The sequence below is a fragment of the Serratia sp. TSO36 genome (assembly GCF_057808395.1).
In genome coordinates, this window is the sequence record NZ_JBJZOU010000002.1 from 1 (window position 1) to 114,020 (window position 114,020).

Here is a 114,020-nt window from a genome sequence, read left to right on the forward strand (position 1 = left end):
GCTGGATATCGTCTTGTGGAGTGCCCACACAGATTGTCTGATAAATTGTTAAAGAGCAGTGCCGAGAAACTCATCGGCGCGGGCTGCGTATATTACGCTTTTAGCCCGGAGAGTCAAGCGTTTATTTCGCTGTCTTCTCGCTGACCCGGCGGCTTGTCAGTCGTTGTTCCCGGTCAGTGGAGGCGCATTATAGGGAGTTCTCGGCAGGCCGCAACCCCTAATTGCAAAAAACTTTTCAAGCGCGCTTTTTTTCAACAAAAGGGCGAAAAAGCGACGAATTTATGTCACTTTTTCAGGCAAACAGCCATAAAAGCTGGCGATCACTGGAGTAAAATAGAAATAACGATGTCAGTAAGGACCCGCAGCCATGCCGTTAAATGCACAACAACAGGCCGCCCAACGCAATCTTTCTTATCTGCTTGCAGAGAAACTTGGCCAACAAATTCTGGCGGGCGATTATCAGGCCGGCAGCATCCTGCCCGGTGAAATGGAACTGGGCGAGCAATTCGGCGTCAGCCGCACCGCAGTACGCGAAGCGGTAAAGATGTTAGCCGCCAAAGGCATGCTGCTACCGCGCCCGCGCATCGGCACCCGCGTGATGCCGCAGAGCCAATGGAATTTCCTCGACCAGGATTTACTGACCTGGTGGATGACGCGGGAAAACTTCGATCAGGTGATGCAACACTTCCTTATCCTGCGTACCTCGCTGGAGCCGCAGGCCTGCGCGTTGGCGGCAAACCACGCCAGCCCGCAGCAAACCAAGCTGCTGGCGGAGCTGATGGCGGAAATGCGCGCGCTGCATACCCAGTTTGATCGCGAGCGTTGGATCCAGGTCGATACCCAATTCCACCAGCTCATCTACGAGGCCAGCGGCAACCCGTTCCTGACCTCGTTCGCCAACCTGTTCAGTTCGGTGTACCAAAGCTACTTCCGCGCCATCACCGGCAATGAAGTGATCAAGCTGCGCCATCATCAGGCTATCGTCGATGCGATACTCGCCGGAGACAGCGCCGGCGCGCTCGTCGCCTGCCAGGTACTGCTGAAAGAGAAAGACTAGACACGCTCCCCGCTTATATATAGAAGAAAGAGACGAGGGACAGACGACCATTTAACCAGGACCGACCATGACCCAATCCGCGCGCAGTATGGCAGGACTTCCGTGGATCGCCGCAATGGCGTTCTTTATGCAGGCGCTGGACGCCACTATCCTCAATACCGCGCTGCCGGCGATCGCCCAAAGTCTGGGGCGTTCGCCGCTGGCGATGCAATCGGCCGTCATCAGCTACACGCTGACGGTGGCGATGCTGATCCCGGTCAGCGGCTGGCTGGCGGACCGCTTCGGCACCCGGCGCGTGTTCATCTTCGCCGTCACGTTATTCACCCTCGGCTCGCTGCTGTGCGCTCTGTCCCCTACGCTGAGCGCGCTGGTCGCCTCTCGCGTGCTGCAGGGCATCGGCGGCGCGATGATGATGCCGGTCGCGCGATTGGCGCTGCTGCGCGCCTACCCGCGCAGCGAACTGCTGCCGGTGCTGAACTTCGTCACCATGCCCGGCCTGGTCGGGCCGATTCTGGGGCCGCTGCTGGGCGGCTGGCTGGTCACCTACGCCACCTGGCACTGGATTTTCCTGATCAATATCCCTATCGGCCTGCTCGGCATCTTCTATGCGCGTAAATACATGCCGGACTTCACCACGCCCAAGCGCCGCTTCGACTTCCTTGGCTTTATGCTGTTCGGCCTGAGCCTGGTGCTGATTTCTACCGGGCTGGAGCTGTTTGGCGAGCGGGTGCTGGCGAGCTACGTTTCGCTGGGCATTCTGCTCAGCGGCTTCGTGATGCTGTTCGGCTATATCGCACACGCCCGCCGCCATCCTCAGCCGCTGATCGGTCTCGACCTGTTCAAAACCCGCACCTTCTCGGTCGGCATCGCCGGCAACGTCGCCTCCAGGCTGGGCACCGGCTGCGTGCCGTTTTTAATGCCGCTCATGCTGCAGGTGGGATTCGGCTATACGGCGATCGTCGCCGGCTGCATGATGGCACCGACCGCCATCGGTTCGCTGATGGCGAAATCCACCGTCACTCAGGTGCTGCGCTGGTTCGGCTACCGTAAAACGCTGGTCGGTATCACCGTCATCATCGGGGTGCTGATCGCCCAATTCGCCCTGCAAAGCCCGGGCATGCCGCTGTGGCTGATGATCCTGCCGCTGTTCGTGCTGGGCATGGCGATGTCCACCCAGTTCACCGCCATGAACACCATCAGCCTGGCGGATTTGAACGACGCCAACGCCAGCGCCGGCAACAGCGTCCTGGCGGTCACCCAACAGCTGTCCATCAGCTTCGGCGTGGCGATCAGCGCGGCGGTGCTGCGTTTTTACGAATCTCTGTCGTTAGGCACCATGATCGACCACTTCCATTACACCTTTATCACCATGGGGATCGTCACCGTGGCGTCGGCGCTGGTGTTTATGTTGCTGAGAAGGAAGGATGGCCGCAATTTGATCAGCGGCCAGGAAAGCAAGAAAGAAGCGAAGGCGGCGAGTTAACGGCGGCCCACCGAGGCGCGTTCCACCAGCTCGGGCGTCAGCACCAGCACCTGGGGGGCGCGCTCCGGGTTCTGCAGGCGATTGATCAGCGCATCGATCGCCAGTTCGCCCAGCGAATCCTTCGGCTGATGAATGGTGCTGAGCGGCGGCGCCAGATAGCGCGCCAGCTCAATATCATCGTAGCCCATCACCGCCATATCCTGCGGCACGGACAGCCCGGCCTGATACAGCGCCTGATAAACGCCCACCGCCACCGCGTCGTTGCCGGCGAACACCGCATGCGGCGGCTCGTCCAGCGCCAGCAGTTGGCGCATGGCGTTCACGCCGCCCTCAAACTCAAAATCGCAGTGCACTTCATACCCCGGCGGAACCGGCAATCCGGCGCGCCGCATCGCGTTGCGATAGCCTTCCAGCCGGTGACGGGCGGTAGTTTTATCCTGCGGGCCGGCGATGCAGGCGATCTTGCGGTAGCCGCGGGCGATCAGATGATCGGTCGCCATCTCGCCGCCCAGCAGCGAGTTATCCTGAATAATGTCGTTGGCGCCCTCGAACGGCGCCCAGTCCATCATGACGATCGGCAGTGACGGGTAGCGGCTCAGGGCATCTTGCGATGGCCGGTGGTTTTCGGTGCACATCAGCAGCAAACCGTCGACGCGCTTTTGCAGCAGCGTCTCCATGCTGCGGTTCATGCGCGCGGCGTCTTCTTCGGTATTGCACAGGATTAAACTGTAGCCGCGTTCATAGCAGCTGCGCTCCACGCCGCGCACCACTTCGGCATAAAACGGGTTGTTGCTGGCGGTCACCAGCATGCCGATGGTGCGCGTCTGATTGAGCTTCAGGCTGCGCGCCAGCGCGGAAGGCGCATAGTTCAGCTGTTCCACGGCCGCCATGACCTTGTCGCGCACGCTGTCGCTGACAAAGCGATTGTTGTTGACCACATGCGAAACGGTAGAGGTTGAAACGCCCGCCAGGCGGGCGACATCTTTCATGGTGGCCAAAGGATCACCCCTGCTGCTGCAAGAAGGCGTCAATATCTTCACGCCACGGCACCGAAGGCTGCGCGCCAGGGCGGGTCACGGCGATCGCCGCCGCCGCATGGGCGAAACGCACCGCGTCGGCCATGCTCTTGCCTTCCAACAGGGCAGTGACCAGCGCACCGTTAAAGGTATCGCCGGCGGCGATGGTATCCACCGCTTGCACCTTGAAGCCGGGCACCCGTTTGCCGTTGCCGTTTTCGCTCAGCCACACGCCGCGGCTGCCGAGGGTGATGATCACCGTCGCGATGCCCTTGTCGTGCAGCGCCTGCGCCGCCCGCGCCGCATCGGCGTCGTTGTCCACGGCGATGCCGGTCAGGCGCTGGGCTTCGGTTTCATTCGGGGTAATCATATCGATCATGCCCAGCAGCTCGTCCGGCAGCTCACGCGCCGGGGCCGGGTTGAGGATCACTTGCGTGTGATGCTGCTTCGCCAGGCGGGCGGCGGCGATCACCGTCTCCAGCGGCGACTCCAGCTGCATCAGCAAAGCGTCGGCATCGATCACTTTTTGTTGGTAGCGCGCCAGGTAATCCGGCGTCACCGCCGCGTTGGCACCGGCATCGATGCCAATCACGTTCTCGCCTTCGGCGTTGACGAAGATCAGCGCCACGCCGGTGGTGCTGTCGGCGATGGCTTCAATCGGTTGAGTATCAATGCGATCGCTCGCCAGCTGCCGGCGGACACGTTCGCCAATGTCGTCGGCGCCCACGCAGGCGATAAAGGCGATCTCCGCCCCGCTGCGCCCGGCCGCCACCGCCTGATTCGCGCCCTTGCCGCCAAACGCCACCTTATACTGTTTCCCGATCACCGTTTCGCCCGGGTGGGGGAAGTGTTCAATATTGAGGATATGGTCGGCATTGATGCTGCCAAGAACCACCAGCTTACCTGTTTCCATCGCATTGATTCCTGAATTGCGCGCCATCGTAAACGCCCCGTTCCGATGGCGCTGGTATGACTTATTTAGTGACCAGTTTCAAATCGACCGGGATGGTCGCCGGCACTTTTTCGCCTTTCAGCACTTTATCGGCGGTTTCCACACCGATCACGCCGATCTGATCGGGACGCTGCGCCACGGTCGCCGCCAGCTTGCCGCCTTCAACCGCTTTCACGCCGTCGGCGGTGCCGTCGAAGCCTACCACGATCACGTCGGTTTTACCGGCGGTTTGCAGCGCGCGCAGCGCACCCAGCGCCATTTCATCGTTCTGGGCGAACACCGCCTGCACGTCCGGGTGCGCGGTCAGCAGGTTCTGCATCACGTTCAGGCCCTTGGTGCGATCGAAATCGGCCGGCTGGCTGGCCAACAGTTTGAATTTATTCTGATCCAGCGACTGCTTGAAGCCTTCACCGCGTTCACGCGCGGCGGAAGTGCCGGCGATGCCTTCCAGTTGAATCACCTTGGCATCGGCGCCCACTTTCTTGGCGATGAAGTCGCCGGCCATTTTGCCACCCACGCGGTTGTCCGAAGCGATGTGGCTCACCACCTCGCCCTTGCTCGCCACGCGATCCAGCGTGATGACCGGGATCTTAGCCTGGTTGGCCATCTTGATCGCGTTGCCCACCGCATCGGAGTCGGTCGGGTTGATCAGCAGCAGCTTAGGCGCGCGCACCATCAGATCCTGCACGTTGGCCAGCTCTTTCGCCGGGTTGTTCTGGGAATCCAGCACCACCAGGTTGTAGCCCAGCTTGTTGGCCTCTTGCTGCGCGCCATCCTTCATCGAGACGAAGAACGGGTTGTTGAGGGTGGATACCACCAGCGCGATGGTGTCTTTGGCCATGGCATTGGCGCTCAGGGTGGCGCTCAGCGCGAGGGCGGAAGCTAAGGTTGCCAGTTTTTTCATTTTCATCATCGTGATTCCTGTAGGGGGAGGTTACTTGTTGCTTTTGTTATCTACCAGAACCGCCAGCAGTATCACCACTGCCTTCACGATCATTTGGTAGTAGGAAGAAACACCCAGTAAATTCAGGCCGTTGTTCAGGAAGCCGAGGATCAGCGCCCCGATTAGCGTGCCGACGATGCGGCCCTTGCCGCCGGCCAGGCTGGTGCCGCCCAGCACCACGGCGGCGATGGCGTCCAGCTCATAGCCGGTGCCGGCGGTCGGCTGCGCTGACGACAGGCGCGCCACTTCGATCACCCCGGCCAGCGCCGCCAGCAGGCCGCACAGCGAGTAAACGATAATCTTCACTTTATCGACGCTGATGCCGGACAGGCGGGTTGCCGCTTCATTGCCGCCCAGGGCATAAATATAGCGGCCCAGGCGCGTGTGGTGCAGCATATACCAGGCGGCGATGAACACGATCGCCATGATCCAGATCGGCGTAGGCACGCCCAGCGGGCGGCCGATGCCGAACCAACCAAAGGTGTCGGCCACGTCGGTGAAACCGGTATTGATCGGGCTGCCGTTGGTGTACACCATGGTGACGCCGCGCAGCAGCAGCATCATCACCAGCGTAGCGATAAAGGCTTGCACCTTGCCTTTGGCGACGATCACCCCGGTGCAGGCGCCAACCGCGGCGCCCAGCGCCAATGCCGCCGCCACCGCCACCAGCGCGTTGACTTCAAAGCCGACGATCGACGCCGCCACCGCGCCGGTCAGCGCCAGCAGCGATCCCACCGACAGATCGATGCCGGAGGTGAGGATCACCAGCGTCATCCCCACCGCCATGATGGCGTTCACCGAGGTTTGCTGCAGAATATTGAACAGGTTGTTCAGGGTGAAGAAGTTCGGGCTCATGGAAGAGACCACGGCGATCAGCACCAGCAGCGCAATCAACGACTTCTGCTCTAACAGCCACTCTTTACTGAACCAGCGCTTGGCTGCGATAGTCTGGGAACTCATATCTGATTACTCCTGCTTTACGCCGTATTGCTTGCCGACGGCTGCCGCCATCAACGCTTCCTGGGTGGCCTGTTCAATCGGGAACTCGCCGCTGAGATGCCCTTCGTGCATCACCAGAATGCGATCGCTCATGCCCATCACCTCCGGCATCTCCGAAGACACCAGAATGATGCTCAGCCCTTCCTGCTTGAACTGGTTGATTAACTGATAGATCTCTTTTTTGGCGCCGACGTCGACGCCGCGCGTCGGCTCATCGAGGATCAGCACCTTCGGCCGAGTCATCAGGCCGCGGGCGATCGCCACTTTTTGCTGATTGCCGCCGGAAAGCAGACCGATCGGCTGCTCCATCGACGGCGTTTTGATATTGAACAGCCGGATGAAATCTCCCACCGCCTGCCGCTCGTCGGCCTGTTTCAGGCTGCCGTCGGCGCGGCTGAAGTAGCGCAGCGCGGTCAGCGACATGTTTTCCTTCACCGACATGCCCAGTACCAGGCCGTCGCGCTTGCGGTCTTCCGAGATATAGACGATGCCGTTCGCCAACCCGTCCTGCGGCGAATGGGTGACCACCTCGCGGCCGTCCAGGCTGACGGTGCCGGCCTTGCGCGGCGCGGCGCCGTACAGGATCTTCATCAGTTCGGTGCGCCCGGCGCCCATCAGCCCGGCCACGCCGAGGATCTCGCCGCGATACAGCGTAAAACTGACGTCCTCAACGCCGGGGCCGGAAAGGTGGCTGACTTCCAACCGTTTTTCCCCGCGCGGCAAATCAAGGCGCGGGTATTGCTCTTCCAGCTTGCGGCCGACCATCATCTCAATCAGCGAATCTTCCTGCAGCTCGCTCACCGGCCGCTCGGCGATAAACTGCCCGTCGCGGAACACGGTCACGTCGTCGCAGATTTCAAAAATCTCTTTCAGGCGGTGCGAGATATAAACGATGCCGCGCCCTTCGGCCTTCAGCTCGTTGATCACTTTGAACAGCGAGGCGGTTTCGGTGTCGGTCAGCGCGTCGGTCGGTTCGTCCATGATGATCACTTTCGATTCGAAGCTCAGCACCTTGGCAATCTCCACCATCTGCTGATCGCCAATCGACAGCTCGCCCACCAGCCGGTGGCTGCTGTAGCGCAGGTTGAGGCGCGCCAACAGGCGATCGGCCTCGGCGTACATACGCTTCCAGTCAATGCGGCCGAAACGGTTGACGAACTCGCGGCCGAGGAAGATGTTTTCCGCAATCGTCAGCTGCGGGATCAGATTCAGCTCCTGATGGATAATGCCGATGCCCGCTTCCTGCGAATCTTTAGGCCCGTTGAACGCCACCTCGTTACCGAGAAAATACTGGCTGCCGGCGTCTTTCTGATAGATGCCGGTCAGCACTTTCATCATGGTGGACTTCCCGGCGCCGTTTTCCCCCACCAGCGCCATCACCTTGCCGGGATAAACGCTGAGGGCGGCGCCGGAAAGCGCCTTCACGCCGGGAAAGGCTTTATCAATCCCTTTCAGTTGCAGTAAAGGTTGCATAAACGCCTCAGAAAGTTACGCCGGCGCACAGGATCAGGTTCGCGTAAGGCGAACACTCCCCGCTGCGGATCACCGCCCGGCTGTGCCCGGTTTGCGCTTTAAACGCCTGATGGCTGATATAACGCACGCTGATGGTATTGCCCTGGCGTTGGCCCAGTGCGGTCAGTTCAGCCAACAGTGCCTCGTGGAGCGACGGATTCTGTTTCACGATCTCTTCCGCCAGGATGGCGCTTTCTACCTGCATCTCTTGCGTGACCGCCGCGAACACCTGCATGAAGGTCGGCACGCCCTGCGTCAGCGCCAGATCGATGCGCTGCGTCGCCGCCGGTATCGGCAGGCCCGCGTCGCACAGGGTGAGCTGGTCGGTATGCCCCAGCCGGGCAATCACGGCAGACACGTCGGAATTCAGTAATACGCCTTTTTTCATCTTCTCACTCCGCTAGCGAAACGTTTCGCTCTCTGGGGGAGTTTAAAAAAACGGCAGGGGAAGGCAACCGGGACAATGCAGAAGTGTGATCGCTATCGAAACGTTTCGTTCACGCACGAACAATGCGCAAACAAAAGGGGCTCAGCCATGCTGAGCCCCTGTCTGGCGGGTTAGATCTCGACCTGTGTGCCGAGCTCGATGACCCGGTTCGGCGGGATCTCAAACTGATCCGGCGCGCGCAGCGCGTTGCGGCTCAGGGCGACGAACAGCTTGCCGCGCAGGTAGAGGTACCACGGCCGCTTGGTGAGGATCAGCGATTCATGGGACATGAAGAACGAGGTCTCCGACATGCGGCACGGCAACCCTTCCAGCCCGCAGCGGTGGAATACCTCCTCGACGTTCGGCGTTTCCCGCCAGCCGTAGCTGGCCACTACCCGCCAGAAGGTCGGCGACAGCTGTTCGATGGTCACCCGGCGCACGTTGTGCACGTAAGGCGCATCCTCGGTGCGCAGCGTCAGCAGCACCACGCGCTCATGCAGCACCTTGTTGTGCTTCAGGTTGTGCAGCAGCGCAAAAGGAATGACGTTGGTGGCGCGCGACAGGAACACCGCGGTACCCGGCACCCGCACCGGCGGCGATTTCTCCAGCGAGGCGATCATCGCCTCCAGCGAGTTGCCGTGTTCATGCAGGCGGCGCAGCAGGCGGAAGCGCTCGCTCTTCCAGGTGGTCATAATGATAAACATCACCAGCGCCAAGGTCAGCGGCAACCAGCCGCCGGAGAACAGCTTCAGGGCATTGGCGGAGAACATCGGCACGTCGATGATCAGCAAGATGGCAGCGATGCCGAGCGCCAGGAAGCGATTCCAGTGCCAGTTGTTGATCGCCACCGAGGTGACCAGAATGCTGGTCAGCACCATGGTGCCGGTGACGGCGATGCCGTACGCCGCCGCCAGGTTGCTGGAGTGTTCGAAACCGACAATCACCAGCACCACCGAGATGTACAGCGTCCAGTTGATCACCGGAATGTAGATCTGGCCGGATTCCATTTCCGAGGTGTGAATAATGCGCATCGGCGACAGATAGCCCAGGCGCACCGCCTGGCGGGTCAGCGAGAAGACGCCGGAAATCACCGCCTGCGAAGCGATAACCGTCGCCAGGGTCGCCAGAATCAGCAGCGGGATCAGCGCCCAGTCGGGTGCCAGCAGGAAGAACGGGTTTTTGATCGCCTCAGGGTTTTTCAGCAGCAGCGCGCCCTGGCCGAAGTAGTTGAGCACCAGCGAAGGCAGCACCACGGTGAACCAGGCCAGGCGGATCGGGAACTTACCGAAGTGCCCCATATCGGCATACAGCGCCTCGACGCCGGTGATAGACAGCACCACCGCCCCCAGCGCAAAGAACGACACCTTCTTATATTCCATGAAGAAGTTGAGCGCCCATTTGGGGTTCAGCGCCTGCAGCACTTCCGGGTTCGAAATGATGCTGCGCGCGCCCAGCACCGCCAACACGATGAACCACAGCAGCATCACCGGGGCGAACAGCTTGCCGACGCTGCCGGTACCGTGCTTTTGAATAACGAACAGCAGCGTCAGCACCAGAATGGAGAGCGGCACGATATAGGCATCGAGCGCAGGCGCGGCGATTTCCAGCCCCTCTATCGCCGACATCACCGAGATAGCCGGGGTGATCACCACCTCGCCATAGAAGAAGCTGCCGCCGATCAGGCCCAGTATCACCAGCACCGCGGTGGTGCGCGCCGAAGTGTTGCGCCCGGCCAGCGACATCAGCGTCAGAATGCCGCCCTCGCCGGCGTTGTCCGCGCGCATCACGTAGGTGAGATATTTGAGGGAAACGATCACGATCAGCATCCAGAAAATCAGCGACAGGAAGCCGAAAACCACGTCTGGACGAACATCGAAGCCGTAATGGCCGGAGAAACACTCTCTCAACGTATAGAGAGGGCTGGTGCCGATATCACCGTAGACCACGCCGATGGCCGCCAGGGTTACCGCCGATAAGGACTGCTTATGCTCTGCGCTCATAATTCGTTTCTTTATCAGAACATCCGTTAGCGATGCATCCGCATCAGGCAAAATACGGGCTCAAAGATCCGTCACGCCCACCAGAAAGCCGCACAGTATGCACCATTTATACGGCTTGCCTACCCTTATATCAGAGCCGAAAAATAAACAAAATGTGAACCGGATATCCGGCTCAACTTAGAAAAATATTACTAATCAACAAGCTATACCACTAAAAATAATGGTGGTTTATCATCGGATTATCGACCAAGATTGGCTAACTCTCGGACAATGCGACAATTATATGACGCCATCATCCCTTCTGGCAGAACGAATTTCCCGCCTCAGCAGCGCGCTGGAGAGCGGTCTTTATGAGCGGCAAGAAGCGATTCGCCTGTGCCTGCTGGCGGCGCTGAGCGGCGAAAGCGTATTCCTGCTCGGCCCGCCCGGCATCGCCAAGAGCCTGATCGCGCGCCGGCTGAAGTTTGCCTTCCGCAACGCCCGCTCCTTTGAATACCTGATGACGCGCTTTTCCACGCCGGAAGAGGTCTTCGGCCCGCTCTCCATTCAGGCGCTGAAAGATGAGGGGCGCTATCAGCGCCTGACCGCCGGCTACCTGCCGGAAGCGGAGATCGTGTTTCTGGACGAGATCTGGAAGGCCGGCCCGGCGATCCTCAACACCCTGCTGACGGCGATCAACGAACGGCGCTTTCGCAACGGCAACAGCGAAGAACCGATCCCGCTGCGCCTGCTGGTCACCGCCTCCAACGAACTGCCCGAAGCGGACAACAGCCTCGAAGCCTTATATGACCGCATGCTGATCCGCCTGTGGCTGGATAAGGTGCAGGATAAGCAGAATTTCCGCTCGCTGCTGGTCAACCGCCAGAGCGAAAGCCAAAACCCGGTGCCGGCGGCGCTGAGCGTCAGCGACGAAGAGTTTCTGCAGTGGCAGCCGCAGATCGATAAGGTGGTGCTGCCGGAAGCCTGCTTTGAGCTGATTTTCCAGCTACGCCAGCGGCTGGACGCGCTGGAACAGGCGCCGTACGTCTCTGACCGACGCTGGAAAAAAGCCCTGCGCCTGCTGCAGGCCTGCGCCTTCTTCAGCGGGCGCGACGCCATCGCCCCGCTCGACCTGATGCTGCTGAAAGACTGCCTGTGGCACGATCTCACCTCGCTGAAGCTGCTGCAACAGCAGATCGATCAGCTGCTGACCGAATCGGCCTACCAGCAACAGTCGATGCTGATCCAACTGCAACAAATCCACACCCGCTGGCTGCAGGATCAGCAGCAACAAAGCGACCGGCAGGCCATCAGCCTGGTGAAAAAGGGCGGCATGTTCAGCCGTAAACCGCAATACGCGCCGGCCACGCCGTTCGCCGGCGGCACCCTCACCCTGTTGCTGCAAAAGCCGCTGCAGCTGCATGACATTCAGGTCAACCATCTGAGCATCGAAAGCAGCGTGCTGGACAACTGGCTGCAAAAAGGCGGCGACGTGCGCGCCAAGCTGAACGGCATCGGCTTCGCGCAGCCGATCGATTTGGAGGTCGACGACCAACTGCACCTGACGGTGCTGGACGTCAGCCGCCAGCCGTCGCTGCTGGCGCTGCCAGGCAAACAGGCCACCGCCACGCCGCAGGCGCTGCTGGACGAAATGGACGCGTTGGCCCAACGCCTGGCGGAGCAGCGCCGCGCCTTCAGCCAACATCAGCCCTGTCTGTTCACACCCGCCGCCGGCCTGGCCAAGATCGAAGCCAGTCTGCTGCAGGTGGCGGAGCAGGTTAAACAGCAACTGCAGCAAATGCGCGGCCAGTAACCATGCTCAGTCTGGAGACGCTCGATCTGCTGCTGGCGATCGCCGAAGGCGAAATGATCGAGGAGATGATCGTCGGCATGCTGGCGGCGCCGCAGCTGTCGGTGTTCTTTAAAAAGTTTCCGGCCCTTCGCCGGGCGCTGGATCGCGATCTGCCACGCTGGAAACTGCAGCTCAAGGAGCGTCTGCAGGAAGCCATGGTGCCGCCGGCGCTGGCGCAGGAATTTTACCGCTACCAACAGTGCCAGCTGGAGAACAACACCCAGTTCTATCACAACCTCAACGACACGATGGAGCTGCTGCGCCAGCTGGTCTCGCCGTTTTATGAACAGGCGCGCGCCCTGGTGGACGCCGCCGATCTGCCCAATCATCCGCTGGACGACAGCTTCCAAACCCTGTTCCTGCAGCGCTGGCGCATCAGCCTGACGCTGCAGGCCACCATGCTGCACCACCAGCTGCTGGAACAGGAGCGCGAGCAGCTGATGGCGGAACTGCAGGAGCGATTGGCGCTGAGCGGCGCGCTGGAGCCGCTGCTGTCGGAAAACGACACCGCCGCCGGCAGGCTGTGGGACATGAGCAAAGGCCAGCTGCAGCGCGGTGATTACCAACGGCTGGTGGAGTATGGCAACTTTTTGCAGCAGCAGCCGGAGCTGAAAAAGCTGGCGCAGCAGTTGGGCCGCAGCTATCAGGCCAAGGCGGTGCAGCAACAGGACGCGCAGCCGGAGCCGTTCAGGGTGATGGTGCAGGTGCCGGCCACGCTACCGGAAGAAGTGAGCGGCATTCATCAGAGCGACGACATCCTGCGCCTGCTGCCGCCGGAGCTGGCGACGCTGGGCATTGAAGAGCTGGAGTTCGAATTTTATCGCCGCCTGCTGGAAAAGCGGCTGCTGAGCTACCGCCTGCAGGGCGACGTCTGGCAGGAGCAGATCCTGATCCGCCAGGTCACCCACCAGCAGCAGGATCAACAGCCGCGCGGGCCGTTTATCGTCTGCGTGGACACCTCAGGATCGATGGGCGGCTTCAACGAACAGTGCGCCAAGGCGTTCTGCCTGGCGCTGCTGCGCATTGCGCTGGCGGACAACCGCCGTTGCTACATCATGCTGTTCGCCAACCAGATCGTGCATTACGAGCTCACCGCCGCCAGCGGCATCGAACAGGCGGTGCGCTTTCTCGGCCAGCAGTTTCGCGGCGGCACCGATCTGGCGGCCTGCCTGAACGCCACCGTCACCAAAATGGCGGAGAGCGGCTGGTTCGACGCCGATGCGGTGATCATTTCCGATTTTATCGCTCAGCGGTTGCCGGAGGAGGTAATAAAGAAGGTGAAACAGCAGCAGCAAAGCCACCAGCAGCGTTTCCATGCGGTGGCGATGTCCGCCTACGGCAAACCCGGCATCATGCGCATCTTCGATCATATCTGGCGCTTCGATACCGGGCTGAAAAGCCGTTTGATGCGCCGCTGGCGGCGCTAGGCGGGATCAGAGCAGGCCTTCGACCGCCCCGCGCACTTCCGGCGACCACACGCCGCACTGCACCTGGCCGATATGCGACAGTTGCAGCAACAGCATCACCAAGCGCGACTGACCGATGCCGCCGCCGATGGTCTGCGGCATATCGCCGCGCAGCAGCGACTGGTGCCACTCCAGCTTCATGCGCTCTTCATCGCCGGTCAGCGCCAGCTGACGTTTCAGCGCGGCGGCGTCGACGCGGATGCCCATAGAGGACAGCTCGAAAGCGTCCTGCAGCACCGGGTTCCACACCACGATATCGCCGTTCAGGCCCGCCAGGCCATCCGCCGCCGGGGTGGTCCAATCATCATAATCCGGCGCCCGCACATCGTGCGATTTGCCGTGCGACAGCTTGCCGCCGATGCCGATCAGGAACACTGCGCCCAGCTCTTTGGCGATCGCCCGCTCGCGCCCTTTGGCGTCCAGATCCGGGTAACGCTGCAGCAGGGTTTCGCTGTGCACAAAGTGGATCTGTTCCGGCAGGAACGGGGTCAGGCCATGCTCGCGGCTGACTTCCGCCTCCGTCGCCTTGATGGCGGCGTAAATGCTGCGCACGGTGCTTTTCAGGTAGTCCAGGCTGCGCTCACCGTCGCCCATCACCCGCTCCCAGTCCCACTGATCGACGTACACCGAGTGGATAGGCGTCAGGCGATCTTCATCCGGGCGCAGCGCCTTCATATGGGTGTACAGGCCTTCGCCGGCGCCGAAATCGTAGCTGCCCAGGGTTTTGCGTTTCCATTTCGCCAGTGAATGCACCACTTCGAAGGTGGCGTCCGGCAGGGTTTTCACCTTAACCTGCACCGCTTTCTCGCTGCCGGAGAGGTTATCCTGCGTGCCGTCGCCCAGACGGCTGAGGATCGGCGCCTGCACTTCGATCAGGCCAAGCTGTTGCTCCAGCTGGCGGGAGAAGAAGGATTTGACCTGGCTGATTTGTTGTTGTTTTTGGATAAACTGTTTTTTCATTGCCGTATCTCTTGTAAACCTGTCTCTGTTGCCATCGATTAAGCAACAAAATGACATGTCAATTCAATATCCATTAATCAATATTGCCTTTTCACTTTTAATCGTTCATTTTTATCCGGACAGAATTCAACAATCGTTAATTAATGGGGGATTAAATGGCGGAAATTTATCAGATCGATAATCTCGATCGCGGCATCCTCAACGCTCTGATGGACAACGCACGCACGCCGTACGCCGAACTGGCGAAAAACTTCGCCGTCAGCCCCGGCACCATTCATGTGCGGGTAGAGAAGATGAAACAGGCCGGGATCATCACCGGCGCGCGCATCGACGTCAGCCCCAAACAGCTGGGCTACGATGTGTGCTGCTTTATCGGCATCATATTAAAGAGCGCCAAGGACTACCCTTCGGCGCTGAAAAAGCTGGAAAGCCTGGAGGAAGTGGTGGAAGCCTATTACACCACCGGCCACTACAGCGTCTTTATCAAGGTGATGTGCCGATCGATCGACGCACTGCAGCAGGTACTTATCAACAAGATCCAGACCATCGACGAGATCCAGTCTACCGAAACGCTGATCTCGCTGCAGAACCCCATTATGCGCACCATCGTGCCGTAACCCGCCAAATTGCATACCCACATTATCCACAGGTAGATCCCAGCCGATTCACAGCGTACAATGCAGCCACTTTGAGTGAGAAGGTTGGGATCGTTGGTTCATGGCAGACATTACTCTGATCAGTGGCAGTACGCTTGGCAGCGCCGAATACGTGGCTGAACATTTGGCTGAAAAGCTGGAAGACGCGGGTTTCTCTACCGAGATGCTGCACGGCCCTGAACTGGATGAACTGCCGTTGACCGGCCGCTGGCTGGTGGTATCTTCCACGCACGGCGCCGGCGAACTGCCGGATAACCTTCAGCCGCTGCTGGAGCAGATCGCCGAACAACAGCCGGATCTTTCCGAGGTGCAGTTCGGCGCCGTCGGTTTAGGCAGTTCGGAATACGACATCTTCTGCGGCGCGATCAAACAGATCGACGATCTGCTGATCGCCAGAGGCGCGAAAAGGATCGGCGATCGTCTCGAGATCGACGTGACCGAGCATGAAATTCCCGAGGATCCGGCCGAGGAATGGGTAAAAAACTGGATTAATTTACTCTAGTTTGTCTAAAGATCGCGCGAACGATTGTGGATAACTAAGCTTAAAAGCAGGGTAAAAGCCGTAGTTATCCAAATAACAACCGTAGGTCGCTTTTTGTCCTGTGCATAACAAGCCTTTTAGATCCCAGCTTATCTGCGTCGGGATCACCGATCATTCACAGCAAACGATCCTCCTTAATCTGCTGATCTTCTTCGTGAATAGTTACTTATCCACAGAGGATCGCGATCCTAATAAGAGATCTAATAAAGAGATCTTTAAATAAAAAAGATCTTCTTTTAATTACCGACGATCCTGACCGCTTGGTCGATCGTCTAAACTTGAGTAGAATCCCCCACCCTAGGGCAAATACGATCGTTCGCAATACGGCGAGGTGCAGTTCCATGTTTTATCCAGATCAATTTGACGTCATCATCATCGGTGGTGGCCATGCAGGTACCGAGGCCGCCATGGCCGCGGCGCGCATGGGACGTCAGACTTTATTATTGACACACAATATCGATACGCTGGGACAGATGTCCTGTAACCCGGCGATTGGCGGTATTGGTAAAGGGCATCTGGTTAAGGAAATTGATGCACTCGGCGGCCTGATGGCCACGGCGATCGATCATGCCGGCATCCAGTTTAGGATACTAAACGCCAGCAAAGGCCCTGCCGTTCGCGCCACTCGCGCGCAGGCGGATCGCGTGCTGTATCGCCAGGCGATCCGCACCGCGTTGGAGAACCAGCCCAACCTGATGATCTTCCAACAGCCGGTTGAGGATCTGATCGTCGAAAACGATCGCGTAGTGGGCGCCGTAACCCAAATGGGCCTGAAATTCCGCGCCAAAGCGGTGGTATTGACCGTCGGCACCTTCCTGGACGGCAAGATCCATATCGGCCTGGAGAATTACAGCGGCGGCCGCGCGGGGGATCCTCCTTCGATCTCGCTGTCGCAGCGTTTGCGTGAGCTGCCGCTGCGCGTCAATCGCTTGAAAACCGGTACGCCGCCGCGCATCGACGCCCGCACTATCGATTTCAGCGTACTGGCGCCACAACACGGCGATACGCCGGTGCCGGTATTCTCGTTCCTGGGCGATGCCAGCCAGCACCCGGAACAAATGGCGTGCTACATCACCCACACCAATGAAAAAACCCATGACGTGATCCGCAATAACCTCGATCGCAGCCCGATGTATGCCGGGATCATCGAAGGGATCGGCCCACGTTACTGCCCGTCGATCGAAGACAAGGTCATGCGCTTTGCCGATCGCAACGCGCACCAGATCTTCCTCGAACCGGAAGGCCTGACCAGCAACGAAATTTACCCTAACGGCATTTCCACCAGCCTGCCGTTCGACGTGCAGATGCAGATCGTCCGTTCGATGGAAGGGATGCAGAACGCGCGTATTATTCGCCCTGGTTATGCCATCGAGTACGATTTCTTCGATCCGCGCGATCTGAAGCCGACGCTGGAAAGCAAATTCATTCAGGGGCTGTTCTTCGCCGGCCAGATCAACGGCACCACCGGGTATGAAGAAGCCGCTGCGCAGGGCCTGTTGGCCGGCCTGAACGCCGGGCGCTTCGCCGACGATCAGGAAGGCTGGGCGCCACGTCGCGATCAGGCCTACCTGGGCGTGCTGGTGGACGATCTCAGCACCCTCGGCACCAAAGAACCGTACCGCATGTTTACCTCGCGCGCCGAGTATCGTCTGATGCTGCGCGAAGACAACGCCGATCTCCGCCTGACGGAAAAAGGCCGTGAACTCGGCCTGGTGGACGACGTGCGTTGGGCGCGTTACAGCGAGAAGCTGGAGCGAATCGAACGCGAACGTCAGCGCCTGCGCGACATCTGGATGCACCCGCACGCCGAGAACGTCGAACAGGTCAATGCGCTGCTGAAGGCGCCGCTGTCGCGCGAAGCGAACGGCGAAGAGCTGCTGCGCCGCCCGGAGATGGATTATGCGCAGTTGACTGGCACCGAGGCCTTCGCGCCGCCGCTGGACGACGTACAAGCCGCCGAACAGGTCGAGATCCAGGTCAAATACGAAGGCTACATCGCTCGCCAGCAGGAAGAGATCGAAAAACAACAGCGCAACGAGAACACCGTGCTGCCGTTGGATCTCGACTACCGTCAGGTTTCTGGGCTGTCGAACGAGGTGATCGCCAAGCTGAACGATCACAAACCGAACTCCATCGGCCAGGCTTCGCGCATCTCCGGCATTACGCCGGCGGCGATCTCGATTTTGCTGATCTGGCTGAAAAAGCAGGGACTGCTGCGCCGCAGCGCATAAATCCCGCATCCAGGCGGCCGTTTGCTCATCCCGTAGCCAAACGGCCGCTGACATCACTTGCGCCCTGAATTATCATAGGCGCCTCATTGCGCCAGCTAACCATCCGCTGGTCGTTCAGCGCCTGCCAAAGGATCCGTTGTGCAAAAAAAATTAGACTCGCTGCTCGCGGCAGCAGGCATTGAGCTGCCCGATCAGCAGAAACAGCAGCTGCTGGGCTATGTCGGCATGCTGGATAAGTGGAACAAGGCTTATAACCTCACGTCGGTGCGCGATCCGCAGCAAATGCTGGTGCGCCACATCCTCGATAGCATCGTGGTCAACCCGCATCTGCAGGGCTCGCGTTTTATCGATGTCGGCACCGGCCCCGGCTTGCCGGGCATTCCGCTGGCGATCGTGCGCCCGGACGCGCATTTCACGCTGCTCGACAGCCTGGGCAAGCGCGTGCGTTTCCTGCGTCAGGTGCAGCATGAGCTGGGCCTGAACAATATCGAGCCGGTGCAGAGCCGCGTTGAGGAGTTTCCGGCCGAGCCACCGTTCGACGGCGTGATCAGCCGCGCGTTCGCTTCGCTGCAGGATATGCTGTCCTGGTGCCATCACCTGCCGGCGAAAGGGCAGGGGCGTTTTTACGCGTTGAAAGGCGTGCGCCCGGATGAAGAGCTGGCGCAGCTGCCGGCGGGCGTTAGCCTGGAATCCATCGTGCGGCTGCAGGTGCCTGAACTGGAAGGCGAACGCCACCTGGTGATTCTTAAGGCAAACTGAGTTTGCTTTTGATCAAACAAGCGTGAATTAAAGGCAGTACCAGGCAGAAAGATAAGCAGGCTAATTAGTTGGTCGCTTTTTTTAGTTAATTTACTTTCTATTAACACAAAAAACGCGGCTAATTAGCGACAATAGAGTAATTGCATTTGGAAATAGTCACGTTAGCAATCATGTGCGAAAGATTGGCGTTTGCTGCTAATGTTAATTGGCTGTTGGAATATTGCCCTGCGGCTTGTCAATAAAAGGTTTTCGTCGGGTATACGGATTGTTTTTGAACAGTTAACTGATAATGTTTTGATTTATATAATCTTTTGATCGCTCAAATTGCTAAAGACGGTTTGGTTGACCATCGGCTATAAATCAGGAAGGGACATTACTGTGATCGGCTTCGCGTTTCTAAACGCAACGCTGGAATAATCAGACAATTAAATGCGCCCTATTATTCCGACCGTTTTCTTGTGAAAATAGGCTGGAATAGGGAAATTTAAATAATTGTTCACCTTTTCGCTACTTATCGATTGAATTCGTTGGTATGCCCCGTATAATTTGCTCGTTTTTTGCTGCTTGACTCTGGACAGCAAAAACAGTTGTATACGTCACTCAGCATACCCCCTCTGGGGTACGGAGAGAACAAACGTCATGTCTGTGTCCCTTTACAGCGGGAAAGTCGCACGCAAACTGCTGTTTTTGCAGTTAATGACTTTTGTTCTGATCAGCGTTGCTTTCTGGCTGAAAAGCCCGGAATGGAGCGCTTCGGCGCTGGCAGGCGGTCTCGCCGCCTGGTTGCCGAGTGCAATGTTTATGCTGTTTGCCTTGCGCCATCAGGCGCAAACGCCGGCGCCCGGTAGGGTTGCCTGGTCGTTCGCCATCGGCGAGGGGCTAAAGGTCGTGATCACCATCGTTTTGCTGATCGTGGCGCTGGGGGTGTTCAAGGCGGAGTTTATACCGCTTGGCCTGACCTATTTAGCGGTGTTAGTGGTGCAGATAGTGGCACCGGCCGTGATTAACAGTTACCGAACTTAACTAAATAAGGGTAAGAGGCATCATGTCTGCAGGAGAAGTCTTGACTCCACAGGAGTATATCGGTCACCACCTGACGCAGCTTCAGGTCGGGACTGGGTTTTGGTCGATTAACCTCGACTCGATGTTTTTCTCCGTCGTCCTCGGGGCGCTCTTCCTGGTGATCTTCCGCAAAGTGGCCAAAAACGCCACCAGCGGCGTGCCGGGTAAACTGCAAACCGCCGTGGAGCTGGTGGTCGGTTTCGTCGACAGCAGCGTGCGCGACATGTACCACGGCAAGAGCAAGGTCATTGCGCCGTTGGCGCTGACCGTGTTCGTCTGGGTGTTCCTGATGAACCTGATGGACCTCATCCCGGTTGACTTCCTGCCTTATCTCGGCACCCACGTTCTCGGTCTGCCTGCGCTGCGCGTCGTGCCTACCGCCGACGTGAACGTCACGCTGTCTATGGCGCTGGGCGTGTTTATCCTGATTCTGTTCTATAGCATCAAAATGAAAGGCGTTGGCGGGTTCGTTAAAGAGTTGACCATGCAGCCGTTCAACCACCCTGTATTCATTCCTATCAACCTGATTCTTGAAGGTGTCAGCCTGCTGTCCAAACCTGTTTCACTGGGTCTGCGACTGTTCGGCAACATGTATGCGGGTGAGTTGATCTTCATCCTGATTGCCGGCCTGTTGCCGTGGTGGTCACAGTGGGTCCTGAGCTTGCCTTGGGCTATCTTCCACATCCTGATCATTACGCTTCAAGCCTTTATTTTCATGGTTCTGACGATCGTCTATCTGTCGATGGCGTCTGAAGAGCACTGATTTTCTTAAAACACTTGCACTTTTAAACTGAAACAAACTGGAGACTGTCATGGAAAACCTGAGTATGGATCTGCTGTACATGGCTGCCGCTGTGATGATGGGTTTAGCGGCAATCGGTGCTGCGATCGGTATCGGCATCCTGGGTGGTAAATTCTTGGAAGGCGCTGCTCGTCAGCCTGACCTGATTCCTCTGCTGCGTACACAGTTCTTTATCGTTATGGGTCTGGTCGACGCCATCCCGATGATCGCTGTAGGTCTGGGTCTGTACGTGATGTTCGCCGTCGCGTAAGTAGAGCAACCCTCTACGACGTAACCAAACTATTAACTTTTAAAGAGGCATTGTGCTGTGAATCTTAACGCAACAATCCTCGGCCAGGCCATCGCGTTCGTTCTGTTTGTCTGGTTCTGCATGAAGTACGTATGGCCGCCGATCATGGCTGCCATCGAGAAACGTCAGAAAGAAATCGCTGACGGCCTCGCTTCTGCAGAGCGTGCCAAAAAAGATCTGGACTTAGCGCAAGCCAATGCGACCGACCAGCTGAAAACTGCTAAAGCAGAAGCTCAGGTGATCATCGAGCAAGCGAACAAACGCAAAGCTCAGATCATGGATGAAGCGAAAGCCGAAGCCGAGCAGGAACGTAACAAAATCGTGGCGCAGGCTCAGGCTGAGATCGAAGCCGAACGTAAGCGCGCTCGTGAAGAGTTGCGTAAGCAAGTCGCGATGCTGGCAATTGCCGGCGCCGAGAAGATCATCGAACGTTCCGTGGATGAAGCTGCTAACAGCGACATCGTTGATAAACTGGTCGCTGAACTGTAAGGAGGGAGGGGCTGATGTCTGAATTTGTCACTGTAGCTCGCCCCTACGCCAAAGCAGCTTTTGACTTTGCCGTTGAGCACCAAAGCGTAGAGCGCTGGCAGGAAATGCTGGCGTTTGCGGCTGAAGTCACTCGCAATGAACAGATTTCTGAACTGCTGTCTGGCGCGGTCGCGCCAGAAACGCTGTCCAAGACGTTCATCGCGGTTTGTGGCGATCGGCTCGACGAACATGGCCAGAACTTTATCCGCGTAATGGCCGAAAATGGACGTTTACTGGTTCTTCCTGCCGTGCTGCAGCAGTTCATCGAACTGCGCGCCTCGCTGGAATCCACCGTCGAAGTCGAAGTGCTCTCTGCGAGCGCGCTGAGCGACGAACAGCAGGCGAAAATCGCCGCTGCGATGGAAAAACGTCTGTCACGCAAAGTTAAGCTGAATTGCAAAATTGACAAGTCTGTACTGGCCGGCATCGTTGTTCGCGCCGGCGATATGGTGATTGATGGCAGCGTTCGCGGTCGTCTTGAACGCCTGACAGACGTCTTGCAGTCTTAAGGGGACTGGAGCATGCAACTGAATTCCACCGAAATCAGCGAACTGATCAAGCAGCGCATTGCTCAGTTCAATGTAGTGAGCGAAGCTCACAATGAAGGTACTATCGTTTCCGTCAGCGACGGGATCATCCGCGTACACGGCCTAGCCGACGTTATGCAGGGCGAAATGATCGCGCTGCCTGGCAACCGTTACGCAATCGCATTGAACCTGGAGCGCGACTCCGTCGGTGCCGTGGTTATGGGTCCGTACGCGGATCTGGCCGAAGGCATGAAGGTTAAATGCACCGGCCGTATCCTGGAAGTTCCAGTCGGTCGTGGTCTGCTGGGCCGCGTAGTTAACACCCTGGGCGCGCCAATCGACGGCAAAGGCCCGATTGAGAACGACGGTTTCTCTCCGGTAGAAGCTATCGCGCCAGGCGTTATCGAGCGTCAATCCGTTGATCAGCCGGTTCAGACTGGCTACAAATCCGTTGACGCCATGATTCCAATCGGCCGTGGCCAGCGTGAGCTGGTGATCGGTGACCGTCAGACCGGTAAAACCGCGCTGGCGATCGATGCGATCATCAACCAACGCGACTCCGGCATCAAATGCGTTTACGTGGCTATCGGCCAGAAAGCGTCCACCATCGCTAACGTGGTGCGCAAACTGGAAGAGCACGGCGCACTGGCCAACACCATCGTGGTTGTGGCGACCGCTTCCGAATCCGCTGCACTGCAATACCTGGCGCCATACGCCGGTTGCGCCATGGGCGAATACTTCCGTGACCGCGGTGAAGATGCGCTGATCGTGTACGATGACCTGTCCAAGCAGGCCGTTGCTTACCGCCAGATTTCCCTGCTGCTTCGTCGTCCGCCAGGTCGTGAAGCTTACCCAGGCGACGTATTCTACCTGCACTCCCGCTTGCTGGAGCGTGCAGCGCGCGTTAACGCCGAATACGTTGAAGCCTTCACCAAAGGTGAAGTTAAAGGCCAAACCGGTTCACTGACCGCTCTGCCGATCATTGAAACCCAGGCGGGTGACGTTTCCGCGTTCGTTCCGACCAACGTAATCTCGATTACCGATGGTCAGATCTTCCTGGAATCCAACCTGTTCAACTCCGGTATTCGTCCGGCAGTTAACCCGGGTATCTCCGTATCCCGTGTTGGTGGCGCCGCGCAGACCAAGATCATGAAGAAACTGTCCGGCGGTATCCGTACCGCGCTGGCGCAGTATCGTGAACTGGCTGCGTTCTCCCAGTTCGCCTCCGATCTGGACGACGCGACCCGCAAACAGCTGAGCCACGGTCAGAAAGTGACCGAGCTGCTGAAACAGAAACAGTATGCGCCGATGTCGGTCGCACAACAGTCTCTGGTGCTGTTTGCCGCAGAACGCGGTTACCTGAACGACGTCGAAGTCGCCAAAGTGGTGAGCTTCGAAGCCGCGCTGGTCGCCTATGCGGACCGCGAGCACGCCGAGCTGCTGAACCACATCAACCAAACTGGCAACTTCAATGATGAGATCGAGGGCAAGTTGAAAGACATCCTCGAGACCTTCAAGAAAACCCAGTCCTGGTAACGCCGAACGGTCCTGCTGTTGAAAGACAGCAGGCCGTCTGGCACTGAGGAGAAGCAGAGATGGCCGGCGCAAAAGAGATACGTAGTAAGATCGCTAGCGTGCAAAACACGCAAAAGATCACTAAAGCGATGGAAATGGTCGCCGCCTCCAAAATGCGTAAATCGCAGGATCGCATGGCGGCCAGCCGTCCTTATGCAGAGACCATGCGCAAAGTGATTGGTCACCTTGCGTTAGGGAATCTGGAGTACAAGCACCCGTACCTGGATGAGCGTGACGTTAAGCGCGTCGGGTATCTGGTGGTGTCTACTGACCGTGGTCTCTGCGGCGGCTTGAACATCAACCTGTTCAAAAAGCTGCTGGCGGAGATGAAAGCCTGGTCCGAAAAAGGCGTCGAAACCGATTTGGCGCTGATTGGCTCTAAAGCGGCCTCTTTCTTTGGTTCCGTGGGCGGCAACGTGGTTGCCCAGGTGACCGGCATGGGGGACAAACCTTCCCTGTCGGATCTGATCGGGCCGGTGAAAGTGATGCTGCAGGCCTACGACGAAGGTCGTTTGGACAAGCTGTACATTGTCAGCAACAAATTTGTTAATACGATGTCCCAAGAGCCGCAGGTGCTTCAGCTGCTGCCGTTACCGCCAGCCGATGACGAAGAGCTGAAGAAAACGCCTTGGGATTACCTGTATGAACCCGATCCAAAAGTGCTGCTTGATACCTTGCTGCGCCGCTATGTGGAGTCGCAGGTTTATCAGGGCGTCGTGGAAAACCTGGCCAGCGAGCAGGCCGCACGAATGGTCGCGATGAAAGCCGCAACCGATAACGGCGGTAGCCTGATCAAAGAGCTGCAGTTGGTATACAACAAGGCGCGTCAGGCCAGCATCACTCAGGAACTCACCGAGATCGTTTCGGGAGCCTCCGCGGTTTAAGCTAGGTTTACGAATTACGTAGAGGATTCAAGATGGCTACTGGAAAGATTATCCAGGTAATCGGCGCCGTGGTGGACGTCGAGTTCCCTCAGGATGCCGTACCAAAAGTGTACGACGCCCTTGAGGTAGAAAACGGCACCGAAAAACTGGTGTTGGAAGTTCAGCAACAGCTGGGCGGTGGCGTGGTTCGCTGTATCGCAATGGGGACCTCCGACGGTCTGCGTCGCGGTCTGAAAGTGAACAACCTGGACCACCCGATTGAAGTGCCGGTGGGTAAAGCTACCCTGGGCCGTATCATGAACGTATTGGGTCAACCGATCGACATGAAAGGCGACATCGGCGAAGAAGAGCGTTGGGCGATTCACCGCGCGGCGCCAAGCTACGAAGAGTTGTCCAACTCCCAGGAACTGCTGGAAACCGGTATCAAGGTAATGGACCTGATTTGTCCATTCGCCAAGGGCGGTAAAGTCGGTCTGTTCGGCGGTGCGGGCGTGGGTAAAACCGTAAACATGATGGAGCTGATCCGTAACATCGCGATCGAGCACTCCGGTTATTCCGTGTTTGCGGGCGTGGGCGAGCGTACTCGTGAGGGTAACGACTTCTACCACGAAATGACCGACTCCAACGTTCTGGACAAAGTATCCCTGGTTTACGGCCAGATGAACGAGCCACCGGGTAACCGTCTGCGCGTTGCGCTGACCGGTCTGACCATGGCGGAGAAATTCCGTGACGAAGGCCGTGACGTTCTGCTGTTCGTTGATAACATCTACCGTTACACCCTGGCCGGTACCGAAGTGTCCGCACTTCTGGGCCGTATGCCATCCGCGGTAGGTTATCAGCCAACGCTGGCGGAAGAGATGGGCGTTCTGCAAGAACGTATCACCTCGACCAAGACCGGTTCTATCACTTCCGTACAGGCCGTTTACGTTCCTGCGGATGACTTGACTGACCCGTCACCAGCCACCACCTTTGCGCACTTGGACGCAACCGTGGTACTGAGCCGTAACATCGCTTCTCTGGGTATCTACCCGGCCGTTGACCCGCTGGATTCCACCAGCCGTCAGCTGGATCCGCTGGTCGTTGGCCAGGAGCACTACGACGTAGCGCGTGGCGTGCAGTCCATTCTGCAACGCTACCAGGAACTGAAAGATATCATCGCGATCCTGGGTATGGACGAGCTGTCTGAAGAAGACAAACTGGTCGTATCCCGTGCGCGTAAGATCCAACGCTTCCTGTCTCAGCCGTTCTTCGTGGCAGAAGTCTTCACCGGTTCTCCGGGCAAGTTCGTATCGCTGAAAGACACCATCCGTGGTTTCAAAGGCATTATGGACGGCGACTATGACCACCTGCCGGAGCAGGCGTTCTACATGGTTGGCACCATTGAAGAAGCAGTGGAAAAAGCCAAGAAACTGTAACGCCTTGAGAGGAGGGTGATATGGCTATGACTTACCATCTGGATGTAGTCAGCGCGGAAAAACAGATGTTTTCCGGCCTGGTGCAGAAGATCCAGGTGACAGGCAGCGAAGGTGAACTGGGGATCTTCCCTGGCCATGCGCCGCTGCTGACTGCCATCAAGCCTGGCATGGTGCGTATTGTTAAGCAGCACGGTGAAGAAGAGTTCATCTACCTGTCCGGCGGCATCCTCGAGGTGCAGCCGAGCGTGGTTACCGTGCTGGCGGACACTGCTATCCGTGGTACTGACCTCGACGAAGCGAGAGCGTTGGAAGCTAAGCGTAAAGCTGAAGAACACATTCGCAGCTCTCATGGCGATGTCGACTATGCTCAGGCATCCGCTGAACTGGCGAAAGCGATCGCAAAACTGCGCGTTATCGAGCTCACCAGAAAAGCGATGTAATGTTTGGGTGCAACGCACCCAACTTTAAGAAAGCGGCCTATAGGGTCGCTTTTTTTTTACTTTAAAATAAGCATTTCAGCCCGGCGGGCGGTGTGGTGTATAACCCCAGATATCGGGAAATAAACGTCGCCGATCGCCGACAGTTTTTTCGCCCCGGCGCCGTATTGACCGCGATAGCGGCAGGCCAAGGCCCACGCGGCCTGCGCCGGGTTCGTGCAGAGAAATATGTAGTAATATCGTCGCTAAACGGTTTTACTTTCGTCTATCAAAATGGAGTTATCAGGTTGCTTATGTCGAACAGCGCAATGAGCGTGGTTATCCTCGCCGCGGGCAAGGGAACACGCATGTATTCCGATCTTCCCAAGGTTTTACATCCGTTGGCCGGTAAGCCGATGGTGCAACACGTCATTGATGCCGCGATGAAACTGGGCGCGCAACATGTTCACCTGGTATACGGCCACGGCGGCGATCTGCTGAAAAGCACGTTGACTGACGGCGCGCTGAACTGGGTGCTGCAGGCTGAGCAATTGGGTACCGGCCATGCAATGCAGCAGGCCGCGCCGCACTTTGCCGACGATGAAGACGTGCTGATGCTGTACGGCGACGTGCCGTTGATCTCCGTGGATACGCTGCAACGCCTGCTGGCGGCCAAACCGCAGGGCGGTATCGGTCTGCTGACGGTCAAGCTGGACGATCCGAGCGGCTACGGCCGCATCGTGCGCGAGCAGGGCAACGTGGTGGGCATCGTCGAACACAAGGATGCCAGCGAGGCGCAGCGCCAGATCAACGAGATCAATACCGGCATCCTGGTGGCGAACGGGCGCGATCTGAAGCGCTGGTTGGGGATGCTGAATAACGACAACGCACAGGGCGAGTTTTATATCACCGATATCATTGCGTTGGCCCATGCCGACGGCAAGAAAATCGAAACCGTGCACCCGTCGCGCCTGAGTGAAGTGGAAGGCGTAAACAACCGCCTGCAGCTGGCGACCCTGGAGCGCGTCTTCCAGTCGGAACAGTCTGAAAAGTTGCTGTTGGCCGGCGTGATGCTGCTGGATCCGGCGCGTTTTGACCTGCGCGGGGAACTTGTTCACGGCCGCGACATCACTATTGATGCGAATGTGATTATCGAAGGTCACGTCAAGCTGGGCGACCGGGTGAAAATCGGCGCCGGCTGCGTGCTGAAAAACTGCGTGATCGGCGATGACTGCGAGATCAGCCCTTACAGCGTGCTGGAAGACAGCGTGCTGGCAGCCGACTGCACCGTGGGGCCGTTCGCCCGCCTGCGCCCTGGTGCGGAGCTGGCGGCAGGGGCCCACGTCGGCAACTTCGTGGAAATGAAAAAGGCGCGTTTGGGCAAAGGCTCCAAGGCCGGTCACCTCAGCTACCTGGGCGATGCCGAAATCGGCGATGACGTGAATATCGGCGCCGGCACCATCACCTGCAACTACGATGGCGCCAACAAGCACAAGACGCTGATCGGCGACGGCGTGTTCGTCGGTTCCGATACTCAGCTGGTGGCGCCGGTGTCGGTCGGCAAGGGTTCCACCATCGCCGCCGGCACCACGGTGACGCGCGATATCGCCGAGAACGAACTGGTGCTGAGCCGCGTCAAGCAGGTGCACATTCAGGGCTGGCAACGCCCGGTGAAGAAGAAATCATAGTGTGTTTTGCGTTGGGCTCCGTTCAGAGCCCAATACAAAACATAATAACCCCCACCATCTACAGGCTCGGGGACGCACGGTAAAACCGGCAAAAATCAGGTCAAGACATCGAAAGCGCCCATGAAGGGCGTTCATTAGGAATACAACTGATGTGTGGAATTGTAGGCGCAGTAGCGCAACGTGATATCGCAGAAATCCTGTTGGAAGGTTTACGCCGTCTCGAGTACCGCGGTTACGACTCCGCCGGTCTGGCGGTGGTCGACGAAAAAGGCAACGTCAGTCGCCTGCGTCGCGTAGGCAAGGTGCAAAAACTGGCCGAAGCGGCGGAGCAGACCGATCTGCGCGGCGGTACCGGCATCGCTCACACCCGCTGGGCAACGCACGGTGAACCGACCGAAGCGAACGCGCACCCGCATGTTTCCGACTACATTACCGTGGTGCATAACGGCATCATCGAAAACCACGAACCGCTGCGCGAACTGCTGATCGAACGCGGTTACCGCTTCAGCTCCGAAACCGACACCGAAGTGATCGCGCACCTGGTGCACTGGGAACAACAACAGGGCGGCACGTTGCTGGAAGTGGTTCAGCGCGTGATCCCACAGCTGCGCGGCGCTTACGGCACCGTGGTGATGGACAGCCGCGATCCGAGCGTATTGGTCGCGGCGCGCTCCGGCAGCCCGCTGGTTATCGGCCGCGGCGTCGGGGAAAACTTTATTGCTTCCGATCAGCTGGCGCTGCTGCCGGTCACCCGCCGCTTCATCTTCCTGGAAGAAGGCGACGTGGTGGAAGTGACTCGCCGCACCGTCAACATCTTCGACAAGCAGGGCAACGCCATCGAGCGCCCTGAGATCGAATCCCAGGTGCAGTATGACGCCGGCGATAAGGGCGCTTACCGTCACTACATGCAAAAAGAGATCTACGAACAGCCGCTGGCGCTGAAAAATACCCTGGAAGGGCGTTTCAGCCATGGCCAAATCAACCTGAGCGAGCTGGGCCCGCGCGCCGACGAGCTGCTGGCCAAGGTGCAGCACGTGCAGATCATCGCCTGCGGGACTTCTTACCACTCCGGTATGGTGGCGCGTTACTGGTTTGAAGCGTTGGCTGGCGTGCCGTGCGACGTCGAGATCGCGTCCGAATTCCGTTACCGCAAATCGGCGGTGCGTCCGGGCAGCCTGATCATCACCCTGTCGCAGTCCGGCGAAACCGCCGATACGTTAGCGGCGCTGCGTCTGTCTAAAGAGCTGGGTTATCTCGGTTCGCTGGCCGTTTGTAACGTGGCCGGCTCTTCGCTGGTGCGCGAATCGGATCTGGCATTGATGACCAAAGCGGGCACGGAAATCGGCGTGGCCTCGACCAAGGCCTTCACCACGCAGCTCACCGTGCTGTTGATGCTGGTGGCGCGTCTGGGCCGCCTGAAAGGCATGGCGGAGAGCGTGGAGCAGGAGATCGTGCATGGCCTGCAGGCGCTGCCGGCGCGTATCGAGCAGATGCTGTCGATGGATAAAGAGATCGAAGCGCTGGCGGAAGGGTTCTCCGACAAGCACCATGCGCTGTTCCTCGGCCGCGGCGATCAGTATCCAATCGCCATGGAAGGGGCGCTGAAGCTGAAAGAGATCTCCTATATTCACGCCGAAGCCTATGCGGCGGGTGAGCTGAAACACGGCCCGCTGGCGCTGATCGACGCCGATATGCCGGTGATCGTGGTGGCACCGAACAATGAACTGCTGGAAAAGCTGAAGTCCAACATTGAAGAAGTGCGCGCGCGCGGCGGCCAGCTGTACGTGTTCGCCGATCAGGACGCCGGCTTCGTCAGCAGCGAAGGCATGACCATCATTCCTCTGCCGCACGTCGAGGAAATCGTGGCGCCGATCTTCTACACCGTGCCGTTGCAGCTGCTGTCTTACCACGTGGCGCTGATCAAAGGCACCGACGTTGACCAGCCGCGCAACCTGGCGAAGTCTGTCACCGTAGAGTAATCTGCCGCAGGTAAACTGCAAAAGCCGGCCTTTGCGCCGGCTTTTTTCATGAGCGGCCTTAAAGATGACAGCGCGACCGATTCGGCGATAAACATTGTCATATTCAAGCGGATAGGCCGCGCCAAACCGTTTTTTTATTGCACGTCAATTGCGCTGTTTTTTGACTAATTAATTGATTTTTAAAGAAACAAACACCTGTCTGGCGCGCTGTAATATAACTGTCATATTGCGTACATTTTTCTGTCACCAAACTGTCCTATTTTCCCTCCTGCAGCAATACTTACTCTGATTAAAACGACTCGAAGTCGATTTTAAATATCCCATTAGGAGGGATTATGAAACTGATGCGTACCACCGTCGCCAGTATTGTGGCAGCGACCTTCTCCCTGACCACCGTGTCCGCGTTCGCTGCTGCCAGCCTGACCGGTGCAGGTGCGACATTCCCCGCTCCGGTTTACGCCAAGTGGGCAGATTCTTATCAGAAAGAAACCGGCAACAAAGTTAACTATCAGGGCATCGGCTCCTCTGGCGGCGTGAAGCAAATCGTGGCCAACACCGTTGACTTTGGCGCTTCCGACGCCCCGCTGTCTGACGACAAACTGGCGGCCGATGGCCTGTTCCAGTTCCCGACCGTGATCGGCGGCGTGGTGCTGGCCGTGAATATCCCGGGCATCAAATCCGGCGAACTGACGCTGGACGGCAAAACCCTGGGCGATATCTACCTGGGCAACGTCAAAAAATGGAACGATCCGGCTATCACCAAGCTGAACCCAGGCGTGAAACTGCCTGACCAGAACATCGCCGTGGTGCGCCGCGCCGACGGTTCCGGCACCTCGTTCGTGTTCACCAGCTACCTGTCCAAGGCCAATGCGCAGTGGAAAGAGAAGATCGGCGCCGGTTCTACCGTTAACTGGCCGACCGGTCTGGGCGGTAAAGGCAACGACGGCATCGCCGCCTTCGTTCAGCGTCTGCCTGGCTCTATCGGCTACGTAGAATACGCTTACGCCAAGCAGAACAACCTGGCTTACACCAAGCTGGTATCCGCCGACGGTAAACCGGTCAGCCCGACCGAAGAGAGCTTCAGCAACGCGGCCAAAGGCGTGGATTGGAGCAAGACCTTCGCTCAGGATCTGACTGACCAGAAAGGCGACAACGTGTGGCCAATCACCTCCACCACCTTCATCCTGGTGCACAAAGAGCAGAAAAACCCTGCTCAGGGCGCCGAAGTGCTGAAGTTCTTCGACTGGGCTTACAAAACCGGTGCCAAGCAGGCTAACGAGCTGGATTACGCCACCCTGCCGGCAGAAGTGGTTGAGCAGGTGCGCGCGGCCTGGAAAACCAACGTAAAAGACAGTTCAGGCAAAGCGCTGTACTAACAACGCAGGGGCGCGGGTTCGCCGCGCCCCACACAGTTCTTCAGGCTCCGATCCCGGTTGGGGCTGCCAGGGTTCAAACAGAGAGTAATCTATGGCTGAGTACAAGCCGACCATCAAAGCACCGGGCAAAAACGGTGACATCATTTTCAGCGCGCTGGTGAGACTGGCTGCGCTGATTACCCTATTGTTGCTGGGCGGCATCATTGTTTCGCTGATCTTCGCCTCCTGGCCAAGCATGCAGAAATTCGGCTTCGCCTTCCTGTGGACCAAAGAGTGGGACGCGCCGGCGGAGCAGTTCGGCGCGCTGGTGCCGATCTACGGCACCGTGGTCACCTCGCTTATCGCGCTGATCATCGCCGTGCCGGTGAGCTTCGGCATCGCGCTGTTCCTGACCGAGCTGGCGCCGAACTGGCTGAAGCGGCCGCTGGGCATCGCCATTGAGCTGTTGGCGGCCATCCCCAGCATCGTTTACGGCATGTGGGGCCTGTTCGTGTTCGCGCCGCTGTTCGCCGAATACTTCCAGACGCCGGTCGGCGAAGTGCTGTCGGGCATTCCGATCGTCGGCGAGCTGTTCTCCGGCCCGGCCTTCGGCATCGGTATTCTGGCCGCCGGGGTGATCCTGGCGATCATGATCATTCCTTACATCGCGGCAGTCATGCGCGACGTGTTCGAACAGACCCCGGTGATGATGAAAGAGTCGGCCTACGGCATCGGCTGCACCACCTGGGAAGTCATCTGGCGCATCGTGCTGCCGTTCACCAAAAACGGCGTCATCGGCGGCGTGATGTTGGGCCTGGGCCGTGCGCTGGGGGAAACCATGGCGGTGACCTTTATCATCGGCAACACCTACCAGCTCGACAGCGCTTCGCTGTACATGCCGGGCAACAGCATCACCTCGGCGCTGGCCAACGAATTCGCCGAAGCCGAGTCCGGCGTGCACACCGCCGCGTTGATGGAGCTGGGCCTGATTCTGTTTGTTATCACCTTTATCGTGCTGGCGCTGTCGAAACTGATGATCATGCGTCTGGCCAAGAATGAGGGGCGTTAACATGGCGACGATGGATATGCAAAACGCAGTCGTTCTGGCGGAAAGCCGCCGCAAAATGCAGGCCTGGCGCCGGCAGAAAAACCGTCTCGCGCTGTTCCTGTCGATGGCGACCATGGTGTTCGGGCTGTTCTGGCTGATCTGGATCCTGATCGCCACCGTGACCAAAGGCTTCGACGGCATGTCGCTGGCGCTGTTCACTGAAATGACCCCGCCGCCGAACACCGCGGGCGGCGGTCTGGCCAACGCCATCGCCGGCAGCGGCCTGTTGATCCTGTGGGCGACCATCTTCGGCACGCCGCTGGGCATCATGGCCGGCATCTACCTGGCAGAATACGGCCGTAAATCCTGGCTGGCGGAAGTGATCCGCTTTATCAACGACATCCTGCTGTCCGCACCGTCGATCGTGGTGGGCCTGTTCGTTTACACCATCGTGGTGGCGAAGATGGAACACTTTTCCGGCTGGGCCGGCATCGTCGCGCTGGCGCTGCTGCAGGTGCCGATCGTCATTCGCACCACCGAGAACATGCTGAAGCTGGTGCCGGATACGCTGCGCGAGGCCGCTTATGCGCTGGGCACGCCGAAATGGCGCATGATTTCCGCCATCACGCTGAAGGCGTCGGTGTCCGGCATCATCACCGGCGTGCTGCTGGCGATTGCGCGCATCGCGGGGGAAACGGCGCCGCTGCTGTTCACCTCGCTGTCGAACCAGTTCTGGAGCACCGACCTGATGCAGCCGATCGCCAACCTGCCGGTGACCATCTTCAAATTCGCCATGAGCCCGTTCGCCGAATGGCAACAGCTGGCCTGGGCCGGGGTGCTGTTGATCACCCTGTGTGTACTGTTACTGAATATCCTGGCGCGCGTGATTTTCGCCAAGAAAAAGCATTCATAAAATTTTGAGCGCCGCTTTGGCGGCGCTGATGAAAAGAGAGAAGTCTTGATGAGTATGGTTACTGACGCTTCCAGCAGCAAAATTCAGGTACGCGATCTGAACTTCTACTACGGCAAATTCCATGCGCTGAAGAACATCACGTTGGATATCGCCAAGAACAAGGTCACCGCGTTTATCGGCCCGTCCGGCTGCGGCAAATCCACCCTGCTGCGCACCTTCAACAAGATGTACCAGCTGTACCCGGAACAGCGCGCGGAAGGCGGCATCCTGCTGGACGGCCAGAACATCCTGACCGACAACTCGGATATCGCGCTGCTGCGCGCCAAGGTCGGCATGGTGTTCCAGAAGCCGACGCCGTTCCCGATGTCGATTTACGACAACATCGCCTTCGGCGTTCGCCTGTTTGAAAAGCTGTCGCGCGCCGATATGGACGAGCGCGTGCAGTGGGCGCTGACCAAAGCGGCGCTGTGGAACGAAACCAAGGACAAGCTGCACCAGAGCGGCTACAGCCTTTCTGGCGGCCAGCAGCAACGCCTGTGCATCGCCCGCGGCATCGCCATTCGTCCGGAAGTGCTGTTGCTGGATGAGCCTTGCTCGGCGCTGGATCCGATCTCCACCGGCAAGATTGAAGAGCTGATCAGCGAGCTGAAGGCCGATTACACCGTGGTGATCGTAACCCACAATATGCAGCAGGCGGCGCGCTGCTCCGACTCCACCGCATTTATGTATCTGGGCGAGCTGATCGAGTTCAGTGATACTGATAACCTGTTCACTGCGCCGCAGAAAAAGCAGACTGAAGACTACATCACTGGCCGTTATGGTTGATAGGAAGCATCATGGATAACCTGAATTTAAACAAACACATTTCCGGCCAGTTCAACGCAGAGCTTGAGCATATCCGCACCCAGGTGCTGACCATGGGCGGGCTGGTGGAGCAGCAGCTGACCGATGCCATCACCGCGATGCACAATCAGGATGGCGAGCTGGCCAAGCGAGTTATCGAAGGCGACGCCAAGGTCAACATGATGGAAGTGGCGATCGACGAAGCCTGCGTGCGCATCATCGCCAAGCGCCAGCCGACCGCCAGCGATCTGCGCCTGGTGATGGCGATCATCAAAACCATTTCCGAGCTGGAACGCATCGGCGACGTGGCGGACAAAATCTGCCGCACCGCGCTGGAGAAGTTCTCGCACCAGCACCAGCCGCTGCTGGTCAGCCTGGAATCGCTGGGGCGCCACACCGTGCAAATGCTGCATGACGTGCTGGACGCCTTCGCGCGCATGGATCTGGACGAGGCGATCCGTATTTACCGCGAAGATAAAAAGGTCGACCAGGAATACGAAGGCATCGTGCGTCAGCTGATGACCTATATGATGGAAGACTCACGCACCATTCCGAGCGTGCTGACCGCGCTGTTCTGCGCCCGTTCTATCGAGCGTATCGGCGACCGCTGCCAGAACATCTGCGAATTTATCTTCTATTTCGTCAAAGGACAGGATTTCCGTCATTTGGGCGGCGACGCCCTGGAAAAGCTGCTCTCTCCGGGCGGTAAAGACGACAAAGCCGACTGACCCTTTCCGGGTAATATCCTTCAAAGGCGCGGTTTCCCGCGCCTTTATTCCATCTTAAGTTCTTAAAGATAAAAAGGTTATAAATATAGCTTTTTATATTATTTCCTGACCTATGTGGCGCTTGCTAGCTTATCCGCCAGCAGGACATCAACCACTTAGGAGCTCTCTATGAAACATCGCGCTTTGGCCTTAACGTTGTTAGCCAGTCTGACCGGCCTCGCCGCCGGCGCCGCGCACGCGGACAAACTTGACGATATCAAGCAAGCCGGCGTGGTGCGTATCGCGGTGTTCGACAGCAACCCGCCGTTCGGCTACATCGATCCGCAGAGCAAGAAGCTGGTGGGCTACGATGTGGACGTCGCCGATGCGATCGGCAAAGCGCTGGGGGTAAAAGTGGAGCTGCGCGCCACCAACCCGGCCAACCGCATTCCGCTGCTGGTGTCGAAGAAGGTTGACCTGATTGCCGCCAACTTCACCATTACCGACGAGCGCGCCAAGGAAGTGAACTTCAGCGTGCCGTACTTCGCCACCGGCCAGAAATTCATCGCCCGCAAAGGCGTGCTGAAAACCCCGGAAGACATCAAAAAGCTGCGCATCGGCGCGGACAAGGGCACGGTGCAGGAAATCACCCTGCGCGAGCGTTTCCCGACGGCGAAAGTGATCTCCTACGATGACACCCCGCTGGCGTTCGTGGCGCTGCGCAACGGCAACGTGCAGGCGATCACCCAGGACGACGCCAAGCTGGTCGGCCTGCTTGGCAACCTGCCGGCGGCGCAGAAGGCGGAGTTTGAAATTTCACCGTTCAGCCTGACCAAAGAGTACCAGGGCGTCGGCATTCCCAAGGGCGAAGATCGCCTGACCGCCGCGGTGAACGAGACGCTGATCAAGCTGGAAAAAGACGGCGAAGCGGTTAAGATTTACGATCGCTGGTTCGGGCCGGAAACCCAATCCGCCCAACCGCGCGGCGATTTCAAAATCGCGCCTTTGGATCAGCAACCGAAAGCCTGATTTAACCGCTCGCGGTGAGATCGGCACGGAGGGGCGCAGCTTGCTGCGCCCCTGATGCATTCTGCAAGACAAGGATTGAACATGAACCTGGACTGGCTGCTGGCACCGCAATACCTGAGCTGGCTGTGGCACGGTTTTCTGCTGACGCTGTGGCTTTCCGCCTGCGCGGGCCTGGCGGCCACGCTGCTGGGCTTCGTGCTGGCGGCGATGCGCGACAGCAGTCTGCGGCCGTTGCGTTGGCTGGCGATGGGCTACAGCTCGCTGTTTCGCAATACGCCGCTGCTGGTGCAGCTGTTCTTCTGGTACTTCGCCGCCGGGCAGATCCTGCCGTCCGCCGCCATGCAGTGGCTGAACAGCTCACATCAGGTCGGCCCGCTGGAATGGCCGTCGTTCGAGTTTCTCGCCGGTTTCTTCGGCCTGACGCTCTACTCCACCGCTTTTATCGCCGAAGAGATCCGTTCCGGCATTCGCGGCGTCGCCGGCGGGCAGAAATATGCCGCTCAGGCGCTGGGGCTGACCGGCTGGCAGGCGATGCGCTACGTGGTGCTGCCGCAGGCGCTGAAAATCGCGCTGCCGCCGCTGCTGGGGCAATACATGAACGTGATCAAGAACTCGTCGCTGACCATGGCGATCGGCGTGGCCGAACTCTCTTACGCCTCGCGTCAGGTCGAAACCGAAACCCTGCGCACCTTCCAGGCGTTCGGCGTGGCGACGGTGCTGTATATCGCCATCATTGCGCTGCTGGAAGGCTGGGGCATGTGGCGCCAACAGCGTAAACCGCTGGGAGAGCATTGAGATGGATTTCAGCGTAATTCACGATAACCTGGGCTACCTGCTGTGGGGCACCTGGCCGGACGGGCCGCTGGGCGGTGCGGCGCTGACGTTGGCGATCAGCCTGATGGCCGGCGTTGCCTCGGCGGCGCTCGGCACCTTGCTCGGCGTGGCGCTGGCGATGTCGCGCGGCGTCGCTGCCGGACTGCTGGCGGCGGTGCTGGGCTTTTTCCGCGCCATACCGGTCATCATGCTGATCTTCTGGACCTATTTCCTGCTGCCGATGGTGTTTGGCGTCGAGATCCCGGAAATCACCACCGTGGTGTGCGCGCTGGCGCTGATCGCTTCGGCCTATCTGGCCCATGCGGTGAAGGCCGGCATCGCCGCGATCGGCCCCGGCCAGTGGCAGGCCGGGCTTTCCCTGGGGCTGACCCGCTGGCAGACGCTGCGCATGATCGTGCTGCCGCAGGCGCTGCGCATGATGGTGCCGTCGTTCATCAACCAGTGGATATCCCTGATCAAAGACACCTCGCTGGCTTATATCGTCGGCGTTGGCGAACTGACCTTCCTGGCGACCCAGGTCAACAACCGCAGCATGGTCTATCCGATGGAAGTGTTCCTGTTCGTGGCGCTGGTCTATTTCGTGTTCTGCCTGGCGCTCGATCTGCTGGCCAACGCGGTCAACCGCCGCTTCGGCGCGCAAACTCGCGCGTTGAAACGGTCGTGGCGCTGGTGGCGCAACAAGCCGCCGTTGCCGGCCAGTTAATCGGCCGTCAGCCGCCAGCCGCGTTCGCGCCACAGCGTGGGCAGCTGGGCCAGGTCGTTAAACGTCGTCACCAGCGGGTGGTCGATCGGCGGGTTATGCGGATCGGCGCAGAAGTAAAAGACCGGAATGCCGGCATTGATGCCGGCCTGGGCGCCGGCGGGCGAGTCATCCACCAGGATGCAGCGCGTTACCGGCACCTGCATCTGTTCGGCGGCGTGGAACACGATCGCCGGATCCGGCTTCCAGCGCTGAATGTCATAGCCGCTGAACAACCGGTCATCAAAATAAGGCAGCATGCCGGTCAGGCCGAGCGAGTGCTGCATCTTGCTGACCGGTCCGTTGGAGACGGTGCAGACAGGCACCGTCACCTGCGCCAGCAGCTCGCGGGCGCCGGCAATCTGCTGTAGCTCGCTGTCAAACAGCCGCGCCACTTCCTGCCGATACAGCGGCTCCAGCGCCTCTTTTGCCAGGTCAGTGCCCTGCTCGGCGTTGACCCGATCGATGATCTCGTACAGCTTCACCCCTTTGTATTTCTTGAATACCTCTTCCTGCGACAGGTGAATGCCGTAGTGGGCGAACATGTGCACATAGGCTTTGCTGCACAGTACTTCGCTGTCCACCAGCGTGCCGTCGCAGTCGAACAAAATGCAGTCAATCTGATTCATGCGGGACAGGTTCCTTCGGGTTAACGGCGCGGAGGCCGCTCAGCGATCACTTGATCAGGTTACGCGCCTTGAGATCGTGCAAAATCAGCGCGGCGACGTGTGAGCAGTGCGGCAAATCGCGGCTGTCGCACCACCTCAGTTCGGCGATTTCGGCGGCCGGCTGCAGCTGCCCGATAACGTCGGCCTGATAGCAGCGAATGCGCACCTGGGTGCCGTCCTGCTTGCCGTCCGCCGGGCCGGCGAACTCGCCGTAAAACGCGATGGAGCTCGGCTGCAGCGCGACGGTCAGCTCTTCGTCGATTTCGCGGCACAGCGCCTGTTCATCGGTTTCGCCCGCTTCGCGCTTTCCGCCCGGCATATAAAACAGCGTCTTATTGTGTGAACGCACCAGCGCCACTTTGTCATCTTTCAGCGCGATCAACGCGAGCTTATCGATAAAGGTTGAAGACATGCGGATTCCTGTTTTTTCGCGGGTAGGGTAAGAGATGCGATAGGTCATTTTATCGGCCGTGTTGGCAAACGGCAACGCAGCGGGCGCAACGGGGGATGAAAGCCTGTAAATACAAGCCGTTGACGCGTTTAGCCGTAAAGATGGCGAAAAAAACCTGTGACCGGCGTCAAAAGCCCCACTTTTTGTTATAGGATAGCCGGCGACTGTCCATTCCCATTTTCGGAATTCTGATAATGACCAAACCAGTATCTGGCCTTGACGCTGAGCAAGGCTTGCTTGGGCGCGTGTTTAAACTCAAGCAACATGGCACGACGGCGCGTACGGAAACGATTGCCGGTATCACCACCTTCCTTACCATGGTGTATATCGTGTTCGTTAACCCGCAAATCTTGGGCGCGGCGGGCATGGATACCCAGGCGGTATTTGTCACCACCTGTTTGATCGCCGCTTTCGGCAGCATCTTTATGGGCCTGCTGGCGAACCTGCCGGTGGCGCTGGCGCCGGCGATGGGCCTGAACGCCTTCTTCGCCTTCGTGGTGGTCGGGGCGATGGGCATCTCCTGGCAGGTGGGCATGGGCGCCATCTTCTGGGGAGCGGTCGGCCTGCTGCTGCTGACCATTTTCCGCATCCGCTACTGGATGATCGCCAACATTCCGGTCAGCCTGCGGGTCGGCATCACCAGCGGCATCGGCCTGTTCATCGGCATGATGGGGCTGAAAAACGCCGGCATCGTGGTGGCCAACCCGGACACGCTGGTGACCATCGGCAGCCTGACCTCGCACAACGTGCTGCTGGGCGCGCTCGGCTTCTTCATCATCGCCGTGCTCTCTTCGCGTAACTTCCACGCGGCGGTGCTGGTGTCGATCGTGGTCACCACCCTGATCGGCTGGATGCTGGGCGACGTGAAATACGGCGGCCTGTTCTCCCTGCCGCCGAGCATCACCTCGGTGGTGGGCCAGGTCGACGTGGCCGGCGCGCTGAACATCGGGCTGGCCGGGATCATCTTCTCGTTTATGCTGGTGAACCTGTTTGACTCTTCGGGCACCTTGATCGGCGTCACCGATAAAGCCGGCCTGACCGACAACCAGGGCAAGTTCCCGCGCATGAAGCAGGCGCTGTACGTCGACAGCATCAGCTCGGTGGCCGGTTCGCTGGCGGGCACCTCTTCCGTGACCGCTTACATCGAAAGTTCGTCCGGCGTCGCCGTCGGCGGCCGCACCGGTTTGACGGCGGTGGTCACCGGCCTGCTGTTCCTGCTGGTGATCTTCCTGTCGCCGCTGGCGGGCATGGTGCCGGCTTACGCCGCCGCCGGCGCGCTGATCTACGTCGGCGTGCTGATGACCTCCAGCCTGGCGCGGGTGAAGTGGGACGATCTGACCGAAGCGGTACCGGCGTTTGTCACCGCGGTGATGATGCCGTTCAGCTTCTCGATCACCGAAGGCATCGCGCTCGGCTTTATCTCCTACTGCGTGATGAAGCTCGGCACCGGCCGCTGGCGTGAAATCAGCCCGTGCGTGGTGGTGGTGGCGCTGCTGTTCGTGCTGAAGATCGTCTTCGTCGACGGCCATTGACCGCCAAAGGGCCGACGCCTGTCGGCCCTGAAACCCTAGGCGCCCGGCGTCGCATCCGGCGCCTTACCCAACACCCACTGCAACGGCCGCTTGAAGCGCGCCTGCCAACTGCCGGCGGCATCCTCTCCCTGGGCGAAGTGCAGCGTCTCTACCTGGTTATCCTCTCCGAACAGATTGGCGAAGTGCAACGCCAGCGCCTGCTCGCTGAAATTCTGCCGATCGTAATACGCCATCACGATTTTCTTTTGCGCCGCCAGCGACTGCTGGGCCGGCTTGATCTCGCCGTTGGGGGCGATCAGGAGCGCGCCGGCGTAAAACTGCGGGTACTTCGCGATCAGGTTGGCGGCGTGCAGCGCGCCCTGGCCGCGGGCGCTGAGGTAAATCCGCCGGGGATTCAGCTTTAGCTGCGGAGCCAGCTGTTGCAGCGTACGCTGAATGGCGGTTTGGGTGCTCTCGTCGCTGTAATTCGACCAGCGGAAACTGTTTTCCGACAGCATCTGCGTGCCGTTGAGCTCGATGTAGGCCACGCCCATTTCGCCGAACAGCAGCCGTTCTTCGGGGCTGATGGCGGCGGCTTTGCCGTAGGTATGCAGGAAGATCACCGTTGGCCAGCCTTCGGGCGGCGCTTCGCCGTCCGGCATCGCGTAGCTGGCCTTGCCTTCATAGTGGCGGGCGTGCTGCAGATAGCGCGCTTTGGTGGCGGCCAGGATCGATTGGTAGGTGGCGGAGTGCTGGATGCTGTTGAAGGCGTCGTCCTCCAGCAGGTTGTAGTAGTACCACAGGCCACGGTCGGCGCTCAGCTGCAGGTAGCGCTCCGCCAGCTCGGTTTGCCCTTTCTCCGCCGATGACACCGCCAGCTGGTAGGGCGCCCAGACGTTGCGGCCGTCTTCGCGCATCAGCGTCAGGTACAGCGACATGGCGCCCAGCTTTTTATCTTCCTGGTTTTGCGCGGATCGCGACAGCTGGGCGTTGAGCGCGCTGTGTGCCGGCAGCTCCAGCGGCTCTTCACCGGCGGGATAACGCATCTCTGCCGCGAAAGCGGGACTGGTGATGGAAACAAAAAATAACGCTAAAATGAAAAAATACATGATGCTATGGCTTTAATTTTCAATGAATTGATGGACTTCATGTCCTGTTGCGGCGCCTAAGGGGCGCCGCGAGACCTTCACTCCACGCGGCGAATAAAATCGCTGAACGCGGACAGCTGGCCGGTCAGAAAATCCAGCGTTCCCTGATCGCTCAGTTCACCGGCCTGTTCGTCGACCTTGCTCTGGATCACACCGCCCATAAACTCAGGCTTGTTCATTACCATCGCATCGAGGAACACCAGGATCTGGCGCAGGTGGTATTGGCAACGCGCGCCGCCGATCGGCCCCATCGAGCTGGTCTGAATGGCGACCGGCTTGCCGGCCAGCGGCTGATTCGGCAAGCGAGACAGCCAGTCGATGGCGTTCTTCAACCCGCCGGGCACGGAATAGTTATATTCAGGGGTGACGATGATCACGCCGTCGGCCTGGCGGATCTGTTCGGCGATCGCCTCGACCGCGGCAGGGAAGCCTTCACCCTGTTGCATGTCGGCGTCGTACAGCGGGATATCGCGAATGGAGGGCAGCGCTTCAATGGTGACGCCCTGTGGAGCCAGGCCTGGCAGGGCGCGGGCCACCATGGCGTTGTAGGAGCCTTTGCGCAGGCTGCCGAGCAGAGTGACGATTTTTAAGGCTTGGTCTGACATGGTGATTCTCCCTTTCGAATGAGCAGATTCAGCGTACAACATGGGCGAATAGTAGGCTAAAGCGCTGGTCGAGGATAGGCGATTGCTCAACATTTAGCTGTCTTTACAATTTAATCCAGCAACTCGTGCGGTAAAGACAGCGTTATCCGTTTTGCGCTGCGTTAACCGGGCGTCTTCAGGCCCGTCAGTTTAACGAAGCGTGAGGACGCCGCCGGGCTGCGCGGCGAGATTTCCCCGTCTTTCTGCAGGCCGCCGCGCTCTTCGTAGCGCCAGCACAGCAGGCGATCCAGGCCGGGGCTGCCAGCGCAGGCCCAGCTCAGGTATTCGTCGGCGTCGCTCATCACCTGAACGTCCGGCGTGGCGCTGGAGCGCAGGTGGCCGGAGAAAGGATGCAGACGCAGCGTAGCCTGGCCGCTGTTGCCGAGGCCGGAAATTTTCAGCACGCTTTGCCGAATGCTCCACAGCTGAGTCTCCGCCTCCAGCCGATCGTCCTGCGCGCCGATCCAGGCACTTTCCGCCGGCGTCTGATGCGCGTGTTGCAGCGCGCTTTGCCGGGTGCCGCGCGCCCGCATCACTTCGATATCCAACCCGACTTTGCCCTCGTCGCTGAGCAGCACGCCCACGGTGTTGCTGGCGTAAGCGAGGCTGAAATCGGGCAGTTGATGATCGGCGAAACAGGGGCGGCCGGTCGGCGTGGTGGCGATGGGGGGCAGCGTCGGCAGGCCGTACAGGTAGAACATCATTTCGGCGAGCAGAATGCGCCCTTGCAGGAAGCGCGTGCGGCGTTTAACGGAAAAGGTGCGGGTGGCGGCTATCACTTCGTCGGCGAGTCTCTGGGTATCCAGGACGGCGGAGGCCGGGGTCCATCGGGCAAAATGACACGCCATTGTTCGCTCCATGACAGAGGGTCGCTAAGAACGCAGGGGTGTTAGATTAAGACTAAGTTGAGGATTTATCATCAAAAAACGCTATGCGGATTATCCTATTTATCAGCGGTGGTAGAGATATCGCCCGGCGCGGCATCGCTCCACCATTGGATCATTGATGCGTTCGGTGCCAAATCAAAGCACGGCTTACCCAGCAAGTGATTGAGGATGCGGGCTGAACGCCAGGCCATCAGGCTCAGTCCGCCTTCTGCGCTGCCGTGGCTGTGTATTCCGGCATTAACCGCATAAATTCGATTTTGCTCCGGCCCGAGCCAGTCCAGATTAAAATTCGGCAGTAGCGGCAGATGCTGTTCCACATCGAGAGGAATGCGCGGCAGCAAGGGTTTCAGGTAAGCGGGCAGCGAAGCGCGATAGCCGGTGGCCAGAATGACGATATCGGCCCTGAAACTTTCCTGGCGATTTTCCAGGCCGTGAAGCGTGCGCAGATGAAAAGCTTCACCCATTGATTCGATGGCCAGTAGGGTGCGATGAGGCAGTAACCGCACATTGCGCGTCTGGCGCATCACGTCAAAACGCATATATAGCTCACGGTACAGGGTTCGCAGCGTATGATTGCTGATGCCGTCTGCCGGCAATTTCTGTGTTTTGATTTCACGCTCGCGGATTTCTGACGGCAGTGTATAGAAATAGTCGACGTATTCGGGAGTGAAATATTCGTTGGTGAAGGGGGACTCGTCCAGCGGCTGAAAATTGGGACGGCGCGAGAGCCAGTCCAGCTGCGCCGGTTCGCCCCAGTGCCCCTGCAATGCGTTCAAAAACACATCGGCGCCGCTTTGGCCGCCGCCCACCACCATAACTCGCTTGCCGCTGAAGTCCGGATTGCGCAGGGCTATTTCGGCGGCATGCATGCAGTTTTCGCCCAGCGCCGGGTAAAACGCTTTCGGTAACCAAGGGTTATGGCCGGTGCCCAGACAGATATTTTTCGCCCACAGCGTCTGATTATGGGTGGTTACCTTGAACAAACTCTTTTCATCGTCAAAATCAATGCGCTCTACGGACTGTGAAAACTGTAGCCCGTCTAATCTTTCGCAGGCCCAGCGTAGATAGTCGGAAAATTCTTCTCGGCTGATAATTTGCTGCTCGGTAATTAAAAACCGATAAATTTTTTTCTGTTCTACCAAGTAATTAATAAATGAAAATTGGCTGCGAGGGCTGACGGCGGTAACCAAATCCTGCAGCACATATGTCTGCATATAAGCGGAAGGCAGCAGCATGCCGGGGTGCCAGCGGAAGCTCGCGTTACGATCGAGAAAGGTATAGTTGACGGCGCCGCTTTCGGCGGCCAGAGCGGCCAGACTGAGATTGAAAGGCCCCAATCCCACGCCAATCAAGTCTAAAGGTTCGTTCATTTAAGCTTATCTCTCACGCGGAAAAATTGATGAGATAAGCTTAGGTGAGTTTTGGCGCCGGAGACGTAAAATGCGGGCGCCGAAGAGGATAAGGCGCCCGCAGGCGATTATTTGCCGATGCAGAAGCTGGAGAAGATGCGGCCCAGCAGATCGTCTGAGGTGAATTCGCCGGTGATTTCGCTCAAGGCCAGCTGCGCCTGGCGCAGTTCCTCGGCCAGCAGCTCGCCCGCGTAAGCGCTCACTAACTGTTCTTTGCCTTGCACCAGGTGCTGTGCCGCCAGCTCCAGCGCCTGCAGGTGGCGACGGCGCGCCAGGAAGCCGCCTTCCATGTTGCTGGTGAAGCCCATGCTCTGTTTCAGATGATCGCGCAGCACATCGACACCCTCGCCGGTGCGGGCCGACAGGCGAATAAGTGAGTGGTTGTTCACTTCCGTCAGACCCAGCGTTTCACCGGTGATGTCGGCCTTGTTGCGCACCACGGTGATCGGCAGTGTGCCCGGCAGGCGCGCCATAAACTCCGGCCAGATCTCCGCCGGCTCGGTGGCGGCGGTGGTGGTGCCGTCGACCATAAACAGCACTCTGTCGGCCTGTTCGATCTCGTTCCACGCACGTTCGATGCCGATGCGCTCCACTTCGTCGCTGGCGTCGCGCAGGCCGGCGGTGTCGATGATGTGCAGCGGCATGCCGTCGATATGGATATGTTCGCGCAGGACGTCGCGGGTGGTGCCGGCGATATCGGTGACGATCGCCGCCTCGCGCCCGGCCAACGCATTGAGCAGGCTGGATTTACCGGCGTTGGGGCGCCCGGCGATCACTACCTTCATCCCTTCGCGCAGCAGGCTGCCCTGGCGCGCTTCGCCGCGTACGCTATCCAGATCCGCCATCACGTCGTTGAGTTGTGCTTCGATTTTACCGTCGGACAGGAAGTCGATTTCTTCGTCCGGGAAGTCGATCGCCGCTTCCACGTAGATTCGCAGGTGAGTGAGCGCTTCCACGAGCTGGTGGATGCGGGTGGAAAATGCCCCCTGCAGTGAGTTCATCGCTGAACGCGCCGCTTGCTCGGAGCTGGCGTCGATCAGATCGGCGATCGCTTCGGCCTGCGCCAAATCGAGCTTGTCGTTGAGAAACGCGCGTTCGGAGAACTCGCCGGGCCGGGCGATACGCACGTCGGGCAGCGCCAGCACGCGCTTGAGCAACAGATCGAGGATCACCGGCCCGCCGTGGCCCTGCAGTTCCAGCACGTCTTCGCCGGTAAAGGAGTTCGGCCCCGGGAACCACAGCGCGATGCCCTGATCGAGGGTGGCGCCGGCGGCGTCGCGGAACGGCAGATAGTCAGCGTAGCGCGGCTTCGGCAGCTTGCCGAGCAACGCCTGGGCGACGTCTTTGGCCTTGCTTCCGGAAATGCGCAGAATGCCGACGCCGCCGCGTCCCGGCGGGGTGGCTTGGGCTACGATGGTATCGGTGGTGCTCATAACGGTTCTCTCTGACGATTAAGATGCAAAAAGGCGGTCTAATGACCGCCTTTGGGGTGACTGCAAGGGTCGGCGCGCCGAACCCCTACAATACGCTTAGCTTTTTTTCTTGTCGCGGCTGTGCAGACCGCGTTTTTCCAGACCACGGTAAATCAGCTGCTGCTGCAGGATGGTCACCAGGTTACTGACGATGTAGTACAGCACCAGACCGGACGGGAACCACAGGAAGAACACTGTGAAGATCACCGGCATGAAGGTCATGATTTTCTGCTGCATCGGGTCAGTCACAGTGGTCGGCGACATCTTCTGAATGAAGAACATCGTCACGCCCATCAGGATTGGCAGGATGTAGTACGGGTCTTGCGCCGACAGGTCATGGATCCACAGGGCGAACGGCGCGTGGCGCAGCTCGACCGAACCCATCAGCATGTAGTACAGCGCCAGGAAGATCGGCATCTGAATGATCAGCGGCAGGCAGCCGCCGAGCGGGTTCACTTTCTCCGCCTTGTACAGCGCCATCATCTCTTGGCTCATGCGCTGTTTGTCATCGCCGATGCGCTCGCGCATCGCCTGCAGCTTCGGCTGCAGCATGCGCATTTTCGCCATCGAGGTGTACTGCGCCTTGGTCAGCGGGTACATGATGCCGCGCACGATGAAGGTGATGATGATGATGGAGAAGCCCCAGTTACCGATAAAGCCGTGGATGAACTTCAGCAGTTTGAACAGCGGCTGGGAGATGAACCACAGCCAGCCGTAATCCACGGTCAGGTCCAGGTGCGGCGCCAGCTGGGCCATCTGATCCTGCAGCTCCGGGCCGACCCACAGGGTCGCGTTCAGCTGCTGCTGAGCGCCCGGCTGCACCACGACCGGCGTAGATTTGAAGCCGATGGTGGACAGGTTGTCGCCCGGTTTGGCGGTGTAGAAGGTGTTGTCACCCTTGGTCGCCGGCACCCACGCGGTAGCGAAGTACTGTTGCAGCATGGCGACCCAACCGTCTTTGGTGATGACGCTCAGGTTTTCGTCTTTGTCGAACGCGTATTTCTGGTACTTGTCCTCGCTGGACGAGTACGCCGCGCCGCGGAAGGTGTGCAGCGCGAAGTTGCTGCTGCCGGTGTCGCGGTGTTTAGGCAATTCGGTGGTTTGCTTCAGCTGGCCGAACAGGGTCAGCTCCAGCGGCGTCGCGCCTTTGTTGTCGATGCTGTAATCCACGCCGACCGCATAGTGGTTGCGTTTGAGCACGAAGGTCTTGGTGTAGACTGCGCCGTCTTTATCGGTGTAGGTCAGCGGGATGCGCAGCTCGTCCTGGCCTTCCGGCAGGGTGTAGCTGTCTTGCGCCGCCTGATACAGCGGGCGTTCGCCGTTGGCCGGGTTGTCCGGGCCGTTTTTACCGGTCAGGCCGCTTTGCGCCTGATAGACGAACGACGGAGTGGTTTCCAGCAGTTGGAACGGAGTCGATGAACCCAGAGTATCCGGGTAGGCCAACAGTTTAGCCTGCTCGATATCGCCACCACGGGTGTTGATGGTCAGTGACAGCACGTCGGTGTTCACGGTAATCAGCTTACCCTGACCACTGGCTGGCACGGCCTGGCTGGCGGCATCACCGGCTACTGCGTTCGAAGTCTGTTGCGTGGTCTGTGCGGCCGGCTGCGGAGCGTTGTCCGTTTGCCATGCCTGCCAGATCATGAAAGACACGAACAGCAGAGCGATGAGGAGAAGATTGCGTTGCGAATCCATCGTTAGTGTTCTCTGTTATCGTCGGTTTTTGGCGGCACCGGATCATCGCCACCTGGGTTCAAAGGGTGGCATTTTAATACGCGTTTCAATGCTAACCAACTGCCTTTTATCATGCCAAACCTGCTTAATGCCTCAATTGCGTAATGAGAGCATGTCGGCTGGAAGCGACAACGAGGCCCTAGCAGCGGACTGATGACGAGCTGATAGGCCCGCACCAGCCCGATCAGGATGCGGGAGCCTGGCGACAGTGGCGACGCCATAATTTATCCAAAGCTTCCGTCAGCGCGCGGTTATCCAAATCCGCTATCCCCTTTTTGGCCACCACGACAAAATCCATCGCCGGTAATTCGTGCTGGCGCAGGCGGAAGCTTTCGCGGGTTAGGCGTTTGATCCGATTACGCTCGTGCGCGCGTTTGACGTGTTTTTTGGCGACGGTAAGACCGATGCGGGGATGCCCCAGCTGGTTCAGGCGGCCGAGGATGGTAATTTGCGGCGTGCCAGCCCGTTGTGGCTGCTGGAAGACGAAAGTGAAATGAGTGGGAGTTAACAAACGTAACTCCCTGGGAAAAGCGAGCTTAACCACTCAGCGGGTTAGCTTTATTACTTAGAAACAGTCAGACGAGCACGGCCTTTCGCACGACGGCGGGCCAGAACTTGACGACCATTTTTGGTGGCCATACGAGCACGGAAACCGTGGCTACGGTTGCGCTTCAATACGGACGGTTGGAAAGTGCGTTTCATAGCGATTTCTACCTAAACTTAAAATAATTACTGATCAGTAAACGCGTTTGGCTACTCGGCGTGAAGATGACCGACGCCTCAATCGCAATACATAAAGAAGCGGGATTGTAATAATTGTACAGTCCTGAGTCAATTCGCATCGCGCCAGCCTACCTGGTTGTCTGCCAATAACGGAACAAAATCCGGTCTTGGCCCGTGGTCACCGCAGAATCCTGTCTGGCTAATGACGCACCATAAGGAACCAGGTATCACACGTAGGGCGAAGATTATACGGACTCGGGGTGAAATCGCAAGGATCCCCGAGAGATCCTTTGCGCGCGATCGCAGGATCCGGCGTGGATAACAGGGTATAACCGGTTGACAATGTAAAAAATGCGGCGCAGCGGCCGGGATCTGCGCGGTCATTCGGCGCTGACGGTGAAAAGATCGCCGCCGGCCGCGGCCTGTGGATAAAATGGATCTAATCTGTGAGGAAGGGGAGGATCTCTTGCGCGGATTGCGCTATGATCCGTCATTCCGATCGCGATCCCTCATGCCGGGATCGTGAGGGACACAAACCGTGAAAGGCGGTTCGCATCCCCCACAGGCAAATCGCCGATGCCGGGTATGTGTCAAAAATCATGAGTTATAAAAAAGTTGCCCGTTTCTTTTCTTTATTGATCTTGTTCGAGTGGAGTCCGCCGTGTCACTTTCGCTTTGGCAGCAGTGTCTTGCCCGATTGCAGGATGAGTTACCTGCCACAGAATTTAGTATGTGGATACGCCCATTGCAGGCGGAACTGAGTGACAACACCCTGGCGCTGTATGCGCCTAACCGTTTTGTGCTGGATTGGGTTCGCGATAAGTACTTAAACAACATCAATGGTCTGCTGAATGATTTCTGCGGCACGGACGCGCCTTTGCTGCGTTTTGAAGTCGGCAGCAAGCCGATCGCGCAGGTGATCAGCCAGACCGTGACCGCCAGCGTCAGCAGCGCCCCTGCGGCCCCCGCGGCGCGCACGGCCGCGCCTTTGCGCCCGAGCTGGGACAACGCGGCGGCGCAACCCGAGCTCTCTTACCGCTCCAACGTCAACCCCAAACACACCTTCGACAACTTCGTCGAGGGTAAGTCCAACCAATTGGCGCGCGCGGCGGCTCGTCAGGTGGCGGACAACCCGGGCGGCGCCTATAACCCGTTGTTCCTGTATGGCGGCACCGGCCTGGGTAAAACCCACCTGCTGCACGCGGTCGGCAACGGCATCATGGCGCGCAAGGCCAACGCCAAAGTGGTCTACATGCACTCGGAACGCTTCGTGCAGGACATGGTCAAAGCGTTGCAGAACAACGCCATCGAAGAGTTTAAGCGTTACTACCGTTCGGTCGACGCCTTGCTGATCGATGACATCCAATTCTTCGCCAACAAGGAGCGTTCGCAGGAAGAGTTCTTCCATACCTTTAACGCTCTGTTGGAAGGCAATCAGCAGATCATCCTGACCTCGGATCGCTACCCTAAAGAGATCAACGGGGTGGAAGATCGTCTGAAGTCGCGCTTCGGCTGGGGGCTGACGGTGGCGATCGAGCCGCCGGAGCTGGAAACCCGCGTGGCGATCCTGATGAAAAAGGCCGACGAAAACGACATCCGCCTGCCGGGCGAAGTGGCGTTCTTCATCGCCAAGCGCCTGCGTTCCAACGTGCGTGAGCTCGAAGGGGCGCTGAACCGCGTGATCGCCAACGCCAACTTTACCGGCCGGGCCATCACCATCGATTTCGTGCGCGAAGCGCTGCGCGATCTGCTGGCGCTGCAGGAAAAGCTGGTCACCATCGACAATATCCAAAAGACGGTGGCGGAGTATTACAAGATTAAAGTCGCGGATTTGCTGTCCAAGCGGCGTTCGCGATCCGTTGCCCGCCCGCGCCAGATGGCGATGGCGTTGGCGAAGGAACTCACCAACCACAGCCTGCCGGAAATCGGCGATGCGTTTGGTGGCCGCGACCATACCACGGTGTTGCACGCCTGCCGGAAGATCGAGCAGCTGCGTGAGGAAAGTCACGACATCAAAGAAGATTTCTCCAATTTAATCAGAACATTATCTTCATAGCGCTATGAAATTTATCGTTGAACGTGAGCATCTGCTAAAACCGCTGCAACAGGTGAGCAGCCCGCTGGGCGGCCGCCCGACCTTGCCGATCCTGGGCAACCTGCTGCTGCAGGTGACGGAAGGCTCCCTGCTGCTGACCGGCACCGATCTGGAGATGGAGATGGTGGCGCGCGTCGCCCTGTCCCAGCCGCACGAGCCGGGTGCGACCACCGTGCCCGCGCGCAAATTCTTTGATATCTGCCGCGGCCTGCCGGAAGGGGCGGAGATCGCCGTCACGCTGGAAAGCGAGCGCATGCTGGTGCGGTCCGGCCGCAGCCGCTTCTCGCTGTCCACGCTGCCTGCGGCGGACTTCCCGAATCTGGACGACTGGCAGAGCGAGGTGGAGTTCACCTTGCCGCAGGCGACGCTGAAGCGCCTGATCGAAGCCACCCAGTTCTCGATGGCCCATCAGGACGTGCGTTACTACCTGAACGGCATGCTGTTTGAAACCGAAGGCGAAGAACTGCGCACCGTCGCGACCGACGGCCACCGCCTGGCGGTGTGCTCGATGCCGATCGGCCAACAGCTGCCGTCGCATTCGGTGATCGTGCCGCGTAAAGGGGTGATGGAGCTGGTGCGTCTGCTGGACGGCGGCGATTCGCTGCTGCAGCTGCAGATCGGCAGCAACAACATTCGCGCCCACGTCGGCGATTTCATCTTCACCTCCAAGCTGGTTGACGGCCGTTTCCCGGACTATCGCCGAGTCTTGCCGAAGAACCCGGATAAAACGCTGGAAGCCGGCTGCGATCTGCTCAAGCAGGCGTTTGCCCGCGCGGCCATTCTCTCGAACGAGAAATTCCGCGGCGTGCGGCTGTACGTCAGCCAGAACCAGCTGAAGATCACCGCCAACAACCCGGAGCAGGAAGAGGCGGAAGAGATCCTCGACGTCAGCTACGACGGCGCGGAGATGGAGATCGGCTTCAACGTCAGCTACGTGCTGGACGTGTTGAACGCGCTCAAGTGTGAAGACGTGCGCCTGCTGTTGACCGATTCGGTCTCCAGCGTGCAGATCGAAGACGGCGCCAGCCAGGCGGCGGCCTACGTTGTCATGCCAATGCGGTTGTAGTCTCATTACCTTGAATTACAGCACCGTCATCGGTAAAGAGATTGCATGGCTCTGACGCGTTTATTGATTAAAGACTTCCGCAATATCGAGGCGGCGGATTTGGCGCTGGCGCCGGGATTCAATTTCCTGGTCGGCGCCAACGGCAGCGGCAAGACCAGCGTGCTGGAAGCGGTGTATACGCTCGGCCACGGCCGCGCCTTTCGCAGCCTGCAGGCCGGTCGGGTCATTCGCCACGACCAGCCGGAGTTCGTGCTGCACGGCCGCATAGAAGGTACGGAGCGCGAGCTGTCGGTAGGATTGAGCAAGAGCCGTCAGGGTGACAGCAAAGTACGCATCGATGGCAGCGATGGCCACAAGGTGGCCGAGCTGGCGCAGCTGCTGCCCATGCAGCTGATCACCCCCGAAGGTTTTACCCTGCTGAACGGCGGGCCGAAATTCCGGCGCGCCTTCCTGGACTGGGGCTGTTTTCATAACGAACCCGGTTTTTTCACCGCCTGGAGCAACCTGAAACGGTTACTGAAGCAGCGCAATGCCGCGCTGCGCCAGGTGAGTCGCTATGCGCAGATCCGCGCCTGGGATCAGGAACTGATCCCGCTCGCGGAGCGCATCAGCGAATGGCGGGCGGAATACAGCGACGCGATCGCTGCGGATATCACCGCGACCTGCGCGCAGTTTCTGCCTGAATTCGCCCTGAGCTTCTCCTTCCAGCGCGGCTGGGACAAAGAGAGCGACTACGGCGAGCTGCTGGAGCGCCAGTTCGAGCGCGACAGGGCGTTGACCTATACCGCGGTGGGGCCGCATAAAGCGGACTTCCGCATTCGTGCCGACGGCACGCCGGTAGAGGATTTGTTATCGCGCGGTCAGCTTAAGCTGCTGATGTGCGCGTTGCGCTTGGCGCAGGGTGAGTTTCTCACCCGGCAGAGCGGGCGGCGTTGCCTGTATCTGATTGATGATTTTGCCTCCGAGCTGGACACCGGCCGTCGCCGGTTGCTGGCCGATCGCCTGAAAGCCACCCAGGCCCAGGTTTTTGTCAGCGCGGTGAGCGCTGAACAAGTGACCGACATGGCCGGTGAAAAGGGCAAGATGTTCCGCGTGGAACAGGGTAAAATAGAGGTTCAACCACAGGACTAAAATGAGCGAGAAACGTTGATGTCGAATTCTTATGACTCCTCAAGTATCAAGGTATTAAAAGGGCTGGATGCGGTGCGCAAGCGCCCGGGCATGTATATCGGCGATACCGATGACGGCACCGGTCTGCACCACATGGTATTCGAGGTTGTGGACAACGCTATCGACGAAGCGCTCGCGGGCCACTGTAGTGACATTCAGGTCACCATCCATGCCGACAACTCGGTATCGGTACAGGATGACGGCCGCGGCATTCCGACCGGCATTCACCCTGAAGAAGGGGTTTCAGCCGCAGAGGTCATCATGACCGTGCTGCACGCCGGCGGTAAATTCGACGACAACTCCTATAAGGTTTCCGGCGGCCTGCACGGCGTGGGCGTCTCGGTGGTTAACGCCCTGTCGGAGAAACTGGAGCTGGTGATCCGCCGCGAAGGCAAAGTGCACGAACAGACATACAGCCACGGCGAGCCGCAGGCGCCGCTGACCGTGGTGGGCGAAACCGAACAGACGGGCACCATGGTGCGCTTCTGGCCGAGCCACCAGACCTTCACCAATGTGACCGATTTCGAGTACGACATTCTGGCCAAGCGTCTGCGCGAGCTGTCCTTCCTCAACTCCGGCGTGTCTATCCGCCTGAAGGACAAGCGCACCGACCGTGAAGATCACTTCCATTACGAAGGCGGCATCAAGGCGTTTGTCGAGTATCTGAACAAGAACAAAACCCCGATCCACCCGAACGTGTTCTACTTCTCGACCGTGAAAGACGACATCGGCGTGGAAGTGGCGCTGCAGTGGAACGACGGTTTCCAGGAAAACATCTACTGCTTCACCAACAACATTCCGCAGCGCGACGGCGGCACGCACCTGGTCGGTTTCCGTACCGCGATGACCCGTACGCTGAACAGCTACATGGAGAAGGAAGGCTACAGCAAGAAGGCCAAGGTCAGCGCCACCGGCGATGACGCGCGTGAAGGTCTGATCGCCGTGGTGTCGGTGAAGGTGCCGGATCCCAAGTTCTCTTCTCAGACCAAGGACAAGCTGGTCTCTTCCGAGGTGAAAACCGCGGTTGAAACGCTGATGAACGAGAAGCTGGTGGATTACCTGATGGAGAATCCAGGCGACGCGAAAATCGTGGTCGGCAAAATCATCGACGCGGCGCGCGCGCGCGAAGCGGCGCGTAAAGCGCGTGAGATGACCCGCCGCAAAGGCGCGCTGGATCTGGCCGGCCTGCCGGGCAAGCTGGCGGACTGCCAGGAACGCGATCCGGCGCTGTCCGAACTGTACCTGGTGGAAGGGGACTCCGCGGGCGGCTCTGCCAAGCAGGGGCGCAACCGCAAGAACCAGGCTATCTTGCCGCTGAAGGGGAAAATCCTCAACGTCGAGAAAGCGCGTTTCGACAAAATGCTCTCCTCGCAGGAAGTGGCGACGCTGATCACCGCGCTGGGTTGCGGCATCGGCCGCGACGAGTACAGCCCGGACAAGCTGCGTTACCACAGCATCATCATCATGACCGATGCCGACGTCGACGGTTCGCACATCCGTACGCTGCTGTTGACCTTCTTCTACCGCCAGATGCCGGAAATCATCGAGCGTGGCCACGTGTTTATCGCACAGCCGCCGCTGTACAAGGTGAAGAAAGGCAAGCAGGAGCAGTACATCAAAGATGACGAGGCGATGGATCAGTACCAGATCGCCATCGCGATGGACGGCGCTACGCTGCATACCAATGCCAGCGCACCGGCGCTCGGCGGCGAGCAGCTGGAAAAACTGGTGGCAGAACACTATGCCGTGCAGAAGCTGATCGGCCGCATGGAGCGCCGCTATCCGCGCGCGCTGCTGAACAACCTGATCTATCAGCCGACGCTGAACGAAGGCGATCTCAGCGATGAAGCCAAGGTGAAAACCTGGATCGCTTCGCTGGTGCAGGCGCTGAACGACAAAGAGCAGCACGGCAGCAGCTATGACTTCGTGATCTTCGAGAACCGCGAACGCCAGATGTTCGAACCGGCGCTGCGCATCCGCACCCACGGCGTGGATACCGACTATAAGCTGGACTTCGACTTCATCCACGGCGGCGAATACCGCAAGATCTGCCAGCTGGGCGAACAGCTGCGCGGGCTGATCGAAGACGGCGCGTTCATCGAGCGCGGCGAACGTCGTCAGCCGGTAGACAGCTTCGAGCAGGCGCTGGAGTGGCTGGTGAAAGAGTCGCGCCGCGGCCTGTCGGTGCAGCGCTATAAAGGCCTGGGCGAGATGAACCCGGAGCAGCTGTGGGAAACCACCATGGATCCGGAAAGCCGCCGCATGCTGCGCGTGACCGTCAAGGACGCCATCGCTGCCGATCAGCTGTTCACCACGCTGATGGGCGATGCGGTTGAACCGCGCCGCGCCTTTATCGAAGAAAACGCCCTGAAAGCGGCGAACATCGATATCTGATGCGTTAATGGCTGTGAAAATCCGCGCCGGGCGACCCGCGCGGATTTTTTTACGCCTTTTTTGGCGCTGACAGCCGAGGCTGAAACGCGTTAGCATGAGAAAAAACCACTGGGAGAAGCGTTGAATGGCTATTGAACTGATTGCGATCGACATGGACGGCACGTTGCTGGATCCGCAGCACCAAATCACGCCGGCGGTAAAGCAGGCTATCGCGGCGGCGCGGAGCAAAGGGGTGCACGTGGTGCTGGCTACCGGGCGGCCTTATGTCGGCGTGCAGGACTATCTGCGCCAGTTGGACATTCAGGGCCCCGGCGATTTTTGCATAACCTACAACGGCGCGCTGGTGCTGCGCGCGGCCGACGGCGCCTGTATTCTGCAGGAAACCCTGGGTTTTGAGGACTATCTGCACTTCGAGCAGATGGCGCGCGAGCTCGGCGTTCACTACCAGGCATTTGACTTCGACACCCTGTATACCCCGAACAAAGACATCGGCAAATACACCATACACGAGGCGGAAATGACCGGTATTCCGTTGAAATACCGCAGCGTGGAGGAGATGGATCGCCAGATGCGTTTCCCGAAAGTGATGATGATCGACGAGCCGGCGCTGCTGGACAACGCGATTGCGCGCATCCCGGCGGAAACGCGCGAGCGTTACACCATTTTGAAAAGCGCGCCTTACTACCTCGAAATCCTGCATAAGAACGTCGATAAGGGCGCCGGGGTGAGAATGCTGGCCGAGCACCTCGGCGTGGCGCGGGAAAACATCATGACGCTGGGGGATCAGGCCAACGATACGGCGATGATCGAGTATGCCGGCGTCGGCGTGGCGATGGGCAACGCCATTCCCGAGCTGAAAGCGGTGGCGCAGTTTGTCACCGGCGCCAATACCGAAGACGGCGTGGCGCGCGCCATCGAGAAGTTCGTGCTCAACGCCTGAGCAAGTGGGGCGCTGCGGCGCCCCTTTATATTGCCGCCAACACCCCTTTGGCGATCTGCAGATCCTGAATCGCCAGCCCGGTAAGATCGGCGATGGTGATGTGCTGCGGCTCGCTTCGCAACCGCCCGCCCTGCGCCAAGACGGCGCCCATTTCGACGATTGGCGTTGAAATCAGCCTATTTTGCCGATAAGCCGCCGCGATCTCGCCATAGTCAGCGCACTGCGCCAGCGCATCGACCAGCAGTGCGTCCGCGCGAGCCACCAGATCGGTCGCCAGCTCCTGCTTGCCGGGCGCGTCGGCACCCACGGCGGTGATGTGCGTGCCGGGCCGAATATCCGCCGCCTGTAAAATCGGTTCGCGGCTGGGCGTGGTAGTGACGATCAGCTGACAGTGTGCCGCCAGTTCTGCCGCATCCTGCGTAACCCGCACCTGAAAACCTTCGGCCTCGGCTTCGCGCCGATACGCCGCCAGCGCCTGATCGTTGCGGCCCCACACCCACACTTCGCGGCAATCGGTCACCGGTTTCAGACATTGCAGCTGCAGCCGGGCCTGCAGGCCGGTGCCGACCATGCCGATCGCCTGAATATGCGGCGGCGCGCACAGTTCGGCGGCGATGCGGCCGGCCAGTGCGGTGCGTAGCGCGGTCAGCCAGCCCTCATCCTGCAGCAGCGCCCGAGGTTCGCCGGTCTGGGCGGAGAACGCCATCACCAGCCCCTGATTGCTGGCCAAACCGCGTTCGGCGTTGCGATAGAAACCGGCGGAGACCTTGACCACGAACATCTCTTCGCCTTCCAGCCAGGCGGATTTGATGCAGCAATCGCCGGCGGCCTGTTCGAACAGGAAATGCTGTACCGGCGGCTGTTGCACCCGCCGCTGCGAATAGGCGATAAAACCCTGCTTCAACAGCGGGGTTATAGCCTCGGCGTCGAACGCGGCGAGGATTTGCTGCCGATTAAGGATGTGCATCGGCGATGGCCTTGAGGTACTTCTCCAGCACGATGTTTTTACCGCACAGCACCACCGCCACTTTTTTTCCCTGGTATTCCGGCGCCAGCTTGATCGCCGCCGCCAGCGCCACGCCGGCCGCGCCTTCGATAATCCACCGATCGCTGGCGGCGATCCGGCGCATCGCGCGTTTGATCTCCGTCTCGCTGACCAGCACTTTGCGGTCGATCAGCTGTTGGCACAGCGGGAAGGTCACGGCGCCCGGTTCGACGCCGCCGGCGGTGCCGTCGGATAGGGTGTCTTGCTCTTCCACCGGGAAGATATGGCCCGCTTCCAGCGCGCTGTACATGCTGGTGGCGTTTTCCGGCCAGCAGGCGATAAGCTGCGTGTTCGGCGACAATTGCCGCAGAACGGTGCCGATACCGGCGATATAACCACCGCCGCCGACCGCTACGAACACGGCGTCCAGACCGGTGAGCTGTTCAACCAGCTCCATGCCGCAGGTGCCCTGGCCGGCGATCACCTGCTCGTCGTTATACGGCGAGATATAGGTTTTTCCCTGCTCGCGTGCGGCCTGTTCCCCCGCCAGTTCGGCGTTCAGCGCATCGCCCGGCACCCGTTCCACGGTGCCGCCCAGCGCGCGGATGGTGTCTAGCTTGATGCTCGCCGCCGTCTCCGGCGCATAAACCGTGACGCGAACGCCCATCAGTTGCCCCGCCAAAGCGACCGCCTGGCCGTGGTTGCCGGTTGAGGCGGCGATCACGCCGCGCCGGCGTTGCTCGCTATCCAGTAACCTTAGCTTGTTGCTGGCGCCGCGAAATTTAAAGGAGCCGGTGTGCTGCAGATGGTCGCATTTCAGATACAGCTCGCAGCCCAGCTGCTGCGAAAGCAGCACGCTGCGCTCCAATGGCGTGACCCGTACCTGAGGGCGCAGCTGTTGATGGGCAGAAACAATGGCATCGAAGAGGGGGTTCATACCAGCTCCAGAATTCTTGGACTTAAAAATCCAGTTTGTACTTTTTTGTCTTAATTGTAAACCCCGTCGCCCGGTCGCCGGGCAAAAGCGGGCACGGCGTAATGTGATCGCACTGGCGGCGAAAAATAATCATTAACGTATAGTTTAGCGGCACGATTTTTTATTTATTTGCGTTAAGGAAGTCGCAACCGCTCAATTATTTTAATAAGGGAACGACAATGAAAAAAATATTACTCGCCTCATTAACCTACGCCGCGCTGACACCGTTTGGTTTCGCCGCCAAAGATGTGACCACCCAACCGGAGGTCTATTTTCTGCAAGAGTCGCAATCGATAGACAGCCTGGCGTTATTGCCGCCGCCGCCCGCCGTTGACAGCATCGATTTTATGAATGACAAGGCGCAATATGATGCCGGGAAATTATTGCGTAATACCGAAAGGGGCAAACAGGCTTATCACGACGCACACGTAACCGGCGATGGCGTCGCCGCCGCATTATCTGGCGCTTTCGGTACGGAAATCTCCCAGGATAATACGCCGGAGCTGTTCAAACTGGTGATGAAAATGCGTGAAGACGCCGGCGATCTGGCTACCCGCAGCGCCAAAAATCACTATATGCGCATTCGGCCGTTCGCTTTTTACCATGAGCCCACTTGCCGACCGGATGAAGAGAGCACGCTATCGACGAACGGCTCTTATCCTTCCGGGCACACCGCCATCGGTTGGGCGACCGCGCTGGTGCTGGCGGAGATTAACCCTCCCAGGCAGGGGACGATACTGCAGCGCGGCTATGAGATGGGCCAGAGCCGGGTGATTTGCGGTTATCACTGGCAAAGCGACGTGACCGCCGCGCGCTTGGCCGCCTCGGCCATCGTCGCCCGACTGCACGCGGAGCCCACCTTCGCCGCGCAGTTGCAAAGGGCCAAAACGGAATTCAACGCCCTGAAAAAATAACCTTGCTTCACGCGGCAGCGCGCCATATGAAACGCTGCCGCCGATCCGGTAAGATGGCGACTCAGTGCCGGCATGCGCAGGAGAACCGCCATGAGCCATCGGGAAAAACAGCTGACTTTCGACCCTCGCGGGCATCAGTTAACCAATATCAACGTCTGGACGCCGGACAGCCAGTGGCTGGCTTATGACGTGCGCCCGCGCGCCGCCTCTTTCACCGGTCTGAGCATCGAGCGGGTCAACGTCGCCAGCGGCGCGGTGGAGGTGGTTTATCGCGCTCAGCACGGCGCCCACGTCGGCGTGGTCACGGTCAGCCCCGATGCGCCGGCGCGCTATGCCTTTATCCATGGCCCGGAGCACCCGGACAGCGCCTGGCAATATGATTTTCACCACCGCCGCGGGGTGATCGTCAGCGAACCGGATCGCGAGTTGGCCATCACCCTCGACGCGCTGGATATCACCGCCCCCTACACCCCCGGCGCGCTGCGCGGCGGCAGCCATGTGCACGTTTTCAGCCCGGACGGCAGCCGCCTCAGCTTTACCTATAACGATCACGTCATGCACGAGTGCGATCCGGCGCGCGATCTGCGCAACGTCGGGGTGGCCGTGCCGCTGCACGGGGTCAATCCGCCGAAACAGCATCCGCGCGAGTATGACGGCAGCCACTATTGCGTGCTGGTCAGCGAGACCGTGCCGCAGCCGCAGCCGGGCAGCGATCAGATCAATCGTGCTTACGAAGAAGGCTGGATTGGCCGCGAAGGTTACCGTAAGGCCGACGGCAGCCGGCAGCGCTGGGCGCTGGCGTTCATCGGCGATACGCTGTCCGCCGCCGGTGAGAAGCTGCCGGAGGTGTTTATCGTCGATCTGCCGGAGAACGATGCCGATTACGCCAGGGCGGGCGCTCTGCCGCTGCAGGGAACGGAAAGCGAGCTGCCGGCGCCGCCGCAGGGCGTCAGGCAGCGGCGGGTGACCTTTACCGGCGATCGTCGTTTTCCGGGCGTGGCCGGCGCACCGCGCCACTGGCTGCGCAGCTCGCCGGACGGCAGCCAGATCGCGTTTTTGATGAAGGACGACGGCGGTGTGGTGCAGCTGTGGACGGTGTCGCCGAACGGCGGGGAGCCACGCCAGGTGAGCCACAGCGAGCATGATATCCAGTCTGCCTTCAGCTGGCACCCGCAGGGCGGGGCGATTGCCTTGGTGTGTGACAACAGCGTGATGCTGTGCGAGGTCGCCGGCGGCCGTCTGCAGCGTTTGACGCAGCGCAGCGCGCAGCCGCCGTCGGCGGATGCCGTGGTGTTTTCACCGGATGGCAAGAAAGTGGCGTTTATGCGCGAGATAGCGGGATTCAACCAGATCTTTGTGGTTGAGGTGTAAGGCGGGCCTGATGGCCCGCTGCGTGCGTGATTAGTGTGTGGCGGCGCTGTCGTTGCCTTCGCCGGGATTGCCGGTTGCCGCCAGATTCTGCTGCTCGCTGCGCAGGATGCGCGCTTTTGGCGAGTCTGTGGTGGCGTCGTTGCCGGAACGCAGATAGTCGTAAGGCAGCAGTACGGTGTCCATCACCGCAGAGAACGGCAGATCCAGCGCCACCAGCGGCATCATCGCCCAGCTGGTGTTGTCGTCCTTCAGCATGTCCACGCTGGCGCGGGTGCCGGGATAGTAACCCTGATTCGGGCCGGTATGGCTCATCACGCTGGAGCAACCGCTGGTCGCCAACAACATGCAGCCCGTCGCTATCGCTTTCATCGTCGTCATTAATCCATCCTGCAGGGTTGCTGTGCCCCTAAAATTAAGCTGAGTTATAACATCCTGTCGCTGCTTTAAAAGAAGCAAAATCCCGCTCTGTGGCGGCTCTCTCACTTTAGTGTAAGTGGTAAAAAAACTTTCGCCTAATCGGTACGAAGTTTTTTTGATCCTCGCCTGTTGAATTGATGAAATCAACCCCCATTTTATCATCAGAGCCGAATTGAGAATTCGCCGTAAGGGAATTCTGGCTTAATTAGCCTGTCCAGAGTGGAAGGCGTATTTATTTCAACCTCGCTGAAGTGCCTTAGGAGGCTGTTTTATGCGTAATTTTGATCTTTCCCCGCTATACCGTTCCGCCATTGGTTTCGATCGCCTGTTCAACGCGCTGGAAGCCGGCCAGAGTCAGGGCAACGGCGGTTATCCGCCTTATAATGTCGAGCTGGTGGACGAAAATCATTATCGCATCGCCATCGCGGTAGCCGGGTTTGCCGAGCAGGAGCTGGAGATCACCACGCAAGATAATCTGCTGATCGTGCGCGGGGCGCACAATAACGAACCGGCAGAAAAAACCTATTTATACCAAGGTATCGCCGAGCGTAATTTCGAGCGTAAATTCCAGCTGGCCGAACATATTCAAATTAAAGGCGCCAAACTGGAGAATGGCCTGTTGTATATCGACATGCAACGCATCGTGCCGGAAACATTAAAACCGCGCCGCATCGAAATTAAATAAATTTCCGTTTCGCCGGCAGGTACGCTGCCGGCAAATAATACCTAGCCTGCCGTCAGGGGGCTGAATAAACACATCTCGCTTAATGAAAGGAGTTGTTCCTATGCGTAATTACGATTTATCCCCGCTTCTGCGTCAGTGGATTGGTTTTGATAAATTGGCCAGCTCAATGGGCGGCCAGGAACCCCAGGGGTTCCCGCCGTATAACATCGAGAAAAGCGATGACAATCACTACCGCATTTCTCTGGCGCTGGCCGGTTTCCGGCAGAGCGAACTGAATATCGAAGTGGAAGGGCCGCGGCTGACCGTCAGCGGTAAACCCACACCGCCGGAAAAACAGGTCGAATACCTGCATCAGGGCCTGGTGTGCAAAGAGTTCCAGTTGACCTTCACCCTGGCGGAGCATCTGCAGGTGTCGGAGGCCAAATTTGAAAACGGCCTGCTGCACATCGATCTGGTGCGTCAGGTGCCGGAAGCCTTGCAGCCGCAGCGCATCGCCATCGGGGCGACGCCGGAGCTGGAAGCCAAATAACCGACTGAAAAACGGTCATCATCATGCGGGGGAGATCCAGACGGGTCTCCCCCGCTGCGTTATGTGGCGCATGCCACAGTCCCCCCGTTTGTCCGATGTCATAATCCTTGTTAATTGTGTGTCTTTGGCCGCAAATTCCTTTTCAACTTTGGCAAGGATGTGACCTATGAGCGATATCGCCCTGACCGTCAGCATGTTGGCGCTGGCGGCCGTCATTGGGCTGTGGGTGGGGAACTGGAAGCTGTACGGCGTTGGGCTGGGCATCGGCGGCGTGCTGTTCGGCGGCATCCTGGTCGGCCACTTCGCCCAGAGCGGGCAAATCAACCTGAACGGGGACATGCTGCACTTTATCCAGGAGTTTGGCCTGATCCTGTTCGTGTACACCATCGGCATTCAGGTCGGCCCCGGTTTCTTCTCTTCGCTGCGCGTCTCCGGGCTGCGCCTCAACGCCTTCGCGGTGCTGCTGGTGCTGACCGGCGGCGTCGTGGCGGCGGCGGTACACAAGCTGTTCGACGTGCCGCTGCCGATCATCCTCGGCGTGTTCTCCGGCGCGGTCACCAACACCCCGGCGCTGGGCGCCGGTCAGCAAATCCTGACCGATCTCGGTTCCGATCCGGCGCTGGTGGACGGCATGGGGATGGGTTACGCCATGGCCTATCCGTTCGGCATATGCGGCATCCTGCTGGTGATGTGGCTGATTCGGCTGTTTTTTCGCATCAACATCGAGCGCGAGGCGCAGGCGTTTGAAAGCAGCCTGGGCAATCAGCGTGAGCTGCTGCACGCCATCAACGTGGCGGTGCGCAACCCCAATCTGCAGGGCATGGCGATCAAGCAGGTGCCGCTGCTCAATGGTGAAGCGATCGTCTGTTCGCGCCTCAAACGCGGGGAGCTGTTGATGGTGCCGGCGCCGCATGAGCGGCTGGAGCTGGGCGACTACCTGCATCTGGTGGGCAAACGCGAAGATCTGGAGAACGCCCGACTGGTGATCGGCGAAGAGGTGGACGCCTCGCTGTCCACGCGCGGCACCGCGCTGCAGGTGGTGAGGGCGGTGGTGACCAACGAGCAGGTGCTGGGCAAGAAAATCCGCGATCTGAACCTGAAGCAAAAGTATGACGTGGTAATTTCACGCCTCAACCGCGCCGGCGTGGAGCTGGTGGCCGGCAGCAACGTGACGCTGCAATTCGGCGACATTCTGAACCTGGTCGGCCGGCCGGAGGCCATCGACGCGGTGACGGCAATCGTCGGCAACGCCCAACAAAAACTGCAGCAGGTGCAGATGCTGCCGGTGTTTATCGGCATCGGCCTTGGGGTGCTGCTCGGCTCCATTCCGCTGTTCGTGCCGGGCTTCCCGGCGGCATTGCGGCTGGGGCTGGCTGGCGGGCCGCTGGTGGCGGCGCTGATCCTGGGGCGCATCGGCAGCATTGGCAAGCTGTACTGGTTTATGCCGCCGAGCGCCAACCTGGCGCTGCGCGAACTGGGCATCGTGCTGTTTCTGGCGGTGGTCGGGTTGAAGTCGGGCGGCAACTTCATCGATACCTTGCTGCACGGCGAGGGGCTGACGTGGGTCGGGTACGGCGCGCTGATCACCGCCATTCCGCTGCTGAGCGTCGGTATTCTGGCGCGCACGGTGGGCAAGATGAACTACCTGACGCTGTCCGGCATGCTGGCGGGATCGATGACCGATCCGCCGGCGCTGGCCTTCGCCAACGGTCTGCATCCCACCAGCGGCGCCGCCGCGCTGTCTTACGCCACCGTTTATCCGCTGGCGATGTTCCTGCGCATCATGTCGCCGCAGCTGCTGGCGGTGCTGTTCTGGACGCTGTAACGCTGCCCGACTACAGCCGGTAAGGCATTAACACGCCGTTGTCAGTGCCAAAATCTTTGGGGTTGCGGGAGATGAGCGTCCGGAACCCCACCTGCGCGGTGGCCCAGATAATGGCGTCCGGCAGCTTCACATGCTGTGAGTGGCGCAGTTCTACGGCGCGTTCGGCAACTTCATCGGTAATAGGCAGCAGCAGGAATTGCCCTAAAAACTGGCGCGTTTTCAGCTCCAGCGCCGGCCCCTGTTTTTTGGCACCCACCATCACTTCCATCCAGGTGATGGCGCTAATAGCCGGGTTGATGTGGTATTCGGTCAGAACGTCTTTGGCTTGAGGAATGCCGTTGAGATAATCGATCAGGATATTGGTGTCGAATAACGCCCGTTGAGCCACCATTATTCCCACTCCTCGCGCTGACGATTTTCGTAGTCTACGCCATCGCCCATCGCCCCGGACCAGAGCCCGAAAGCATTGCTGGGATCTTCAACGTGGTTCTCCGTCAGATAACGGGAGACGGCCTGACGGATGATTTCGGCCCGGGGAACGTGGCGGATATTTTTCAGATTGTCGAGCTGCCGCAGGTCTTCTTCAGGTAAATCGATCACGATGCGAGTCATCGCTAGCCCTCCAAAAAAAGATATACGATATATGCATCGTATATCTTTATAGGTCGATTTTCAATCAGCTGGCGTTAGCCTTCCTGATGCGCGCGTTCGATCTCTTCTGCCAGGATCGCCACGCCGCGCTCGATTTTCTCCGGATCGGGCACGTAGTTCATGCGCATGCACTGGTGGGTGTGCGGCCAGTCGTGCTCCAACCCCGGGAAGAAGTAGTGGCCCGGCACCATCAGCACGCCGCGCTTTTTCAGGCGCTGATACAGCACTTCGGTGGTGATCGGCAGATCCTTGAACCACAGCCAGAGGAAGATAGCCCCTTCCGGTTTGTGGATCAGGCAGCGCTCCGGCGACAGGTAGCGGCGGATAATCTCGATGGTGTGCTCGACGCGCTGTTTGTAGAACGGGCGAATCACCTCGTTCGACAGGCGCAGCAGATCGCCGCGCGCGATCATTTCCGTCGCCATCGCCGGCCCCATGCTGCCCGGCGACAGGCTGATGATGCCGTTCATGTTGGTCAGCGCGGTGATCACCTTCTCATCGGCGATCACGATGCCGCAGCGCGAGCCCGGCAGGCCGAGCTTGGACAGGCTCATGCACAGGATGGTGTTCGGGTTCCACAGCGGCGTGGCGTCGCTGAAGATGATGCCGGGGAACGGCACGCCGTAGGCGTTGTCGATCACCAGCGGAATATCGCGCTGCTGCGCCAGCAGGTCGAGCTTCATCAGCTCTTCGTCGGTGATCACGTTGCCGGTCGGGTTGGTCGGCCGTGAAACGCAGATCATGCCGATGTCGTCGCCGATGGTGAGGTGTTCGAAATCAACGTGATACTTGAACTGGCCGTCCGGCAGCAGCTCGATGTTCGGTTTGGCGGAGACGAACAGCCCTTCGTCCAGCCCGGCGTCGGCATAGCCGATATATTCCGGCGCCAGCGGGAACAGCACGCGGCGGCGCGAACCGTCGGCGTAGCGGCCGGCGAACAGGTTGAACAAGTAGAAAAACGCGCTTTGGCTGCCGTTAGTCAGTGCAATATTCTGTGGCGAAATCTCCCAGCCGAGCTCGTCGCGCAGCAGATTGGCCAGCGCTTTCAGCAGCGCGTCTTTGCCTTGCGGGCCGTCGTAGTTGCACAGCGCTTCGGTCAGTTTGCCCTGGTCGAGCATCTCCTGGCACAGCTGTTTGAAGTAGGCTTCCATCTCTGGGATCTGCGCCGGGTTGCCGCCGCCGAGCATGATGGCACCGGGGGTGCGCAGGCCTTCGTTCAGGTCGTCCATCAAACGGGTAATGCCCGCATAACGGGTAAATTTTTCGCCGAAAAGTGAGAAAGTCATAGGTGCAGCAGTACGGTTTCTTAGCAGGTAATCCCCCACCATACCGCCAGACAAACCCCGCTGCAACGCGGCCGATAAATCGACCAATGGGCACAAACTTCGCCCATTGGCCGATTGGTAGCATATTACGCTGGATTATTGTGACCGTTCGCCGGCCCACACCACCATCACCTTATCGTCGCCGAGCCGGCGGCTGAAGGCGTAGTAGGCGGCGTGCGGCTGCGGGGTTTGCACGCCGCCGCCGATCGCCGGATGGCGAGCGCGGAACTGCCCCAACCGCTGCCAGTGGGCCAGCAGCGGGGCTTTTTCTCCCGGCAGTTCACGCCAGTTCATGTCGGAGCGGGTGCCCTGCAGCGGATCGGAACCGGTTGAGCCGAGCGGGCGGCCGCTTTCATCGCCGTAGTAAATCTGCACCGCGCCCGGCGCCAGCAACAGCAGGTTCGCCGCCCGCTGTTGCAGCGGCAGCGAGCCTTTGGCGTCGCTGGCGAAGAACAGCCGGGTGTCGTGTGAAGAGAGGTAGCTCAGCACGTTGAAATCCTGCAGCCGCTCGGCCATCTGCCGGTAGGTGGCATCAATGTCGGCAAAGCAGCCCAATGCCTGCGCCGCCTGGTCCTGGAAGTCGAAGTTGATCATCGCGTCGAAGCCGTTTTGGTAATAGTCGCTTTTCATCACCCCGTGGCCCCAGGCCTCGCCGGTCATCCAAAACGGCGCGTCATCCAGCGCCTGCTGCGGATGCTCTGCTTTCCACGCCGCCAATGCCGCCGTGGCGCGCTGCTTCAACAGCGCCAGCGTCGGTTTTTCCACGTGCTTGGCGGTATCGACGCGAAAACCGTCGATGCCGTAATCGCGCACCCACTGGCTGAGCCAGACGGTCAGGTAATCGCGGGTGGTGGCGCCGCGAATGTCGCGCGCGGCGGTGTCGGGTTTGTGGCGATAGAACAGCGGCAGGCCGCTGGCGCCGGGCGCTTCGGTTTTGATGTCCGGCAGGAAGGCCAGCGACATCGTCAGATCGTCATAGCCCGGTGAGTCATAGTCGCCGATGTCGGTGCGGATCCAGTTTTTCCCCCACCATTGGCGCCAGCCCGCCTTGTCGCTGAAGTTGATGTAGTCGTTGAAACTGTGCCAGTTTTGCCCTGGCCCGGGGCGCCAATCGCCCCAGTTTTTCCCCAGGGTTTTCTCCACCTCCGCGTCTTGCAGATACAGTGAGCCGAAGTGAAACGTCTGCATATCCGCCAGCGTGGCGTAGCCGACATGGTTCACCACCACGTCGAACAGAATGCGAATGCCGCGCCGATGCGCTTGCTCGACCAGCGTGCGCAGCTCCTGTTCGGTGCCCATGTTGGCGTCGAGGCGAGTCCAGTCGAGCGCGTAATAGCCGTGATAGGCGTAATGCGGGAAATCGCCTTTGGTGCCGCCGCCGACCCAGCCGTGGATCTGCTCCAGCGGCGAGCTGATCCACAAGGCGTTGACGCCGAGCTGCTGCAGATAATCCAGTTTTTGCGTCAGGCCGGCCAGATCGCCGCCGTGAAAGGTGCCTATTTCCTGCAGGCCGTCGCTGCGGCGCCCGTAGCTATGGTCATTGGCCGGATTGCCGTTCTCAAAGCGATCGGTCAGCACGAAGTAGACCGTGGCGTTATGCCAGCTGAACGCCGCCGGTTTCGCCGTGGTGGCGGACTCCAGCAGCAACAGGCCGCCGCTGGCGGTGGCGGGCTGCAGCGTGATTTTTCCCTGGTTCACCTGCACCGTTTGGCCGGAATAGAAATCGCGCAGCGTTTCGCCTTCGGCGAAGGTGGAGGCGACGTCGACCGTGACCGGCTTGCCGTCCCAGCGCGGGCAGCTGCGGGCAACAACGGCGGCGCTTTCCGGCGCGCTGCGCAGGCTGAGCTGCAGCGTCGGCGTGCCGCTGCGGGTGTCGATGCGCACCTGATAGTCGCCGGCGCGGAACTGTCGCCAGCTGGCCGGCGGATGGGCGCCGCAGGGCTGCAGCGACAGCGTCTGGTTAAGCTTCACCGCCTCGGCCGGCTGCCAGCAGTGGTTATCCTGATACAGCCGCAGCGGCAGCTGGCCTTTGGGCAGCGCGGCCTGGCTGGTAAACAGCCCGGCGGCAGTTTCGTCGAAGGCCGGGAAACCCGGCAGCGTCCAGCCGGCCAGCGCCGAAGGCGACAGCAGCATCAACAAGGGCAGGGGTAACAGTTTCATGGCTCTCCTTACGCGCGGCAGGAAGCGTTTTTTCGCAGGGTAGCGCCCAGTGTGGCAAACGGCGGAAAAATAGCCTCCTCCCTGCGAGGGTTTTTCGGGGAGGAGAGAAAGGGCGGAGCGTTTTCGGATTGATTCGGCTTGGCTTTGCGCGCGCGCTGCGGCAGATTAAACGATGAACATCAAAGGAGGTTAGCGATGACGGACAAAAACTGGCGAGAAGAGATCGTTCAGGCAATTCAGGATGCCGAATTGCAGCACTTCGCCGAAGAACATCAGCTGCAGGCACTGTTCGCGCCGCAGCAGGAAGATCAACACGGCCGGTTATCCGCAGACCACCGGCCGCGCTGAGTTATTTCCGCAACAGCTGCGGGTTGACGCAGTTTTCTTTCACCGTGCCGGTCAACGCGGCGATCAAATTATCCACCGCGCAGGCGGCCATGCCGTAGCGCGTTTCATGGGTGGCGGAGCCGATGTGCGGCAACGCCACCACGTTCGGCATGCTGAGCAGCGGCGAGTTGGCCGGCAGCGGTTCTTTCTCGAACACGTCCAACCCGGCGGCGTGGATCACGCCGTTTTGCAGCGCTTCGATAAGAGCCTGCTCATCCACCACCGGTCCGCGGCCGGCGTTGATCAGAATGCCGCTTTTCTTCATCTTCGCCAGCTGATCGCGGCCGATCATGTGGAAGGTTTGTTCGGTCAGCGGCAGCGTGATGCAAACGAAATCCGACTCGGCCAGCAGGGTATCCAGATCGCAGCGGCGCGCGTTAAAGCGCTGCTCTGCCTCTTCGTGCGTGCGGCGGGCGTTGTACAGCACCGGCATGCCGAAGCCGAAGTGCGCGCGCTGCGCCAGCGCCAGGCCGATGCGCCCCATGCCGAGGATGCCGATGGTTTTATGGTGCACGTCGACGCCGAACCAGTCCGGCCCGATGCTGCCGCGCCATTCGCCGGCCTTCACCCGCTCCGCCACTTCCACCACCCGGCGCGCGGTCGCCAGCACCAGGCTCATGATGGTGTCGGCGACGGTTTCGGTCAGCACCGTCGGGGTGTGCATCAGCAGCACGTTATGGGCGTTGAGCGCCTCGACATCGAAGTTGTCGTAGCCGACGGAAACGGTCGAGGCCGCGCGCAGTTTGGGCGCCTGTTTCAGGAAGGCTTCGTCAATTTTACCGCCGGAACCGATGATCCCTTCGGCCTGCTGCAGCGCCTGGCGCAGTTCGTCGCGGTTCTCCGGCTGCAGGCCGTTGAAGGCGTGCACGGTGAAGTGCTGTTCCAGACGTTCACGCAGATCGGCGGGCAGGCTTTTGTACAATACGATAGAAGGCTTCATCACGAACTCCAGCTGGGCCAAAGGGGGCATGGCGCCCCCCGGTTGGGTTAACAGATAAAAAGTATAACCGGATCAAGCCAATTGCGGCTGGATCTCGTTGCGGGCGGGTTTGACGATCAGCGTCAACACCACCGCCACCACCAGTGCGATGGCCATAAACATGTAAGAGGCCGCCGGGCTGCCGGTGGCGCCATTCAGATAGCCGACGAACCACGAACCGAAGAACGACCCCAGCGCGCCCATGCTGTTGATCAGCGCCATGGCGCCCCCGGCGACGTTTTTCGGCAGCATTTCCGGAATGATGGCGAAGAACGGCCCGTAGGGGGCGTACATCGCGGCGCCGGCGACCACCAGCAGGCCGTAGGAGATCCAGAAGTGGTTGGCGCCGACGGCGTAAGAGCCGAAGAACGCCAGCGCGCCGATCAGCAGCAGCGGCCAGACGAACAGCTTGCGGTTTTGCATTTTGTCCGACGCCCAGGAGACCACGATCATGGCGATGGTCGCCGCCAGGTAAGGCACCGCCGACAGCCAGCCGGCTTCCACCATGCCCATCTGCATGCCGCTGCGCAGGATGGAAGGCAGCCACAGCACGAAGCCGTACACGCCGATGCTCCAGGCGAAGTACTGCACGCACAGCAGGATCACGTTGCGCGAACGGAAGGCTTCGCCGTAGTTGCGCACGGCCTTGATGCCTTTCTGCTCTTCGTCCAGCTGCTGCTGCAGCGCCTGTTTCTCATCGGCGCTCAGCCAGCCGGCCTGCGCCGGTTTGTCTTTCGCCAGCACCCACCAGCAGAACGCCCAGATAACCGCCGGAATGCCTTCGATGATGAACATTTCGCGCCAGCCGAAGGCGTGGATCAGGTAGCCGGACACCACCGACATCCACAGCACCGTCACCGGGTTGCCGAGGATCAGGAAGGTATTGGCGCGTGACCGCTCCGATTTGGTGAACCAGTTGCTGATGTAGATCAGCATCGCCGGCATTACCGCCGCTTCCACCACGCCGAGGATAAAGCGGATGGCGGCCAGCATCGGAATATTGCTCACCACGCCGGTCAGCGAGGCGCAGCCGCCCCACAGGATCAGGCACCAGAAGATCAATTTTTTGACGCTGCGGCGTTCGGCGTAGATGGCGCCGGGAATTTGGAAGAAGAAATAACCGAGGAAAAACAGCGCGCCCAGCAGCGAGGACATGCCTTTGGTGATGCCGAGATCTTCATTGATGCCGGCGGCAGAGGCGAAGCTGAAGTTGGCGCGATCGAGATAGGCCAGGCTGTAGGTGATAAACACGATGGGCATGATGTACCACCAGCGTTTGGCCGCGACAGTCGCTTTGTTCATGTTCAGTATCCTTCAGTGGTGTTGCGTCCCCTTCGCCCGGCACGCTGGGCATGCAAGAGGAAGGGGCAGATGCTCTCCCGACGCGTCCCGGTTGTAGGGCCAGAGGTTGACGTCATGCGGAGAAGTCGTTTTTTTTATTGTTATTCGGCCAGCGCCGCGCGGGTCGGCAGGCCTTCGCTGTCGCCGATGGCCTGGATCGCCAGCGAACCGATTTTGTTGCCGCGCTGCACCGCCTGTATCAGCGTTTTGCCTTCCAGCAGGGCGCTGAGGGTGCCGACGGCAAAGCCGTCACCGGCGCCGACGGTATCCACCACGTTGTCGACCTTGACCGCGGCCACCGCCGCCTTGTCGCCGGCGGCGGTTTTAAACCAGGCGCCGTCCGGGCCGGTTTTGATGATCACCGCCTGCACGCCGCGCTCCAGATAGAAATCGGCGATGCCTTCCGGCGTCGATTGGCCAGTGAGGATCTGCCCTTCTTTCAGCCCCGGCAGCACCCAGTCGGCGGCGAACGCCAGCTGATTCAGTTGCTCGATCATCACCTCGCGGCTGGGCCACAGCACCGGGCGCAGATTGGGATCGAACGAAATGGTTTTGCCCATGGCGCGCATCTCGCGCGCCGCATGGTGGCACAGCGCCAGCGATTCGCTGGACAGCGCCGCCGCCACGCCGCTCAGGTGCAGGTGGCGCGCGGAACCGAAATACTCACGGTTGAAATCGGCGACCGACAGGTGGCTGGCCGCCGAGCCTTTGCGGAAGTATTCCACGCTGGGATCGGTACCATCGGCGGTTTTGGATTTCACCTGAAAGCCGGTGGGATAGTGGCCGTCGACCGTCACCTGCCGGTAGTTGATGCCTTCTTTTTTCAGCTGCTGCAGGGTGAAGCGGCCGAACGAATCGTTGCCGACGCGGCTGACCCAGCCGACATTCATGCCCAGGCGCGCCAGGCCGATCGCCACGTTCAGCTCGGCGCCGGCGATGCGTTTGGTGAAGGTTTCCACCTCCGCCAAATCGCCGGTTTGCGCCGCCACGAACATCGCCATGGCTTCGCCCAGCGTGACCACATCCAGGGGTGCCTGCTGCGCCGTCGTTGCCGTTAACGTTGTCATCATGGGGTTACTCCGCACGCAAAATATTGACGTAATGGCGGGTGACGGCTTCCAGATCATCGCCCTGCAACGGGAATTCGATGCCGCGCGGCGCATCGTGCGGCAGGCGGGCCAGCAGATCGCGCCAGCTGCCGTCGGTATCGTCCAGCGCGACGGCGCGCCAGCCGCGCGGGCCTTGGGTGGCGGCTTTGACGTGCACGTAACCGACGTGGCGGGCCAGGCGTTCGGCGGCGGCGAAAGCGTCTTGCCCCACCCATAGCCAGTTGGCCATATCGAAGGTCATGCTGACCGGCAGGTGGCTATCTTCCGCGGCGTGGAAAAAGGCGTTCAGCATCGACAAAATGCCGCAGTCCGGCGTCTGATCGTTTTCGACCACCAGTTTGACCGGCTGCTGCTCCAGCGCCACTTTCAGCTCGGTAAAATCAAAACCGGGGCGGAAATGGCCGAGGGACAACTTCAGCTGGCGCGCGTTCAGCGCCTGCGCTTCCGCCAGCAGCGCCGCCAGGTTGGGGTTCAGCGTATGTTGCGGGGTGAACAGCGCCTCAGGGGCGGAGTAGACGGCGAACAGCTGTTGGCGTTCGATTTCTTGCGCCAGGGCCGGCAGGCTGTCCAATTCGCCGGCGGCGAACAGTTCGCGGCGGATCTCCACCCCGTCGGCGCCCGCGCCGGCGATGATGGGCAACAGCGCGCGCTGGCCGCCGTATTGTTTGACGGTATCGGTGCCGTAGGCGCCGGTGACCACGATGATTTCTGTTTTCATTTTGACTCCTGAGGCGGCATTGTCGCCGCCGCTACTGTTACCGGTACGTTAAATGGAACCGGTTCCAGCGAAAAGCGACAGAGTGTAAAAATATGATCGCAATCACGAAGCTGAGCAAAAAACAGCCGATGAGGGCGGGGCGGGCAACGGCCCCGAAGAAGGCGGGTTAGCGGGTGGTGGAGCCGCGGACGATCAGCTCGCCGGAGAACATCTGCTCGCCGCTGGGGGCGGCCAGGCCCTGAATGCGCTGCACCAGCCGCTCCAGTGCCGCGTGCCCCATTTGGTAGGTGGGCTGTTTCAGCGTGGTGATGCCGACGCCCGCCAGCTCCGCCCACTCCAGCTCGTCGAAGCCCAGCAGGCCGATGTCGTTGCCCCACTGAATGCCGAGCCGGCGCATGGCGCGCGCCACCTGCAGCGTCAGGGCGCCGTTGGCGGAGATCACTGCCTTGCGCATGCCGCGATGGCGGCCGCTGAAATCGCTCAGCACCTGCTCCAGCTTCTGCCGATCGTTGAGCGGCGTTTCGGCCTGCTCCGCTGACAGCGTGGGGTGCTGCGCCATGGTATGTCTGAAAGCGTGCAGGCGCTCGAGACGGGTATTGACCGTACCGAGCGGCTCGCTGAGGAACAAAATCGCTTCGAAACCTTGTTGCAGCAGGTGTTCGGTGGCGACGGTGGCGGCTTCGCGGTTGTTCAGGCCCACCACGTCGCAGGCGAAATCGGGGATTTTGCGGTCGATCAGCACCATCGGCAGCATCGACTGCTGCAGCGTGGATAACGCTTCCTCGCGCATGCCGACCGCGTTGACCACGATGCCCTCCACCCGGTAACTGCTGAGCAGCTGCAGGTAGTGCTGTTCCTGATTGACTTCGTTGTTGGTGTTACACACCAGCAGGGTAAAGCCGTGCTGGCGGCAGGCGGCCTCGATGCCGCGCATCACGTCCACCGAATAGGGATTGGTGATATCGGCGAGGATCAGGCCGATCAGGCGGGTCTGGCCGCCCTTCAGGCTGCGCGCCATCTGGCTTGGCCGGTAGTCGAGCTGCTGGATCGCCTTTTCGATGCGCTGTTTGAGATCGTCGGAAAGCAGGTGCTGTTCACCATTCAGATAGCGCGACACGCTGGTCTTGCCGGTTTTGGCGATGCTGGCCACATCGCTGATGGTGGCGCGCCCTGAGGCGCGCGTTGCCTTGACAGTGCTCACAGCCGATCCCTCCTGCGGTTAATTGCCAAGGAGACTACCATACCCGATGTGCGGGCGGGAGTGTTGAAGGGTAAGGAGAAAGTCGCAGGGAGGCGGCGGGGCGCCGGTGGCGCCCCGCACGGGATTACTGCAGCGGGCTGAGGGTGATCTCGACGCGGCGGTTTTGCGCTTTGCCTTCCGCGGTGCTGTTGGAGGCGATCGGGTTGTCCGGGCCGGCACCGGTGGTGCGGATACGGTTCGCCGCCACGCCCTGGGTGATCAGCGCGCTGGCTACGCCGTCGGCGCGCTGCTGCGACAGGTTCATGTTGAGCGAGCGGGAGCCGGTGCTGTCGGTGTAGCCGACAACGTTGACCGCGGTTTTTGGATACTCTTTCAGCACCATGGCGACGCCGGTCAGGGTGTTGGCGCCCGCCGGTTTCAGCGTGGCGCTGCTGCTGTCGAAGGTCACGTTGTTCGGCATGTTCAGCACGATGTTGTCGCCCTGGCGGGTGACGCTGACGCCGGTGCCTTTCATCTTGTCGCGCAGTTTGGCTTCCTGCACGTCCATGTAATAGCCTGCGCCGCCGCCGAGGGCTGCACCGGCCGCTGCGCCGATCAGCGCGCCCTTGCCGCGATCTTTCTTGGAAGAGGACAGCACGCCGACGCCGGCGCCCAGTGCGGCGCCGAGGCCCGCGCCGATGCCGGATTTACCGGCTTCGGATTCACCGGTGTAAGGGTTGGTGGTACAGGCCGACAGCGCGAGCGTGAGGCTCACGGCGCCGGCAATAATTGCAATGCGTTTTTTCATGTTCTTGTCCTTAATGGCATCAGAATCTGTACGCGCCGGCCCAAAGCGGGGACGCAAAAAAAGTGGGTGACGCAGGGAACCCGCGTCGCCGCGCTACCTATGACGCGCGGTTTCGCCGGCAGTTCCGGAGAAAAACGTGACAAATGATGAGCGCGGGTAAGTGCTGGGGGAGTTATGCGGTAAAACGCCGGGCGGCGCTATGCAGCGGATTCTTAATTGTGCGCATCCGGAGTGCGGATGCGCCTTTTTTAAGCATAACTGGTTGAATTTTCGACTGCCGGCCAGTTCATGATCAGCGTATAGGCCTGGGTTTCATCATTGAACAGGCGCTGCGTCACCTGAAAACCGTGCCTGTGGTAGAACGCGCAGGCGCGCAGGTTCTGCTGGTACACCTCGAGGCTGAGCCGGCGATAGCGCTGCTGCACGTGCGTCATCAGCGCCTGGGCGACGCCGCGGCCGTGAAATGCCCGATCGACAAACAGCGCGCCGATGAACTGCTCGTCCAGCACGCTGATAAAGCCAACGATCTCGTCGTCATGCCAGCAGGCCCAGCTTTGCGCGCGCGGCAGGTAGTTTTCACGCACCAGCGCGGCGCTCTCACGCCAGTATTTTTCCGCCACGAACGGATGAGCGGCGATGGTGCTGGGCAGCCACAGCGCCATCAGCCGGTCGATATCCTCCGGGCCACAGGGGCGGATCACCGTGGCTTTGGGTAGCACATGCATCCCGTGAGATGATCGTTCACCAGCCCGCTGGCCTGCATGAAGGCGTAACAAACGGTGGAGCCGATAAACTTGAAGCCGCGTTTTTTCAGCGCCTTGGACATGGCGTCGGACTGCTCGGTTTTGGCCGGCACCTGGTTCAGCGCCTGCCAGCGGTTGAGCTGCGGCCGGCCGCCGACGAAGTCCCAAATGAAGGTAACGAAATTCTCGCCGGCCGCCTCCATCGCCAGATAGGCTTTGGCGTTGGTGATGATGGCTTCTATCTTGCCGCGGTGGCGGATGATGCCGCTGTCCTGCAGTAGATTTTCCACGTCTTGTTCGGTCATGGCGGCGACCCGCTGCGGATCGAAACCGTGGAAAGCGCGGCGGTAGTTCTCGCGCTTTTTCAGCACGGTGATCCAGGAAAGGCCGGCCTGCTGCCCCTCGAGGCACAGCATTTCAAACAGCTCGCGCGCGTCGGTGGTGGGCGCGCCCCATTCCTGGTCGTGATACTCGAGATACAACGGATCGGCCGTCACCCAACCGCAACGTTCGTCTGCCATCCTGACTGTCCTTATGCTGTATTTATGAACAGTAATCATCGCTCGAAGCGCCGAACTTGGCAAGCCTCTGATTGTTTTGTCATCAGCCCGCTTGACGTGACGAAAAAGCCGACAATAGTTACTACATGGCCGGTGGAAAACCGGCCAACGATAAAAACGACATTGCCTTCATTTGCAGGCTCTCAGGAGTCGATTCATGCCTCTAAAAATAACGTGCATGCCCCGCCCGGCGGCGCTTGCAGTGGCGTTGCTTTGCAGTGTGACCCTTCCGGCTCAGGCGTACGATCAACTCTACGTCTTTGGCGATAGCCTGAGCGATACCGGCAACAACGGCCGGTTCACCTATGACGGTAACCAGCACCTGCTGTACGACGAAGCGTTGGCGCAACGCATCGGGGCGGCGCTGGTGGCTTCGGACAACGGCGGTGAGAACTACGCCGCCGGTGGCGCCGTGGCGGTGCCGGGCCTGAACCCGGCCGACAACACCCAGGATCAGGTGCAGCGCTATCTGAACCGGGTCAACGGCCAGGCCGACGGCGACGGTTTGTACGTTCATTGGATCGGCGGCAACGATCTGGCGGCGGCGGCATTAAATGCCGCTACCGCGCCCGGCGTGGCCTATAACAGCGCCGCCGCGGCAGCCGCGCAGGTGCATTCGCTGCTGAACGCCGGCGCCGGCACGGTGATCGTGCCGACGGTGCCGAACATCGGCTCCACGCCGCAGCTGATGGAATTGATCATTCAACAGGCGCTGTCGCCGGTGCAGGGGGCGGCGATCCAGGCGGCCTATGCCACGCTTAATTCGGTGGCGACGCCGGACAACGCTTCACGCACGCAGGCAATCCACGCGGCGTTGGCCGCCGCGGCGAAGCAGGGCAGCGCCATTCCTCAGGTGCAGCAGGCGATCGCCACGCAGCTTATCGCGGCGTATGACAGCCTGAGCGCGCAGGCCGCCCAGTTGACCGATTTCTATAATCAAAGTGAAGACCGTTTGCTGGCGCAGGGCGGCGGCAATATCGTGCGGGTGGACGTCAACAAGCTGTTCGCCGAAGCGATCGCCAATCCGGCGCAGTTCGGCTTCGTCAACACCGCCGGCATGGCTTGCCCGCCGGGCGTTTCCTCGGCGGTCTGCCGCTCCGATATGCCCGGCTTCGACGCCGGCCAGTCCTATCTGTTCTCCGATCACTTCCACCCGAGCCCGCAGGCGCACCTGCTGATTGCGGATTATATCCAGGCGGTGTTGGATGGCCCGGCGCAGGTGGTGGCGCTGAATCAGGCGACGGCGGCGATGGCGCGCGACAGCCGCGCCACGCTCGACAGTCGCTTCCAGCAGCTGCGCCACGGCGACAACCCGCAGGGCTCGCTGGGCGTGTTCGGCGGTTACGCCGGCCAGCACTACGACTATGCCGATAACCGGGCGGCGGGGGACGGCAACGCCACTACCCACAACCTGACCGTCGGCGTGGACTATCAGCTGACCGACGGCTGGCTGATCGGCGCGTTGATCGCCGGTTCCAACGACGATCAGCATCCTTCCAGCCGTTTTGATTACAAGGCGCGCGGGCTGCTGCTGTCGGCTTTCAGTTCACTGGCGATATTCGAGCACGGCTGGGTTAACGCCGATCTGCACTATGCGACGATGGATTATGACGACATCCGCCGCAGCCTGCGGCTGGGGCCGCTGACGCGCACCGAAACCGGTTCGACCACCGGCAGGCAGTGGGGCGCGCGCGTGACCACCGGCTATGACTTCCCGATCGCTTCTTACCTGACCACCGGGCCGGTGGCGCAGTTCGCCTGGGATTACAGCCGCGTTTCCGGCTACAGCGAAGATGGCGATGACAGCACCGCCATGCGCTTCAACGATCAAACCTACCACTCGCAGATCGGCGCGTTGGGCTGGCGGCTGGATACGCAATTCGGCGTGTTTAACCCTTATGCGGAAGTGAGTTATCAGCACCAGTTCGGCGACGACGTCTACCGCGCCGGCGGCGGCCTGAAATCGACGCAAACCTCGTTCACCCGCGACAGTGCGGGCCAGGACAAAAACTGGGTGGATGTCACGTTGGGGGCCAACATGCCGTTGACGGACAGGGTATCGGCCTTCGCCACCGTCTCGCAAACCGGCGGGCTGAGCAGCGGCGAGCAGTTTATGTATAACGTCGGCGTCAGCGCGCGTTTTTGAATTGGCCATCGGCGCGTTCAAGGGCGCAGGATCAGGATAAGCCATAAGGTCTGATAAGGGATTTATGCGAAAGGCGGCCTGGGGGGAATTATGCGGGCCACAGTGACGTTGGCGGAAATACAAAAAAAAACTGATCCTATGAAAGGATCAGGTAGCCACTTGGCCAACACCAGGGAAAATTTTATTTATTATTGTATAACCAAAGATTAACTGTCAATTTGTTTCTGTGGCCCGTTAGCGCCGTATTTCATCCATGGCCATTCCTTCCATACCCAACGCGTCGGCACGCCGCTCGATATCACCTTATTTTTCACGATATAAGAAATAATCTGGCACTTGATCACATTATCTCTCGATGAAGGGAGTTTTTTAGTTGATAAAATTAACAAAAATAACATTGGTGCAACTTTATCTCGTGGGAAATATAAGGATATACGCACGTAAATCAGCTTAAATTTGGTCGATGAAGAGGGAAGTAGCGTTCAGCCAATTGACTATTTAAACGGCGGTGAGTGATATTTTTGTTAAGTGGCTCTAATGTGTATGCCGGGTATGTCTTTCTGAACGGCAAGGTAACCGGCCGGCGTGTTGTCCTTCCCGCTGTGCCCGCCGCGGGAAAATCCAGCGCTTCTCGTCCCGATTCGCACTTGTTGCCGGATTCTGGCTGTATATCTTACGGTCAAAGGGTATACTGGCGCATTCCATCTAAATCCACTTGTATCGCGTGCGAATTCAACATGCAAAAGTTTGATACCAAGACCTTCCAGGGCCTGATCCTGACACTGCAGGATTATTGGGCGCGCCAGGGCTGCACCATCGTTCAACCATTGGACATGGAAGTCGGCGCGGGAACCTCACACCCGATGACGTGCCTGCGCGCACTGGGGCCGGAGCCGATGGCCGCCGCCTATGTGCAGCCATCCCGCCGCCCGACCGACGGCCGCTACGGTGAAAACCCGAACCGTCTGCAGCACTACTACCAGTTCCAGGTGGTGATTAAGCCATCGCCGGACAACATTCAGGAACTCTACCTGGGCTCGCTGAAAGAGCTGGGTCTGGATCCGACCATCCACGACATTCGCTTCGTGGAAGACAACTGGGAAAACCCGACGCTCGGCGCCTGGGGCCTGGGTTGGGAAGTGTGGCTGAACGGCATGGAAGTGACGCAGTTCACCTACTTCCAGCAGGTCGGCGGCCTGGAGTGCAAGCCGGTGACCGGCGAGATCACCTACGGCCTGGAGCGCCTGGCGATGTACATCCAGGGCGTGGACAGCGTATATGATCTGGTGTGGAGCAACGGCCCGCTGGGCGTCACCACCTACGGCGACGTGTTCCACCAGAACGAAGTGGAGCAGTCCACCTACAACTTCGAATACGCCGATGTCGACTTCTTGTTCTCCTGCTTCGAGCAGTACGAGAAAGAAGCTCAATCGCTGCTGGCGCTGGAAAAACCGCTGCCGCTGCCGGCCTACGAACGCATCCTGAAGGCGGGCCATACCTTCAACCTGCTGGACGCGCGCAAGGCGATTTCGGTGACCGAGCGTCAACGCTACATTCTGCGCATCCGCACGCTGACCAAAGCCGTTGCCGAAGCCTACTACGCTTCCCGCGAAGCGCTGGGCTTCCCGATGTGCAACAAGAAGAACGAGAACTAAGAGGCAGCCATGACTCAACAGACTTTCCTGGTGGAAATCGGCACGGAAGAGCTGCCGCCGAAGGCTCTTCGTTCCCTGGCGGAATCTTTCGCCGCCAACTTCACCGCCGAGCTGGACAACGCCGGCCTGGAACACGGTGACGTGAGCTGGTTCGCCGCACCGCGCCGCCTGGCGCTGAAAGTGGCCAACCTGAGCGCGGCGCAGGCCGATCGCGAAATTGAAAAACGCGGCCCGGCGATCGCCCAGGCGTTCGACGCCGAAGGCAAACCGAGCAAAGCGGCCGAAGGCTGGGCGCGCGGCTGCGGCATCACCGTCGATCAGGCTGAACGCCTGGTGACCGACAAGGGCGAGTGGTTGATGTACCGCGCCCACGTCAAAGGCCAGTCGGCGCAGGCGCTGCTGGCCGGCATGGTCAGCACCGCGCTGGCTAAACTGCCGATTCCGAAACTGATGCGTTGGGGCGACTCCGACGTGCAGTTCGTGCGTCCGGTGCACACCGTCACGATGCTGCTGGGCGCCGATCTGATCCCGGGCACCGTGCTGGGCATCGACTCTGCGCGCACCGTGCGCGGCCACCGCTTCATGGGCGAAGCCGAGTTCACCCTCGACAACGCCGACCAATACCCGCAGATCCTGCTGGAGCGCGGCAAAGTGGTCGCCGATTATGAAGCGCGTAAAGCCCTCATCAAGCGCGACGCCGAGCTGGCGGCGCAGAAGATTGGCGGCAAGGCCGATCTGAGCGACAGCCTGCTGGAAGAAGTGGCCTCGCTGGTGGAATGGCCGGTGGTGCTGACCGCCAAATTCGAAGAGAAATTCCTGGCGGTGCCGGCGGAAGCGCTGGTGTACACCATGAAGGGCGACCAGAAGTATTTCCCGGTGTACGACGCCGCGGGCAAACTGCTGCCGAACTTTATCTTCGTGGCCAACATCGAGTCGAAAGACCCGCAGCAGATCATCTCCGGTAACGAGAAAGTGGTGCGTCCGCGTCTGGCCGACGCCGAGTTCTTCTTCAACACCGACCGCAAGAAACGCCTGGAAGACAACCTGCCGCGCCTGGAAACCGTGCTGTTCCAACAGCAGCTGGGCACCCTGCGCGACAAGACCGACCGCATTCAGGCGCTGGCGGGCTGGGTTGCCGGCCAAATCGGCGCCGACGTCAACCACGCCACCCGCGCGGGCCTGCTGTCGAAGTGCGACCTGATGACCAACATGGTGTTCGAATTCACCGACACCCAGGGCGTGATGGGCATGCACTACGCGCGCCATGATGGTGAGGCGGAAGACGTCGCCGTTGCGCTGAACGAGCAGTATCAGCCGCGCTACGCCGGCGATGCGCTGCCGCAGTCGCTGGTGGCCTGTTCCCTGGCGATCGCCGACAAGATGGACACCCTGGCCGGCATCTTCGGCATCGGGCAGCATCCGAAAGGCGATAAAGACCCGTTCGCGCTGCGCCGCGCCGCGCTGGGCGTATTGCGCATCATCGTCGAGAAAAACCTGCCGCTGGATCTGCAGACCCTGACCGAAGAGGCCGTGCGCCTGTACGGCAGCAAGCTGACCAACGCCAAGGTGGTCGACGAGGTGGTGGAATTCATGCTGGGCCGCTTCCGCGCCTGGTATCAGGAAGAAGGCCACGCTGTCGATACCATTCAGGCGGTGCTGGCGCGCCGTCCGACCAAGCCGGCCGACTTCGACGCGCGCGTCAAGGCGGTCTCCCACTTCCGTACGCTGGAAGCGGCGGCGGCGCTGGCTGCGGCCAACAAACGCGTCTCCAACATTCTGGCCAAGTCTACCGAAACGCTGAACGACAGCGTGCGCGCCTCGGTGCTGAAGGATGCAGCGGAGATCCAGCTGGCGACTCACCTGGTGGTGCTGCGCGACAAGCTGCAGCCGTATTTCGCGGCGGGCAACTACCAGGAAGCGCTGGTGGAGCTGGCTGCGCTGCGCGAGCCGGTGGATGCGTTCTTCGACAACGTGATGGTCATGGCGGACGATGCGGAAGTGCGCGTGAACCGTCTGACGCTGTTGAGTAAGCTGCGCGAACTGTTCCTGCAGGTGGCGGATATCTCCGTGTTGCAGTAAGCGGCCTCTCTGCTGTGAAAAGGCGCCTGCGGGCGCCTTTTTTATTTCCGTTTCCTGGGTGCGAAGGCAAGGTCGCCTGGCAACTTGGGGGGCGACTTGGGGAAATTGAAGCGTCCGGTCGCCGACGACAATGAACCTCAGTGCGTTTTGCGCACGATTTTCAACCGCATCCGGCCGGGGCAATGCTCACCGCAAGCGGAATCGCGTATCGGAATGCCGCCAGTTGATCTATTCTTATAGGCGCACGGAGTGCGGAAAAAGGGGCGGAGTCCAATGAAAAAGCAGGTTTATAACAGGAGTTATGTCACATGGCGGTAGGGATCCAGAGCAGAGGTTTCGCGCGTTGGTTGGCACCGGTATTGGCATTGTTGGTGGTCATGCAATTGACCGCCTGCGGCGATAAAGAGCCGGAACAGCGCAAAGCATTTATCGATTACTTACAGAATACCGTGATGCGCAGCGGGGCGAACATCCCCACGCTGAGCGAAGACCAGAAGCAGAAGTTCGGCAACTATGCCGGCGATTACGCGATTTTGGTCGGCTTTTCGCAGCAGCTGTCCAAGTCGGTCGGCGCCAGCCTGACGCCGGCGCTGGATCAGATTAACCAGATCCGCACCGCGCAGGACTACCTGAACAAACGCGACGCGCTGCAGCAATCGGTCGGCGCGTTGAACCTGCTGGGCCAACAGATCCAGTCCGCTAAATCGCAGGCGGATACCGCCCGCGCGGCGCTGAAGCAGCCCGACGATCTGAAGGCGGTGTACAACCAGGCCTATGACAAGATCGTTACCGCACCGGCCAACGCCTTGATGCCGGCGATCCCGACCACCGCCGGCTTCGTGCAGGATCTGGTGCAGGTTGGCGATTTCCTGCAGAGCCAGGGCAATCAGGTCAGTTTCAACAACAACGGCGTGCAGTTCCGCACCGCGCAGCAGGTGGCGCAGTACAACACCATGATGTCGAATCTGGTGGCCAAGCAGCAGAACCTGCTGAATGCGCAGAAAGCCGTTCAAAGCGTGACGCAATAACGCACCGCTTGCACGACATACGGGCCGGCATTGCCGGCCCGTTTTATTTCCCCTCAGCGTTTCCAATAGCTTGCTGGTTTATTGCGCAGGCTTCTGTACTACACTTCAATTAATCCATTCATTCGGCAATGTAGTTTTCTTTCATTCATCACTTCGCTAGTTCCCGGCGGGATGAATGCTCACAGGGATGATCAAACAGAGCGTCGCGATCGGCGCCGCAGTTGAAAATAAATTGTGATGTTTATCACAATTTAAAAACAAACAATCAGTTTAAAAATGTGATCAACATCACTTTATTGTGGGTTTTCAGGCGATTTTTTTCTCACTGTGCTTTTTTTACACGCCATAAGTGTGATCTTTATCACTATAAATGGTGGTTTGTTGGGGTGTTGTGTGTGATTTGTGTCACAAAAAATCCGTGAAGTTCGCGTGACAAAAACAGCGTGATAGAGTCCGTTTCGCATACAGCGGCAACACGGCTGGATCGTCACAACAATAATCACGCGCTCTATTGTCAGCGCGTAACAATAGGGGTGTGTTTTATGTTTTCACCAGACATCAAGGTTAAAGTACAAAACTTTGGCCGCTTCCTGAGCAACATGGTGATGCCCAACATCGGCGCCTTTATCGCCTGGGGGATTATCACCGCGCTATTCATTCCAACCGGCTGGCTGCCGAATGAAACCTTAGCCAAGCTGGTCGGCCCGATGATCACCTACCTGCTGCCATTGCTGATCGGTTATACCGGCGGGCGGCTGGTGGGCGGCGAGCGCGGCGGTGTGGTCGGCGCTATCACCACCATGGGCGTCATCGTCGGCGCCGACATGCCGATGTTCCTCGGCTCGATGATCGCCGGTCCGCTGGGCGGCTGGGCTATCAAGCACTTTGACCGCTGGGTGGACGGCAAGATCAAAAGCGGTTTTGAAATGCTGGTGAACAACTTCTCCGCCGGCATCATCGGCATGCTGCTGGCGATCCTGGCTTTCCTGGGCATCGGGCCGCTGGTGGAGGTGCTCTCCAAGCTGCTGGCGGCGGGCGTGCACGTGATGGTGAAGAACAACCTGCTGCCACTGGCGTCCATCTTCGTTGAACCGGCGAAAATCCTGTTCCTGAACAACGCCATCAACCACGGCATCTTCTCGCCGCTGGGTATCCAGCAGGCCACGGAAGTCGGCAAGTCGGTATTCTTCCTGATCGAAGCCAACCCAGGCCCGGGCATGGGCGTACTGATGGCCTACATGTTCTTCGGCCGCGGCAGCGCCAAGCAATCCGCCGGCGGTGCGGCAATCATTCACTTCCTGGGTGGCATCCACGAAATCTACTTCCCTTACGTGCTGATGAACCCACGCCTGCTGCTGGCGGTGATCCTGGGGGGCATGACCGGCGTCTTCACCCTGACGATGCTGAACGGCGGCCTGGTTTCTCCGGCTTCTCCGGGTTCGATCCTGGCAGTGCTGGCGATGACCCCGAAAGGCGCCTACTTCGCCAACATTGCGGCGGTGTGCGCAGCCTTTGCCGTCTCCTTCGTGGTGTCCGCTTTCCTGCTGAAAACCTCCAAGGTGAAAGAGGATGACGATCTGGAAGCCGCGACCCGTCGCATGCAAGAGATGAAATCGCAGTCCAAAGGCGGCGCGGCGGCGCCGGCATCGGTCGACGGCGATCTGAGCACCGTGCGCAAAATCATCGTCGCCTGCGATGCGGGCATGGGTTCCAGCGCCATGGGCGCCGGGGTGCTGCGCAAGAAAGTGGCCGACGCCGGGCTGAAGAACATCTCGGTGACCAACAGCGCTATCAACAGCCTGCCGGACGATGTTGATCTGGTGATCACCCACCGCGATCTGACCGAGCGTGCGATGCGCCACGCGCCGCAGGCCCAGCACATCTCGCTGACCAATTTCCTCGACAGCAAGCTGTACAGCGATTTGGTCGACCGTTTGCTGGCGGCCAACAAAACCAGCGACAACCAGCAGAAGGTACTGGGCGCGCTGGACGACAGCTTCGAAGCCGGTGAATCGAACCTGTTCAAGCTGAGCGAGAGCAACGTGTTCCTCAACCTGCAGGCCAGCGACAAAGAGCAGGCGATCCGCTTCGCCGGCGAGCAGCTGGTGAAAGGCGGCTACGTCGAGGCGGAGTACGTGCCGGCGATGCTGGAGCGCGAGAAACTCACCTCCACCTACCTGGGCGAGTCGATCGCCGTGCCGCACGGCACCATTGAGGCCAAAGACCGGGTGCTGCGCACCGGCGTGGTGTTCTGCCAGTACCCGCAGGGCGTGCGCTTCGGCGAGGAAGAGGATGAAGTGGCCCGTCTGGTGATCGGCATCGCCGCGCGCAACAACGAGCATATTCAGGTGATCACCAGCCTGACCAACGCGCTGGATGACGAGAGTGTGATCGAGCGGCTGGCGAATACCACCAGCGTGCAGGAAGTGCTGGACCTGCTCGGCGGCAAAAAAGCCGGATAACGGAATCATTTTAAAGGGTGCAGCTTGCTGCACCCTTCGACATTAAGAAGGTAGAGTTATGAAAGCATTACATTTTGGCGCAGGGAACATCGGCCGCGGTTTTATCGGCAAGCTGCTGGCGGACGCCGGGGTTGAGCTGACCTTCGCCGACGTCAATCAAACGGTGCTGGATTTGCTGAACAGCCGTAAAAGCTACGCGGTGCACGTGGTGGGTGAGCAAGAGCGTGTGGAGAGCGTCAACAACGTCAGCGCCGTCAACAGCGGCAGCGAGGCGGCGGTGGCGCTGATCGCCGAGGCGGATCTGGTGACCACTGCCGTTGGCCCGCAAATTCTCGGCAAAATCGCCGGCGCGATCGCCAAAGGGCTGGTGCTGCGTCATCAGCAGGGCAATGAGCAGCCGCTGAACATCATCGCCTGCGAGAACATGGTGCGCGGCACCAGCCAGCTGAAGCAGCATGTGTTCGCTGCGCTGCCGCAGGACGAGCAGGCATGGGTTGAGCAGCACGTCGGCTTCGTCGATTCGGCCGTCGACCGCATCGTGCCGCCGGCGGACAGCAGCGATCCGCTGGAAGTGACGGTGGAAACCTTCAGCGAATGGATCGTCGATCAGACCCAGTTCAAGGGCCAGCCTCCGGCGATCGCCGGCATGGAGCTGACCGACAACCTGATGGCGTTCGTCGAACGCAAGCTGTTCACCCTCAATACCGGCCACGCCATCACCGCTTACCTTGGCCAACGGGCCGGGCTGCAAACCATTCGCGACGCCATTCTCGACCCGGCGATCCGTCGCGTGGTGAAAGGAGCGATGGAAGAGAGCGGTGCGGTGCTGATCAAGCGCTACGGCTTCGACGCCGACAAGCACGCCGCCTACATCAACAAAATCCTCGGCCGCTTCGAAAACCCGTATCTGCACGACGACGTCGAGCGCGTGGGGCGCCAGCCGCTGCGCAAACTGAGCGCAGGCGATCGCCTGATCAAACCGCTGCTGGGCACGCTGGAATACGGCCTGCCGCACGCCAACCTGATCCAGGGCATCGCCGCCGCCATGAGCTACCGCAGCGAACAGGATCCGCAGGCGCAGGAGTTGGCGGAATTGCTGAACACGCTCGGGCCGAAAGCCGCGCTGGCGCAAATTTCCGGCCTGCCGGCGGAAAGCGAGGTTGTAGAAGAGGCCGTTGCTGTGTATAACGCCATGCACAAGTAGAATCGTGATGATGAACACCCGAGCGCAGCTTGCTGCGCTCCTGCAATCCGAGTTCGACATCGACGGCCCTCCCCACGCCTTTCGAAAAGCGATGATGGAAGAAGCACAGGCATTTGAAAATCAGGTTCTGGAAAAGCTGAACGCGGGCAAAACGGTGCGCAGTTTCCTGATCGCGGCGGTAGAGCTGCTGGCGGAAGCGCTCAACGTGCTGGTGGTGCAGGTATTCCGCAAGGACGACTATGCGGTGAAATATGCCGTCGAACCGCTATTGTCCGGCAGCGGCCCGCTGGGGGAGCTGTCGGTGCGCCTGAAGCTGATGTATGGGCTGGGGGTGATCTCCCGCCACGAATATGAAGACGCCGAGTTGCTGATGGCGATGCGCGAAGAGCTGAATCACGACGGTGCGGAATACCGCTTCGTCGACGACGAAATCCTCGGGCCGTTCGGCGAGCTGCACTGCGTGGCCGCGCTGCCGCCGGCGCCGACCTTCCTGCAGCCGGGCGAAGCGGATGAAGCGCTGATCGCCATGCAGCGTCAGCGCTATCAGCAGATGGTGCGCTCCACCATGGTGCTGTCCATTACCGATCTGATCGCCGGCATCGGCGCCAAACAACCTTCCCGACTCTCTCCTCTCGGCCGCGGCTAAGCAAAGGCCGCGCGCCACTCGTCGAACAGCAACCACAGCGCGGTGGCGGCCATCAGGCCGGACATGACGCCGTTAAACGCGCGTAGCTTCCAGGCGACCTGGAGCGCGTTGCGCAACCGGTCGCCCAGCACCGCCCACAGCAGCACACAGGGTAAATTCAGCACGACGAAACCTGCGATGACGCTCAGCGTATGGAAGAAGGTGGCGCCTTCGCGCGGGGTGAACAGGATCGCCACGTTGATCACCATCAGCCAGGCCTTGGGGTTGACCGCCTGAAACAGCGCGCCGTTGAGGAAACTCATTGGCCTCGCCTGCTCTTTGGCGTCCGGCGAGGCTGCCTTGAACAGTTTCCATGACAGCCACAGCAGGTAGGCGCAGCCGATCACCGCCAGCGGGAAGCGGATGACGCCGGCCCAGCTCAGCGCCAGCGCCAGCAGCGGGATAATGATAGCCAGCTGCACCGCGCAGCCGGCGCCGATGCCGAACAGCATCGGCAGGGTGCGGCGCAGGCCGAAGTTGACGCCCGACGAGGCCAGCAGCAGGTTGTTGGGGCCGGGGGTAATCGACATGACGGTGACGTAGCTGACAAAGGCGGAGTCCAGCATGGCAGGTTCCTTCAAAATGACGGTAATAACGAGAGGATCAGCATAATCGCTGCGATGGGATGGTGACAGAACCACAAATTGGATATTGTTATGGTTACAGTTGTGCAAAATGTAAACTGTACCCATTGCCTGGAGAGAAACTGTGACCCTGCTCGATGAAACCCCGGATACCCGTTACCTGCAGCTGGCGGATACGCTGGCCGAGGCCATTCGCCGCGGCACGCTGCTGCCCGGCGACCGCTTGCCTTCGGTGCGGCGCTGTGCGCAAACCCATCGCGTCAGCATTAATACCGTGGTGTCGGCTTACCGCACGCTGGAGGATCGCGGGCTGATCGAAGCGCGGCCACAATCGGGGTTTTATGTCCGCAGCACGCTGCCGGCGCTGAAGATGGCCTCGGCGCCCAGCGGCCGCATCGAACCGCCGGCGGACGACGTGCTGGCGCTGATCGACACCGTGTTTGCCGCCCAGCAAAACCCGGCCTTCACCAACATTGCGCTGGCCTGCCCGCAGACCAGCGATTTTTATCCCGGCGGCAAGCTGGGGCGCATGCTGTCCTCTCAGCTGCGCCGTCAACCGGATCTGATCGGGCAGTATCCGTTGCCGCCCGGCAGCCTGCGGCTGCGTCAGCAGATCGCCCGCCGTTCGATGACGTTGGGCATGCTGCTGGAGCCGGGCGACGTGGTGCTGACCCACGGCTGCATGGAGGCGTTGCAGCTGGCGCTGCGCGTCACCACCAAACCGGGCGACTGCGTCGGGCTGGAGTCACCGACCTACTTCTACCTGCTGCCGCTGCTGGCCAGCCTGGGGCTGAAAGCGCTGGAAATCCCCACCGATCCGCAGCTGGGGCTGTCGCTGGACGCGCTGGAGCTGCTGCTGAACGAGAAGCGGCTGAATGCGGTGATCGCCATGCCGACGGTGCAAAACCCGCTGGGTTGCACCATGCCGCTGGCGGCGAAAAAGCGGCTGGCGCGGCTGATGAACGATCATCAGGTGCCGTTGATTGAAGACGGGCTGTATGCCGAGATCCAGTTCGGCGGCGCGCTGTCACCGGCGGTGAAGGCGTTCGATCGTGACGGCTGGGTGCTGTTTTGCTCCAGCTTCACCAAAACGCTGGCGCCGGATTTTCGCGTCGGCTGGATCTGCGGCGGCCGCTTTCACGAGGCGTTGCGCAAGCTGAAGGCGGTGTCGTCGATGTCCGAGTCGCAGCTGCTGTCGGAAACGCTGGCGACCTTCCTGGAGAGCGGCGGCTACGATCACCATTTGCGCAACCTGCGCAAGCGCTATGCGGCGCAGGTAGACGAGGCGCGGGCGCTGATCGCCCGGCATTTCCCGCGCGGCACGCTGGCCACGCAGCCGGCGGGCGGCTTCGTGTTTTGGGTTGAGTTCCCCCCCAACGTGGACAGCGTAGCGCTGTTCCACCAACTGCTGGAAGAGCAGATCTGTTTGACGCCGGGCACCCTGTATTCCCCCAGCGGGCGCTACCGCAACGCGCTGCGGCTCTCCTGTTGCTACCCGTTCAACGCGCGCTACACCCAGGCGTTGGCCCGGCTCGGCGCCAGAGCCTGCGAGATGAGCGGCCTGCCGCCCGGCATTGCGCAGGACGGGTAACGGCGCGCGCCTTTTGCTACAATGCCGGTATCATTGATTAGCGTGCCATTTTGGGCACAACGGGCCAGAGAACATGAAAGAGAAAGAAAAAGCAGAGATCAAGCGCCTGAGCGACCTGCTGGACGCCTTGAACCACAAAGACGCCACCGTGATCCAACAGGGCAACCCTGAGTTGATTGCGCAGCACACCAAAGAGAAAGAGAAGCTGGCGACGGAGATCGAGCGCCTGAAAAACGTGCGCGGCGAGAAGCTGAGCGCCGAAGCGCAGAAGCTGAGCAAGCTGCCGTTCAGCCGCGAAATCACCAAGAAAGAGCAGGCCGACATGGGCGCGCTGAAGAAAAGCGCGCGCGGGCTGATCGTGGTGCATCCGATGACCGCGCTGGGCCGCGAGATGGGCCTGAAAGCGGTCACCGGTTACGCCAAGAAAGCGTTCTGAACCCCCGGGCGTCAGACCTTGGTGGTGAAATACGCCTTGGTCTGATAGGGCACGGTGACCGTGTCCTGGCCCCGTAGCTCCTCTTCTTCCGCCACCAGCTGGCGCAATTGATCGATAACCTGCTCCTGTTGCGGCTGCGGCAGCGCGGCGATAAAGCTGGTTGAACGCACCCGGTTGTAGATCACGTCCTCCACCGCGCCGCGGTGGCTCAACATAAAGACCTGCTCCTGCAGCGGTTCAAAGCCTTTGAACGGGAAGAGCTTGCGCCATTCGCCGGTATAGAAACGCGGCGCATCGCCTTCGTGGCGATCGACGATCTGATTCAGTTTACGCACCCAGCCGACGCGCGCATCGCGCATGTTCCACACCAGACCGAGTTTGCCGCCGGGTTTGAGAATGCGCCGGATCTCCGCCAGCGCCTGCGGCGTGGCGAACCAGTGGAAGGATTGGGCGCACACTACCGCATCGACCGACTCGTCCGGCAACGGGATCGCCTCGGCGGTGCCCGCCAGCGTCTTCACCTGCGGCAGCGCCGCCGACAGTTTTTCCAGCATTTGCGGCACCGGTTCGACGGCGATCGCCTGAGCGCCGGTTTCCAGCAGGCGCGGGGTGAACTTGCCGGTGCCGGCGCCGAGATCGATGACCGTCATGCCGGCGTGCAGGCCGATAGTCTCGCGCAGCCAGGCGGCGATTTCCGGCGGATAATCCGGCCGGCCTTTCATATAGCGATCGGCATTGGCCTGATAGCCCTCGGCGGCGGCGTGATGAATCGAATGGGTCGGGGTGGCCATTACCTGGCTCCTGGCTGAAAAACACGCGGCTACAGTATAGGCGGAAGAACAGGGTTAACGCGGCATTCGGCGCACGTTTTTCATCTTTTCCGCCCGCGCTTTCAACGGCCGAGCAGGCGGCGGTTGAAGTCCTCAAGGTGCCCTTCGGCAAGCCGCGTGAGCATGGTCTTGCTCCAGCTGGCGGAGAGGCCGGCGACCGCCAACAGGCGGCGATACTGTTCCACGTCGAACGGCATATGCCAGGCGATGGCGATGGCTTCGGCCACCGACACATCGCTGTTGCGCGCCGCCAGCGCCAGCGGACGATCGCCGCTGACCACGCCCGGCGACACCACCCGATACAGCCAGCCGCAGCGGCCGCTTTGCTGCATCAGCACCGAAATGTCCTCGATGGCGAAGTGATAATTGAGCTTGAAGCACGGCGAGCGCGGCTGGGTGACCTGGATCAGCGCCTCGCCCCAGCGGAAAATGTCTCCCATAAACACATTGTGTTCGGTCAGCCCTTCGGTGGAGATATTCTCGCCGAAGGCCGGGGCGCAAAATTGCTCGGCCTGCGCCGGAAACTGCGCGCGCCAGTGGGCGTAATGCTCGCGCGGGTAGTGGCACAGCGCGCGGTCCGGCCCGCCGTGATAGCTTTTTTCCGCCTGCTCGTCGCCTTCCAGGCCGAGCGGCGTGAGCCGGATGGCGCCATCCACCTGGCGTTTGGCGATGGCGCTGGGGCGCCCGCCTTCATAGGGTTGGATGCTGCCGATGTAAACGTCTGGGTGATGCATGTGCGCCTCCGTGTCTCGCGTCGAAGGCTCAGCATAGCCTGAGTTGCGCCGGGGGGACATAACAACCCGCCCGAAAATCCTCGGGCGGGCGGCGGGGCGTCAGAAGGTGGTCCAGTTCTCTTCCGCAGCGGCGTTGGTGGCTGCGGGTTTTACCGCCGGCGCTTTCGGCGCGGCGGCTTTCACGGCGGCGGGTTCGTTCTGCTCCGCCAAACGGAACACCGAGACGCTCTGCAGCAGCATGTCGGCCTGTTCTTCCAGCGAATCGGCGGCGGCGGCGGACTCTTCCACCAGCGCGGCGTTCTGCTGGGTGGTGTGGTCCATCTCGACTATCGCCTGGCCAATCTGGGCGATGCCTCGCGTCTGCTCATCGGAAGCGGCGGCGATTTCAGCCATGATGTCGCGCACGTGGGTGACCGAGCGGACGATCTGTTCCATGGTGTTGCCGGTGCTTTCCACCAGCTCGGTGCCGGTTTTCACCCGGCTGACCGATTCGGCGATCAGCCCTTCGATCTCCTTGGCCGCCTGGGCGCTGCGGCTCGCCAGGCTGCGCACTTCGCTGGCGACCACCGAGAAGCCGCGGCCCTGTTCGCCGGCGCGCGCCGCTTCCACCGCGGCGTTGAGCGCCAGGATATTGGTTTGGAAGGCAATGCCGTTGATCAGGGTGGTAATTTCGGCGATACGCTGCGAACTGCTGGAAATATCGCGCATGGTGCTGACCACGTTTTCCACCAGCTTGCCGCCCTGCTGCGCGGTCTGCGAGGCATCGGTGGCCAGCTGATTGGCGTGATGGGCGTTGTCGGCGTTCTGTTTCACCGTGGCGGTCAGTTGTTCCATGCTGGCGGCGGTTTCCTCGACCGCCGCCGCCTGCTGTTCGGTGCGTGAGGAGAGGTCGGTGTTGCCGGCGGCAATTTCCGCCGAGGCGGTGGAGACCTGGCTGACCCCCATCTGGATCTTCTCAATCATGGTGCGCAGGTTTTGGCTCATCGCCGCCACCGCGTTCAGCAGCTGCCCCAGCTCGTCGCGGCGGGTGCTGGTCTGCGCCTGGCGCAGGTCGCCGCCGGCGATGCGTTCCGCCATGGCCAGCGTGCTGTGCAGCGGACGGGTGATCTGCAGGGTGATGCGCCAGGCGATAAGCACCCCGGCGATGATGGCGATCAGCGTGGTGATGCCCATCTGCAGCTGCGCCAGATTGATATCATTGTGGGTCTGCGCCAGCTCGTCCTGCATAAAGGCGTTCACCAGCATGCCGATCGCCTGCGCGCGTTCGCCGAGCCGCCGGCTGATCTGCTGCTCGTGCTCATAGGCAGGCAGGTAGGCCGCGATGCGGTTTTTGTAATCGTCCAGCGCGGCCAGCAGCGGTTGCAGCTGCGGGCGCTGCGCGTCGCTGACCCGGCGGCTCAAGGCACTGGCCGCGTCGCGCGCGTCATCGATGGCCGCCATCAGCGGGGCTTCGGTTTCCTTGTTCAGGCTCAGCAGCAGGCCGCGCGCGCCGTAGCGCACCTGGGTCAGCTTCTGGTTCAGCTGGATAAAGGCCAACTGCAGATCGCCGTTGGTCAGCTGGCGCTCCACCTGGCTCAGGCTGGCCTGCACTTCCGACATGTTCCAGCTCTGGCGCACCGCGTCTTTCGCCGTGACCGCCTGTTCAAACTCTTTTTGCTGCTGCTGATATTCCCCGATCAGCGTCACCAGACGCTGCAGATCCTTGCGGCTTTGGGCGTCCCAGTCCAGCGCCTGCCCGTGGTCTATCAGTTTGACGGCGTTTTCAATATTGGTGCGGTTGTTCTGAATATACTCTGGCCGGTAGGTCTGGCCGTACATGGCGCGGTTGTATTTGGCCTGGTTGATCTCTTCGTTCAGCCGGTTGCTGAAGTCGATGCGATCGGCGCGTGATTCGATGATATGCAGATATTGCGCCCCGGTGCCGGCGATGATGACCGCTAACAGCAGCAACAGTGCGAAGCCGAGACCGAGCTTTTTACCTACGGTGAGATGAGTGAACTTTCCTGCCAATGCTTGCAATGCCGCCATAGCGTTTTTTCCTTCTCCGGGCGAACGTCAATTGAACAAATCATCGGCAAGACGTGGTCAAACTTTAGCGGATTTCAGGCAAAAAAATACCCGCCGGTGGCGGGCATCTTCATCAACGGGGGCGAATTACTTCTTCGCGGCGAAGCGTGCGGCGGCTTCATCCCAGTTGACCACGTTCCAGAACGCCTTGATGTAGTCAGGACGTTTGTTCTGATATTTCAGGTAGTAAGCGTGTTCCCACACGTCCAGGCCGATGATTGGGAAACCGGAAGCGCCGGCGACCGCTTCGCCCATCAGCGGGCTGTCCTGGTTAGCGGTAGACACCACGGCCAGTTTGCCGTCTTTCAGCACCAGCCAGGCCCAACCGGAACCGAAGCGGGTGGCAGCGGCTTTCTCGAACTCTTCCTGGAATTTCTCAACGCTGCCGAAATCGCGCTCGATGGCTGCTTTCAGATCGCCGCCCAGCGTGGTGCCGGTTTTCAGGTTTTTCCAGAAGAAGCTGTGGTTGGCGTGGCCGCCGGCGTTGTTGCGCATGAAGGTGCGTTTGTCGGCAGGCACTTTATCCAGATCCTGGATCAGCTCTTCAACGCTGTATTTGGCCAGCTCAGGGTAGGCTTCCAGCACGGTGTTGGCGTTGTTGACGTAGGTCTGATGGTGTTTGGTGTGATGGATTTCCATCGTCTGCTTGTCGAAATGCGGTTCCAGTGCGTCGTAAGCGTACGGCAGGGATGGCAGTGAATAACTCATAATCATCATCTCCAGTGGTGTATGGGCGGCGCAAAGCGTGAGCACCGCGTAAGCAGTCGGATCATTATAGTTAATTAAATGATATTGAAAATGATTATCAATGCCCTGTGAACTGTGTGGTTAACGATCAAATCGCTGCGCTAACCTACTGATAGAAGAAGGGGCGGATGGCTGCGTGAAGCCGTCGCCCCGGCGCGCGGGTTACTCTCTATACTGTAGGGAGCGCCAACGCCGAAATGTATCGAAATGTGCCAAAGCGTTCACTGAATGAGCACGAGTGTGTAACAACCACAAGCACGCTGTGGTAATATGGCCGGCGTTCGTAGCAAGCATAACAACAGTGACATTCGCGTTTGCCGCGCTAGCGGGCAGGCGCTTTTGAACAATGTGACAATCGAGAGTAAAGGAGACCCCCATGCAGGTCAGCAGAAGGCAGTTCTTTAAGATCTGCGCTGGCGGTATGGCAGGAACGACGGTGGCCGCGCTGGGCTTTGCCCCCGAAGTGGCGTTGGCGGAAACCCGGCAGTACAAACTGCTGCGCGCCCGCGAGACCCGTAATACCTGTACGTATTGTTCCGTCGGCTGTGGGCTGTTGATGTACAGCCTTGGTGATGGCGCCAAAAACGCCAAAGAAAGCATTTTCCATATCGAAGGGGATCCGGATCATCCGGTAAACCGCGGCGCGCTTTGCCCGAAAGGCGCCGGCCTGGTTGACTTCATCCACAGCGAAAGCCGCCTCAAGTACCCGGAATACCGGGCGCCAGGATCGGACAAATGGCAACGCATCAGCTGGGACGACGCCTTTACCCGCATCGCCAAGCTGGTGAAAGAAGACCGCGACGCCAACTTCATCAAAACCAACGATCAGGGCGTTACCGTCAACCGTTGGCTGACCACCGGCATGCTGTGCGCCTCGGCCGCCAGCAACGAAACCGGTTTTCTGTCGCAAAAATTTAGTCGCGCTCTCGGCATGCTTGCCGTAGACAACCAGGCGCGTGTCTGACACGGACCAACGGTAGCAAGTCTTGCTCCAACATTTGGTCGCGGTGCGATGACCAACCACTGGGTTGATATCAAGAACGCGAATTTGATTATCGTCATGGGCGGTAATGCGGCGGAAGCGCATCCGGTGGGGTTCCGCTGGGCGATGGAAGCCAAAATACACAACAATGCCAAGCTGATCGTGATCGATCCGCGCTTTACCCGAACCGCATCGGTGGCGGACTTCTACACGCCGATCCGCTCCGGGACCGACATCGCTTTCCTGTCGGGCGTGTTGCTGTATCTGATGACCAACAACAAGTTTAACCGCGAGTACGTCGAGGCCTACACCAACGCCAGCCTGCTGGTGCGGGAAGATTTTGCCTTCGAAGACGGCTTGTTCAGCGGCTACGACGCGGAAAACCGCAAGTACGACAAAACCACCTGGAACTACCAGTTCGACGAGAACGGCTTCGCCAAGCGCGACGTCACGCTGCAGGATCCGCGCTGCGTGTGGAACATGCTGAAACAGCACGTGAGCCGCTACACGCCTGACGTGGTGACCAACATCTGCGGCACGCCGAAGGACGATTTCCTCAAGGTGTGCGAATACATCGCCGAAACCTGCGTCGCGGATAAAACCGCTTCGTTCCTGTACGCCCTGGGCTGGACTCAGCACTCGGTCGGCGCGCAGAACATCCGCACCATGGCGATGATCCAGCTGCTGCTCGGCAACATGGGCATGGCGGGCGGCGGCGTCAACGCGCTGCGCGGCCACTCCAACATTCAGGGTCTGACCGATCTCGGCCTGCTGTCGCAGAGCCTGCCGGGCTACCTGACGCTGCCGTCGGAGAAACAGACCGATCTCGACACCTACCTGAAGGCCAATACGCCGAAGGCGCTGCTGCCGGGCCAGGTGAACTACTGGGGCAACTACCCGAAATTCTTCGTCAGCATGATGAAGACCTTCTACGGCGACAAGGCGCAGAAGGACAACAGCTGGGGCTTTGACTGGTTGCCGAAGTGGGACAAAGGCTACGACGTGCTGCAGTACTTCGAGATGATGGCGCAGGGCAAGGTCAACGGCTACTTCTGCCAGGGCTTTAACCCGGTGGCGTCGTTCCCGAACAAAAACAAGGTGGTGGCTTCGCTGTCCAAGCTGAAGTTCCTGGTGACCATCGATCCGTTGAACACCGAGACCTCCAACTTCTGGCAGAACCACGGCGAGTTCAACGAGGTGGATCCTGCGCAGATCCAGACCGAAGTGTTCCGCCTGCCGTCCACCTGCTTCGCCGAAGAGAACGGCTCGATCGTCAACTCCGGCCGCTGGCTGCAGTGGCACTGGAAAGGCGCGGACGCCCCGGGCGAAGCGCTGAACGACGGCGAGATCCTGGCGGGCATCTTCAGCCGCCTGCGCGAGATGTATGCGCGCGACGGCGGTGCGGTGCCGGAACAGGTGCTGAACATGACCTGGGACTACCTGACGCCGGACAACCCGGCGCCGGAAGAGGTGGCGCAGGAAAACAACGGCAAGGCGCTGGCGGATCTGCTGGATGCCGACGGCAAGGTGCTGGTGAAAAAAGGCGAGCTGCTCAGCTCGTTCGCGCAGCTGCGCGACGACGGCACCACCGCCAGCGGCTGCTGGATCTTCGCCGGCAGCTGGACGCCGGCCGGCAACCAGATGGCGCGGCGCGACAACGCCGATCCGTCCGGCCTCGGCAATACGCTGGGCTGGGCCTGGGCATGGCCGCTCAACCGCCGCATCCTGTATAACCGCGCCTCGGCGGATCCGCAGGGTAAACCGTGGGATCCGAAACGCCAGCTGCTGGAGTGGGACGGCGCCAAGTGGGTCGGGGCCGATATCCCGGACTACAGCACCGCCGCGCCGGGCAGCGACGTCGGGCCGTTCATCATGCAGCCGGAAGGCATGGGCCGCCTGTTCGCCACCGACAAGATGGCGGAAGGGCCGTTCCCTGAACACTACGAGCCGTTCGAAACGCCGCTCGGCACCAACCCGCTGCACCCGAACGTGGTGTCCAACCCGGCGGCGCGCGTGTTCAAGGACGATCTGGCGGCGATGGGCAAATCCGACAAGTTCCCGTACGTCGGTACCACCTATCGTCTGACCGAGCACTTCCACTACTGGACCAAGCACGCGTTGCTGAACGCCATCGCGCAGCCTGAGCAGTTTGTGGAGATCGGCGAGAAGCTGGCGGAGAAAAAAGGCATCAAGCACGGCGATACCGTGAAGGTCAGCTCCAACCGCGGCTACATCAAGGCCAAGGCGGTGGTGACCAAGCGTATTCGCACGCTGCAGGTGCACGGCCAGGAAGTCGACACCATCGGCATCCCGATCCACTGGGGTTACGAAGGGGTGGCGAAGAAAGGCTTTATCGCCAACACGCTGACGCCGTTCGTCGGCGACGCCAATACGCAAACGCCGGAGTTCAAGGCGTTCCTGGTCAACGTGGAAAAGGTGTAACGGAGACGAATTATGGCCATGCAATCTCAAGACATCATTCGTAAATCCGCCACCAATGGTTTCACGCCGGCGCCGCGCGCCCGTGACCACCAGGAAGAAGTGGCCAAACTGATCGATGTCACCACCTGTATCGGCTGCAAGGCCTGTCAGGTGGCCTGTTCCGAATGGAACGACATCCGCGACGAAGTGGGGCACAACGTCGGGGTGTACGATAACCCCGCCGATCTGACCGCCAAGTCGTGGACGGTGATGCGCTTCTCCGAGGTGGAGGAAAACGGCAAGCTGGAATGGCTGATCCGCAAGGATGGCTGCATGCACTGCGCCGATCCGGGCTGCCTGAAGGCCTGCCCGTCGGAAGGCGCGATCATTCAGTACGCCAACGGCATCGTCGACTTCCAGTCCGAGCACTGCATCGGCTGCGGCTACTGCATCGCCGGCTGCCCGTTCGACGTGCCGCGCATGAACAAGGACGACAACCGGGTGTACAAGTGCACCCTGTGCGTCGACCGCGTGGACGTCGGCCAGGAACCGGCCTGCGTGAAAACCTGCCCGACCGGCGCCATTCACTTCGGCACCAAGGAAGCGATGAAGCAGGTGGCGGCGGATCGCGTCAGCGAGCTGAACACCCGCGGCTACCAGAACGCCGGTCTGTACGATCCGGCGGGGGTGGGCGGCACGCACGTGATGTACGTGCTGCACCACGCCGACAAACCGCAGCTGTACCACGGTTTGCCGGACAACCCGAGCATCAGCCCGGCGGTGACCTTCTGGAAGGGCGTGTGGAAACCCCTGGCGGCCATCGGCTTTGCCGCCACCTTCGCGGCCAGCGTGTTCCACTATGTCGGCGTCGGGCCTAACCGCGTCGACGATGAGGACGAGCACGACGAGTCGCACGACGAGGAGACGCGCAAATGAGAAAGGAAAAGCCCATTCAGCGTTACAGCGCACCGGAGCGCATCAACCACTGGATCGTGGCGTTCTGCTTTGTGTTCGCCGCCATCAGCGGGCTGGGGTTCTTCTTCCCCTCCTTCAACTGGCTGATGAACATCTTCGGGACGCCGCAGCTGGCGCGCATTCTGCACCCGTTTGTCGGGGTGATCATGTTTGCCGCGTTCCTGCTGATGTTCCTGCGCTACTGGAAGCATAACCTGATCAACCGGGAAGATATCGTCTGGGCCAAGAACATCCACAAAATCGCCATGAACGAGGAAGTGGGTGACACCGGGCGCTATAATTTCGGCCAGAAGTGCGTGTTCTGGGCGGCGATTATCAGCCTGGTGCTGCTGCTGGCCAGCGGCGTGGTGATCTGGCGGCCGTATTTTGCGCCGTCGTTCTCCATCCCGCTGATCCGCATCGCGCTGCTGGTGCATTCGCTGGCCGCGGTCGGCCTGATTATCGTGATTATGGTGCACATTTACGCCGCATTGTGGGTAAAAGGCACCATTACCGCGATGGTGGAAGGCTGGGTGCCGGCGGCCTGGGCCAAGAAACATCATCCGCGCTGGTACCGCGAGGTCCGCGAGAAACGACAGGAAGATAAACCCTGATGAGTATCCGCATCGTTCCTAAAGAGCAGTTAGGGGCACAGCGTGAGAAGTCCTCAACGGCGGAGAACATCCCGCCGTTACTTTTCGCCAACCTGAAAAGCCTGTACAGCCGCCGCGCCGATCGCCTGCGTCAGCTGGCTGTCGACAATCCGCTGGGCGACTATCTGAACTTCGCCGCCGAGCTGGCGGAGGCGCAGCAGCATGCGCTGCACGATAATCCGCTGCAGCTCGATCTTAGCGAAGCGCTGGCGCAGGGCGCCGCCAGCGGCAAACCGCCGCTCGATCTGAGCGTGTTCCCGCGCAGCGAGCACTGGCGCAAGCTGCTGGCGTCGCTGATCGCCGAGCTGCGCCCGCAGGCGCCGGAGCATATCCTGGCGGTGCTGGACAACCTGGAGAAAGCCTCGGCGCATGAGCTGGAGCTGATGGCCGACGCCTTGCTCAACCGCGAGTTCGGCAAGGTAGGCAGTGAGAAGGCGCCGTTCCTCTGGGCCGCGCTGTCGCTCTATTGGGCGCAGATGGCCAGCCTGATCCCCGGCAAGGCGCGCGCCGAATACGGCGAGCAGCGCCAGTTCTGCCCGGTGTGCGGCAGCATCCCGGTCTCCAGCATGGTGCACATCGGCACCGTCAACGGCCTGCGCTACCTGCACTGCAACCTGTGCGAAAGCGAATGGCACGTGGTGCGGGTGAAGTGCAGCAACTGCGAGCAGACCCGCGATCTCAACTACTGGTCGCTGGACAGCGAGCAGGCGGCGGTGAAGGCGGAAAGCTGCGGCGACTGCGGCACTTACCTGAAGATCCTGTATCAGGAAAAAGACCCGCAGGTCGAAGCGGTGGCCGACGATCTGGCTTCGCTGGTGCTGGACGCCCGCATGGAAGAAGAAGGCTTTGGCCGCAGCAGCATCAATCCGTTCCTGTTCCCGGCGGAGTAACCGCCCGGCCCCGTTCGCGCGGGGCCGGACCAGCAATTTCAGCACGGGCTTCTGGCATTCGCCCGGACGAGTTGCTACGTTTAGGCCATAACGCGCCAAGCGAAAGGAACCACGATGTTAAACACCCTGGCAAAACTGACCGCGGTCGCCGTGCTGGCGGTCGGACTGGCGGCCTGCGACAACAAAGACGACACCAAACCGGCGGTGCCGCCACCGGACACCAAGCCGACCGTGACGCAGCCCGCGCCACCGCCGCCGCCTGCGCCGGTAGAAACCCCGCCCGCGCCGCCGGGGCTGAACGTGTCGCTGCAGAAGGGCAAAATCACCTTCGAGCTGCCGCCGGGCTTTAGCGATCAAACGCTGAACAGCGGCATCATCAACGACAGCACCTCCACCATTCAGCGCTTTCTCGACGGCAAGTCGCGCCAGAGCGCGGTCTCTTCCGAAGTGATCCCGCCGGACGGCATGAAGCTCAACACCAGCGACAAAATGCTGAAAGAGCTGGCGCAGAGCGCCATCACGGTGCTGGCCGAGCGCTATCAGAATATCCAGACCACCAAAGAAGAGAACTTCAGCGTCGGCAAACAGAAGTTTCGCCGGGTGGATACCGAGCAGACCGTCAACGGGCAAAAGGTGGTCTCCACGCTGGTGTTGACGGTGTTCAACAAGCGGGTGGTGACGCTGCAAATGCTGTCGCCGGCCAAAACGCCGGAAGTGCATCAGGCGCTGGTGCAGCGGATTATCGATACCCTGGCGGTGAAGTAAGGGCGCCGCGCTGCGGCCAGGACGAAGCGGAGGAGATCGGATGAAGCTTATCGGTAGTTACACCAGCCCCTTTGTGCGCAAGATTTCCGTGATGCTGCTGGAAAAAGGGATCGCGTTCGAATTCGTCAACGATCCGCCGTATGAGCCCGGTAGCCGGGTGAAGGCGTTGAACCCGCTTGGCAAGGTGCCGGTGCTGATCGCCGATGACGGCGAGGTGTTTTACGACTCGCCGGTGGTGGCCGAATACCTCGAACTGCTGACGGTGGAGCCGGCGTTTTTGCCGGCCGAACGCGCCGCCGCGCTGCGCGTCCGCCAGGTGGCGGCGCTGGCGGACGGCGTGACCGAAGCGGCGGCGACCCTGTTTCGCGAAAGCCGGCGCGCGCCGGAAAAACAGGACGAAAACTGGATGCTGCGCCAGCGTGACAAACTGACGCACGGGTTGGATGCGCTGGAGGCGCTGGCGAGGGACAAAACGTGGCTCAATGCCGAGCGGCTGACGCTGGCGGATATCGCCACCGGCTGCGCGCTGGGCTACCTGAATTTCCGCCGCATCCTGCCCAACTGGTGCGTCGGGCGCCCGGCGCTGGTCAAGCTGGCCGAACGCCTGTTCGCCCGTGAAAGCTTCGCCCGTACCGCGCCGCCCTGAACGTTCTTTTCTCCCCGCCGCGGCGGGGTTTTGCTATGCCGATACGTCTAAATTGAAAACCGAGCGACCATGAGCACTGAACCCCACCTTCTTTACAGCCAACTGCCCGCCATCGACCGCCTGCTGCGTGAACCCGCGATTGAACCGCTGGTGGCGCAGCATGGCCAGACGCTGATCGGCGAACTGCTGCGCCGGCTGCAGGCCCAGGCGCGTGACGCTATCAAGCAACAGCAACGTTTACCGGCCTGGTGCGGCGACTGGCCGCAGGCACTGCGGGCGGAGCTGGCCCGGCAGCAACGCCCGGCTTTGCTGCCGGTGTTCAACCTCAGCGGCACCGTGCTGCACACCAACCTCGGGCGCGCCCTGCTGGCGCAGCCGGTGAAGGAGGCGGTGAGCGCGGTGATGGGGGAGGCGGTGACGCTGGAGTACGATCTCGACGGCGCCGGGCGCGGCCATCGCGATCGGGCGGTGGCGGATCTGCTGTGCAGGCTGACCGGCGCGGAGGACGCCTGCATCGTCAATAACAACGCGGCGGCGGTGCTGCTGATGCTGGCGGCGATCGCCCCCGGCAAAGAGGTGGTGGTGTCGCGCGGCGAGCTGGTGGAGATCGGCGGCGCATTCCGCATACCCGACGTGATGCGCCAGGCCGGCTGCCAACTGGTGGAGGTCGGCACCACCAACCGCACCCATCTGAAAGATTACCGCCAGGCCATCAACGAGCAGACCGGCCTGTTGATGAAAGTGCACACCAGCAACTACAGCATTCAGGGCTTTACCGCGGCGGTCGACGAGGCCGAACTGGCGCAGCTCGGAGCCGAACAGGGCGTGCCGACCGCCACCGATCTGGGCAGCGGCTCGCTGATCGACATGGCGCAGTACGGCCTGCCCGCCGAACCGATGCCGCAGCGGCTGCTGGCCGCCGGCGTCGACTTGGTGACGTTCTCCGGCGATAAGCTGCTGGGCGGCCCGCAGGCCGGGATCATCGTCGGCAAAAAGGCGCTGATCGCCCGCCTGCAGCAGCACCCGCTCAAGCGCGCGCTGCGCGTCGGCAAGCTGACGCTGGCGGCCCTGGAGGCCACGCTGCGGCTCTATCTGCAGCCGGAAAAACTGGCTGAGCAGCTGCCGACGCTGCGGCTGCTGACCCGCCCGCAGCAGGAGATGCAACTGGCGGCCGAACGGCTGCTGGCGGCGCTGGCGCCGCGGTTCACCGCCGATTTCGAGCTGCGCGCCGAACCGTGCTGGTCGCAAATTGGCAGCGGTTCGCTGCCGGTGGATCGCCTGCCCAGCTATGCGCTGACCTTCACGCCGCGCGACGGCCGCGGCGCCACGCTGGAAGCGTTGGCCGAACGCTGGCGCCGCCTGCCGCAGCCGGTGATCGGCCGCCTCGGTGACGGCCGGCTGTGGCTGGATCTGCGCTGTCTGGAACAGGAAGGGGCGCTGATCGACGCGCTGAGCGCCTCATGATCATCGCCACCGCCGGCCATGTCGATCATGGCAAAACCACCCTGCTGCAGGCGATCTCCGGGATCAACGCGGATCGCCTGCCGGAAGAGAAGCGCCGCGGCATGACCATCGATCTGGGTTACGCCTACTGGCCGCAGCCGGACGGCCGGGTGCTGGGCTTTATCGACGTGCCCGGCCACGAGAAATTCCTCGCCAACATGCTGGCGGGCGTCGGCGGCATCGACCATGCGTTGCTGGTGGTGGCCTGCGACGACGGCGTGATGGCGCAAACCCGCGAACATCTGGCGATCCTGCGCCTGAGCGGGCGCCCGGCGCTGACGGTGGCGCTGACCAAGGCCGACCGGGTGGACGCGGCGCGTGTCGGCGAGGTACGCCGCCAGGTGCGCGACGAACTGGCGCGCCAGGGCTGGCCCGATGCACCGCTGTTTGTTACCGCGGCGGCGGCGGGAGAGGGTATTGAGGCGCTGCGCGCGCATTTGCTGGCGCTGCCCTCCGGCGAGCACGCGCTGACGCGCCGTTTTCGCCTGGCGGTAGACCGTGCGTTCAGCGTCAAAGGGGCGGGGCTGGTGGTGACCGGCACCGCGCTCGGCGGCCGGGTGCAGGTGGGGGATACGCTGTGGCTGACCGGCGTCGACGCGCCGGTGCGGGTGCGCGGCCTGCACGCCCAAAATCAGGCCGTGGAACAGGCCCAGGCCGGGCAACGCATCGCGTTGAACATCAGCGGCGATGTCGATAAAGACCGTGTCGCGCGCGGCGACTGGCTGCTGGCGCAGCGTCCGCCGGAGGCGGCGGAACGCATTCTGGTGGCGCTGGAAGCGGATCGGCCGATTCGCCATTGGCAGCCGCTGCATCTGCACCATGCCGCCAGCCACATCACCGGGCGCATTTCGCTGCTGAACGATGGGCTGGCGGAACTGATCCTCGATCGCCCGCTGTGGCTGGCGGAGAACGATCGGCTGGTGCTGCGCGATATCGGCGCACGGCAAACGCTGGGCGCAGCCCGGGTGCTCAGGCTGAGCGCGCCCAAGCGCGGCAAGCGCCAGCTGGACTACCTGGCATGGCTGCAGGCCCTGGCGAACGCGCAAGACGATGCGCAGGCGCTGACGCTTGAGCTGCCGCACGGCGCGCTGTCTCTGACGGCGTTCGCCTGGGCGCGTCAGTTGACCGACGACGGCCTGGCGGCACTGCTGGCGAACCGCGATCTGCTGATCGTCGGTGACCGGGCGCTGGCGCAGGATCAGGTGCAACAGGCGGAGAGCCGGCTGCTGCAGGTGCTGGCGGAGTACCACCAACAGCACGCCGATCAGCTGGGCTTAGGGCGCGCCCGTCTGCGGCGCATGGCCCTGCCCCAGCAGCCGGAAACGCTGGTGTTTATGATGATCGATCGGCTGCTGAAGGCCGGTGCGCTGCGCAATACGCGCGGCTGGCTGCACCTGCCGGAACACGGTCTGGCGTTCAGCGCCGACGAGGCGCCGCTGTGGGCGCGCATCGAACCGCTGTTTGGCGACGAGCCGTGGTGGGTGCGCGATCTGGCGAGCGAACTGGGCGAGGAGGAGAGCCGGGTGCGGGCGCTGCTGCGCAAGGCGGCTCAGCTGGGCCATGTGACGGCGGTGGTGGTGGATCGCTATTACCTCAGCCGACGCATCGATCAGTTCGCGGCGCTGATCCGCGAGCTGGATGCTGAACGGGGCGGCGCCAACGCCGCCGACTTCCGCGATCGGCTCGGCGTCGGGCGCAAGCTGGCGATCCAGGTGCTGGAGTTCTTCGATCGCAGCGGCTTTACCCGCCGCAAGGGTAACGAGCATCTGCTGCGCGACGGCGGGTTGTTCGGCAACTGATTGCGTGTTTTTTGTTCTCTGATGGCGGTATAATCAGCTTTAATCACTTTGATTGATATTGATTGTACTGAGGAGCAAGACGATGAATACGAAAGTCATCACCGCTCATGTCCCGCTGCCTTTGGCTGAAAAGGTGGATGAAATGGCCGCCAAACTTGACCGCTCACGGGGATGGATAGTGAAGCAAGCCCTCACCGCCTGGCTCGAGCAAGAGGAAGAGCGCCGTCGGTTAACGCTGGCGGCGCTGGCCGATGTCGAACAGCAAAACGTTATCGATCATGAATCGGTAGAAGCCTGGGCTGCCAGCCTGGACAGTGACGATCCGCTGCCGGTACCGCGCTGATGGAGTTAAAATGGACGAGTAAGGCGCTATCGGATTTGGCGCGTTTGTTTGAGTTTCTTGCCTTGGCTAACCGTACTGCGGCAGCGAATTCGGTGAAGGCCTTGGTCGCCGCACCTAAAGCGTTGCTTGATAATCCTCGCCTGGGTGAAAGACTGGACGAGTTTTTACCGCAGGAAGTGAGGCGTATTCTGGTCGGCCGTTATGAGATACGTTACCAGGTGCAGCCGGCAACGATTTATGTTCTGCGTATTTGGCATACCCGCGAAGAGCGATAGGCCGAATTCCCCTACCCGATAAATCTGACGGCGGCCCGGCTGACGTCGGGCGTCTGGGCGGTCAGAAACGCCTGTAAGCGTTCGATCAGCGGCCGCTTCGCCGATTCTTCCGGCCAAACCAGATAGTAACCGTCGCCGGTACGCACGGCGGCGTCACAGGGCAGCGCCAATAACCCCTCCTCAATCGTCCGCAGGCTCAGCGCCAGATCGCCGATCGAGACGCCGTGCCCGGCGATGGCCGCCGTGTTGCCCTGTTCCAGCGAATCAAATACCTGGCCGCGCGTGAGATCGATCGGGGCCGCGATGCCGCTTTTTTTCAGCCAGCGCCGCCAGTCGCGCCGATCGGGCGAAGGGTGGATCAGCGGGCAGGCGGCGAGATCGCGCTGCCCGTCGGCGAGCAGTGCAGGGGCGCAAATCGGGATCAGCCATTCGTCGAACAGCTTGGCGGCGGCGGTGTTGGCGCCGAAGTGGCCGTTGCCGAGCAGGATGGCGCAGTCGTAGGGTTCGCTGAAAAAATCCACGCTGTCGATGTCCATCCAGACGCTGGCTGCCTGCACCTCGAACGCCTGCGCCGTTTGCCGGAACCGGCTCAGGCAGTCCAGCAGCCAGCGCAGGGTCAGCGTGGAGGGCGCCTTCAGCCGCAGCAGATCGCGGTGGCTTCTGAACAGCTCGCACGCTTGCTCGATGCGGCCAAACCCTTGCTGCAGCTCGGCGGCGAAGATTTTCCCCTGCGGCGTGACCTCGATGCGCGGGCCGTTGCGCTGGAACAGCCGACAGCCGAAGTGCTGCTCCAGCGTTTTGATGTGCTTGCTGACGGCGCTCGGGGTGAGATGCAGCTCCTCGGCGGCCAGCGTGAACGAGCCGGTGCGGGCGGCGCTTTCGAAGGCGCGCAGGGCGTAAAGCGGCGGAAGGGAACTGGCCATCGCGGCGTCTCTAATAATGAGTCTGATTCACAGTAAACGACAGGATTACTCCTTTTTCAAGGCGGGGGCGGCGGCAGGATAATGGCGCGACGCCAACTGACTGAATGTGAGTGAAATAAAGATGAACCTGTCGTTGCTGGCGGCGTATTTCGCCGCCATTTTCTTGCTGATCGCCACGCCGGGGCCGGTGGTGGCGATGGTGGCCAACACCGCGGCGCGCTTTGGCGCCCGGCGCGCGCTGTTGACCGCGCTGGGCAGTAATGGGGCCTCTTTGTTGCTGATCGGCATCGCCGCGCTGATTATCACCGGGCTGTTCGCGGTGGATATGCGCTTGCTGCAGTGGATAGGCCTGCTGGGGTGCCTGTTTATCGGCCGTATGGCGATCGTCTCGCTGTATGAGGATTTATCCGCGCGAACCCCGGATGCGCAGCCCGTTGCGCCGCCGCAAAAACGCTCGGCGATCCTGACCGGTTTTCTGGTGGGCATCGCCAACCCCAAAGACATTATCTTCTTCGTCGCTTTTTTCCCGCAGTTTATCGCCGTCACCCCCTCGATCGGCGCCAGCCTGACGCTGTTGACCGCGCTGTGGGTGCTGGCGGACTTCGCCATCTTGCTGGCCTATATCACCCTGCTGTCGGGAACGGCGCTGCAGCGCGCGCGGCGGGCGATCTCTGTCCTGTCGGCATCGCTGCTGTTGGGGGTGGCGGTGGTGGGAGCGGGGTATGCGCTGTGGGGTCTGCTCGGCTGAAGCCGCATAAAAAAACGCCGGTCGGGAAACCGGACCGGCGTTTATCGTGGCGTTTAAGCCGCGCCGGTCGGCTGCGGCGTGGGGTCGCCGTTGCGGCGTTTGCCGATAAACAGCGCCACCAGCGTCAACCAGCACAGGCCGCTGATGAGGTTGAACAGGTTGAACAGCCCGCTGCCGCCCCAGACGTAGGCGACCTTGGCCAGTTCGATGCCGACGGTGAACACCATCATGCTCAGCATGCCCATGGTGGCCGACACGGTGCCTTTGCTGACAGTGCTGGAGAACAGCGTCAGGCGGTACAGGCCGGCGTTGGCCAGGCCAATGCCGAAGGCGTATAGGCTCAGGCCGGCGGTCATCCACAGGTAGGCATGGCTGGAGAACTGGGTCGCCAGCGCGGCGATCAGCAGCCCCAGCAGCATCGGGCCCGCGCCCAGCTTGATCAGGCGCTCCACGCTGTTTTTGCCGGTCAGGCGCGCCAGCGTCAGGTTGCCGAGGATCAGCGCGCCGAACACCGGGATTTGCAGCAGGCCGTAATCCAGCGTCGACAGCGACTCACCGCTGATCAGGATCACCGGCGACTGGGCGATCCAGGCCAGCAGCGGCAGGCTGGCGAAACCGATCGCCAAAGCGCCGCACAGGAAGCGGCGGTTCCCCAGCACCTGACGGTAGTCGCGCCACAGGTTGGCGGCGGAAAACGCCTCGTCCTGCAGCGTGGCGGTTTCCGGCATCGCTTTCCACAGGCCGTAGAAGGCGATGGCCGCCAGCGCGGCGAACAGCACGAACATGCTCTGCCACGGCGCGACGTGGATCAGCGCCGCGCCGGCCAGCGGCCCGAGCAGCGGGGCGATCAGCGCCACGTTGGCCATCAGCGCGGTGATCTTGATGCACACCGATTCTTCAAACGACTCCTGGATGGTGGCGTAGCCGACCGCGCCGATAAAGCACAGGCCGATGCCCTGCAGGAAACGCATGGCGATGAACTGTTCGATGGTGGTGACCAGCAGGATCGCCAGGCAGGAGACGATAAAGAACGCCACCCCGGCCAGCATCACCGGGCGGCGGCCGCGGCGATCCGACAGCGGCCCGAGCAGCCACTGCAGGAAGATGCCGCCGGCCAGATAGGCGGTCATCGAGGTGGGTACCCACTCTTCGCCGGCGTTGAAATCCGCCACGACGGCCAGCATGCCCGGCTGAATCATATCGTTGCCGATATAAGTGGCGAACTCGAACAGCACCAGACAAAGAGGGAATAAAAGCGCCTGTCGGCCCAAACGTGCCGCAGGTGGTAATGTCGTTTTCATATTATTGTACTGATAGTAAAAGAGAAAAAGGAACTGCCAGGGCGGGAAGCGCAAACTGAGCGAGTTGTGGCGGCTATTTTGCCGCCAATTGTTCACCTTCGCAATCATAAGGTGTTGTTTAAGTGCATTCTGATATTTCGCTTTTGGGTTGTCGCCGAACGCCGTGCCCGATAACCTCTTCTTAACATATCAATATGACACAAGATCGGGCGAGCGTTTGAGCGAGAAAATCGGCTGGATAGACAACCTGCGGGCGATAGCGTGCATGATGGTGGTGATGATCCACGCCACTACCTATTACGTCACCAACGGCGCGGCGATAGGGCTGCACAACTGGGATATCGCCAACGCACTGAACTCGCTGTCGCGCGTGTCGGTGCCGCTGTTCTTCATGATTTCCGGCTACCTGTTCTTCGGTGAAAAGAGCGCCGGCCGGCGGCATTTCACCCGTATCGCCTGCTGCATTCTGTTCTACAGCGCCATCGCGCTGATCTATATCGCGGCCTTTACCAAGATCGGCTTCTGGCCGTCGCTGCGCGCCATCCTGCAAAAGCCAGTGTTCTATCATCTGTGGTTTTTCTACGCCATTACGGTGATTTACCTGCTGTCGCCGCTGATCAGCGTCAAGCCGGTGTCGCGCCGTTACCTGGCCGCCGCGCTGGTGGTGTTGGCGGCGATCGCCAACCCGAATACCGACAAGCTGACCTTCGGCAATGCGCACCTGCTGCCGGTTAACCTGTATATCTACGGCGATACCTTCTACTACCTGCTGTATGCACTGGCAGGGCGGGCGATTGGCATGATGGAGGCGCGCGGGCGCGCCGTGGGCTGGCTGGCGGCGCTGGGATTTGCGCTGTGCGTGGCGCTGATCGCGCGCGGCACCAAGCACCAGCTGTTCATCAACGGCAACTTCGCCGATACCTACTACATCTACAGCGGCCCGCTGGTGTTTATGGCGGCGGTGGCGCTGCTGGTGTGGGTGAAACACTGTTTGCCGCAGCCGATCGGTTGGCTGAGCGTATTTTCCCGTCATTCGCTGGCGATTTACGGTTTTCACGCCCTGATCGTCAACGTGATGCGCAATCGGCACCTGGATTTCACCGGCCACCCGCTGCTGGATATCTTCTGGGTGTTCGGCGTGGCGCTGGGGGGCAGCCTGCTGCTGTCTGCCGGCCTGCAGCGGCTGGATACCCGCCGGCTGGTGTCATAGCGGCGAGCGCTGGCGCTGCTGGGCGCGGCGCAGCTGCCGCCCGGAAGAAAAACCGGCCGCCAGCGCGGCCTTCTCCAACCCATACCCTTGCTGCAGGCGCTGTTGCGCCACCGCCAACCGCAACTGCTCATGATACTCCCGCACGCTGATGCCGACGTGGTTGCGAAACAGCCGCGCCAGGTGGCGGCTGCTGACGTGCGCCTTCTCCGCCACCTGCGGCACCGACCAGTCGGCCTCCGGCTCGGCGGCCATCACGTCCTGCGCGCGGTGTACCGCCGGGTGCAGGTGGTTGCGGTAGCGCAGCCAGGGTGACAGCTGCGGATCGTCCCCGGCGCGGCGGAAGTAGACCACCATGTCGCGTGCGACGTCGCGCGCCCGGCCGGAGCCGCAGTGGCGGTGGACCAGGTGCAGCGCCAAATCGATGCCGGTGGTGATGCCCGCGCTGGTGTAGACGCCGCGATCTTCGACGAAGATACGGTTCTCTTTCACCTGCGCCGCCGGCGCCTGCCGGCGGATACGTTCGATGACGTCGTGGTGGGTGGTGCACTGATAGCCGTCGAGCAGCCCGGCCTGCGCCGCCAGCAGCGCGCCGGAACAGATGCACACCAGGGTGATGCGCTGCCGCTGCAGATCGGGCCGCAGCGTCGCCAGCCAGCGGCGCGCCTGCTCGGCCTCTTCCCCGGCGAAATAGCGCTGCGAATCGCCGACGCCCGGCAGCACCAGAATGGCGCCGTCTTCCAGGCGTTCGGGCAACGGCTGCAGGCCGCTCAGCGTCATACCGATGGAGCAGACGATCTGCGGCGCCGGGCTGAGATAACGCAGGCTGAACTGCCCGGCGAGGCGCAGGGTTTCCGCCGGGCCGCTGACGTCCAGCGACAGCACGTTGGGCAACAGCAGAAAATAGACGGCCTGCGACATGGTTACTCCTGTGCGAGTTGCGCCAGCGCCTCATCCACGCTGGCGATGCGGGCGAAACGATCGACCAGTACGGTTTCAGTATGCCGCTTCAGCTGTGCAGGGGTAAAGGTTTCACCGTCGGGATGACGCATCGGGAAGGTCAGCGTCGCCTCGGTGACGAAGGTCACCCGATAACCGAGATCGGACGCTACCCGGGTGGTGGTTTCGCAGCACTGCTCGGTGCGGATGCCGGAGACGATCAGGTGGTTGATATCCCGCTCCCGCAGCCAGGCGTCGAGGCCGGATTCGGTCAGCGCATTGTGTACGTGCTTATGCACGGTGATATCCGCCTGGTGGGTGAGGAACGGCAGGCGCTGCACGTGGCCCGAAGCCAGCGAGAACGGCCCCTGTGGCGAAACGTGCAGCACGTCGACCAGCGCTGCGCCGCGTTGTTGGCAGCCCGCGATCAGGCGCGTCAGCGCCTGCTGAAACGCCGGCAGATCGTCCTCCTGCCAGAATGGACGGTGCTGGAATGATTGCTGGACATCGATGATCAATAACGCGCTCTGTGACATTTTCGGCCCTCCGCCTGTGTGTGTAGCGACCATCTTGCGCCGCACCTTACTCTGGCAGAAGGCCAAAAACGGCCATCATGATGACAACAGCGGACCGACCTTAGGCTTTGCTCACCTGGCCGGCCACCAGGCGCCCCTGATGGAAGGTGGCGCTGCGCGCCGGCAGGCGGGCGACCGCCTCGGCGGAACAGCTGGCGTTGACCAGCACGAACTCGGCGGCGTCGCCGGCTTTTGGCCAGGCGCGCTGGCCCTTATCGTCCAGCGGCAGCACGCCGCCGGTGGAGATGGCCATGGCGCGCGACAGGTGATACTCGTCGGAACCGCGGTACAGCTGGGCGTACAGATTGGCCTTCTCCAGGATGTCGCCGGTGCCGAACGGCGACCAGTGGTCGATCACGCTGTCGGTGCCGGTCATCACGAACACCCCTTTCTCACTGAGCTGCGGCAGCGGCATCATCAGGCCGCCGATCGGCACCGTGGAGGCGATGGTGATCTGCTGCGCCGCCAGCCGGGTGGCGGTTTCCGCCAGTTCGCCCGGCGTCAGCGTGGTCAGGGCGAAAGCGTGGCTGATGGTGACCTTGCCACGCAGCGCCGGGTTTTGCTCCACGGTGGCGATCATGTAGTTGATGGCGGCGACCCCGGCCGGGCTGGTCTCATGCAGGTGGATATCCACGCCTTTGCCGGTATCGAGGGCGATCTGGAACATGGCGTCGAGCGATTGCTCCATCGCGCCGTCGACGTTGGTCGGATCCAGCCCGCCGACGTACTGCACGCCCATCTGCATCGCTTCGCGCATCAGCGCATCGACCCTGGAGTGCAACAGCCCGTGCTGCGGGAAGGCGACGATTTCACAGCTGAAATCCGCCCGGTGGTTTTCCAGCGCGCGCTGCAGGTGCTCCAGGCTTTTCAGGCCGCTTACCGGATCGATATTGCAGTGGCTGCGCGCCACGGTGCTGCCCTTGGACTGCAGCAGAGCGATCAGGTTTTCCGCCCGCTGCTGCGAGGTGGGCAGCAGTTTCGGGATCAGCGTCTGCTCCAGTGCGATCATGTCCATGATGGTTTTGCCCTGGCGCGGGCGCGGCGCCTGCCACGGGCCGCTGTAGAAGGTTTTGTCCAGGTGGATGTGCATGTCGCGAAACGCCGGCAGCAGCAGCTGGCCCTGCGCCTTATAGCGGGGCACGCCGGCGGGCAACGCGGCGTTGGCGGCGTGAATGGCGGCGATCTTGCCGTCTTTGATCTCCAGCGTATACAGCGCGGTGCGGGTGCCGATCACCGTTTCGCCGTCGTATTCAAAGCCGTCTTCCAGCCGCACCTCGCTCAGGCAGTAGTGGCGATCGGTCAGGGTCATCGGTGCCGGTGCGCACTGCCCGTCGCCCGGTGAAGCGGCCTGCGCCATGCCGCCCGTCAGGCCGATCACCGCGCAGGCGGTGGTGAGTTTGCCGGTTTGGCTGAGGAAGGCTCTGCGGCCCGGTTGTTGAGGGTTTTCCACGTTCGGTTCCTTAATCCAGAGGTGAGGGGTGAAAACATCCCCCAATTTAGGAGAGGAACTGGCCGGTTGGCAGCGACATTTGCCACTGGTGACTATTCGATTTGGTAATGATCGGCGTCTGCTGGTGGGATGGTTCTCCTGGCTTGCTCTTTCGCAGCTTTAATGGCTACATTTGTAGTCATTAAAGCTACATTGAGGCCAGCGTGATGCACGATCCGATGCTCGAATTACTGTTCAGCGAATACCGTAGAAAAGTGCTAAGCCTGCTGTTTATTGAAGCCGGGCAGGCGTTTCATGTGCGAGAAATTGCGCGGCGCACCGCAACTCAGGCCGGGACTTTACATAAAGAGTTGAGCAGGCTGGCTGAAGGCGGCATCTTGCTCAGGCAGCGGCAGGGCAACCAAATTTGCTATCAGGCTAACGCCGATTGCCTGATTTTTCCCGAGTTGGCGGCGATTTTCCGCAAGGCTTGCGGGCCGGCTGCGCGCTTACGGCAGGTACTGACTGGATTTGGGGAAGACATCGAACGGGCTTTCATCTTTGGTTCCGTCGCCAGTGGCAAAGCGACGGCGGCCAGTGATATTGATGTTCTGATCGTCGGTAAACTGTCTTTTGCGGATGTGATTCAGGCGGTTTATCCGCTGCAGGAAACGCTGGGTCGGGAAATTAACCCCAAACTTTACTCGCCGGAAGAGTGGCGAGCAGCTTTGGCCGAGAACTCCGCGTTTATTCAGGACATTATGGATAAACCCCAACTTTGGATTGTGGGAGACAAGGATGACGCTGGACAATCTGGTCGGGCTGGGACTGGAGGTGATAACGCCTGACGCGGGGGCGATTAAAAAATTGTTGGCCGCCGCCGCTCGCAACCGACGCGATGCGGGTATCACTCAGCTCAGCAATGAGAGCCGTTTCGACACGGCATATAAGGCGGTCATGCAAATGGCTAATGCCGCTTTACAAGCCAAAGGGTACCGCACGCTGACCAGCAAGCCCGGCCATCACCAGATCATGATCCAATCGTTGCCGCTCACCGTAGGGCTGCCGCGCGAGGAAATGATCTGCCTGGACGCAATGCGAAAGCAGCGCAACGTGGCGGATTACTCCGGCGACTTGGTGACGGACGCGGCGATACAGGCTTGCCTTGAGCAGACAGAGGCGCTGTGGGGGCGGCTTATCGACTGGCTGCAACGTGAATATCCGCAGATAGTGGCGTAAGCGGCCTCACTTCAACCTGCAAAACACCGCCAGCCGCTGGGCCAGCGACAGCGTGGCGGCGGGAGCACCGTCGCGGTAGTAGAGCGCCAGTTCGAAGCTGTCTATCGGCGGCAATCCTTCGGCTTCGCCCAGCACCCGATGCGTGGGCAGACGGCAGCCGGCCGGCAGCAGGGTGATGCCCAGCCCGGCGGCGGAAGCGGCGGTCAGCGCCGCCAGACTGGCGCTGCTGTAGCCGATGCGCCAGCGTTTGCCGAGGTTGTCCAGCGCCTGGCACAGCTCGTCGCGGTACAGGCCGCTGAGCGGAAATACCGCCAGCGGCACCGGCGATTGCTCGATGGCCGGGAAGGCCAGGCTGTCCAGCCACAGCAGCGGTTCCGGCCGCGCGGCGCGCGGCGGTTGCCGGCGGCGCTGCTTCACCAGGATCAGATCCAGCTCTTCACGCGCGTAGGCGCTGTGCAGATCGGCGCTCAGGCCGCTGGCGACGTCCAGCCGCAGGTGCGGGTGCTCGCGGCTGAAGTCGGCCAGCAGTTCGGTGGTGGGCACGGCGAAATCCTCCGGCATGCCGATCCGCAGCACGCCGTCGCGCCAGATGCCGGTCAGCGCGTCGTGGGCTTCTTCATTCAGCGCGATGATGCGGCGCGCGTAGCTCAACAGCTTGACGCCTTCTTCGGTCAGCAGCACCTGATGCGAGGAGCGCTCAAACAGCGGCTTGCCCAGCATCTCTTCCAGCCGGCGCACC

General features: G+C 60.6%; 107 protein-coding genes (1 of these 107 running past the window's edge). 62 read left to right on the plus strand and 45 right to left on the minus strand.

The genetic code is table 11. The features are described 5' to 3' along the window. Window positions 1-367: 367 nt before the first annotated feature. A complete protein-coding gene (locus ACK3CV_RS00320) occupies window positions 368-1,057 on the plus strand; it encodes a FadR/GntR family transcriptional regulator (RefSeq protein ID WP_033636503.1) in 690 nt (229 codons plus the stop codon). 67 nt (window positions 1,058-1,124) lie between these two features. After that, window positions 1,125-2,540 carry a multidrug transporter subunit MdtD gene (gene mdtD, locus ACK3CV_RS00325; RefSeq protein WP_025160302.1) on the plus strand — a complete coding sequence of 472 codons (1,416 nt, stop codon included), beginning with the start codon at window positions 1,125-1,127 and terminating at the stop codon, window positions 2,538-2,540. Here mdtD and rbsR read toward each other — a convergent pair. The 7 genes from rbsR to kup all read right to left on the minus strand — a co-directional run bounded on the left by rbsR (window position 2,537) and on the right by kup (window position 10,389). Continuing rightward, window positions 2,537-3,538, minus strand: coding sequence for a ribose operon transcriptional repressor RbsR (gene rbsR / locus ACK3CV_RS00330; protein ID WP_025160301.1), 1,002 nt, complete (start codon window positions 3,536-3,538; stop codon window positions 2,537-2,539). The genes mdtD and rbsR overlap by 4 nt on opposite strands. A gap of 4 nt (window positions 3,539-3,542) precedes the next feature. Next, window positions 3,543-4,469, minus strand: coding sequence for a ribokinase (gene rbsK, locus ACK3CV_RS00335; protein WP_086580748.1), 927 nt, complete (start codon window positions 4,467-4,469; stop codon window positions 3,543-3,545). Between the two features lie 61 nt (window positions 4,470-4,530). Continuing rightward, on the minus strand, window positions 4,531-5,418 hold the full coding sequence (gene rbsB / locus ACK3CV_RS00340; RefSeq protein ID WP_033649580.1) for a ribose ABC transporter substrate-binding protein RbsB: 888 nt from the start codon (window positions 5,416-5,418) through the stop codon (window positions 4,531-4,533). A 24-nt stretch (window positions 5,419-5,442) separates the two neighbouring features. Further along, window positions 5,443-6,411, minus strand: a complete 969-nt coding sequence (rbsC, locus tag ACK3CV_RS00345) for a ribose ABC transporter permease (protein ID WP_004933766.1) — start codon at window positions 6,409-6,411, stop codon at window positions 5,443-5,445. A gap of 6 nt (window positions 6,412-6,417) precedes the next feature. Continuing rightward, window positions 6,418-7,923 carry a ribose ABC transporter ATP-binding protein RbsA gene (rbsA, locus tag ACK3CV_RS00350; RefSeq protein WP_033636505.1) on the minus strand — a complete coding sequence of 502 codons (1,506 nt, stop codon included), beginning with the start codon at window positions 7,921-7,923 and terminating at the stop codon, window positions 6,418-6,420. Window positions 7,924-7,930: 7 nt separating this feature from the next. Further along, complete coding sequence (rbsD, locus tag ACK3CV_RS00355; protein WP_079656081.1) at window positions 7,931-8,350, minus strand: D-ribose pyranase; 420 nt, start codon at window positions 8,348-8,350, stop codon at window positions 7,931-7,933. Window positions 8,351-8,520: 170 nt separating this feature from the next. Further along, window positions 8,521-10,389, minus strand: a complete 1,869-nt coding sequence (gene kup / locus ACK3CV_RS00360; RefSeq protein ID WP_033636508.1) for a low affinity potassium transporter Kup — start codon at window positions 10,387-10,389, stop codon at window positions 8,521-8,523. Window positions 10,390-10,672: 283 nt separating this feature from the next. Here kup and ravA point away from each other — a divergent pair, with 283 nt between their 5' ends. Both ravA and viaA read left to right on the plus strand, forming a co-directional pair. Then, a complete protein-coding gene (ravA, locus tag ACK3CV_RS00365; RefSeq protein WP_204280373.1) occupies window positions 10,673-12,181 on the plus strand; it encodes an ATPase RavA in 1,509 nt (502 codons plus the stop codon). 2 nt (window positions 12,182-12,183) lie between these two features. After that, on the plus strand, window positions 12,184-13,647 hold the full coding sequence (gene viaA / locus ACK3CV_RS00370) for an ATPase RavA stimulator ViaA (protein ID WP_033649569.1): 1,464 nt from the start codon (window positions 12,184-12,186) through the stop codon (window positions 13,645-13,647). A gap of 6 nt (window positions 13,648-13,653) precedes the next feature. Here the strand turns inward: viaA and asnA are convergent, their stop codons facing one another. Then, a complete protein-coding gene (gene asnA, locus ACK3CV_RS00375; protein ID WP_033636511.1) occupies window positions 13,654-14,646 on the minus strand; it encodes an aspartate--ammonia ligase in 993 nt (330 codons plus the stop codon). A gap of 155 nt (window positions 14,647-14,801) precedes the next feature. Here asnA and asnC point away from each other — a divergent pair, with 155 nt between their 5' ends. From asnC to ACK3CV_RS00490, 23 genes are all read left to right on the plus strand, one after another. Continuing rightward, entirely contained in the window at window positions 14,802-15,263 is a 462-nt protein-coding gene (gene asnC, locus ACK3CV_RS00380; RefSeq protein ID WP_004933786.1) for a transcriptional regulator AsnC, read from the plus strand. 100 nt (window positions 15,264-15,363) lie between these two features. After that, window positions 15,364-15,804 carry an FMN-binding protein MioC gene (gene mioC, locus ACK3CV_RS00385; RefSeq protein ID WP_033649568.1) on the plus strand — a complete coding sequence of 147 codons (441 nt, stop codon included), beginning with the start codon at window positions 15,364-15,366 and terminating at the stop codon, window positions 15,802-15,804. Window positions 15,805-16,184: 380 nt separating this feature from the next. Further along, window positions 16,185-18,074 (plus strand): tRNA uridine-5-carboxymethylaminomethyl(34) synthesis enzyme MnmG, encoded by a 1,890-nt coding sequence (gene mnmG / locus ACK3CV_RS00390; protein ID WP_041037358.1) that lies wholly within the window; start codon window positions 16,185-16,187, stop codon window positions 18,072-18,074. A 138-nt stretch (window positions 18,075-18,212) separates the two neighbouring features. Beyond that, window positions 18,213-18,833 (plus strand): 16S rRNA (guanine(527)-N(7))-methyltransferase RsmG, encoded by a 621-nt coding sequence (gene rsmG / locus ACK3CV_RS00395; protein ID WP_033649566.1) that lies wholly within the window; start codon window positions 18,213-18,215, stop codon window positions 18,831-18,833. Window positions 18,834-19,472: 639 nt separating this feature from the next. Beyond that, window positions 19,473-19,856: a F0F1 ATP synthase subunit I gene (gene atpI / locus ACK3CV_RS00400; protein ID WP_004933796.1), complete on the plus strand. Its 384-nt coding sequence runs from the start codon at window positions 19,473-19,475 to the stop codon at window positions 19,854-19,856. Window positions 19,857-19,878: 22 nt separating this feature from the next. Continuing rightward, the gene (gene atpB / locus ACK3CV_RS00405) at window positions 19,879-20,658 is read left to right on the plus strand and encodes a F0F1 ATP synthase subunit A (protein ID WP_025160299.1); all 780 of its coding nucleotides are present in this window, start codon (window positions 19,879-19,881) and stop codon (window positions 20,656-20,658) included. 49 nt (window positions 20,659-20,707) lie between these two features. Further along, complete coding sequence (gene atpE, locus ACK3CV_RS00410) at window positions 20,708-20,947, plus strand: F0F1 ATP synthase subunit C (protein ID WP_004093904.1); 240 nt, start codon at window positions 20,708-20,710, stop codon at window positions 20,945-20,947. Between the two features lie 57 nt (window positions 20,948-21,004). Beyond that, entirely contained in the window at window positions 21,005-21,475 is a 471-nt protein-coding gene (gene atpF, locus ACK3CV_RS00415) for a F0F1 ATP synthase subunit B (RefSeq protein WP_004933804.1), read from the plus strand. A 14-nt stretch (window positions 21,476-21,489) separates the two neighbouring features. Beyond that, window positions 21,490-22,023, plus strand: a complete 534-nt coding sequence (gene atpH / locus ACK3CV_RS00420) for a F0F1 ATP synthase subunit delta (protein ID WP_033649565.1) — start codon at window positions 21,490-21,492, stop codon at window positions 22,021-22,023. 12 nt (window positions 22,024-22,035) lie between these two features. Further along, window positions 22,036-23,577 (plus strand): F0F1 ATP synthase subunit alpha, encoded by a 1,542-nt coding sequence (atpA, locus tag ACK3CV_RS00425; protein WP_033636516.1) that lies wholly within the window; start codon window positions 22,036-22,038, stop codon window positions 23,575-23,577. A gap of 59 nt (window positions 23,578-23,636) precedes the next feature. Further along, complete coding sequence (gene atpG / locus ACK3CV_RS00430; RefSeq protein ID WP_004933811.1) at window positions 23,637-24,500, plus strand: F0F1 ATP synthase subunit gamma; 864 nt, start codon at window positions 23,637-23,639, stop codon at window positions 24,498-24,500. A 32-nt stretch (window positions 24,501-24,532) separates the two neighbouring features. Beyond that, window positions 24,533-25,915 (plus strand): F0F1 ATP synthase subunit beta, encoded by a 1,383-nt coding sequence (atpD, locus tag ACK3CV_RS00435; protein ID WP_033631385.1) that lies wholly within the window; start codon window positions 24,533-24,535, stop codon window positions 25,913-25,915. 20 nt (window positions 25,916-25,935) lie between these two features. After that, window positions 25,936-26,355, plus strand: coding sequence for a F0F1 ATP synthase subunit epsilon (locus ACK3CV_RS00440; RefSeq protein WP_004933814.1), 420 nt, complete (start codon window positions 25,936-25,938; stop codon window positions 26,353-26,355). A gap of 290 nt (window positions 26,356-26,645) precedes the next feature. Continuing rightward, window positions 26,646-28,019, plus strand: coding sequence for a bifunctional UDP-N-acetylglucosamine diphosphorylase/glucosamine-1-phosphate N-acetyltransferase GlmU (glmU, locus tag ACK3CV_RS00445; protein WP_033636517.1), 1,374 nt, complete (start codon window positions 26,646-26,648; stop codon window positions 28,017-28,019). 149 nt (window positions 28,020-28,168) lie between these two features. Then, complete coding sequence (gene glmS / locus ACK3CV_RS00450) at window positions 28,169-29,998, plus strand: glutamine--fructose-6-phosphate transaminase (isomerizing) (RefSeq protein ID WP_033636518.1); 1,830 nt, start codon at window positions 28,169-28,171, stop codon at window positions 29,996-29,998. Between the two features lie 335 nt (window positions 29,999-30,333). Further along, window positions 30,334-31,374, plus strand: coding sequence for a phosphate ABC transporter substrate-binding protein PstS (gene pstS, locus ACK3CV_RS00455; RefSeq protein ID WP_033636519.1), 1,041 nt, complete (start codon window positions 30,334-30,336; stop codon window positions 31,372-31,374). Window positions 31,375-31,465: 91 nt separating this feature from the next. After that, window positions 31,466-32,422: a phosphate ABC transporter permease PstC gene (pstC, locus tag ACK3CV_RS00460; RefSeq protein WP_004933822.1), complete on the plus strand. Its 957-nt coding sequence runs from the start codon at window positions 31,466-31,468 to the stop codon at window positions 32,420-32,422. 1 nt (window position 32,423) lies between these two features. Next, complete coding sequence (gene pstA, locus ACK3CV_RS00465) at window positions 32,424-33,314, plus strand: phosphate ABC transporter permease PstA (RefSeq protein ID WP_033636520.1); 891 nt, start codon at window positions 32,424-32,426, stop codon at window positions 33,312-33,314. Between the two features lie 54 nt (window positions 33,315-33,368). After that, window positions 33,369-34,139, plus strand: a complete 771-nt coding sequence (pstB, locus tag ACK3CV_RS00470) for a phosphate ABC transporter ATP-binding protein PstB (protein WP_016929614.1) — start codon at window positions 33,369-33,371, stop codon at window positions 34,137-34,139. An 11-nt stretch (window positions 34,140-34,150) separates the two neighbouring features. Beyond that, entirely contained in the window at window positions 34,151-34,885 is a 735-nt protein-coding gene (phoU, locus tag ACK3CV_RS00475; protein WP_033636521.1) for a phosphate signaling complex protein PhoU, read from the plus strand. Window positions 34,886-35,053: 168 nt separating this feature from the next. Further along, window positions 35,054-35,893, plus strand: coding sequence for an ABC transporter substrate-binding protein (locus ACK3CV_RS00480; RefSeq protein WP_019455482.1), 840 nt, complete (start codon window positions 35,054-35,056; stop codon window positions 35,891-35,893). Between the two features lie 81 nt (window positions 35,894-35,974). Next, a complete protein-coding gene (locus ACK3CV_RS00485) occupies window positions 35,975-36,688 on the plus strand; it encodes an amino acid ABC transporter permease (protein WP_164039665.1) in 714 nt (237 codons plus the stop codon). A gap of 1 nt (window position 36,689) precedes the next feature. Next, window positions 36,690-37,430 carry an amino acid ABC transporter permease gene (locus ACK3CV_RS00490; RefSeq protein ID WP_041037335.1) on the plus strand — a complete coding sequence of 247 codons (741 nt, stop codon included), beginning with the start codon at window positions 36,690-36,692 and terminating at the stop codon, window positions 37,428-37,430. Here the strand turns inward: ACK3CV_RS00490 and yieH are convergent. Then, window positions 37,427-38,095, minus strand: coding sequence for a 6-phosphogluconate phosphatase (gene yieH, locus ACK3CV_RS00495; protein ID WP_164039667.1), 669 nt, complete (start codon window positions 38,093-38,095; stop codon window positions 37,427-37,429). The two genes, ACK3CV_RS00490 and yieH, sit on opposite strands and share 4 nt — an antisense overlap. A gap of 46 nt (window positions 38,096-38,141) precedes the next feature. After that, a complete protein-coding gene (locus ACK3CV_RS00500) occupies window positions 38,142-38,546 on the minus strand; it encodes an NUDIX hydrolase (protein ID WP_039568291.1) in 405 nt (134 codons plus the stop codon). 233 nt (window positions 38,547-38,779) lie between these two features. Here ACK3CV_RS00500 and ACK3CV_RS00505 point away from each other — a divergent pair, with 233 nt between their 5' ends. Beyond that, a complete protein-coding gene (locus ACK3CV_RS00505; RefSeq protein ID WP_033636524.1) occupies window positions 38,780-40,117 on the plus strand; it encodes an NCS2 family permease in 1,338 nt (445 codons plus the stop codon). A gap of 35 nt (window positions 40,118-40,152) precedes the next feature. On the opposite strand, the gene ACK3CV_RS00510 is transcribed toward ACK3CV_RS00505, so the two are convergent. The 9 genes from ACK3CV_RS00510 to rpmH all read right to left on the minus strand — a co-directional run bounded on the left by ACK3CV_RS00510 (window position 40,153) and on the right by rpmH (window position 48,092). Further along, window positions 40,153-41,205 carry an alpha/beta hydrolase gene (locus ACK3CV_RS00510; protein ID WP_033649559.1) on the minus strand — a complete coding sequence of 351 codons (1,053 nt, stop codon included), beginning with the start codon at window positions 41,203-41,205 and terminating at the stop codon, window positions 40,153-40,155. Window positions 41,206-41,282: 77 nt separating this feature from the next. After that, window positions 41,283-41,849, minus strand: coding sequence for an NADPH-dependent FMN reductase (locus ACK3CV_RS00515; RefSeq protein WP_025304752.1), 567 nt, complete (start codon window positions 41,847-41,849; stop codon window positions 41,283-41,285). 161 nt (window positions 41,850-42,010) lie between these two features. After that, window positions 42,011-42,736, minus strand: coding sequence for a 4'-phosphopantetheinyl transferase family protein (locus tag ACK3CV_RS00520; RefSeq protein WP_086580759.1), 726 nt, complete (start codon window positions 42,734-42,736; stop codon window positions 42,011-42,013). A gap of 95 nt (window positions 42,737-42,831) precedes the next feature. Further along, entirely contained in the window at window positions 42,832-44,145 is a 1,314-nt protein-coding gene (locus ACK3CV_RS00525; protein ID WP_033636527.1) for a lysine N(6)-hydroxylase/L-ornithine N(5)-oxygenase family protein, read from the minus strand. Window positions 44,146-44,252: 107 nt separating this feature from the next. Next, complete coding sequence (gene mnmE / locus ACK3CV_RS00530) at window positions 44,253-45,617, minus strand: tRNA uridine-5-carboxymethylaminomethyl(34) synthesis GTPase MnmE (protein WP_033649555.1); 1,365 nt, start codon at window positions 45,615-45,617, stop codon at window positions 44,253-44,255. Window positions 45,618-45,713: 96 nt separating this feature from the next. Beyond that, a complete protein-coding gene (gene yidC / locus ACK3CV_RS00535) occupies window positions 45,714-47,351 on the minus strand; it encodes a membrane protein insertase YidC (RefSeq protein ID WP_164039670.1) in 1,638 nt (545 codons plus the stop codon). A gap of 2 nt (window positions 47,352-47,353) precedes the next feature. Beyond that, a complete protein-coding gene (yidD, locus tag ACK3CV_RS00540; RefSeq protein WP_004933881.1) occupies window positions 47,354-47,611 on the minus strand; it encodes a membrane protein insertion efficiency factor YidD in 258 nt (85 codons plus the stop codon). Continuing rightward, on the minus strand, window positions 47,575-47,934 hold the full coding sequence (rnpA, locus tag ACK3CV_RS00545) for a ribonuclease P protein component (RefSeq protein ID WP_004933883.1): 360 nt from the start codon (window positions 47,932-47,934) through the stop codon (window positions 47,575-47,577). The genes yidD and rnpA overlap by 37 nt, the downstream gene beginning before the upstream one ends. Window positions 47,935-47,951: 17 nt before the next feature. Then, window positions 47,952-48,092, minus strand: coding sequence for a 50S ribosomal protein L34 (gene rpmH, locus ACK3CV_RS00550; RefSeq protein WP_000831330.1), 141 nt, complete (start codon window positions 48,090-48,092; stop codon window positions 47,952-47,954). Window positions 48,093-48,774: 682 nt separating this feature from the next. On the opposite strand from rpmH, the gene dnaA reads away from it, so the two are divergent. The 5 genes from dnaA (at window position 48,775) to yidA (ending at window position 55,778) form a co-directional block, all read left to right on the plus strand. After that, entirely contained in the window at window positions 48,775-50,169 is a 1,395-nt protein-coding gene (gene dnaA, locus ACK3CV_RS00555) for a chromosomal replication initiator protein DnaA (RefSeq protein ID WP_049235245.1), read from the plus strand. 4 nt (window positions 50,170-50,173) lie between these two features. Beyond that, entirely contained in the window at window positions 50,174-51,274 is a 1,101-nt protein-coding gene (dnaN, locus tag ACK3CV_RS00560; RefSeq protein WP_004933892.1) for a DNA polymerase III subunit beta, read from the plus strand. A gap of 45 nt (window positions 51,275-51,319) precedes the next feature. After that, window positions 51,320-52,405 (plus strand): DNA replication/repair protein RecF, encoded by a 1,086-nt coding sequence (gene recF, locus ACK3CV_RS00565; protein WP_033636531.1) that lies wholly within the window; start codon window positions 51,320-51,322, stop codon window positions 52,403-52,405. A gap of 18 nt (window positions 52,406-52,423) precedes the next feature. Continuing rightward, window positions 52,424-54,838, plus strand: coding sequence for a DNA topoisomerase (ATP-hydrolyzing) subunit B (gyrB, locus tag ACK3CV_RS00570; protein WP_033636532.1), 2,415 nt, complete (start codon window positions 52,424-52,426; stop codon window positions 54,836-54,838). Window positions 54,839-54,962: 124 nt separating this feature from the next. Beyond that, a complete protein-coding gene (yidA, locus tag ACK3CV_RS00575) occupies window positions 54,963-55,778 on the plus strand; it encodes a sugar-phosphatase (protein WP_033636533.1) in 816 nt (271 codons plus the stop codon). Window positions 55,779-55,803: 25 nt separating this feature from the next. Here the strand turns inward: yidA and ACK3CV_RS00580 are convergent, their stop codons facing one another. After that, a complete protein-coding gene (locus ACK3CV_RS00580; protein WP_164039673.1) occupies window positions 55,804-56,745 on the minus strand; it encodes an ornithine cyclodeaminase family protein in 942 nt (313 codons plus the stop codon). Beyond that, complete coding sequence (locus ACK3CV_RS00585) at window positions 56,732-57,700, minus strand: threonine/serine dehydratase (RefSeq protein WP_164039676.1); 969 nt, start codon at window positions 57,698-57,700, stop codon at window positions 56,732-56,734. Before ACK3CV_RS00585 ends, ACK3CV_RS00580 begins: the two co-directional genes overlap by 14 nt. A 218-nt stretch (window positions 57,701-57,918) precedes the next feature. On the opposite strand from ACK3CV_RS00585, the gene ACK3CV_RS00590 reads away from it, so the two are divergent. Further along, a complete protein-coding gene (locus ACK3CV_RS00590; RefSeq protein WP_164039680.1) occupies window positions 57,919-58,653 on the plus strand; it encodes an acid phosphatase in 735 nt (244 codons plus the stop codon). Between the two features lie 90 nt (window positions 58,654-58,743). Further along, entirely contained in the window at window positions 58,744-60,024 is a 1,281-nt protein-coding gene (locus ACK3CV_RS00595) for a YidR family protein (protein WP_164039682.1), read from the plus strand. Window positions 60,025-60,054: 30 nt separating this feature from the next. Here the strand turns inward: ACK3CV_RS00595 and ACK3CV_RS00600 are convergent, their stop codons facing one another. Beyond that, window positions 60,055-60,402 carry a YceK/YidQ family lipoprotein gene (locus tag ACK3CV_RS00600; protein WP_049197081.1) on the minus strand — a complete coding sequence of 116 codons (348 nt, stop codon included), beginning with the start codon at window positions 60,400-60,402 and terminating at the stop codon, window positions 60,055-60,057. Between the two features lie 310 nt (window positions 60,403-60,712). Between ACK3CV_RS00600 and ibpA the strand changes: the two genes are divergently transcribed. From ibpA to ACK3CV_RS00615, 3 genes are all read left to right on the plus strand, one after another. Beyond that, window positions 60,713-61,126, plus strand: coding sequence for a small heat shock chaperone IbpA (ibpA, locus tag ACK3CV_RS00605; protein WP_004933919.1), 414 nt, complete (start codon window positions 60,713-60,715; stop codon window positions 61,124-61,126). Between the two features lie 100 nt (window positions 61,127-61,226). Further along, window positions 61,227-61,655, plus strand: a complete 429-nt coding sequence (gene ibpB / locus ACK3CV_RS00610) for a small heat shock chaperone IbpB (protein WP_004933922.1) — start codon at window positions 61,227-61,229, stop codon at window positions 61,653-61,655. Between the two features lie 166 nt (window positions 61,656-61,821). Continuing rightward, entirely contained in the window at window positions 61,822-63,480 is a 1,659-nt protein-coding gene (locus tag ACK3CV_RS00615; protein ID WP_033636539.1) for a putative transporter, read from the plus strand. A 10-nt stretch (window positions 63,481-63,490) separates the two neighbouring features. Here the strand turns inward: ACK3CV_RS00615 and ACK3CV_RS00620 are convergent, their stop codons facing one another. The 4 genes from ACK3CV_RS00620 to ACK3CV_RS00635 all read right to left on the minus strand — a co-directional run bounded on the left by ACK3CV_RS00620 (window position 63,491) and on the right by ACK3CV_RS00635 (window position 67,616). Further along, window positions 63,491-63,871: a type II toxin-antitoxin system VapC family toxin gene (locus tag ACK3CV_RS00620; RefSeq protein WP_033636540.1), complete on the minus strand. Its 381-nt coding sequence runs from the start codon at window positions 63,869-63,871 to the stop codon at window positions 63,491-63,493. Continuing rightward, entirely contained in the window at window positions 63,871-64,092 is a 222-nt protein-coding gene (locus tag ACK3CV_RS00625) for a ribbon-helix-helix domain-containing protein (RefSeq protein WP_004933932.1), read from the minus strand. The genes ACK3CV_RS00620 and ACK3CV_RS00625 overlap by 1 nt, the downstream gene beginning before the upstream one ends. Before the next feature lie 74 nt (window positions 64,093-64,166). After that, window positions 64,167-65,417 carry a valine--pyruvate transaminase gene (locus tag ACK3CV_RS00630; RefSeq protein ID WP_004933935.1) on the minus strand — a complete coding sequence of 417 codons (1,251 nt, stop codon included), beginning with the start codon at window positions 65,415-65,417 and terminating at the stop codon, window positions 64,167-64,169. 135 nt (window positions 65,418-65,552) lie between these two features. Next, window positions 65,553-67,616 carry an alpha-amylase gene (locus ACK3CV_RS00635; protein ID WP_164039691.1) on the minus strand — a complete coding sequence of 688 codons (2,064 nt, stop codon included), beginning with the start codon at window positions 67,614-67,616 and terminating at the stop codon, window positions 65,553-65,555. 195 nt (window positions 67,617-67,811) lie between these two features. Between ACK3CV_RS00635 and ACK3CV_RS00640 the strand changes: the two genes are divergently transcribed. Beyond that, window positions 67,812-67,964, plus strand: a complete 153-nt coding sequence (locus tag ACK3CV_RS00640; protein WP_171971322.1) for a hypothetical protein — start codon at window positions 67,812-67,814, stop codon at window positions 67,962-67,964. A 1-nt stretch (window position 67,965) separates the two neighbouring features. Here ACK3CV_RS00640 and ghrB read toward each other — a convergent pair whose 3' ends face one another. The 8 genes from ghrB to ACK3CV_RS00680 form a co-directional block, all read right to left on the minus strand. Continuing rightward, complete coding sequence (ghrB, locus tag ACK3CV_RS00645; protein ID WP_033636542.1) at window positions 67,966-68,943, minus strand: glyoxylate/hydroxypyruvate reductase GhrB; 978 nt, start codon at window positions 68,941-68,943, stop codon at window positions 67,966-67,968. 72 nt (window positions 68,944-69,015) lie between these two features. After that, window positions 69,016-70,284 (minus strand): MFS transporter, encoded by a 1,269-nt coding sequence (locus tag ACK3CV_RS00650; RefSeq protein WP_033636543.1) that lies wholly within the window; start codon window positions 70,282-70,284, stop codon window positions 69,016-69,018. 140 nt (window positions 70,285-70,424) lie between these two features. Next, window positions 70,425-71,390, minus strand: a complete 966-nt coding sequence (locus ACK3CV_RS00655) for a sugar kinase (RefSeq protein ID WP_033638633.1) — start codon at window positions 71,388-71,390, stop codon at window positions 70,425-70,427. Between the two features lie 7 nt (window positions 71,391-71,397). Further along, window positions 71,398-72,150, minus strand: a complete 753-nt coding sequence (locus tag ACK3CV_RS00660; RefSeq protein WP_164141430.1) for a sugar phosphate isomerase/epimerase — start codon at window positions 72,148-72,150, stop codon at window positions 71,398-71,400. Between the two features lie 166 nt (window positions 72,151-72,316). Beyond that, the gene (locus tag ACK3CV_RS00665; protein WP_164141432.1) at window positions 72,317-73,351 is read right to left on the minus strand and encodes a LacI family DNA-binding transcriptional regulator; all 1,035 of its coding nucleotides are present in this window, start codon (window positions 73,349-73,351) and stop codon (window positions 72,317-72,319) included. A 124-nt stretch (window positions 73,352-73,475) separates the two neighbouring features. After that, complete coding sequence (locus ACK3CV_RS00670) at window positions 73,476-74,138, minus strand: OmpA family lipoprotein (protein WP_033631402.1); 663 nt, start codon at window positions 74,136-74,138, stop codon at window positions 73,476-73,478. 248 nt (window positions 74,139-74,386) lie between these two features. After that, entirely contained in the window at window positions 74,387-74,839 is a 453-nt protein-coding gene (locus ACK3CV_RS00675) for an N-acetyltransferase (protein WP_033636546.1), read from the minus strand. Next, on the minus strand, window positions 74,836-75,402 hold the full coding sequence (locus ACK3CV_RS00680; RefSeq protein ID WP_033636547.1) for a DNA-3-methyladenine glycosylase I: 567 nt from the start codon (window positions 75,400-75,402) through the stop codon (window positions 74,836-74,838). The genes ACK3CV_RS00675 and ACK3CV_RS00680 overlap by 4 nt, the downstream gene beginning before the upstream one ends. Before the next feature lie 196 nt (window positions 75,403-75,598). On the opposite strand from ACK3CV_RS00680, the gene ACK3CV_RS00685 reads away from it, so the two are divergent. The 7 genes from ACK3CV_RS00685 (at window position 75,599) to ACK3CV_RS00715 (ending at window position 86,661) form a co-directional block, all read left to right on the plus strand. After that, window positions 75,599-77,587 carry an autotransporter outer membrane beta-barrel domain-containing protein gene (locus tag ACK3CV_RS00685; RefSeq protein ID WP_164141434.1) on the plus strand — a complete coding sequence of 663 codons (1,989 nt, stop codon included), beginning with the start codon at window positions 75,599-75,601 and terminating at the stop codon, window positions 77,585-77,587. A 737-nt stretch (window positions 77,588-78,324) separates the two neighbouring features. Next, window positions 78,325-79,242 carry a glycine--tRNA ligase subunit alpha gene (gene glyQ, locus ACK3CV_RS00690; RefSeq protein ID WP_004933966.1) on the plus strand — a complete coding sequence of 306 codons (918 nt, stop codon included), beginning with the start codon at window positions 78,325-78,327 and terminating at the stop codon, window positions 79,240-79,242. A gap of 9 nt (window positions 79,243-79,251) precedes the next feature. Continuing rightward, window positions 79,252-81,321 (plus strand): glycine--tRNA ligase subunit beta, encoded by a 2,070-nt coding sequence (gene glyS, locus ACK3CV_RS00695; protein ID WP_033649541.1) that lies wholly within the window; start codon window positions 79,252-79,254, stop codon window positions 81,319-81,321. A gap of 308 nt (window positions 81,322-81,629) precedes the next feature. After that, the gene (locus ACK3CV_RS00700) at window positions 81,630-82,349 is read left to right on the plus strand and encodes a DUF3053 domain-containing protein (RefSeq protein ID WP_033636551.1); all 720 of its coding nucleotides are present in this window, start codon (window positions 81,630-81,632) and stop codon (window positions 82,347-82,349) included. Window positions 82,350-82,891: 542 nt separating this feature from the next. Then, a complete protein-coding gene (locus ACK3CV_RS00705) occupies window positions 82,892-84,811 on the plus strand; it encodes a PTS mannitol transporter subunit IICBA (RefSeq protein ID WP_033636552.1) in 1,920 nt (639 codons plus the stop codon). Window positions 84,812-84,869: 58 nt separating this feature from the next. Next, the gene (gene mtlD / locus ACK3CV_RS00710) at window positions 84,870-86,015 is read left to right on the plus strand and encodes a mannitol-1-phosphate 5-dehydrogenase (protein WP_164039698.1); all 1,146 of its coding nucleotides are present in this window, start codon (window positions 84,870-84,872) and stop codon (window positions 86,013-86,015) included. Between the two features lie 91 nt (window positions 86,016-86,106). Next, window positions 86,107-86,661 (plus strand): MltR family transcriptional regulator, encoded by a 555-nt coding sequence (locus ACK3CV_RS00715; RefSeq protein ID WP_033638634.1) that lies wholly within the window; start codon window positions 86,107-86,109, stop codon window positions 86,659-86,661. On the opposite strand, the gene ACK3CV_RS00720 is transcribed toward ACK3CV_RS00715, so the two are convergent. Further along, window positions 86,658-87,266: a LysE family translocator gene (locus ACK3CV_RS00720; protein WP_033636554.1), complete on the minus strand. Its 609-nt coding sequence runs from the start codon at window positions 87,264-87,266 to the stop codon at window positions 86,658-86,660. The genes ACK3CV_RS00715 and ACK3CV_RS00720 overlap by 4 nt on opposite strands. A 142-nt stretch (window positions 87,267-87,408) precedes the next feature. Here ACK3CV_RS00720 and ACK3CV_RS00725 point away from each other — a divergent pair, with 142 nt between their 5' ends. Further along, a complete protein-coding gene (locus ACK3CV_RS00725; RefSeq protein WP_086580768.1) occupies window positions 87,409-88,875 on the plus strand; it encodes an aminotransferase-like domain-containing protein in 1,467 nt (488 codons plus the stop codon). 73 nt (window positions 88,876-88,948) lie between these two features. Beyond that, complete coding sequence (locus tag ACK3CV_RS00730) at window positions 88,949-89,311, plus strand: YibL family ribosome-associated protein (RefSeq protein ID WP_004933989.1); 363 nt, start codon at window positions 88,949-88,951, stop codon at window positions 89,309-89,311. Window positions 89,312-89,322: 11 nt separating this feature from the next. Here the strand turns inward: ACK3CV_RS00730 and ACK3CV_RS00735 are convergent, their stop codons facing one another. The 4 genes from ACK3CV_RS00735 to sodA all read right to left on the minus strand — a co-directional run bounded on the left by ACK3CV_RS00735 (window position 89,323) and on the right by sodA (window position 93,650). Then, window positions 89,323-90,102 carry a class I SAM-dependent methyltransferase gene (locus ACK3CV_RS00735; RefSeq protein ID WP_164039700.1) on the minus strand — a complete coding sequence of 260 codons (780 nt, stop codon included), beginning with the start codon at window positions 90,100-90,102 and terminating at the stop codon, window positions 89,323-89,325. Window positions 90,103-90,203: 101 nt separating this feature from the next. After that, the gene (gene yiiM, locus ACK3CV_RS00740) at window positions 90,204-90,875 is read right to left on the minus strand and encodes a 6-hydroxyaminopurine reductase (protein WP_164039703.1); all 672 of its coding nucleotides are present in this window, start codon (window positions 90,873-90,875) and stop codon (window positions 90,204-90,206) included. 99 nt (window positions 90,876-90,974) lie between these two features. Beyond that, complete coding sequence (locus ACK3CV_RS00745; RefSeq protein WP_164039706.1) at window positions 90,975-92,903, minus strand: methyl-accepting chemotaxis protein; 1,929 nt, start codon at window positions 92,901-92,903, stop codon at window positions 90,975-90,977. 126 nt (window positions 92,904-93,029) lie between these two features. Further along, entirely contained in the window at window positions 93,030-93,650 is a 621-nt protein-coding gene (gene sodA / locus ACK3CV_RS00750; protein WP_004934003.1) for a superoxide dismutase [Mn], read from the minus strand. 415 nt (window positions 93,651-94,065) lie between these two features. Here sodA and fdnG point away from each other — a divergent pair, with 415 nt between their 5' ends. The 10 genes from fdnG to ACK3CV_RS00800 all read left to right on the plus strand — a co-directional run bounded on the left by fdnG (window position 94,066) and on the right by ACK3CV_RS00800 (window position 104,920). After that, window positions 94,066-97,113, plus strand: a complete 3,048-nt coding sequence (gene fdnG / locus ACK3CV_RS00755; RefSeq protein ID WP_094887892.1) for a formate dehydrogenase-N subunit alpha — start codon at window positions 94,066-94,068, stop codon at window positions 97,111-97,113. 12 nt (window positions 97,114-97,125) lie between these two features. Further along, the gene (gene fdxH / locus ACK3CV_RS00760) at window positions 97,126-98,028 is read left to right on the plus strand and encodes a formate dehydrogenase subunit beta (protein ID WP_033649532.1); all 903 of its coding nucleotides are present in this window, start codon (window positions 97,126-97,128) and stop codon (window positions 98,026-98,028) included. Continuing rightward, window positions 98,025-98,660, plus strand: coding sequence for a formate dehydrogenase cytochrome b556 subunit (gene fdoI, locus ACK3CV_RS00765; protein ID WP_004934017.1), 636 nt, complete (start codon window positions 98,025-98,027; stop codon window positions 98,658-98,660). The genes fdxH and fdoI overlap by 4 nt, the downstream gene beginning before the upstream one ends. Continuing rightward, window positions 98,660-99,589, plus strand: a complete 930-nt coding sequence (gene fdhE / locus ACK3CV_RS00770; RefSeq protein WP_489009788.1) for a formate dehydrogenase accessory protein FdhE — start codon at window positions 98,660-98,662, stop codon at window positions 99,587-99,589. Before fdoI ends, fdhE begins: the two co-directional genes overlap by 1 nt. A 114-nt stretch (window positions 99,590-99,703) precedes the next feature. Continuing rightward, window positions 99,704-100,354, plus strand: coding sequence for a DcrB/PsbP domain-containing protein (locus ACK3CV_RS00775; RefSeq protein WP_033636562.1), 651 nt, complete (start codon window positions 99,704-99,706; stop codon window positions 100,352-100,354). 40 nt (window positions 100,355-100,394) lie between these two features. Then, window positions 100,395-101,000, plus strand: a complete 606-nt coding sequence (locus ACK3CV_RS00780; protein ID WP_060452988.1) for a glutathione S-transferase — start codon at window positions 100,395-100,397, stop codon at window positions 100,998-101,000. Between the two features lie 69 nt (window positions 101,001-101,069). Next, window positions 101,070-102,464 carry an L-seryl-tRNA(Sec) selenium transferase gene (gene selA / locus ACK3CV_RS00785; protein ID WP_164141439.1) on the plus strand — a complete coding sequence of 465 codons (1,395 nt, stop codon included), beginning with the start codon at window positions 101,070-101,072 and terminating at the stop codon, window positions 102,462-102,464. Further along, entirely contained in the window at window positions 102,461-104,302 is a 1,842-nt protein-coding gene (selB, locus tag ACK3CV_RS00790) for a selenocysteine-specific translation elongation factor (protein WP_164141441.1), read from the plus strand. The genes selA and selB overlap by 4 nt, the downstream gene beginning before the upstream one ends. 82 nt (window positions 104,303-104,384) lie before the next feature. After that, window positions 104,385-104,645, plus strand: a complete 261-nt coding sequence (locus tag ACK3CV_RS00795; RefSeq protein WP_047569919.1) for a CopG family ribbon-helix-helix protein — start codon at window positions 104,385-104,387, stop codon at window positions 104,643-104,645. Next, on the plus strand, window positions 104,645-104,920 hold the full coding sequence (locus tag ACK3CV_RS00800) for a type II toxin-antitoxin system RelE/ParE family toxin (protein ID WP_033636570.1): 276 nt from the start codon (window positions 104,645-104,647) through the stop codon (window positions 104,918-104,920). The genes ACK3CV_RS00795 and ACK3CV_RS00800 overlap by 1 nt, the downstream gene beginning before the upstream one ends. Before the next feature lie 11 nt (window positions 104,921-104,931). Here the strand turns inward: ACK3CV_RS00800 and ACK3CV_RS00805 are convergent, their stop codons facing one another. Beyond that, window positions 104,932-105,843 carry a LysR family transcriptional regulator gene (locus tag ACK3CV_RS00805; RefSeq protein ID WP_164141443.1) on the minus strand — a complete coding sequence of 304 codons (912 nt, stop codon included), beginning with the start codon at window positions 105,841-105,843 and terminating at the stop codon, window positions 104,932-104,934. A gap of 121 nt (window positions 105,844-105,964) precedes the next feature. Between ACK3CV_RS00805 and ACK3CV_RS00810 the strand changes: the two genes are divergently transcribed. After that, a complete protein-coding gene (locus tag ACK3CV_RS00810; RefSeq protein WP_164141445.1) occupies window positions 105,965-106,591 on the plus strand; it encodes a LysE family translocator in 627 nt (208 codons plus the stop codon). Window positions 106,592-106,644: 53 nt separating this feature from the next. Here the strand turns inward: ACK3CV_RS00810 and ACK3CV_RS00815 are convergent, their stop codons facing one another. Continuing rightward, entirely contained in the window at window positions 106,645-107,892 is a 1,248-nt protein-coding gene (locus tag ACK3CV_RS00815) for an MFS transporter (RefSeq protein WP_164141447.1), read from the minus strand. A gap of 217 nt (window positions 107,893-108,109) precedes the next feature. Here ACK3CV_RS00815 and ACK3CV_RS00820 point away from each other — a divergent pair, with 217 nt between their 5' ends. After that, window positions 108,110-109,102, plus strand: a complete 993-nt coding sequence (locus tag ACK3CV_RS00820; protein ID WP_049197058.1) for an acyltransferase — start codon at window positions 108,110-108,112, stop codon at window positions 109,100-109,102. Here the strand turns inward: ACK3CV_RS00820 and ACK3CV_RS00825 are convergent. From ACK3CV_RS00825 to ACK3CV_RS00835, 3 genes are all read right to left on the minus strand, one after another. Further along, a complete protein-coding gene (locus ACK3CV_RS00825) occupies window positions 109,097-110,020 on the minus strand; it encodes a GlxA family transcriptional regulator (RefSeq protein ID WP_033636576.1) in 924 nt (307 codons plus the stop codon). The genes ACK3CV_RS00820 and ACK3CV_RS00825 overlap by 6 nt on opposite strands. A gap of 2 nt (window positions 110,021-110,022) precedes the next feature. Beyond that, complete coding sequence (locus ACK3CV_RS00830; protein ID WP_033636578.1) at window positions 110,023-110,574, minus strand: isochorismatase family protein; 552 nt, start codon at window positions 110,572-110,574, stop codon at window positions 110,023-110,025. Between the two features lie 100 nt (window positions 110,575-110,674). Further along, window positions 110,675-112,063, minus strand: a complete 1,389-nt coding sequence (locus ACK3CV_RS00835) for an amidohydrolase family protein (RefSeq protein WP_049197054.1) — start codon at window positions 112,061-112,063, stop codon at window positions 110,675-110,677. Between the two features lie 206 nt (window positions 112,064-112,269). Here ACK3CV_RS00835 and ACK3CV_RS00840 point away from each other — a divergent pair, with 206 nt between their 5' ends. Both ACK3CV_RS00840 and ACK3CV_RS00845 read left to right on the plus strand, forming a co-directional pair. Then, window positions 112,270-112,890 carry a nucleotidyltransferase domain-containing protein gene (locus ACK3CV_RS00840; protein WP_164039753.1) on the plus strand — a complete coding sequence of 207 codons (621 nt, stop codon included), beginning with the start codon at window positions 112,270-112,272 and terminating at the stop codon, window positions 112,888-112,890. Further along, window positions 112,841-113,281, plus strand: a complete 441-nt coding sequence (locus ACK3CV_RS00845; protein WP_164039709.1) for a DNA-binding protein — start codon at window positions 112,841-112,843, stop codon at window positions 113,279-113,281. The genes ACK3CV_RS00840 and ACK3CV_RS00845 overlap by 50 nt, the downstream gene beginning before the upstream one ends. A gap of 6 nt (window positions 113,282-113,287) precedes the next feature. On the opposite strand, the gene ACK3CV_RS00850 is transcribed toward ACK3CV_RS00845, so the two are convergent. After that, on the minus strand, window positions 113,288-114,020 hold the 3' portion of the coding sequence (locus tag ACK3CV_RS00850; protein WP_049197051.1) for a LysR family transcriptional regulator. 122 nt of this gene lie beyond the right edge of the window; the window shows 733 of its 855 coding nt (coding positions 123-855); its start codon lies off the right edge, out of view; it ends in the stop codon at window positions 113,288-113,290.

Excerpts from the sequence above, each read along its gene's own strand:
- ACK3CV_RS00320 (WP_033636503.1), top strand. The coding sequence starts at position 368 with ATGCCGTTAAATGCACAACAACAGGCCGCCCAACGCAATCTTTCTTAT.
- mdtD (WP_025160302.1), top strand. The coding sequence starts at position 1,125 with ATGACCCAATCCGCGCGCAGTATGGCAGGACTTCCGTGGATCGCCGCA.
- rbsK (WP_086580748.1), bottom strand. The coding sequence starts at position 4,469 with ATGGAAACAGGTAAGCTGGTGGTTCTTGGCAGCATCAATGCCGACCAT.
- rbsB (WP_033649580.1), bottom strand. The coding sequence starts at position 5,418 with ATGAAAATGAAAAAACTGGCAACCTTAGCTTCCGCCCTCGCGCTGAGC.
- rbsC (WP_004933766.1), bottom strand. The coding sequence starts at position 6,411 with ATGAGTTCCCAGACTATCGCAGCCAAGCGCTGGTTCAGTAAAGAGTGG.
- rbsA (WP_033636505.1), bottom strand. The coding sequence starts at position 7,923 with ATGCAACCTTTACTGCAACTGAAAGGGATTGATAAAGCCTTTCCCGGC.
- rbsD (WP_079656081.1), bottom strand. The coding sequence starts at position 8,350 with ATGAAAAAAGGCGTATTACTGAATTCCGACGTGTCTGCCGTGATTGCC.
- kup (WP_033636508.1), bottom strand. The coding sequence starts at position 10,389 with ATGAGCGCAGAGCATAAGCAGTCCTTATCGGCGGTAACCCTGGCGGCC.
- ravA (WP_204280373.1), top strand. The coding sequence starts at position 10,673 with ATGACGCCATCATCCCTTCTGGCAGAACGAATTTCCCGCCTCAGCAGC.
- viaA (WP_033649569.1), top strand. The coding sequence starts at position 12,184 with ATGCTCAGTCTGGAGACGCTCGATCTGCTGCTGGCGATCGCCGAAGGC.
- asnA (WP_033636511.1), bottom strand. The coding sequence starts at position 14,646 with ATGAAAAAACAGTTTATCCAAAAACAACAACAAATCAGCCAGGTCAAA.
- asnC (WP_004933786.1), top strand. The coding sequence starts at position 14,802 with ATGGCGGAAATTTATCAGATCGATAATCTCGATCGCGGCATCCTCAAC.
- mioC (WP_033649568.1), top strand. The coding sequence starts at position 15,364 with ATGGCAGACATTACTCTGATCAGTGGCAGTACGCTTGGCAGCGCCGAA.
- mnmG (WP_041037358.1), top strand. The coding sequence starts at position 16,185 with ATGTTTTATCCAGATCAATTTGACGTCATCATCATCGGTGGTGGCCAT.
- atpI (WP_004933796.1), top strand. The coding sequence starts at position 19,473 with ATGTCTGTGTCCCTTTACAGCGGGAAAGTCGCACGCAAACTGCTGTTT.
- atpB (WP_025160299.1), top strand. The coding sequence starts at position 19,879 with ATGTCTGCAGGAGAAGTCTTGACTCCACAGGAGTATATCGGTCACCAC.
- atpE (WP_004093904.1), top strand. The coding sequence starts at position 20,708 with ATGGAAAACCTGAGTATGGATCTGCTGTACATGGCTGCCGCTGTGATG.
- atpH (WP_033649565.1), top strand. The coding sequence starts at position 21,490 with ATGTCTGAATTTGTCACTGTAGCTCGCCCCTACGCCAAAGCAGCTTTT.
- atpA (WP_033636516.1), top strand. The coding sequence starts at position 22,036 with ATGCAACTGAATTCCACCGAAATCAGCGAACTGATCAAGCAGCGCATT.
- atpG (WP_004933811.1), top strand. The coding sequence starts at position 23,637 with ATGGCCGGCGCAAAAGAGATACGTAGTAAGATCGCTAGCGTGCAAAAC.
- atpD (WP_033631385.1), top strand. The coding sequence starts at position 24,533 with ATGGCTACTGGAAAGATTATCCAGGTAATCGGCGCCGTGGTGGACGTC.
- ACK3CV_RS00440 (WP_004933814.1), top strand. The coding sequence starts at position 25,936 with ATGGCTATGACTTACCATCTGGATGTAGTCAGCGCGGAAAAACAGATG.
- glmU (WP_033636517.1), top strand. The coding sequence starts at position 26,646 with ATGTCGAACAGCGCAATGAGCGTGGTTATCCTCGCCGCGGGCAAGGGA.
- glmS (WP_033636518.1), top strand. The coding sequence starts at position 28,169 with ATGTGTGGAATTGTAGGCGCAGTAGCGCAACGTGATATCGCAGAAATC.
- pstS (WP_033636519.1), top strand. The coding sequence starts at position 30,334 with ATGAAACTGATGCGTACCACCGTCGCCAGTATTGTGGCAGCGACCTTC.
- pstC (WP_004933822.1), top strand. The coding sequence starts at position 31,466 with ATGGCTGAGTACAAGCCGACCATCAAAGCACCGGGCAAAAACGGTGAC.
- pstA (WP_033636520.1), top strand. The coding sequence starts at position 32,424 with ATGGCGACGATGGATATGCAAAACGCAGTCGTTCTGGCGGAAAGCCGC.
- pstB (WP_016929614.1), top strand. The coding sequence starts at position 33,369 with ATGGTTACTGACGCTTCCAGCAGCAAAATTCAGGTACGCGATCTGAAC.
- phoU (WP_033636521.1), top strand. The coding sequence starts at position 34,151 with ATGGATAACCTGAATTTAAACAAACACATTTCCGGCCAGTTCAACGCA.
- ACK3CV_RS00480 (WP_019455482.1), top strand. The coding sequence starts at position 35,054 with ATGAAACATCGCGCTTTGGCCTTAACGTTGTTAGCCAGTCTGACCGGC.
- ACK3CV_RS00485 (WP_164039665.1), top strand. The coding sequence starts at position 35,975 with ATGAACCTGGACTGGCTGCTGGCACCGCAATACCTGAGCTGGCTGTGG.
- ACK3CV_RS00490 (WP_041037335.1), top strand. The coding sequence starts at position 36,690 with ATGGATTTCAGCGTAATTCACGATAACCTGGGCTACCTGCTGTGGGGC.
- yieH (WP_164039667.1), bottom strand. The coding sequence starts at position 38,095 with ATGAATCAGATTGACTGCATTTTGTTCGACTGCGACGGCACGCTGGTG.
- ACK3CV_RS00500 (WP_039568291.1), bottom strand. The coding sequence starts at position 38,546 with ATGTCTTCAACCTTTATCGATAAGCTCGCGTTGATCGCGCTGAAAGAT.
- ACK3CV_RS00505 (WP_033636524.1), top strand. The coding sequence starts at position 38,780 with ATGACCAAACCAGTATCTGGCCTTGACGCTGAGCAAGGCTTGCTTGGG.
- ACK3CV_RS00510 (WP_033649559.1), bottom strand. The coding sequence starts at position 41,205 with ATGTATTTTTTCATTTTAGCGTTATTTTTTGTTTCCATCACCAGTCCC.
- ACK3CV_RS00515 (WP_025304752.1), bottom strand. The coding sequence starts at position 41,849 with ATGTCAGACCAAGCCTTAAAAATCGTCACTCTGCTCGGCAGCCTGCGC.
- ACK3CV_RS00520 (WP_086580759.1), bottom strand. The coding sequence starts at position 42,736 with ATGGCGTGTCATTTTGCCCGATGGACCCCGGCCTCCGCCGTCCTGGAT.
- ACK3CV_RS00525 (WP_033636527.1), bottom strand. The coding sequence starts at position 44,145 with ATGAACGAACCTTTAGACTTGATTGGCGTGGGATTGGGGCCTTTCAAT.
- mnmE (WP_033649555.1), bottom strand. The coding sequence starts at position 45,617 with ATGAGCACCACCGATACCATCGTAGCCCAAGCCACCCCGCCGGGACGC.
- yidC (WP_164039670.1), bottom strand. The coding sequence starts at position 47,351 with ATGGATTCGCAACGCAATCTTCTCCTCATCGCTCTGCTGTTCGTGTCT.
- yidD (WP_004933881.1), bottom strand. The coding sequence starts at position 47,611 with ATGGCGTCGCCACTGTCGCCAGGCTCCCGCATCCTGATCGGGCTGGTG.
- rpmH (WP_000831330.1), bottom strand. The coding sequence starts at position 48,092 with ATGAAACGCACTTTCCAACCGTCCGTATTGAAGCGCAACCGTAGCCAC.
- dnaN (WP_004933892.1), top strand. The coding sequence starts at position 50,174 with ATGAAATTTATCGTTGAACGTGAGCATCTGCTAAAACCGCTGCAACAG.
- recF (WP_033636531.1), top strand. The coding sequence starts at position 51,320 with ATGGCTCTGACGCGTTTATTGATTAAAGACTTCCGCAATATCGAGGCG.
- gyrB (WP_033636532.1), top strand. The coding sequence starts at position 52,424 with ATGTCGAATTCTTATGACTCCTCAAGTATCAAGGTATTAAAAGGGCTG.
- yidA (WP_033636533.1), top strand. The coding sequence starts at position 54,963 with ATGGCTATTGAACTGATTGCGATCGACATGGACGGCACGTTGCTGGAT.
- ACK3CV_RS00580 (WP_164039673.1), bottom strand. The coding sequence starts at position 56,745 with ATGCACATCCTTAATCGGCAGCAAATCCTCGCCGCGTTCGACGCCGAG.
- ACK3CV_RS00585 (WP_164039676.1), bottom strand. The coding sequence starts at position 57,700 with ATGAACCCCCTCTTCGATGCCATTGTTTCTGCCCATCAACAGCTGCGC.
- ACK3CV_RS00590 (WP_164039680.1), top strand. The coding sequence starts at position 57,919 with ATGAAAAAAATATTACTCGCCTCATTAACCTACGCCGCGCTGACACCG.
- ACK3CV_RS00595 (WP_164039682.1), top strand. The coding sequence starts at position 58,744 with ATGAGCCATCGGGAAAAACAGCTGACTTTCGACCCTCGCGGGCATCAG.
- ACK3CV_RS00600 (WP_049197081.1), bottom strand. The coding sequence starts at position 60,402 with ATGACGACGATGAAAGCGATAGCGACGGGCTGCATGTTGTTGGCGACC.
- ibpA (WP_004933919.1), top strand. The coding sequence starts at position 60,713 with ATGCGTAATTTTGATCTTTCCCCGCTATACCGTTCCGCCATTGGTTTC.
- ibpB (WP_004933922.1), top strand. The coding sequence starts at position 61,227 with ATGCGTAATTACGATTTATCCCCGCTTCTGCGTCAGTGGATTGGTTTT.
- ACK3CV_RS00615 (WP_033636539.1), top strand. The coding sequence starts at position 61,822 with ATGAGCGATATCGCCCTGACCGTCAGCATGTTGGCGCTGGCGGCCGTC.
- ACK3CV_RS00620 (WP_033636540.1), bottom strand. The coding sequence starts at position 63,871 with ATGGTGGCTCAACGGGCGTTATTCGACACCAATATCCTGATCGATTAT.
- ACK3CV_RS00625 (WP_004933932.1), bottom strand. The coding sequence starts at position 64,092 with ATGACTCGCATCGTGATCGATTTACCTGAAGAAGACCTGCGGCAGCTC.
- ACK3CV_RS00630 (WP_004933935.1), bottom strand. The coding sequence starts at position 65,417 with ATGACTTTCTCACTTTTCGGCGAAAAATTTACCCGTTATGCGGGCATT.
- ACK3CV_RS00635 (WP_164039691.1), bottom strand. The coding sequence starts at position 67,616 with ATGAAACTGTTACCCCTGCCCTTGTTGATGCTGCTGTCGCCTTCGGCG.
- ACK3CV_RS00640 (WP_171971322.1), top strand. The coding sequence starts at position 67,812 with ATGACGGACAAAAACTGGCGAGAAGAGATCGTTCAGGCAATTCAGGAT.
- ghrB (WP_033636542.1), bottom strand. The coding sequence starts at position 68,943 with ATGAAGCCTTCTATCGTATTGTACAAAAGCCTGCCCGCCGATCTGCGT.
- ACK3CV_RS00650 (WP_033636543.1), bottom strand. The coding sequence starts at position 70,284 with ATGAACAAAGCGACTGTCGCGGCCAAACGCTGGTGGTACATCATGCCC.
- ACK3CV_RS00655 (WP_033638633.1), bottom strand. The coding sequence starts at position 71,390 with ATGACAACGTTAACGGCAACGACGGCGCAGCAGGCACCCCTGGATGTG.
- ACK3CV_RS00660 (WP_164141430.1), bottom strand. The coding sequence starts at position 72,150 with ATGAAAACAGAAATCATCGTGGTCACCGGCGCCTACGGCACCGATACC.
- ACK3CV_RS00670 (WP_033631402.1), bottom strand. The coding sequence starts at position 74,138 with ATGAAAAAACGCATTGCAATTATTGCCGGCGCCGTGAGCCTCACGCTC.
- ACK3CV_RS00680 (WP_033636547.1), bottom strand. The coding sequence starts at position 75,402 with ATGGCAGACGAACGTTGCGGTTGGGTGACGGCCGATCCGTTGTATCTC.
- ACK3CV_RS00685 (WP_164141434.1), top strand. The coding sequence starts at position 75,599 with ATGCCTCTAAAAATAACGTGCATGCCCCGCCCGGCGGCGCTTGCAGTG.
- glyQ (WP_004933966.1), top strand. The coding sequence starts at position 78,325 with ATGCAAAAGTTTGATACCAAGACCTTCCAGGGCCTGATCCTGACACTG.
- glyS (WP_033649541.1), top strand. The coding sequence starts at position 79,252 with ATGACTCAACAGACTTTCCTGGTGGAAATCGGCACGGAAGAGCTGCCG.
- ACK3CV_RS00700 (WP_033636551.1), top strand. The coding sequence starts at position 81,630 with ATGGCGGTAGGGATCCAGAGCAGAGGTTTCGCGCGTTGGTTGGCACCG.
- ACK3CV_RS00705 (WP_033636552.1), top strand. The coding sequence starts at position 82,892 with ATGTTTTCACCAGACATCAAGGTTAAAGTACAAAACTTTGGCCGCTTC.
- mtlD (WP_164039698.1), top strand. The coding sequence starts at position 84,870 with ATGAAAGCATTACATTTTGGCGCAGGGAACATCGGCCGCGGTTTTATC.
- ACK3CV_RS00715 (WP_033638634.1), top strand. The coding sequence starts at position 86,107 with ATGATGGAAGAAGCACAGGCATTTGAAAATCAGGTTCTGGAAAAGCTG.
- ACK3CV_RS00720 (WP_033636554.1), bottom strand. The coding sequence starts at position 87,266 with ATGCTGGACTCCGCCTTTGTCAGCTACGTCACCGTCATGTCGATTACC.
- ACK3CV_RS00730 (WP_004933989.1), top strand. The coding sequence starts at position 88,949 with ATGAAAGAGAAAGAAAAAGCAGAGATCAAGCGCCTGAGCGACCTGCTG.
- ACK3CV_RS00735 (WP_164039700.1), bottom strand. The coding sequence starts at position 90,102 with ATGGCCACCCCGACCCATTCGATTCATCACGCCGCCGCCGAGGGCTAT.
- yiiM (WP_164039703.1), bottom strand. The coding sequence starts at position 90,875 with ATGCATCACCCAGACGTTTACATCGGCAGCATCCAACCCTATGAAGGC.
- ACK3CV_RS00745 (WP_164039706.1), bottom strand. The coding sequence starts at position 92,903 with ATGGCGGCATTGCAAGCATTGGCAGGAAAGTTCACTCATCTCACCGTA.
- sodA (WP_004934003.1), bottom strand. The coding sequence starts at position 93,650 with ATGAGTTATTCACTGCCATCCCTGCCGTACGCTTACGACGCACTGGAA.
- fdxH (WP_033649532.1), top strand. The coding sequence starts at position 97,126 with ATGGCCATGCAATCTCAAGACATCATTCGTAAATCCGCCACCAATGGT.
- fdoI (WP_004934017.1), top strand. The coding sequence starts at position 98,025 with ATGAGAAAGGAAAAGCCCATTCAGCGTTACAGCGCACCGGAGCGCATC.
- fdhE (WP_489009788.1), top strand. The coding sequence starts at position 98,660 with ATGAGTATCCGCATCGTTCCTAAAGAGCAGTTAGGGGCACAGCGTGAG.
- ACK3CV_RS00775 (WP_033636562.1), top strand. The coding sequence starts at position 99,704 with ATGTTAAACACCCTGGCAAAACTGACCGCGGTCGCCGTGCTGGCGGTC.
- ACK3CV_RS00780 (WP_060452988.1), top strand. The coding sequence starts at position 100,395 with ATGAAGCTTATCGGTAGTTACACCAGCCCCTTTGTGCGCAAGATTTCC.
- selA (WP_164141439.1), top strand. The coding sequence starts at position 101,070 with ATGAGCACTGAACCCCACCTTCTTTACAGCCAACTGCCCGCCATCGAC.
- selB (WP_164141441.1), top strand. The coding sequence starts at position 102,461 with ATGATCATCGCCACCGCCGGCCATGTCGATCATGGCAAAACCACCCTG.
- ACK3CV_RS00795 (WP_047569919.1), top strand. The coding sequence starts at position 104,385 with ATGAATACGAAAGTCATCACCGCTCATGTCCCGCTGCCTTTGGCTGAA.
- ACK3CV_RS00800 (WP_033636570.1), top strand. The coding sequence starts at position 104,645 with ATGGAGTTAAAATGGACGAGTAAGGCGCTATCGGATTTGGCGCGTTTG.
- ACK3CV_RS00805 (WP_164141443.1), bottom strand. The coding sequence starts at position 105,843 with ATGGCCAGTTCCCTTCCGCCGCTTTACGCCCTGCGCGCCTTCGAAAGC.
- ACK3CV_RS00810 (WP_164141445.1), top strand. The coding sequence starts at position 105,965 with ATGAACCTGTCGTTGCTGGCGGCGTATTTCGCCGCCATTTTCTTGCTG.
- ACK3CV_RS00815 (WP_164141447.1), bottom strand. The coding sequence starts at position 107,892 with ATGAAAACGACATTACCACCTGCGGCACGTTTGGGCCGACAGGCGCTT.
- ACK3CV_RS00825 (WP_033636576.1), bottom strand. The coding sequence starts at position 110,020 with ATGTCGCAGGCCGTCTATTTTCTGCTGTTGCCCAACGTGCTGTCGCTG.
- ACK3CV_RS00830 (WP_033636578.1), bottom strand. The coding sequence starts at position 110,574 with ATGTCACAGAGCGCGTTATTGATCATCGATGTCCAGCAATCATTCCAG.
- ACK3CV_RS00840 (WP_164039753.1), top strand. The coding sequence starts at position 112,270 with ATGCACGATCCGATGCTCGAATTACTGTTCAGCGAATACCGTAGAAAA.
- ACK3CV_RS00845 (WP_164039709.1), top strand. The coding sequence starts at position 112,841 with ATGACGCTGGACAATCTGGTCGGGCTGGGACTGGAGGTGATAACGCCT.